At 37.0% G+C, this 115,343-nt stretch carries 97 protein-coding genes (2 of these 97 cut by a window edge); 58 read left to right on the forward strand and 39 right to left on the reverse strand.

Annotation, left to right across the window (positions count from 1 at the left end):
* The 7 genes from ccmE to WCP76_RS02240 all read left to right on the forward strand — a co-directional run.
* On the forward strand, nucleotides 1–71 hold the 3' end of the coding sequence (gene ccmE, locus WCP76_RS02210) for a cytochrome c maturation protein CcmE (RefSeq protein ID WP_336294067.1). Its footprint begins 409 nt before the window's first position; the window shows 71 of its 480 coding nt (coding positions 410–480); the start codon falls outside the window, past its left edge; its stop codon occupies nucleotides 69–71.
* 7 nt (nucleotides 72–78) lie between these two features.
* The gene (locus WCP76_RS02215) at nucleotides 79–2,070 is read left to right on the forward strand and encodes a heme lyase CcmF/NrfE family subunit (RefSeq protein WP_336294068.1); all 1,992 of its coding nucleotides are present in this window, start codon (nucleotides 79–81) and stop codon (nucleotides 2,068–2,070) included.
* The gene (locus WCP76_RS02220) at nucleotides 2,067–2,474 is read left to right on the forward strand and encodes a cytochrome c-type biogenesis protein (protein WP_336294069.1); all 408 of its coding nucleotides are present in this window, start codon (nucleotides 2,067–2,069) and stop codon (nucleotides 2,472–2,474) included. The genes WCP76_RS02215 and WCP76_RS02220 overlap by 4 nt, the downstream gene beginning before the upstream one ends.
* Before the next feature lie 239 nt (nucleotides 2,475–2,713).
* A complete protein-coding gene (locus tag WCP76_RS02225; RefSeq protein WP_336294070.1) occupies nucleotides 2,714–4,225 on the forward strand; it encodes a Do family serine endopeptidase in 1,512 nt (503 codons plus the stop codon).
* A 79-nt stretch (nucleotides 4,226–4,304) separates the two neighbouring features.
* On the forward strand, nucleotides 4,305–4,991 hold the full coding sequence (locus WCP76_RS02230) for a winged helix-turn-helix domain-containing protein (protein WP_336294071.1): 687 nt from the start codon (nucleotides 4,305–4,307) through the stop codon (nucleotides 4,989–4,991).
* Nucleotides 4,988–6,370, forward strand: a complete 1,383-nt coding sequence (locus WCP76_RS02235; protein WP_336294072.1) for a sensor histidine kinase — start codon at nucleotides 4,988–4,990, stop codon at nucleotides 6,368–6,370. The genes WCP76_RS02230 and WCP76_RS02235 overlap by 4 nt, the downstream gene beginning before the upstream one ends.
* 77 nt (nucleotides 6,371–6,447) lie before the next feature.
* The gene (locus WCP76_RS02240; RefSeq protein ID WP_336294073.1) at nucleotides 6,448–9,393 is read left to right on the forward strand and encodes a bifunctional [glutamine synthetase] adenylyltransferase/[glutamine synthetase]-adenylyl-L-tyrosine phosphorylase; all 2,946 of its coding nucleotides are present in this window, start codon (nucleotides 6,448–6,450) and stop codon (nucleotides 9,391–9,393) included.
* Between the two features lie 912 nt (nucleotides 9,394–10,305).
* On the opposite strand, the gene WCP76_RS02245 is transcribed toward WCP76_RS02240, so the two are convergent.
* The 9 genes from WCP76_RS02245 to thiC form a co-directional block, all read right to left on the reverse strand.
* Nucleotides 10,306–12,627, reverse strand: a complete 2,322-nt coding sequence (locus WCP76_RS02245; RefSeq protein WP_336294074.1) for a PAS domain-containing sensor histidine kinase — start codon at nucleotides 12,625–12,627, stop codon at nucleotides 10,306–10,308.
* Between the two features lie 268 nt (nucleotides 12,628–12,895).
* Nucleotides 12,896–15,517: an aminopeptidase N gene (pepN, locus tag WCP76_RS02250; protein WP_336294075.1), complete on the reverse strand. Its 2,622-nt coding sequence runs from the start codon at nucleotides 15,515–15,517 to the stop codon at nucleotides 12,896–12,898.
* A gap of 77 nt (nucleotides 15,518–15,594) precedes the next feature.
* Nucleotides 15,595–16,425, reverse strand: coding sequence for a uracil-DNA glycosylase (locus WCP76_RS02255; RefSeq protein WP_336294076.1), 831 nt, complete (start codon nucleotides 16,423–16,425; stop codon nucleotides 15,595–15,597).
* A 344-nt stretch (nucleotides 16,426–16,769) separates the two neighbouring features.
* Nucleotides 16,770–17,528, reverse strand: coding sequence for a hydroxymethylpyrimidine/phosphomethylpyrimidine kinase (locus WCP76_RS02260; RefSeq protein ID WP_336294077.1), 759 nt, complete (start codon nucleotides 17,526–17,528; stop codon nucleotides 16,770–16,772).
* Complete coding sequence (locus WCP76_RS02265) at nucleotides 17,519–18,124, reverse strand: thiamine phosphate synthase (RefSeq protein WP_336294078.1); 606 nt, start codon at nucleotides 18,122–18,124, stop codon at nucleotides 17,519–17,521. Before WCP76_RS02265 ends, WCP76_RS02260 begins: the two co-directional genes overlap by 10 nt.
* Nucleotides 18,121–18,894: a thiazole synthase gene (locus tag WCP76_RS02270; protein WP_336294079.1), complete on the reverse strand. Its 774-nt coding sequence runs from the start codon at nucleotides 18,892–18,894 to the stop codon at nucleotides 18,121–18,123. Before WCP76_RS02270 ends, WCP76_RS02265 begins: the two co-directional genes overlap by 4 nt.
* A 4-nt stretch (nucleotides 18,895–18,898) precedes the next feature.
* Nucleotides 18,899–19,096: a sulfur carrier protein ThiS gene (gene thiS, locus WCP76_RS02275; protein ID WP_336294080.1), complete on the reverse strand. Its 198-nt coding sequence runs from the start codon at nucleotides 19,094–19,096 to the stop codon at nucleotides 18,899–18,901.
* 3 nt (nucleotides 19,097–19,099) lie between these two features.
* Nucleotides 19,100–20,050: an FAD-dependent oxidoreductase gene (locus WCP76_RS02280; RefSeq protein WP_336294081.1), complete on the reverse strand. Its 951-nt coding sequence runs from the start codon at nucleotides 20,048–20,050 to the stop codon at nucleotides 19,100–19,102.
* Nucleotides 20,047–21,882 (reverse strand): phosphomethylpyrimidine synthase ThiC, encoded by a 1,836-nt coding sequence (gene thiC / locus WCP76_RS02285; RefSeq protein ID WP_336294082.1) that lies wholly within the window; start codon nucleotides 21,880–21,882, stop codon nucleotides 20,047–20,049. Before thiC ends, WCP76_RS02280 begins: the two co-directional genes overlap by 4 nt.
* A gap of 2,037 nt (nucleotides 21,883–23,919) precedes the next feature.
* On the opposite strand from thiC, the gene bgtC reads away from it, so the two are divergent.
* On the forward strand, nucleotides 23,920–24,900 hold the full coding sequence (gene bgtC, locus WCP76_RS02290) for a gene transfer agent tail collar protein BgtC (protein WP_336294083.1): 981 nt from the start codon (nucleotides 23,920–23,922) through the stop codon (nucleotides 24,898–24,900).
* 485 nt (nucleotides 24,901–25,385) lie between these two features.
* Here bgtC and WCP76_RS02295 read toward each other — a convergent pair whose 3' ends face one another.
* The 5 genes from WCP76_RS02295 to WCP76_RS02315 all read right to left on the reverse strand — a co-directional run bounded on the left by WCP76_RS02295 (nucleotide 25,386) and on the right by WCP76_RS02315 (nucleotide 31,669).
* On the reverse strand, nucleotides 25,386–26,183 hold the full coding sequence (locus WCP76_RS02295) for a heme ABC transporter ATP-binding protein (protein WP_336294084.1): 798 nt from the start codon (nucleotides 26,181–26,183) through the stop codon (nucleotides 25,386–25,388).
* Nucleotides 26,180–27,277, reverse strand: coding sequence for a FecCD family ABC transporter permease (locus WCP76_RS02300; RefSeq protein ID WP_336294085.1), 1,098 nt, complete (start codon nucleotides 27,275–27,277; stop codon nucleotides 26,180–26,182). Before WCP76_RS02300 ends, WCP76_RS02295 begins: the two co-directional genes overlap by 4 nt.
* A gap of 2 nt (nucleotides 27,278–27,279) precedes the next feature.
* Entirely contained in the window at nucleotides 27,280–28,185 is a 906-nt protein-coding gene (locus tag WCP76_RS02305; protein WP_336294086.1) for a heme/hemin ABC transporter substrate-binding protein, read from the reverse strand.
* Between the two features lie 16 nt (nucleotides 28,186–28,201).
* A complete protein-coding gene (locus WCP76_RS02310) occupies nucleotides 28,202–29,245 on the reverse strand; it encodes a hemin-degrading factor (protein WP_336294087.1) in 1,044 nt (347 codons plus the stop codon).
* Nucleotides 29,246–29,491: 246 nt separating this feature from the next.
* Complete coding sequence (locus WCP76_RS02315) at nucleotides 29,492–31,669, reverse strand: TonB-dependent hemoglobin/transferrin/lactoferrin family receptor (protein WP_336294088.1); 2,178 nt, start codon at nucleotides 31,667–31,669, stop codon at nucleotides 29,492–29,494.
* A 248-nt stretch (nucleotides 31,670–31,917) separates the two neighbouring features.
* Here WCP76_RS02315 and WCP76_RS02320 point away from each other — a divergent pair, with 248 nt between their 5' ends.
* The gene (locus WCP76_RS02320) at nucleotides 31,918–32,706 is read left to right on the forward strand and encodes an energy transducer TonB family protein (protein ID WP_336294089.1); all 789 of its coding nucleotides are present in this window, start codon (nucleotides 31,918–31,920) and stop codon (nucleotides 32,704–32,706) included.
* A 110-nt stretch (nucleotides 32,707–32,816) separates the two neighbouring features.
* Here the strand turns inward: WCP76_RS02320 and WCP76_RS02325 are convergent, their stop codons facing one another.
* Nucleotides 32,817–34,904 (reverse strand): lytic transglycosylase domain-containing protein, encoded by a 2,088-nt coding sequence (locus tag WCP76_RS02325; protein WP_336294090.1) that lies wholly within the window; start codon nucleotides 34,902–34,904, stop codon nucleotides 32,817–32,819.
* A gap of 245 nt (nucleotides 34,905–35,149) precedes the next feature.
* On the opposite strand from WCP76_RS02325, the gene dapA reads away from it, so the two are divergent.
* A complete protein-coding gene (dapA, locus tag WCP76_RS02330; RefSeq protein WP_336294091.1) occupies nucleotides 35,150–36,034 on the forward strand; it encodes a 4-hydroxy-tetrahydrodipicolinate synthase in 885 nt (294 codons plus the stop codon).
* Between the two features lie 17 nt (nucleotides 36,035–36,051).
* Nucleotides 36,052–36,528: an SsrA-binding protein SmpB gene (gene smpB / locus WCP76_RS02335; RefSeq protein ID WP_336294092.1), complete on the forward strand. Its 477-nt coding sequence runs from the start codon at nucleotides 36,052–36,054 to the stop codon at nucleotides 36,526–36,528.
* Nucleotides 36,529–36,570: 42 nt separating this feature from the next.
* On the opposite strand, the gene WCP76_RS02340 is transcribed toward smpB, so the two are convergent.
* Nucleotides 36,571–37,239 carry a uracil-DNA glycosylase gene (locus WCP76_RS02340; RefSeq protein ID WP_336294093.1) on the reverse strand — a complete coding sequence of 223 codons (669 nt, stop codon included), beginning with the start codon at nucleotides 37,237–37,239 and terminating at the stop codon, nucleotides 36,571–36,573.
* Nucleotides 37,240–37,789: 550 nt separating this feature from the next.
* Between WCP76_RS02340 and rpoZ the strand changes: the two genes are divergently transcribed.
* From rpoZ to panB, 11 genes are all read left to right on the forward strand, one after another.
* Entirely contained in the window at nucleotides 37,790–38,188 is a 399-nt protein-coding gene (rpoZ, locus tag WCP76_RS02345; RefSeq protein WP_336294094.1) for a DNA-directed RNA polymerase subunit omega, read from the forward strand.
* Between the two features lie 131 nt (nucleotides 38,189–38,319).
* Complete coding sequence (locus WCP76_RS02350) at nucleotides 38,320–40,545, forward strand: RelA/SpoT family protein (RefSeq protein WP_336294095.1); 2,226 nt, start codon at nucleotides 38,320–38,322, stop codon at nucleotides 40,543–40,545.
* A gap of 16 nt (nucleotides 40,546–40,561) precedes the next feature.
* Complete coding sequence (pyrE, locus tag WCP76_RS02355; protein WP_336294096.1) at nucleotides 40,562–41,140, forward strand: orotate phosphoribosyltransferase; 579 nt, start codon at nucleotides 40,562–40,564, stop codon at nucleotides 41,138–41,140.
* Between the two features lie 87 nt (nucleotides 41,141–41,227).
* The gene (locus tag WCP76_RS02360) at nucleotides 41,228–41,815 is read left to right on the forward strand and encodes a DUF2062 domain-containing protein (protein WP_336294097.1); all 588 of its coding nucleotides are present in this window, start codon (nucleotides 41,228–41,230) and stop codon (nucleotides 41,813–41,815) included.
* An 11-nt stretch (nucleotides 41,816–41,826) separates the two neighbouring features.
* The gene (gene acpS, locus WCP76_RS02365) at nucleotides 41,827–42,228 is read left to right on the forward strand and encodes a holo-ACP synthase (RefSeq protein ID WP_336294098.1); all 402 of its coding nucleotides are present in this window, start codon (nucleotides 41,827–41,829) and stop codon (nucleotides 42,226–42,228) included.
* A gap of 81 nt (nucleotides 42,229–42,309) precedes the next feature.
* The gene (lepB, locus tag WCP76_RS02370; protein WP_336294182.1) at nucleotides 42,310–43,122 is read left to right on the forward strand and encodes a signal peptidase I; all 813 of its coding nucleotides are present in this window, start codon (nucleotides 42,310–42,312) and stop codon (nucleotides 43,120–43,122) included.
* Complete coding sequence (gene rnc, locus WCP76_RS02375) at nucleotides 43,103–43,810, forward strand: ribonuclease III (RefSeq protein ID WP_336294099.1); 708 nt, start codon at nucleotides 43,103–43,105, stop codon at nucleotides 43,808–43,810. Before lepB ends, rnc begins: the two co-directional genes overlap by 20 nt.
* On the forward strand, nucleotides 43,803–44,708 hold the full coding sequence (gene era, locus WCP76_RS02380) for a GTPase Era (protein WP_336294100.1): 906 nt from the start codon (nucleotides 43,803–43,805) through the stop codon (nucleotides 44,706–44,708). The genes rnc and era overlap by 8 nt, the downstream gene beginning before the upstream one ends.
* Before the next feature lies 1 nt (nucleotide 44,709).
* Nucleotides 44,710–45,456, forward strand: coding sequence for a DNA repair protein RecO (gene recO / locus WCP76_RS02385; RefSeq protein WP_336294101.1), 747 nt, complete (start codon nucleotides 44,710–44,712; stop codon nucleotides 45,454–45,456).
* A gap of 28 nt (nucleotides 45,457–45,484) precedes the next feature.
* Entirely contained in the window at nucleotides 45,485–46,357 is an 873-nt protein-coding gene (gene panC, locus WCP76_RS02390) for a pantoate--beta-alanine ligase (protein ID WP_336294102.1), read from the forward strand.
* Nucleotides 46,341–47,159 (forward strand): 3-methyl-2-oxobutanoate hydroxymethyltransferase, encoded by an 819-nt coding sequence (gene panB, locus WCP76_RS02395; RefSeq protein ID WP_336294103.1) that lies wholly within the window; start codon nucleotides 46,341–46,343, stop codon nucleotides 47,157–47,159. Before panC ends, panB begins: the two co-directional genes overlap by 17 nt.
* Nucleotides 47,160–47,403: 244 nt before the next feature.
* Here the strand turns inward: panB and WCP76_RS02400 are convergent, their stop codons facing one another.
* Nucleotides 47,404–48,021, reverse strand: a complete 618-nt coding sequence (locus tag WCP76_RS02400) for a YfbR-like 5'-deoxynucleotidase (protein WP_336294104.1) — start codon at nucleotides 48,019–48,021, stop codon at nucleotides 47,404–47,406.
* Nucleotides 48,021–48,887, reverse strand: a complete 867-nt coding sequence (ygfZ, locus tag WCP76_RS02405) for a CAF17-like 4Fe-4S cluster assembly/insertion protein YgfZ (protein WP_336294105.1) — start codon at nucleotides 48,885–48,887, stop codon at nucleotides 48,021–48,023. Before ygfZ ends, WCP76_RS02400 begins: the two co-directional genes overlap by 1 nt.
* Nucleotides 48,888–48,951: 64 nt before the next feature.
* On the opposite strand from ygfZ, the gene WCP76_RS02410 reads away from it, so the two are divergent.
* Nucleotides 48,952–50,280 carry a dihydroorotase gene (locus tag WCP76_RS02410; RefSeq protein ID WP_336294106.1) on the forward strand — a complete coding sequence of 443 codons (1,329 nt, stop codon included), beginning with the start codon at nucleotides 48,952–48,954 and terminating at the stop codon, nucleotides 50,278–50,280.
* A gap of 189 nt (nucleotides 50,281–50,469) precedes the next feature.
* On the opposite strand, the gene WCP76_RS02415 is transcribed toward WCP76_RS02410, so the two are convergent.
* Complete coding sequence (locus WCP76_RS02415) at nucleotides 50,470–50,841, reverse strand: TIGR02301 family protein (protein ID WP_336294107.1); 372 nt, start codon at nucleotides 50,839–50,841, stop codon at nucleotides 50,470–50,472.
* 508 nt (nucleotides 50,842–51,349) lie between these two features.
* On the opposite strand from WCP76_RS02415, the gene cysS reads away from it, so the two are divergent.
* The 4 genes from cysS to pssA all read left to right on the forward strand — a co-directional run bounded on the left by cysS (nucleotide 51,350) and on the right by pssA (nucleotide 57,218).
* Nucleotides 51,350–52,852 (forward strand): cysteine--tRNA ligase, encoded by a 1,503-nt coding sequence (cysS, locus tag WCP76_RS02420; RefSeq protein ID WP_336294108.1) that lies wholly within the window; start codon nucleotides 51,350–51,352, stop codon nucleotides 52,850–52,852.
* Nucleotides 52,853–53,676: 824 nt separating this feature from the next.
* On the forward strand, nucleotides 53,677–55,560 hold the full coding sequence (locus WCP76_RS02425) for an ABCB family ABC transporter ATP-binding protein/permease (protein WP_336294109.1): 1,884 nt from the start codon (nucleotides 53,677–53,679) through the stop codon (nucleotides 55,558–55,560).
* Between the two features lie 114 nt (nucleotides 55,561–55,674).
* Nucleotides 55,675–56,373 (forward strand): phosphatidylserine decarboxylase, encoded by a 699-nt coding sequence (locus WCP76_RS02430; RefSeq protein WP_336294110.1) that lies wholly within the window; start codon nucleotides 55,675–55,677, stop codon nucleotides 56,371–56,373.
* 8 nt (nucleotides 56,374–56,381) lie between these two features.
* Nucleotides 56,382–57,218, forward strand: a complete 837-nt coding sequence (gene pssA, locus WCP76_RS02435; protein WP_336294111.1) for a CDP-diacylglycerol--serine O-phosphatidyltransferase — start codon at nucleotides 56,382–56,384, stop codon at nucleotides 57,216–57,218.
* Between the two features lie 91 nt (nucleotides 57,219–57,309).
* On the opposite strand, the gene WCP76_RS02440 is transcribed toward pssA, so the two are convergent.
* From WCP76_RS02440 to rpsF, 9 genes are all read right to left on the reverse strand, one after another.
* The gene (locus WCP76_RS02440) at nucleotides 57,310–58,059 is read right to left on the reverse strand and encodes an SDR family NAD(P)-dependent oxidoreductase (RefSeq protein ID WP_336294112.1); all 750 of its coding nucleotides are present in this window, start codon (nucleotides 58,057–58,059) and stop codon (nucleotides 57,310–57,312) included.
* 3 nt (nucleotides 58,060–58,062) lie between these two features.
* On the reverse strand, nucleotides 58,063–59,556 hold the full coding sequence (gene purF / locus WCP76_RS02445; protein WP_336294113.1) for an amidophosphoribosyltransferase: 1,494 nt from the start codon (nucleotides 59,554–59,556) through the stop codon (nucleotides 58,063–58,065).
* Nucleotides 59,557–59,622: 66 nt separating this feature from the next.
* Complete coding sequence (locus WCP76_RS02450; RefSeq protein ID WP_336294114.1) at nucleotides 59,623–60,213, reverse strand: CvpA family protein; 591 nt, start codon at nucleotides 60,211–60,213, stop codon at nucleotides 59,623–59,625.
* Between the two features lie 123 nt (nucleotides 60,214–60,336).
* Nucleotides 60,337–61,734: a DNA repair protein RadA gene (gene radA / locus WCP76_RS02455; RefSeq protein WP_336294115.1), complete on the reverse strand. Its 1,398-nt coding sequence runs from the start codon at nucleotides 61,732–61,734 to the stop codon at nucleotides 60,337–60,339.
* Between the two features lie 6 nt (nucleotides 61,735–61,740).
* Nucleotides 61,741–63,234: a replicative DNA helicase gene (locus WCP76_RS02460; RefSeq protein WP_336294183.1), complete on the reverse strand. Its 1,494-nt coding sequence runs from the start codon at nucleotides 63,232–63,234 to the stop codon at nucleotides 61,741–61,743.
* Between the two features lie 601 nt (nucleotides 63,235–63,835).
* Nucleotides 63,836–64,405, reverse strand: a complete 570-nt coding sequence (rplI, locus tag WCP76_RS02465) for a 50S ribosomal protein L9 (protein ID WP_336294116.1) — start codon at nucleotides 64,403–64,405, stop codon at nucleotides 63,836–63,838.
* A 25-nt stretch (nucleotides 64,406–64,430) separates the two neighbouring features.
* On the reverse strand, nucleotides 64,431–65,417 hold the full coding sequence (locus WCP76_RS02470; RefSeq protein WP_336294117.1) for a hypothetical protein: 987 nt from the start codon (nucleotides 65,415–65,417) through the stop codon (nucleotides 64,431–64,433).
* A 151-nt stretch (nucleotides 65,418–65,568) separates the two neighbouring features.
* On the reverse strand, nucleotides 65,569–65,817 hold the full coding sequence (gene rpsR, locus WCP76_RS02475) for a 30S ribosomal protein S18 (protein WP_336294118.1): 249 nt from the start codon (nucleotides 65,815–65,817) through the stop codon (nucleotides 65,569–65,571).
* Nucleotides 65,814–66,224: a 30S ribosomal protein S6 gene (rpsF, locus tag WCP76_RS02480; protein ID WP_336294119.1), complete on the reverse strand. Its 411-nt coding sequence runs from the start codon at nucleotides 66,222–66,224 to the stop codon at nucleotides 65,814–65,816. Before rpsF ends, rpsR begins: the two co-directional genes overlap by 4 nt.
* 355 nt (nucleotides 66,225–66,579) lie before the next feature.
* On the opposite strand from rpsF, the gene WCP76_RS02485 reads away from it, so the two are divergent.
* The 7 genes from WCP76_RS02485 (at nucleotide 66,580) to gmk (ending at nucleotide 72,768) form a co-directional block, all read left to right on the forward strand.
* Nucleotides 66,580–67,167 carry an undecaprenyl-diphosphatase gene (locus WCP76_RS02485; protein WP_336294120.1) on the forward strand — a complete coding sequence of 196 codons (588 nt, stop codon included), beginning with the start codon at nucleotides 66,580–66,582 and terminating at the stop codon, nucleotides 67,165–67,167.
* 75 nt (nucleotides 67,168–67,242) lie between these two features.
* The gene (gene fabD, locus WCP76_RS02490; RefSeq protein ID WP_336294121.1) at nucleotides 67,243–68,187 is read left to right on the forward strand and encodes an ACP S-malonyltransferase; all 945 of its coding nucleotides are present in this window, start codon (nucleotides 67,243–67,245) and stop codon (nucleotides 68,185–68,187) included.
* Nucleotides 68,188–68,206: 19 nt separating this feature from the next.
* Nucleotides 68,207–68,944, forward strand: a complete 738-nt coding sequence (fabG, locus tag WCP76_RS02495) for a 3-oxoacyl-[acyl-carrier-protein] reductase (RefSeq protein ID WP_336294122.1) — start codon at nucleotides 68,207–68,209, stop codon at nucleotides 68,942–68,944.
* A gap of 265 nt (nucleotides 68,945–69,209) precedes the next feature.
* Complete coding sequence (locus WCP76_RS02500) at nucleotides 69,210–69,446, forward strand: acyl carrier protein (protein ID WP_004864818.1); 237 nt, start codon at nucleotides 69,210–69,212, stop codon at nucleotides 69,444–69,446.
* A gap of 101 nt (nucleotides 69,447–69,547) precedes the next feature.
* Nucleotides 69,548–70,810 (forward strand): beta-ketoacyl-ACP synthase II, encoded by a 1,263-nt coding sequence (gene fabF / locus WCP76_RS02505; protein ID WP_336294123.1) that lies wholly within the window; start codon nucleotides 69,548–69,550, stop codon nucleotides 70,808–70,810.
* 114 nt (nucleotides 70,811–70,924) lie between these two features.
* Nucleotides 70,925–72,034, forward strand: coding sequence for an endolytic transglycosylase MltG (gene mltG, locus WCP76_RS02510; RefSeq protein ID WP_336294124.1), 1,110 nt, complete (start codon nucleotides 70,925–70,927; stop codon nucleotides 72,032–72,034).
* 68 nt (nucleotides 72,035–72,102) lie between these two features.
* The gene (gmk, locus tag WCP76_RS02515; protein ID WP_336294184.1) at nucleotides 72,103–72,768 is read left to right on the forward strand and encodes a guanylate kinase; all 666 of its coding nucleotides are present in this window, start codon (nucleotides 72,103–72,105) and stop codon (nucleotides 72,766–72,768) included.
* Nucleotides 72,769–72,815: 47 nt separating this feature from the next.
* Here the strand turns inward: gmk and rsmA are convergent, their stop codons facing one another.
* The 6 genes from rsmA to lptF form a co-directional block, all read right to left on the reverse strand.
* Complete coding sequence (gene rsmA / locus WCP76_RS02520) at nucleotides 72,816–73,646, reverse strand: 16S rRNA (adenine(1518)-N(6)/adenine(1519)-N(6))-dimethyltransferase RsmA (protein WP_336294125.1); 831 nt, start codon at nucleotides 73,644–73,646, stop codon at nucleotides 72,816–72,818.
* Nucleotides 73,637–74,650 carry a 4-hydroxythreonine-4-phosphate dehydrogenase PdxA gene (gene pdxA, locus WCP76_RS02525; protein ID WP_336294126.1) on the reverse strand — a complete coding sequence of 338 codons (1,014 nt, stop codon included), beginning with the start codon at nucleotides 74,648–74,650 and terminating at the stop codon, nucleotides 73,637–73,639. The genes rsmA and pdxA overlap by 10 nt, the downstream gene beginning before the upstream one ends.
* Complete coding sequence (locus tag WCP76_RS02530) at nucleotides 74,650–75,606, reverse strand: SurA N-terminal domain-containing protein (RefSeq protein ID WP_336294127.1); 957 nt, start codon at nucleotides 75,604–75,606, stop codon at nucleotides 74,650–74,652. Before WCP76_RS02530 ends, pdxA begins: the two co-directional genes overlap by 1 nt.
* 118 nt (nucleotides 75,607–75,724) lie before the next feature.
* Nucleotides 75,725–78,055: an LPS-assembly protein LptD gene (locus WCP76_RS02535; RefSeq protein WP_336294128.1), complete on the reverse strand. Its 2,331-nt coding sequence runs from the start codon at nucleotides 78,053–78,055 to the stop codon at nucleotides 75,725–75,727.
* Complete coding sequence (gene lptG / locus WCP76_RS02540) at nucleotides 78,056–79,147, reverse strand: LPS export ABC transporter permease LptG (RefSeq protein ID WP_336294129.1); 1,092 nt, start codon at nucleotides 79,145–79,147, stop codon at nucleotides 78,056–78,058. It abuts the gene before it with no gap.
* Nucleotides 79,148–79,152: 5 nt separating this feature from the next.
* On the reverse strand, nucleotides 79,153–80,334 hold the full coding sequence (gene lptF / locus WCP76_RS02545; RefSeq protein ID WP_336294130.1) for an LPS export ABC transporter permease LptF: 1,182 nt from the start codon (nucleotides 80,332–80,334) through the stop codon (nucleotides 79,153–79,155).
* A 410-nt stretch (nucleotides 80,335–80,744) separates the two neighbouring features.
* Here lptF and WCP76_RS02550 point away from each other — a divergent pair, with 410 nt between their 5' ends.
* Nucleotides 80,745–81,191, forward strand: a complete 447-nt coding sequence (locus WCP76_RS02550; RefSeq protein ID WP_336294131.1) for a DNA polymerase III subunit chi — start codon at nucleotides 80,745–80,747, stop codon at nucleotides 81,189–81,191.
* Between the two features lie 174 nt (nucleotides 81,192–81,365).
* Nucleotides 81,366–81,629 (forward strand): hypothetical protein, encoded by a 264-nt coding sequence (locus tag WCP76_RS02555; RefSeq protein ID WP_336294132.1) that lies wholly within the window; start codon nucleotides 81,366–81,368, stop codon nucleotides 81,627–81,629.
* On the opposite strand, the gene WCP76_RS02560 is transcribed toward WCP76_RS02555, so the two are convergent.
* Nucleotides 81,626–82,915, reverse strand: coding sequence for an MFS transporter (locus WCP76_RS02560; protein ID WP_336294133.1), 1,290 nt, complete (start codon nucleotides 82,913–82,915; stop codon nucleotides 81,626–81,628). The genes WCP76_RS02555 and WCP76_RS02560 overlap by 4 nt on opposite strands.
* Before the next feature lie 1,542 nt (nucleotides 82,916–84,457).
* On the opposite strand from WCP76_RS02560, the gene WCP76_RS02565 reads away from it, so the two are divergent.
* From WCP76_RS02565 to ndk, 3 genes are all read left to right on the forward strand, one after another.
* Complete coding sequence (locus tag WCP76_RS02565; RefSeq protein ID WP_336294134.1) at nucleotides 84,458–84,781, forward strand: hypothetical protein; 324 nt, start codon at nucleotides 84,458–84,460, stop codon at nucleotides 84,779–84,781.
* A gap of 474 nt (nucleotides 84,782–85,255) precedes the next feature.
* Nucleotides 85,256–87,877 (forward strand): BafA family autotransporter, encoded by a 2,622-nt coding sequence (gene bafA / locus WCP76_RS02570; RefSeq protein ID WP_336294135.1) that lies wholly within the window; start codon nucleotides 85,256–85,258, stop codon nucleotides 87,875–87,877.
* A gap of 396 nt (nucleotides 87,878–88,273) precedes the next feature.
* Complete coding sequence (gene ndk / locus WCP76_RS02575; protein WP_336294136.1) at nucleotides 88,274–88,696, forward strand: nucleoside-diphosphate kinase; 423 nt, start codon at nucleotides 88,274–88,276, stop codon at nucleotides 88,694–88,696.
* A 100-nt stretch (nucleotides 88,697–88,796) separates the two neighbouring features.
* Here ndk and pgsA read toward each other — a convergent pair whose 3' ends face one another.
* The 3 genes from pgsA to WCP76_RS02590 form a co-directional block, all read right to left on the reverse strand.
* Nucleotides 88,797–89,378, reverse strand: coding sequence for a CDP-diacylglycerol--glycerol-3-phosphate 3-phosphatidyltransferase (gene pgsA, locus WCP76_RS02580; RefSeq protein WP_336294137.1), 582 nt, complete (start codon nucleotides 89,376–89,378; stop codon nucleotides 88,797–88,799).
* Between the two features lie 73 nt (nucleotides 89,379–89,451).
* Nucleotides 89,452–91,437, reverse strand: a complete 1,986-nt coding sequence (uvrC, locus tag WCP76_RS02585; protein WP_336294138.1) for an excinuclease ABC subunit UvrC — start codon at nucleotides 91,435–91,437, stop codon at nucleotides 89,452–89,454.
* Nucleotides 91,438–91,798: 361 nt separating this feature from the next.
* Nucleotides 91,799–92,662: a 23S rRNA (adenine(2030)-N(6))-methyltransferase RlmJ gene (locus tag WCP76_RS02590; protein WP_336294139.1), complete on the reverse strand. Its 864-nt coding sequence runs from the start codon at nucleotides 92,660–92,662 to the stop codon at nucleotides 91,799–91,801.
* A gap of 1,209 nt (nucleotides 92,663–93,871) precedes the next feature.
* On the opposite strand from WCP76_RS02590, the gene tatA reads away from it, so the two are divergent.
* From tatA to WCP76_RS02635, 9 genes are all read left to right on the forward strand, one after another.
* Nucleotides 93,872–94,186, forward strand: a complete 315-nt coding sequence (tatA, locus tag WCP76_RS02595; RefSeq protein ID WP_336294140.1) for a twin-arginine translocase TatA/TatE family subunit — start codon at nucleotides 93,872–93,874, stop codon at nucleotides 94,184–94,186.
* 56 nt (nucleotides 94,187–94,242) lie between these two features.
* The gene (tatB, locus tag WCP76_RS02600; protein WP_336294141.1) at nucleotides 94,243–94,683 is read left to right on the forward strand and encodes a Sec-independent protein translocase protein TatB; all 441 of its coding nucleotides are present in this window, start codon (nucleotides 94,243–94,245) and stop codon (nucleotides 94,681–94,683) included.
* Nucleotides 94,680–95,465, forward strand: coding sequence for a twin-arginine translocase subunit TatC (tatC, locus tag WCP76_RS02605; protein ID WP_336294142.1), 786 nt, complete (start codon nucleotides 94,680–94,682; stop codon nucleotides 95,463–95,465). Before tatB ends, tatC begins: the two co-directional genes overlap by 4 nt.
* 60 nt (nucleotides 95,466–95,525) lie before the next feature.
* Entirely contained in the window at nucleotides 95,526–96,803 is a 1,278-nt protein-coding gene (gene serS / locus WCP76_RS02610) for a serine--tRNA ligase (RefSeq protein WP_336294143.1), read from the forward strand.
* 133 nt (nucleotides 96,804–96,936) lie between these two features.
* A complete protein-coding gene (locus tag WCP76_RS02615; protein WP_336294144.1) occupies nucleotides 96,937–97,596 on the forward strand; it encodes a protein-L-isoaspartate(D-aspartate) O-methyltransferase in 660 nt (219 codons plus the stop codon).
* A 168-nt stretch (nucleotides 97,597–97,764) separates the two neighbouring features.
* A complete protein-coding gene (locus WCP76_RS02620) occupies nucleotides 97,765–98,946 on the forward strand; it encodes a peptidoglycan DD-metalloendopeptidase family protein (protein ID WP_336294145.1) in 1,182 nt (393 codons plus the stop codon).
* A 397-nt stretch (nucleotides 98,947–99,343) separates the two neighbouring features.
* Nucleotides 99,344–99,796: a preprotein translocase subunit YajC gene (yajC, locus tag WCP76_RS02625; RefSeq protein ID WP_336294146.1), complete on the forward strand. Its 453-nt coding sequence runs from the start codon at nucleotides 99,344–99,346 to the stop codon at nucleotides 99,794–99,796.
* Nucleotides 99,797–100,237: 441 nt separating this feature from the next.
* Complete coding sequence (locus WCP76_RS02630) at nucleotides 100,238–100,624, forward strand: Mth938-like domain-containing protein (RefSeq protein ID WP_336294147.1); 387 nt, start codon at nucleotides 100,238–100,240, stop codon at nucleotides 100,622–100,624.
* A gap of 542 nt (nucleotides 100,625–101,166) precedes the next feature.
* Nucleotides 101,167–102,027: a phytoene/squalene synthase family protein gene (locus tag WCP76_RS02635; RefSeq protein WP_336294148.1), complete on the forward strand. Its 861-nt coding sequence runs from the start codon at nucleotides 101,167–101,169 to the stop codon at nucleotides 102,025–102,027.
* Nucleotides 102,028–102,267: 240 nt separating this feature from the next.
* Here WCP76_RS02635 and WCP76_RS02640 read toward each other — a convergent pair whose 3' ends face one another.
* Nucleotides 102,268–104,163 (reverse strand): peptidyl-prolyl cis-trans isomerase, encoded by a 1,896-nt coding sequence (locus WCP76_RS02640; RefSeq protein ID WP_336294149.1) that lies wholly within the window; start codon nucleotides 104,161–104,163, stop codon nucleotides 102,268–102,270.
* A gap of 151 nt (nucleotides 104,164–104,314) precedes the next feature.
* On the opposite strand from WCP76_RS02640, the gene tpiA reads away from it, so the two are divergent.
* From tpiA to WCP76_RS02690, 10 genes are all read left to right on the forward strand, one after another.
* Complete coding sequence (tpiA, locus tag WCP76_RS02645) at nucleotides 104,315–105,079, forward strand: triose-phosphate isomerase (protein ID WP_336294150.1); 765 nt, start codon at nucleotides 104,315–104,317, stop codon at nucleotides 105,077–105,079.
* A gap of 81 nt (nucleotides 105,080–105,160) precedes the next feature.
* Complete coding sequence (gene secG / locus WCP76_RS02650; protein ID WP_336294151.1) at nucleotides 105,161–105,616, forward strand: preprotein translocase subunit SecG; 456 nt, start codon at nucleotides 105,161–105,163, stop codon at nucleotides 105,614–105,616.
* 126 nt (nucleotides 105,617–105,742) lie between these two features.
* A complete protein-coding gene (pyrG, locus tag WCP76_RS02655) occupies nucleotides 105,743–107,371 on the forward strand; it encodes a CTP synthase (protein ID WP_336294152.1) in 1,629 nt (542 codons plus the stop codon).
* Nucleotides 107,372–107,406: 35 nt separating this feature from the next.
* The gene (gene kdsA / locus WCP76_RS02660; protein ID WP_336294153.1) at nucleotides 107,407–108,243 is read left to right on the forward strand and encodes a 3-deoxy-8-phosphooctulonate synthase; all 837 of its coding nucleotides are present in this window, start codon (nucleotides 107,407–107,409) and stop codon (nucleotides 108,241–108,243) included.
* A gap of 73 nt (nucleotides 108,244–108,316) precedes the next feature.
* On the forward strand, nucleotides 108,317–109,585 hold the full coding sequence (eno, locus tag WCP76_RS02665) for a phosphopyruvate hydratase (RefSeq protein ID WP_336294154.1): 1,269 nt from the start codon (nucleotides 108,317–108,319) through the stop codon (nucleotides 109,583–109,585).
* A gap of 476 nt (nucleotides 109,586–110,061) precedes the next feature.
* Nucleotides 110,062–110,469 carry a TM2 domain-containing protein gene (locus tag WCP76_RS02670; RefSeq protein WP_336294155.1) on the forward strand — a complete coding sequence of 136 codons (408 nt, stop codon included), beginning with the start codon at nucleotides 110,062–110,064 and terminating at the stop codon, nucleotides 110,467–110,469.
* Between the two features lie 888 nt (nucleotides 110,470–111,357).
* Nucleotides 111,358–111,675, forward strand: coding sequence for an FtsB family cell division protein (locus WCP76_RS02675; RefSeq protein WP_336294156.1), 318 nt, complete (start codon nucleotides 111,358–111,360; stop codon nucleotides 111,673–111,675).
* A gap of 137 nt (nucleotides 111,676–111,812) precedes the next feature.
* The gene (pdhA, locus tag WCP76_RS02680) at nucleotides 111,813–112,853 is read left to right on the forward strand and encodes a pyruvate dehydrogenase (acetyl-transferring) E1 component subunit alpha (protein WP_336294157.1); all 1,041 of its coding nucleotides are present in this window, start codon (nucleotides 111,813–111,815) and stop codon (nucleotides 112,851–112,853) included.
* Between the two features lie 16 nt (nucleotides 112,854–112,869).
* A complete protein-coding gene (locus WCP76_RS02685; protein ID WP_336294158.1) occupies nucleotides 112,870–114,243 on the forward strand; it encodes a pyruvate dehydrogenase complex E1 component subunit beta in 1,374 nt (457 codons plus the stop codon).
* Between the two features lie 14 nt (nucleotides 114,244–114,257).
* Nucleotides 114,258–115,343, forward strand: partial view of a pyruvate dehydrogenase complex dihydrolipoamide acetyltransferase gene (locus WCP76_RS02690; RefSeq protein WP_336294159.1) — the 5' portion only. Its footprint extends 246 nt past the window's final position; only the first 1,086 of its 1,332 coding nucleotides appear in the window; the start codon lies at nucleotides 114,258–114,260; its stop codon lies off the right edge, out of view.

Below are 115,343 nucleotides of genomic sequence, written 5' to 3' on the forward strand. Positions count from 1 at the left end.
AACATGATGAGACTTATATGTCTAAAGAAACAGCTGATCGCTTGAAAAAAAATCACGGTGTGGAGAAATAATTCGATTGTGCTTGTAGAGTTGGGTCATATTTTTTTATCTGCAGCTTTTGCAGTGAGTTTATTGCAGTCATTTTTACCCGCTTTAGGCTTTTTGAGAAGGGAGCGTTCGTTAATACAAACAGCTGTTCCTCTAACGTATATTACTTTTACATTCTTATGCTTATCTTTTTTGATTATTGTTCATGCCTATATCGTATCTGATTTTTCTGTTTTAAATGTTGTTGAGAATTCTCATTCAGAAAAACCAATGCTGTATAAGATCACTGGAGTTTGGGGAAATCACGAAGGATCCATGTTGTTATGGGTTTTAAGTTTGGTTTTTTTTAGCACATTGGTAGCGTTATTTAGCCGCAATTTGCCAGAATATTTTAAAGCACTAATTTTAGTATGCCAAAGTTGGATTACAAGCGCTTTTCTTTTATTTATTCTTTTTTTATCCAATCCATTTTTACGGATTAATCCACCAGCATTGCAAGGCAATGATCTCAATCCTCTTTTACAGGATATTGCGTTAGCAATTCATCCACCATTGCTTTATCTGGGCTATGTCGGTTTTTCTATTTGTTTTTCTTTTGCAGTAGCTGCACTGATTGTGGGATATGTCGATGGGCTTTGGGCACGCTGGGTTCGCCCTTGGCTTCTACTTTCTTGGTGTTTTTTAACATTGGGCATTATGGTTGGATCCTATTGGGCTTATTATGAGCTAGGGTGGGGTGGTTATTGGTTTTGGGATCCTGTTGAAAATGTTTCATTCATGCCTTGGCTTTCAGGAACGGCTTTCCTGCATTCTGCTCTTGTTCTTGAAAAGCGGAACACATTAAAAAATTGGACTTTATTTTTAGCTCTTCTTAGTTTTTCTCTTTCTCTTGTGGGAATTTTTCTCGTTCGTTCTGGCCTTTTAGTATCTGTTCATAGCTTTGCTGTTGATCCAGAACGAGGGCGGGCAATTTTTGCTATTTTATTCTTTTTCACGGGAGGAGCTTTTCTGCTTTTTGCTTTGCGAGCACCTATTTTGATAACAGAAAAATTCTTTCAACCAATTTCGCGTGAAGGATTTATTATTTTAAATAATTTGTTGCTCACAACAATCACAGCGACAGTATTAATTGGTACGCTCTACCCTTATTTTATTGAGGTATTAATAGGGCAGAAAATTTCTGTAGGAGCTGATTTTTTTAACCTTACCTGTGGGCCTTTAATGATGTTGTTATTATTGTTGGCTCCATTTGGATCAATGATAGCATGGAAACGCGGTGATTTTCTTGCAGTTTTTGAACGGCTTTGGTTTGTTTTTTTATTAGTTTTTATAATCTGTTTTATAACATTTTATTCTACATCTTTGCGTGATATTTTTGCCGTTCTCGGAATTGGACTTTCAGCTTTTGTTTTTTTAGGTAGTTTAACTGATATTTGGGAGAAAAGTGGACATCACAAAATGGCTTTACTGGTGCGGATTAAGAGATTGATTGGATTACCGTGGTCTGTTTTTGGTGCAGCAATGGCGCATATGGGGTTAGGCGTTACGTTATTTGGTATTGTTTGTGTTGCGACTTTTGGGAAAGAGCGTATTTTAACTATGGATATAGGGGATGTGGTTACGATAGCAGATAAAACTCTTCATTTGAATGCAGTGCGTGATGGCGCTGGTTCTAATTATTCTACAACGGAGTTTGATTTTACAATATATGAAAATAAAAATACCGTGGGCAACGTAACGGCTGCAAAGCGATTTTATCCCAGTCAAAATACGTCAACAACGGAAGTTGGTATACAAAATTATGGCTTATCTCAGTTATATATTGTTCCGGGGCGTATAAATGAACGGGGAGTTGCTTTGCATATATGGTGGAAGCCTTACATAATTTGTGTTTGGTTAGGAGCATTAATGATGGCTATGGGAGGGTGTATTTCTCTTTTCGGTTATTGGTTTCGCATCGGACCACACAGTAAGAACCAGCAGCCTCTTTCTTTTAAATTTTTTGAAAAGACATTGAAATGAAAAATGTATTGCATTTGGCTTTATTTTTTTTAATCGTGATTTTTCCTTTACGATCCTTATTAGCAGTAGAGCCGGATGAAATTTTAAAGGATCCAGTTCTTGAATCGCGTGCACGAGATATCTCATCACATTTGCGTTGTCCTGTTTGCCAAAATCAATCAATTGATGATTCAAATGCTTTTCTAGCGCGTGATTTACGTCTTTTGATTCGAGAAAAATTAAAAATGGGTTATACCAATCAGCAGGTTATTGATTTTCTTGTTGAGCGGTATGGGGAATTTATTCTCTTAAAACCACCGTTTAATAAAATCACTTTGTTTTTATGGCTTTCACCTTTGATAGTTCTTATCATTGGTGCAAGCACCTTATTTTTTCAGATAAGACGATATACACACAGAAAATAATTTTTTTAAATTCTTTTGAAGAAAAACAGTTAAAAATACTGTTTCTTTAAAAGAGGTACTGTATATGGAAAAGTTTAGTACGTTTAAATGGGTAATACAGTTATTATTGATGATAATGCTTTGTTGTGTAATTAAAAGCTTACAAAACTTTAATAATTTAGACAGAAAACGGTAAGGTATGTTGTTTTATAAGCTATTGTAATGTGGATGAAATACGATTAAATAGGAGCATATACCAAATGGTTAAAAAAACTTTCTCTAAAACATTGGTCGCAGCAAGTTTTTCTGCGATGTTAGGGAGTGCGCTATTTTTTAGTGGATGTGGGTCAAGCTTGTGGGCAACAGCAGCTCAGGCAAATTCTGTGTTTACTCCATTAATGCAACAGAAAGGATTTTCAGATATTGTTGCTCAAGTAAAGTCTGCTGTTGTTTCAGTGCAAGTGAAGAGTGATAAAAAGAAAGAAGGGCGGTTTTTTAGTAATTTTTTTGGTGCTCCAGGTATTGAGCAATTACCAGATCAACATCCTTTGAAAAAGTTTTTTAAAGAGTTTTATGATTTTGATAAACCTAGACACAAATTTCCACCACATTCGCATGGACTGCGTTCTATAGCTTTTGGGTCGGGTTTTTTTATCTCGTCTGATGGTTATATTGTGACTAATAACCATGTTATTTCTGACGGTACAAGTTATTCTGTTGTTCTCGATGATGGTACAGAATTAAATGCAAAGCTTATTGGGACAGATCCGCGAACTGATCTTGCAGTGCTGAAAGTAAACGACAAAAGAAAGTTTTCATATGTTGATTTCGGTGATGATCTAAAGCTTCGCGTTGGAGATTGGGTTGTTGCTATTGGTAATCCATTTGGCCTTGGTGGAACCGTGACAGCAGGTATTGTTTCAGCACGTGGACGTGATATTGGCACTGGTGTTTATGATGATTTTATTCAAATTGATGCTGCTGTTAACAAAGGAAATTCTGGTGGACCAACTTTTGACCTTAATGGAAAGGTTGTTGGTGTCAATACAGCAATTTTTTCTCCTTCTGGAGGAAACGTTGGGATTGCTTTTGCTATTCCAGCGGCGACAGCGAAACAGGTTGTGCAACAACTTATTGAAAAAGGTTCAGTTCAACGCGGTTGGCTTGGAGTTTACATTCAGCCTGTGACGGAAGAAATTGCTGAATCAATTGGTTTGAAAGAAGCCAAAGGTGCTCTAGTTACAGATCCGTCAAAAGGACCAGCAGAAAAAGCTGGTATCAAGACGGGTGATGTGATTATTTCAGTAAATAGTGAAAAAATTACAGATGCTCGTGATTTAGCAAAGCGTATTGCAAATATTAGACCGGGAGAGACTGTGAATTTAGGTGTTTGGAGATCTGGTAAAGAGGATAATATAAAGATAAAGCTTTCTTCAATGCCTGCAGATGAAGGCGTAAAAAAGGGCTTAAAAGATTCACATGGGCGCAGCAATCCAGATGAAGCGTTAGAAGATTACGGTTTGATTGTTGCTCTTTCTGATGATGGTATAGGATTGGTTGTAACTGATGTAGATCCAGATTCAGATGCCGCAGATAAGGGAATTCGCCCTGGTGATGTGATCGTGACAGTTAACAATAAGTCTATTAAAAAGATATCTGATATTACCGATACGATCAAGAATGCACGAAAGCTGGGACGAAAAGTTATACTTCTACAGCTGCGAGTAAATGGTGAAAATCGTTTTGTAACTCTTCCAATTTTAAAAAAATAATACTTTATTAACGGTAGAACAGAAATTTTATAAATTTCTGTTCTACAACGTAATTTGATAAAATAATGGAGATGCGTTTATGAAGATACTCGTTATCGAAGATGATCATGAGACAGGGCGTTATCTCGAAAAAGCTTTTTTTGAAGCAGGACATTCAGTTGATGTTGCGTATGATGGGGAGAATGGATATGCTTTAGCTGAAACGGGAAGTTATGACGTTATGGTTGTTGATCGTATGCTTTTGCATCGTGATGGCCTTTCTATTATTTCTGAATTGCGTGCTAAAGGCAACGAAACACCAGTTCTTATTCTTTCAGCTTTAGGACAAGTGAATGATCGTGTGACAGGTTTACGTGCAGGGGGTGATGATTATTTGACAAAGCCTTATGCTTTTTCTGAACTTCTTGCTCGCGTTGAAGTGTTGCAACGGCGGAAAAATCCTAAAGAGGCAGAAACCGTTTATTGCGTAGGCGATCTTCAGCTTGATCGGTTAGCGCATACAGTGAAACGTGGTGATAGGAATATCATATTGCAGCCACGAGAGTTTCGTTTACTTGAATATCTGATGCGATATGCTGGTCAGGTTGTTACACGCACTATGCTTTTGGAGAATCTTTGGGATTACCACTTTGATCCACAAACAAATGTCATAGATGTTCATATATCCCGCTTGAGAGCAAAAATTGAAAAAGATTTTGACGTCCCACTTCTCCATACCGTGCGTGGAGCTGGATATATGCTGAAAGAACCAGATGGTAGAGTATGAATCACCTAATTAATATAATGCGCACAACAGCATTAAGGCTTTCAGCGCTTTATATTTTGTTGTTTGGGTTAGTTGCCGCAGGGCTTTCTATTTATATGACGACATTTTCTGCTTCTCTATTGACTGAACAAACTCAACAAGCTTTGCATGAAGAATTAAAGTATATAAAAAATGCTTATAATTATGGTGGGATCCCTTTATTAATGCGCACCATCGATTATCGTTCACGACAACCAGGAGCTTTTCTTTATCTTGTTACTGATCCTATGGGGCGCGCTTTGGCAGGTAATGTAGCACGTATTGAATTAGGTCTTTTAAATCAAAAGGGTTTTATTAAAGATTCTTTTTTGTATTCACGTTTTGAAGAACATGGCAAAACAAATGAACATCACGCTTTGGCAGTTGTTTTTGATTTGCCCAATGCTATGAAGGTCCTTATAGGACGTGATTTGGATGAACCAGAACGGTTTGCCGCAGTTATTCGTAAAGCAGTAATGATTGCCCTTGCGGCAATGGTTGTAGGTGCTTTATTAATATGGTTTTTTGTTGGTCGGCGAGCACTACAACGGATTGATCGTGTTACCGCTGCATCACAACGTTTAATGGATGGCGATTTCAGTGGACGTTTGCCTATTTCTGGGGTAGGCGATGAGTTTGATCGATTGTCCGCTAATCTTAATGTTATGTTAGACCGTATTGAAGAATTAAATATCGGTTTGCACCAAGTATCAGATAATATTGCACATGATCTAAAAACACCTCTGACACGCCTTAGAAATCGTGCTGAAGAAGCGCTTTCTGGGCAAAAGACGAAGCTTGAATATCGTCAAGCGCTTGATGGTATCATTGCTGAATCAGATCAACTTATTCGTACTTTTAATGCTATTTTAATGATTTCACGCATTGAAGCCAGCAATGCAATTGAGCATCTTGAAGTTATGAATATGAAGCGAATCCTTGAAGATGCTGTTGAATTTTATGAGCCTTTCGCTGAAGAATCAGGTGTTTTTCTCCTGTTAGGGAATACATTTGATAAAGAGCTAAAGTTAAATCGTGAACTTGTTGCACAATCTATTTTTAATCTTATTGATAATGCGATTAAGTATGCGTCTAAGGGGCAAAAGAAGGCAGAGGTTTGCTTATCAATGGAATATCGTGGTAAACATTTGTCGGTTGTTGTTAGGGACAATGGTCCAGGAATTGCAGCCGATAAATATGAAAAAGTAACAGAACGATTTTTTCGCCTTCAAGAAAGTCGTACACAGCCCGGTTTTGGTATTGGTTTAAGTATAGCAAAAGCCGTTATGAAGCTTCACGGAGGTGAACTGTTACTTGAAGATGCAAACCCAGGGCTTAAAGCTGTTTTATTATTTCCCTAAAGACATTTTTGCTTCATTGTTCTTTTTTCCGTAACAATTCTTTTTTATCAGTATAATGCAATAGAAAGGAAGGTAAAATGCTTTTAAAGGGAGTACAAACGAAAAATGCTTTCTTAAAAACACAGCTCCTTCCTTTACGTCCCCTTGATAAGAGTGGTTCTCAATGGCTAAACGATATGAAAGAGCAAGCGAAGAAAGAAAATTTAGATTCGCTTGTATTTTATATTGCAGATAAGGGCAAGCAAATTGATTTTATAAGTTCGGTCATGACTTTATCCCCTTATTTGCGTGAGGTTTTGATCACTAATCCATCGTACCTCAACCCCTTATTGGATATTGATATAGAAACAAGGTTGAGCAACATTATAGATGAGATTGCTATTATTGATAAGAACGAAGCTATACACGAAGTTTCATTAATGGCTGCTTTAAGGCGTAAAAAACGGGAAGCTCATGTCCTCATTGCTTTAGCTGATTTAAGTGGTGTTTTTACGTATGAAATTTCATGCGCTTGGTTGACACGTTTGGGAGAAGCTACATTAGGTGTAGCTTTACGTTTTCTTTTAAGAGAGGCGCATGATCATGGTAAGATAAGCTTGTCTAGCCGGGATGATCCGGAAAAAGACTGTGGTTTAATCATTTTAGGAATGGGAAAAATAGGGGCAGGAGAGCTTAATTATTCTTCTGATATTGATCTTATTGTTTTCATTGATGAAATGTCACCTCATATTGGTAATCTTTCTGAGAGTATCGATTTATTCTCTAAAATGGTACGCCGGTTGATCCGGATTATTCAAGAACGTACTGTGGATGGGTATGTTTTTCGTCTCGATTTTCGGCTTAGGCCAGATCCAAGTTCAACTCCTTTAGCTCTACCAGTAAGGAGTGCGTTGCGTTATTACGAGGGGCGTGGTCAGAATTGGGAGCGGGCCGCTATGATTAAAGCACGTCCCGTTGCTGGTGATAAAAGAGCGGGCTTTAACTTTCTCAAGGAGCTTTTTCCTTATGTGTGGCGGAAATATTTAGATTATGCTGCTATTGTTGACATACATTCAATCAAACGCCAAATTCATGCATATAAAAATTATAATCAAATTTCTGTTTATGGATATAATATAAAATTAGGACGAGGTGGTATTCGTGAGATTGAGTTTTTTGTCCAGACCCTGCAACTTATTGCTGGTGGGCGTTTGCCTCAATTACGTGGGCGTCAAACAATTGCAATGTTAGCAGAACTTTGCACACTTGGTTGGATCAGTGAGAAAACAAAAAATAACCTTATAAAAAGTTATACTTTTTTACGAAATGTAGAACATCGTATTCAAATGCTTGCAGATGAACAAACACATATTCTTCCAAATGATGTGTCTCAATTTACGAGTGTTGCATATTTGATGGGTTATCAAGAGAGCAACAGCTTTATTAGAGATTTAATAAAAACGCTTCAAGTTGTAGAAAAACATTATGCTGCACTGTTTGAGAATGAGAAAGAACTTGGTTTAGAAATTGGCAATTTAGTTTTTACAGGTGAAGAAGATGATCCGGAGACATTAATAACATTAGGTCGTTTAGGTTTTAAAAGAGCGAGCGATATTTGTCGTATTATGCGCACACTTCATTGTGGACGTTATAAAGCTACTCAATCTGCTGAAGCACGTGAGAGATTAACAGAATTGACTCCAGCGCTTTTGAAGGCTTTTGGTGCCACCAAACGAGCAGATGAAGTGATGTTGTGCTTTGACAGTTTTTTGCAGGGGTTGCCTTCGGGAATTCAGCTTTTTAGTTTATTGCAGTCTAATCCTTCTCTTTTGGATATGTTAGTGCTTATTATGGGGGCTGCTCCACGTCTTGCGGAAATTATCACACGTAAACCGCATGTTTTTGATGGAATGTTAGATCCAGCGATTTTTTCAGAATTGCCAACAAAAACTTACCTAAAAAATCGGCTTGAGTATTTTCTTGAAGGGGTTTCTTCTTATGAAGAAATTCTCAATTATTTAAGGATTTTTGCTGATGAGCAACGTTTTTTAATTGGTATTAGAATTTTGAATGGAGTAATTACGGGAGAAAGAGCAGGTTTTGCTTTTACTGCGCTTGCTGATCTTATGATCACGAAAACTTTTGCTGTGGTTCAAATGGAATTTGCGCGTCTTCATGGAAATGTTAAAGGAGGACGTGTTGGTATAATGGGTATGGGTAAGCTCGGAAGCCGTGAGTTAACTGCTGGTTCGGATGTTGACCTTATTTTGCTTTATGAACATGATGAGGATGCGGAAATATCTGATGGGGAAAAGCCTCTCTATATCCCTCAATATTATACCCGATTAACACAGCGCTTGGTTGCAGCTTTATCGACTCTTACAAGCCAAGGAGCTCTTTATTCCGTTGATTTAAGATTACGGCCATTAGGTAATAAAGGGCCTGTTGCTGTTTCTTTTCAGTTTTTTAAAAAATATTATCGCAAGGAAGCATGGATATGGGAACACCTTGCTTTAACTCGGGCACGCAGTATTGCAGGTGATCCTGATTTTTTAGAAAAGTTAGAAAATGAAGTGTGTGAAATTATTTCTTTTCCTCGTAATAAAAAGGATGTAGCCAAAGTAGTGCGTGAAATGCGTACTTTGATTGAAAAAGAAAAACCACCAAACAATCGATGGGATTTAAAAACAATTCCTGGTGGTATCATGGATTTGGAGTTTATTGCTCAATTTGCTCTCATTACTCATGTGCTTAAGTTTCAAATTGGAGCAACTACAGCAGATATTTTGATCCACTTACCGAACAGTTTTCTAAGCCAGTCGTTTGTTTTTGATTTACATCATGCCTATAGTCTTTATACAAATTTGAGCCAAATTATACGACTTTGTTTAAACGATTCTCTCAATCCCAATGATATGCCGCCTAGACTCAGTGATCTTTTGTTAAGCAGTATTGGGGAACCTGATCTGTTTCGTATTGAAACATTAATCGAGGAAAATGGACGAGTGGTGCGTTCCATTTTTAAACAGATAATGGAATATTGAATGTGTTTTCTAATGGTTTTATGGAAGTATTGCATGTGTGTATTAGACAAAATCTAAAAAAACACCATAGTGGAATAACAAAGTATCAAAAAGAATCTCTATTTTTAATATCTTCTTTATTTTTGCGTTTCAGAGGAGCAGATAGTGAGAGCTGTTGCAGTTGGTTTTTATGTAGGGTTAAAAGGTTTCTAGGCTAAACTAGCTCGCTTGGGGTGTTGTTGTTTATTCAAAAACGACTATAGGTTTTTCTACCTTTTGTGAATGATGCTATTTGTCAATTTTTTAGTCAATGAATATTATAATCCATGATATCTGATTATATGATGCATGCTACATTAAACACATCCGTGAATTTAGAGATGCTACAAAGTTTTTCAGAAGAGTATGGGTTATGGCGATTTTTCCTCATAAAGATAGTTATGAGAAAATTCTCTGCCTTTTATTTATTGATAATGTTCAAGATCTTTAAAGGATCTAAAAAAAGTCAAAATACTGAATATTCTCCAAAAGAGAATATGTTGTATAAGAAAGATCCAATAAAAAGGCTTTTGGTGGTAAAGTCTCACAAAGGAATTTGTAATATAGCGTTGAGAGATATTTCAGAATAATTATTACGTAAAATTCATGGTGCGTTTTGATGATCTAAAACACAAGTGACTTATGGCAATATGTTTAAGAGAGAAGTCGCACATATTTAGATGGTGAAAGAAACTCCTAATTTTGTATGCAAACATGATTTTCCCTTGAGATGTAAACGGTAAAGGTCTTTTAGAAGAGAAGTAGGGATGGGATTATGTGAATTATTGCGCGGTGCACAAAAATAGTTGTATCGCTGGATACATTTGAGTGTTGGGGTATCAGGCGAAAACCGATTTTGCTAAAACCGGAAAAATGAAGAAATTTAAAACAGATTTAACTTTGTTTGATTGGCATTGTAATGGTTACAGTTGTCCCTTTCGTTTCTTTAGAGGTAATTTCAAGTTTGCCTTTATGTAATTCTAGCAGGGAACGTGAAATAGCTAACCCAAGACCTGAGCCAGTATGGGTTTTGGTGAGTTGATTTTCGACTTGTTCAAAAGGTTGTCCGAGTTTTTCTATAGCTGATTGCGGAATGCCAACTCCTGTATCTTTAATTGTACAGATAAGTTTATTCTTTTTCTTGAAAGCGCAGACATTAATAGTTCCGCCAGAAGGTGTAAATTTAACAGCATTGGAGATGAGATTAAGAAAGATCTGTTTCATAGCGCGGCCATCAACTTCAGCATGCAATTCTGGAGCAATATTTGTTGTAACAGAAATATTTTTTTCTTGAGCCTGTGGTGTAAGTGTTCGCGATGCTTCACTGATAATGGGCTCAAGATTGATATTTTGACAATTAATGGTAAATCTTCCAGCTTCGATTTTGGACATATCAAGAATATCATTGATAAGGGTTAGAAGGTGGGTTCCAGAGTTGTAAATATCGTGCATATATTCTTTATAGCGTTGCGAGCCAAGAGGACCAAAGGTGGATTGCAACATAATATCTGAAAAGCCGAGAATAGCATTAAGTGGAGTGCGCAATTCATGGGACATATTAGCTAAAAATTCTGATTTCGCTTTGTTAGCACTTTCAGCACGTTCTTTTTCTGCTTTCAGACTTTTATTAAGTTTTTCAACTTCTGTTGCACGTTGTTGGGCATTGCCTCGTGCACGTTTCAGTTCTTGAATAAAAGAAAAAAGGCGTCTCTCACTGTCTTTAAATTTTTCCTGTTGTTGTTTAAGTTCAGAAATATCTGTACCAATGCAAACAAGCCCTCCATCTTGGGTGCGTCGTTCATTAATTTTGAGCCAACAGCCGTCCGCTGTTTGGCGAATACTGGTTAAGTTACCAGTACCATCGTCTTTTAGGGGGTATTCATTGATTGCAGGACGGGCCATGGCCTCGACGGTTGCACGTTGGATTCCTGATTGTAAAACTTGTTTAGGGATAGCTGCATATTCACAAAATTTGCTGTTAGACATGACTAACCGCCCTTCCGAGTCCCATAATACAAAAGACTCGGAAATATTTTCGATCGCATCACGGATACGAAGGTCAGCTTGCGCTGTTTCTTCGGCAAGTTGACGCTGTTCACTGATATCAAAGGCAATACCAACCAAATGAGGTTCTTCTTCATCTATAACTTCGGCACGAATACGCATCCATACATAATGACCATCAGCATGACGCATGGGGACATTAATATCGATATGCTTTTTTTTACCACTCATTAACTCCTGAGCAAGATCAAAAAAGTTAGCATCGTTTGGGTTAATAATGGCGGAAATTTGGGAAATTGATAGCAGTGCGTCTTGAGGAATATAGCCAAGCATTTCATAAATTGCTCGTGACCAATAAACACGTCCGCTTGCCATATTCCAATCCCACAATCCACAGCGTCCACGCATCATTGCCATGTCAATGCGGTTTTGAGTTTTTTCTGAAATAAGATCTGTATTGCGCGCTCGTACAATTTGATTGTAATAGGCGTAGAGAAGAGTTAAAATAACGCTCGTAGTTCCTATAAATAGGGTCATATTTAACGAGAAAATTTTGCGCCATTCTAGATAGGTTTGTTGTGTTTTTTCGCCGACGAATACACCATATTGTCCATTTTCTGTCTTTTGAAAGGAAGCAAGAACAGGTTCATCTTTTCCTATTGTGACTTGCATGATTCCAGGGTGTTTTCCGAGAGATTGTGGTGTAATTTTTTCAGAGGTAAAATCCTGTAAAGGTTTTCCTAAGATGATCTCGGGGCTGGATGAAGCTAGGACAATTCCTTTTTGATCGACGATGACAATAATAGTGCTGAGACTGATAAGACCTTGATTACGAAAATTAGTAAGAATATTTTGTAAATGATTGTGGGAAAGAACAGTGGCCTTTCCTTTCTGAGTAGAAGCATGTAAGTCACGATCAATTATATTGCTAATATGAGAAGCTAAGAAAGTGATGGTAGAACGCGTATTTTTATTGATCGCATGGCGCCAATCATAGATTGATACGAAACGAATTACTGCTAATACAACAAGAAATGTCAGAATTATAAATGGAATAGAACGTCGCAGCCAAGGTTCAATCAATAAAAGCTTTTTATAGGCTGAGCCAGAAAGCAGATTGATACGCTCTATCCGCGTTTTTTGATTTTGAGCGCTCGATTTTGAATTAGCATATCCCTCTGTTGGCGCATTATATGCGTCCAATTTAGCCATTTTTAGTTCCTTCAATCATGGAATTATGTGTTTCAAAAACTGTTTTGGTGTTCATGGTAACTTTATAGGGTCCAATGAATCAAAACAGGAGTCTTCTGTCCAGTCTTTTTTTATAAAAAGTGGTTATACTTTTACGAACATAGAGAATGGGAATAAAAAAACATAAAATAACCTATAAACAGGCTTCCACTATCTGTTTATAGGTTTATATGCTTATCAAGCGGTTCGTTTCTTATTTTCTAAGGAAAATTTAAAACATTTTTTTATTTTAAGTAAGTAGTCGGTTAATGATATCAGCTACGTCGCTTGACAATTTTTGAGCTGTTGCAATTGTTTTTAATGCAGTTTCAAATTTTTGTCGTCGAATAGGTTCTAACTGTCTCCAAGAGCGCATCATTGTTAATAATCGTGAAGCAAGCTGTGGGTTTTTTTTGTCAATTTCTAAAATGAGTTGGCAAAGAAAGTGATATGATGCACCATCAACTCTATTAAAGCCTGTTAGGTTGTTAGAGGCAAAGACACCAATTAAAGCCCGTACACGGTTAGGATTATCTTGTGAAAAAAGCGGATTTTTCATGAGTTTCTGAATATTCTCAAGTGTTGATTCTCCCGCAACCGCTGCTTGAATGGAGAACCATTTATCCATAACTAACGGGTTATGTCGATATCTGTTTTCAAAATCGCTTAAAGCATTTTGGGCCTGTTCACTTTCGTTAAAGCGTTGCACTAAAACGGTTAGACTGGCTATGCGATCAGTCATATTATTAGCTGTTGCATATTGTATAGCAGCACGGTTTGGTTTGGCTTCAGCGATGGACAGATAATCTAATATAATATTTCGTAATGCTCGCTTTCCAACTTGCTCAGTATTTGGTGAGTAAGGATCTTTGCTCTGCATTTGCTCATAAACTTTTGTTAGGAGCTCTTGATGCGTATGTGCAATAGAAGCTAAAAACTGATTGCGTAGATTGTGAATAAGATCTGGATCAATATTTTCACCGATTGTATGGGCGAGCTCAATCTCACTAGGTAAACTTAAACAAAATGCACGGAACTCCGGTTCAAGGCGTTCATCTTTAATGATGGTTTCAATCAATTTTAGCAAAGGAAGAGGCATATCTCTTTGTGTTTTATCTTGAATAGCTTTAATCAAGGCTTGCATCATCAAATAATTAAGCGACTGCCAACGATTGAGTTGATTACTATCGTTTTGTGTAAGAAAAATGAGTTCGCTTTCATTGAACGGAGTTTGCAAATTAATAGGTGCAGAAAAGTTCCGGAGTAGTGACAAAACGGGTTTTTCGCGTAGCCCTCTTAATGTAAACGTTTGGGTTTCTTTGGATAGAAGCATAACATCTGATTGGATGTCCGTATCAGCCTCATAAGTTAGAGATTCTCCATTATGCCCTAAAAGGCCAAAAGCAATAGGAATGAGCATAGGCTTTTTTGTGCTTTGTTGCGGTGTTGCTGGAATATGTTGTTTTGCATGCAACGTTAAAACACCATCGCTATAATGGTGATTTATTTCTACATTTGGCGTTCCTGCTTGTTCGTACCACAGCATGAACTGTGAGAAGTCTCGACCAGAAACTTCTGCAAAACAAGCTATAAAATCTTCAATTGTGCAAGCTTGTCCATCATGACGTTGAAAATAGAGATCCATTCCTTTCCGAAAAAGATCAGATCCTAAAATAGTATGCACCATGCGAACGACTTCTGCACCTTTTTCATAAATGGTTGTGGTGTAAAAGTTATTGATTTGGCTGTATTGACGAGGACGTACAGGATGAGCAAGCGGACCAGAATCTTCAGTAAATTGCATAGCTTGCAATGTTTTTATATTTTCAATTCTCTGTAGGCTGCGTACATTTTGGTCTGACGAAAACTCTTGATCACGATAAACAGTTAAGCCTTCTTTTAAACAGAGTTGAAACCAATCACGACAAGTAATACGATTCCCGGTCCAGTTATGGAAATATTCATGAGCAATGACGCGTTCGATATTCCTATAATCATGATCGGTTGCTGTTTCAGGATCTGCAAGAACATATTTATCATTAAAAATGTTAAGTCCTTTGTTTTCCATTGCACCCATATTAAAGTCGGAAACAGCAACAATATTGAAAACATCGAGGTCATATTCGCGCCCGAAGTGTTGCTCATCCCAACGCATGGAGCGTTTTAGGGCGTCCATTGCATAGGTTGCAAATTTGGTCTTTCCTTTTTCCACATAGATACTAAGTTTGATAGGTCGACCAGAGGCGGTGGTAAAATGGTCTTCCAACTTATCAAGATTACCACCGACTAAAGCAAAGAGATAAGATGGTTTTGGGTAAGGATCTTCCCAAATGGCAAAATGATTGTTTTCCTCAAGAGTTCCTGTTTCTATGAGGTTTCCATTGGAAAGTAAGATAGGAGCAGTTTGATAATTTGCTTCAATTTTAACCCTATAGGTGGAAAGGACATCTGGGCGGTCATAAAAATAGGTAATACGGCGAAAACCTTCTGCTTCACATTGTGTACAATAAACACCATTTGAAAGATAAAGTCCCATGAGTTGGCGGTTATTTTCAGGATTTAGTTCAGTAATCAATTGCAAGGTAAAAGGAGCTGCTGGTGGTGCTGTTATTTCTAAACGTGAAGGAGTGACTTTATAGGCATCTTTAGACAATGTTTCGCCATTAATAGAAATAGAGACTAATGTAAGATTATCGCCAGAAAGTATAAGAGGTGCCAGTTCTTTTGTGTTGTAGCGAGGCTCAATAGATAATGTTGCTGTAACATGGGTTTTTTTGGGAGCCAAACGGAAGTGAAGTTGTGTTTTTGGTATAGTATAAGGGGTTGGTTTATAATCTTCTAAACGATAAATGGGTGCTGTTGATTGTTGCATAATTTTTTCCTATTGTATATTTAAGGGTTACGGATTGAAAGAATATTGATTTTTAAAGACAGTATAAGATTAAGAAATTACAAAATGCTGTCTAGGCGGTTTTTTACTTCTAAGAAGTCTATCCATGTAAGCTTTTTTTGACTAGGAGTTCGGAGGAGATAAGCAGGATGAAAGGTTGGCATAACAGGTATTTTTGTATTGTTTTCGCTTTCATAGATGAGCCATTTTCCTCGAGTTCTAATAATCCCGTTTTGGGATTTTGTCAGAAATTGTGTAGCAATTCCCCCCAGTGCTATGAGAATACGAGGATTAGCTAAATAAATTTGCCGTTCAATGAAAGGGCGGCATAATGCAACTTCCCTTGGTGTTGGTGTACGATTTCCTGGTGGGCGCCAAGGAATAGTATTAGCTATGTACACATTATTTCTGGTTAAGCCAATTGATGCAAGGATTTTATTCAGTAACATTCCTGCCTTTCCTACGAAAGGAATTCCTTGTATATCTTCTTCTCGTCCTGGCGCTTCCCCTATGAGCATAAGTGGACTTCCCGCTGTTCCATCTGAAAAACAGGTATTTTTTGCTGTTAATTTTAAAGAACAGCCATTAAATGCAAGGAGAGCAGATTTTAATTCATCAAGCGTATTCGCATTCTTGGCTATCGCTATAGCTGAATGCTCATCTTTCATGGCACAACTGTTAGATAAGGGATGATTACGTAACTTTATGGTTGATGATGTCTGTTGATTATGAGAAATGTTTACCGCTTGTTGTGTTGATTTCTTCTCTGAAGAAAAAGATTGGCTAAAACGATCAATAGGTGAATCTGTTAGGATAGCATCCACACCACTCTCTTTATAAAAGTTTAAGAGTTCTTCATATGAGATCACATGTGGTATTTGATTTAACATTTTATTCTTCTTATGATCTATCTATTACGTATAGAGCAGATAACATTGTTCTTAAAATTTTATGCTGTGTTCGTTAGTGATTTATATATGGAATAATAATGTTCTCTTTTTTCGTCGAATGCAAGTGATATAAATTGAAACACTCTGGAAGTGATATTATAGGGTTATAAAGTTATAAAAGGTTATTATCTAGTAATGTATATATTAAAAGTATAAATAAACTTTTTTTACTAAGCGAAACAGTTCTATATCTATAGATATACATTTTTTGAAAGAAAAACAATGGTGTAAAATATCAAATGCAATAAGAATATTTCATCAGATTGTAATATAATATTAGGTTTTTAATAACCTTTTTTATTGTGATTTAACAGCAATGTATGAATATATGCTTTTGCATTTTGTATTGCTTGAGTCATAGATTCATTTAAAGCCAAATGTGCTGCAATAGCGCTTGAAAGGATGCAACCTGTACCGCGCATTGTTCCTGTCAGGCGAGGAGTGGAAATATTTATAATTTTTGTTTTATCAACTAAGCTATCTGTTGCAAGGGGGCCCTCTGCGTGTCCACCCTTTACTAAGATAAAGCGCGGACCAAATGATAGAAGCTTTCTTGCTTGTTGTATTGTTTCTTCATAATGAGATGCTAATGGACTTTGGCTGAGAAGAGCGAGTTCTTCTCTATTCGGCGTTAAAAGATCAACATGAGGGAGAAGTTTATTAGTTAAACTTTCTATAATTTTCTCTGTTGTCAGCTTTCCTCCTGATGAAGCGACAAGTACAGGGTCAAGAATAACTGGAATACTGGGATAGTCTTTTAGTACATTACAGATTGCTGCTATAATTTCTTGGGTTCCTGTCATACCAATTTTTATTGCACTTATTGGATTGGCCTCTAAGGCTATACGCATTTGTGCGGCAATGAATTTTGCACTCATTGGAACAATTTCAGCAACGTGGTTATCATCTTGTGCGTTAACGCAGGTGATGGCTAGATTTACTTTTATTTGAAAATGTGCAGCTGTTTCTATATCACGAACAATACCGGCACCTCCCGTTGGATCGGTTCCCGCAATAATTAGAAGAGAGGGAATTAACGCCATGCTTGCGTTACCTTTATCCATTGTTGGACACGTTGATCAGGTTTTTCATGGAGAATAATATCGGTTACAACAGCAGCACTATTTACTCCTGCTTTTAAAACATCAATTGCCCGTTCTGGTGTTAAGCCACCAATACCTACTAAAGGTAAAGTACCAATCCGTTTTCTCCATTGTTTGATTTTTTCTAGTCCTTGCGGTTTCCATTTCATTTTTTTTAAGATAGTTGGATAAATAGGACCAAGTGCGATATAGTCTGGGCTAACAGATAGCGCAATATCCAATTCATGTACACTATGTGTGCTAAGACCAAATCTTATCCCATTTTTACGAATTGCGGGAAGGTCAGCATTTCTCAGATCTTCTTGTCCAAGATGAATAAAATTGCATTTTTCATCAATTGCTATTGTCCAATGATCATTAATAATTAATTGCGCCCCCAATCTATAGCATATGCTTTTTGCACGTTTAATATGTTGACTGATTGCTTTCGGATTTTCATTTTTCATCCGTAATTGTATGAGTTTGACGCCAAGAGGAACTAAGCGTTCAACCCAATCTGCGTTGTCAACAATGAGGTAAAATGGATCCAGTTTCATGAAAATACTGCTTTTCCAATGACTGGTGTTGAAGGAACTGCTACATCTCTTGCTTCGAGAATGCCGGCTTTATATCCCATACGTCCTGCCTGAATAGCTTTAGAAAATGCTTCAGCCATTAAAACAGGATCATCTGCTTTGGCAACTGCGGTGTTAAGAAGTACCGCATCATAACCAAGTTCCATAGCAACAGCAGCATGTGATGGACGCCCAATCCCGGCATCAATCACGAGAGTGACGTCTGGAAGGTAAGCGCGAATAGAGCGCAATCCATCGGTATTGCGGGGGCCCTTTGCAGATCCAATAGGAGCACACCAAGGCATAATGACTTGACATCCAATATCTAAGAGCTTTTCCGCAACAATGAGATCATCAGTTGTATAGGCAAAAATTTTAAAACCTTCACTATTTAAAATTTGTGCTGCTTCGATTAAGGAAAAAACATTTGGTTGTAGGGTATCGGAATTACCTATAATTTCGAGTTTAATCCAAGATGTTTTAAAGATATCCCTTGCAAGTTTTGCAGTTGTAATAGCTTCTTTAACAGTGTAGCAACCAGCGGTATTGGGAAGTATTGTTACATCCAATTCTTTAAGGAATTGCCAAAATTGTCCACCTTTTTTTCCACCGGATTTTTCTCGGCGCAACGAAACTGTTACAATTTCTGTATTTGATTTACCAATAGCATCACGAAGGATTGCTGGTGAAGGATATAGGGCTGTACCTAACATAAGACGAGAAAAGAATTTACGACCATAAAGATTCAGCATAATTTTATCCTCCTTGCATTGGGCTTAAAATTTCAATTTTATCTCCTTCATGTAAAGTACATAGATTTCGTGCATCTACAGGAATGACTTCTGCATTGACAGCAGTTGCTAGCCAATTTCCTTCATAACCCAATTCTTCAAGTAAGAGATTGAGAGTGCGGGCTTCTGTTTGTATTATTTCACCATTGACAAATATTTGCATGTATTACTCCAATACTAATTTCATCGCTTGTTTTGCCATTTCTGGAGATAAAAGAAAACCATGTCTATAAAAGCCATTAATAGAAATATGGTTATCATGTTTGTGTACACAAGGTAAGTTATCAGGATAGCTTGGCCGTATGCCAACACCAGATTCGATAATTTCTGCTTCAGCAAAGGCAGGATGTAAGGTATAGGCCGCGTTGAGTAACTCCATCATTGATCTCGCTGAGATAGAACCATTGAAGTTACTTTCAATCATTGTAGCTCCAATCATAAAAATATTCTTTTGTCGAGGTACAACGTAGAGTGGAATACGTGGATGGAGAAGACGAATTGGACGAGAAAGTTTAATATCTGTACTGCGTACGAGCAACATTTCGCCGCGTACTCCTCGTATGTTTTTATCTTTTCCTAAACGCGCTATTCCTGTTACATCAATAACAATATCAAAATTTGTTTCAGATGTTTCTACATCAACAAAACGCACTCCATTTTTTATGAGGTTTTCTTTCAGAGTAATGAGTGCTTGGCGAGGATCGAGATGCGCTTCATTTTCATAAAAGAGGGCACAGTTAAAACGTTCTGCGAGATCTGGTTCAAGCTGAGCTATTTCCGCAGCATTTATGATTTTGTGATTGTGTGTGCGCACTGAAAATCGTTCAAGTTCTTTCATATCCCGTATAGGTGCAACAACTAAAGTGCCTTTTTGTGTTACAAGATTAGGGAGTGTTTTTTTCCACCATTTTATAGCTTGTATGCCAAGATCCTCGACAATTTGCATAGTATTTTCTTTTTCACAATAAGGCGCAAGCATCCCTCCTGCATACCAACTGGCAGTTCCTACAGGAGAGTGAGGAGGTGCCGATACGGTAACAAAAGCCCCTTTTTGCTGTAACATAAAGGCGGCTGTTAAACCACCTATGCCTGCGCCTTTAATAAGGATGTTCTTCAATTGTCTACTATCTCTTTTTGAATAGAATTAACTTCTATGTAAAGGTCACCATTTTTTTGATATTTCTCAGCCATGGCAGCCATGCCTTCACCTTTTGTTTTTTTCATTGAAGCTGCGTTACGAATATCATGAGAAATCCGCATAGAACAGAATTTTGGTCCACACATAGAACAAAAATGCACCAATTTATGAGCTTCTTTAGGCATTGTTTCATCGTGGAAGGTGCAAGCTGTTTCTGGATCAAGAGAGAGATTGAACTGGTCATGCCATCGAAAATCAAATCGGGCACGTGAAAGGGCATTATCGCGCAATTGTGCTCTGGGTAAACCTTTGGCAAGATCAGCAGCATGGGCAGCAATTTTATAAGTGATCACACCGATTTTTACGTCATTTTTATCAGGAAGTCCTAAATGTTCTTTAGGAGTCACATAACACAGCATAGAAGTTCCAAACCACCCAATCATGGCGGCTCCAATTGCTGATGTAATATGGTCATATCCGGGAGCTATATCTGTTGTAAGGGGTCCCAAAGTATAAAAAGGTGCCTCATGACAGAGATCTAGTTGTTTGTCCATATTTTCTTTAATTTGATGCATTGGGATATGACCAGGCCCTTCAATCATAACCTGTACGTCTTTTTCCCATGCGACTTTTGTTAATTCTCCTAGAGTTTTTAATTCAGCAAATTGGGCTTTATCATTGGCATCGGCAATAGATCCAGGGCGCAATCCATCTCCCAATGAAAGTGAAATATCATACATGCGGGCAATATCACAAATTTCATCAAAATGTTCATACAAAAAACTTTCTTTGTGATGATGCAGACACCATTTTGCCATAATGGAACCGCCCCGTGAAACAATACCTGTTGTGCGATCAATGGTTAAAGGAATAAAAGGTAATCTTAATCCTGCATGAATGGTAAAATAATCAACACCCTGTTCTGCTTGTTCGATTAGGGTATCGCGGAAAATATTCCATGTTAAGTTTTCAGCAATACCTTGTACTTTTTCGAGTGCTTGATAAATCGGAACAGTTCCTATAGGAACTGGGGAATTTCGAATAATCCATTCACGGATATTGTGAATTTCTCGACCTGTTGAGAGATCCATAACTGTATCTGCTCCCCAGCGAGTAGCCCAAACCATTTTATCCACTTCTTCTGCCATAGAGGAGGTAACTGCTGAATTGCCAATATTTGCATTAATTTTAACACGAAAATTGCGCCCAATGATCATTGGTTCGCATTCTGGATGATTAATGTTCTTTGGAATTATAGCGCGTCCACAGGCAATTTCATTCCGAACAAATTCTGCAGTATAAATTTCTGGTATTGATCCACAAACTGTTGCATTCGGTTGCACTTTTTGTTTGTCGTTTATTGTTAGCCCTTCATTTTCTCGTATAGCTACATATTCCATTTCTGCTGTAATAATGCCCGCGCGTGCATAGGCCATTTGTGTAATTGCTTTACCATTTTTTGCTCGCAAAATAGGACGTTTTTGTTCAAAAATTGGTGTAGTTTTTTTATCATAGGCAAAGCCATTATCTTCGGGTTTGACTGATCGTGCAGGATAAGGTTCAGTGTCAGCACGTTTAGATAGCCAAGGTGAGCTAATTGCTGGCAAGCCTTTTGTAATATCAATGACTGTATCTTTGTCGGTGTAGGGTCCAGAAGTATCATAGACGGTTAAGGGTTTTTCACCGCTGCCATCTGTTAATGAAATTTCGCGGAATGGTACGTGTACATCAGAAAAGAGAAGACTCTGTTTATAAATTTTGCGTGAGGCTGGAAAGGGGCTGCAATTGATTGATGGAGTATTTTTCTGCACAAACTTTTTCCTTATAGACACATAGTTTAAAAACAGGTTGCGATATTAATGGGGATGTATTCAAATTATCAATTATGTGCGCTTGAATTGAGGAGGTATGTAATATTCCTTTTATATCAAAACACACTCAAATAAAGATCAAAAAACTTTATTGAAAAAATCGATAAAATATATTTAATAATATTTGCATTACACCCTCCAAAGTACTTTTATTAGTGCTAGCATGGTTGGCTTAAATACTCATATTGTCAACTGTAAAGATGCGTTTTAAACGGTTTTAATGCATTTTTGAGAATTAAGGTGGATATCATGATTAAGTAATTAGCTGCTATATGCTATATTTGTGGTATAGTTATAACAAATATTGAAATTCTATTATTCATCTTTTTGTAACTTAAGGTTTATTCTCTGTAACTATTTTTTTGTATTTAGAACGCTTTGTATGAATAAATGTTATACTGACTGTCTTCTATTTATACTATAAAGTGCTTTAAGTTGTTATATCGAGAGAGTTGCAATGCTGCAAAATGAAAAGGTACGCTGAAATTACGTTAATAGGTGAGCGATACCATAAATTAAAATTTTATTAAGCTTACTTCGTTTTTGCAGAACAGAAAAAGCAAGCTGCGTGTAGACTTGGAATACATAGTTTAGAGGAAATAAAATCTTTTACTTTAATTTAGAGTTTGCTTATCAAAAGTTCTCTGGAAAAGATTACGCGAGAAATTAGAAATTATAGCTTTTAAAAAGACTATTATGCAAGTTAATTAAGTCATCAATGAAGCTGTTTGATGATTGCAGATTCTTTTAGTCAATTTTCTGGTTTTATTGCAATTTTGCAAATATCAGGTTGGTTGTATTTTTTGCTATTAAGTTGATAGTATAGATTCAGTTATTAAAATGGTTTAGAAAGTGCTTGTTGCGACTTTGTTATAAAGAAAAGAGAATGCCAATAATTTTAGCTGCTACTCAAAAAAATTTATTGCTCTTGCAAAAAAGCACTACGTGTAATAAAATATACCAAATAGAGGTTGGCTACATGTGGGGGCAAGTTGTGGCGAAAAGTTGGCTTTAAAGATTCAGTGTACAGCTTCTGTACAGAAGAGTGGTGCAGCGTGGGGTCGGTGTTTTTTCTGTTCACATAAAATCAGGATATATTTTAGATATGTGGTGCTCTTTTAGCTTACTGGATGCATTATGTTCAGATTGAGTTAGCGTGTGGGAAATTCTCCAGATGGTACGTTAGACTGAAGAGAATAAGCACTCAAAAAAGATATGAAACCTAGAAAAATAGTTTGCAGGAACAGGTTAAACGCAACAAGATGTGTTTAAAAGGTATTGCTGTGCATATAAAGATATGACTTGCTAGTTCTTGCTAGTTAAAGAGACTAGATAAAATCTTCTTAGCTTGTTTTTGATGAGTATAAATTAAAAGCACCTATGTAGGTTTTTATGATCATATGATTAATATGTTGAATTTATTGTGTAATTTACAGAATACATGGGCGATACACAAGCACGGATAGTAAAAATATTACTAATAAAAAATTTAAAAGCGTTGCAGACGTTAGCTAGAGTAGCGGATTTCATCAAGCATTCCTAATGTATTAGTGTTTCCGGTTAGATCGACGGGACAATAACATTAAATGGTGCTCATATTGGGTACATAGAAGAAGATTTATGAATAATATTTGTAAATTTTACAACAAGATAGAAGCTTTCAAAATGTAACAGTACAATCACAAGGAGAAATGATAAGCGAGTAATATTAAATGGGGTAAGCACATTTTTATTAGAAATTGTGTAGTGAGTTTAGTTTATTTAATCGGAGGTAACAAAGAGAAACACAATTGGCAAAGACAGGGTGGCGCAAGGGGAAATGATGTATCACACCAATGATGACAAAGTTTTCATACTTTTGCACACATTTAAAGGCTACAAACTATTAATTGATCCATAAAAAAGGCAATTGGTTGTTTTATATGCTTAGAAAAAAGAAATAACTCAGAGAATTATTGAGAAGAATGGGGGACTATAATGTCTGATATTTATGATTGGTCACTGATAGCTGATAAAAATGCTAATTCAGATAATATTATTAATTGGGCAGAGGGGCAGCCGCCTAGTTCTGTCAATGATAGTGCGCGTGCGATGATGCAGCGTGTGCGTGAATATCTTGCAGATAGTGGTGGCTCTATTAATTCAAATTTTACTACGAATGCACAAGAAAAAACAACCTCAATTACACTAACAACGGTTTCGCCAATAGCAAAATACCAAAATGATATAATTGTACGTTTTAAAGCTTGTGGTGTGAATATTGGTTCTACGATAATAAACGTTAATAATATAGGAGCGAAACCACTCTATAAAGCCACGAATATGGGTATCATACCATTAGAAGGCGGTGAATTACAAACAGGGGGTATTTATGAAATAATTTATAATAGTGATGCGTCAACAAAAGATCGTGAAGGCTGGTATCTCTTAAATCCCACACCGCTTCCACCACCAAAGATAAAAATTTTTCCTTCAGGATTTATTGCGACATTTGCTATGCAGAAAGTGCCAAGTGGTTGGCTTTTATGTGATGGCGCGACCTATGAGCGCAAAGATTATCCGCAATTATTTGAAGCAATAGGAGATCAATGGGGAGCCGACAGTGAGACAACCTTTAAAGTTCCCGATTTTAGAGGAATGTTTTTACGTGGTTTTGATGCTGGTCGTGGTTTAGATAGAAATAGACAATTTGCCGATGTGCAGCAGGATAGTCTTAAATCACATACACATAACTGCGTCATTGAAGAAGCGGGTGCGCATAGACATGATTTTCAGTACAGTGGAGTTGGGACTGGGGCTAACGATATTGGCCATAGAAATCCTTTTTATAGGCGTGAATTTCTCTCGGGAAAGACAGGGCTTGCTGGTAAGCATCGGCACAATGCGACTATTTTCGCAACGGGTGAGGAGGAAACGCGTCCTGTAAATACAACGGTTGTTTATGCCATAAAATCATAAGCTTTTTGGATGATCAATAATTTATTCGCTATTGGATAATATCGTGGACACGAAGCAATTCGTGTCCTTTTTTTACAAGTCATAGAATGGTTTATGCAGCATTAATTGAGATATTTAACAATATAAAACCAATACTTGAATGGTTTTTTAGTTAAAAGTTTTGGTAGTTATAGTGATGATATGTATTTTATTATAGAAAGATTTGTTAAACATTATTTTCTTCGTAAGTATGTACAATGCAGGAAAATTTAGTAAAAATATCAGCAAATTATTTTTAAGCTGGTCTTTTTTCGCAAAGTTTTTTCTAGAATATGTTCAATTATAGTATCTTCAATATGGGGTAAAAGAAGTAACGTATCTGTAATGTTATCCTTTATAAAAATTAGCTTTAAGAAGTGACTTTTGATTGTGGGGGTGTATTTCGTTTTATTGTATACTTTATTTTGGTTCAAAAAGATTGTTTTCTTTTCTAGAATACAATACTATTACGTGGGCAGGACGGCTGTTTGGGGTAATACAAAGGGAATATCTGTTTTAGGTAATTCAGAAACGATTAAGGAGCAATGGTAGACATCGCGTAGATTTTGCGTTGTTAAAACGTTAGATGCACTTCCCTCGCAATAAATTTTTCCCTCTTTTAGCAATATCATTTTATCTGCATAATGTGCGGCAAGATTGAGATCGTGGAGAACGGCAAGAACGCCACCACCAGAATGGGCAAAGCTTTTAGCAATATTCATAACAATAATTTGGTGTTGTATGTCGAGGTTAGCAATGGGTTCATCTAATATCATCCAACGAGGTATTCCATTATAAACTGGTTTAAAAATTTGGCAAAGTACACGGGCAAGTTGTACCCTAGCTTGTTCTCCACCTGATAATTTATGATAATATTGGTTGCTATAGTCGGAAAGTCCGACACGTTCTAAAGCTTTTTCAATGAAATTTTGCAATTCGATTTTTGCAATGGTAAATTGGTTTGCATAAAGACCAAACTCTACAACTTCGTGAACCAAAAACGGAAACGCTAGTATTGTTGATTGTGGTAGCACTGCTCGCATCTTTGCCATTTCATAAGTTTTTGTCTGACTAACGTCACAACCATTTAAGGTCATTTTTCCACTGTAACGAATTTCCCCACTCAGTGCTTTTATGAAAGTACTTTTTCCAGATCCATTTGGCCCGATAATGACGGTAAAGTAACCGCTTTTAGCGTGGAGGTTTATGTGGTTAAGAACCTGTTTTTTCCCGCGTTGAACACAAATATTAATCGCTTCAATCATGAAAAATTTATTCCTCGTTTGCGTATAAGAATCCACAGAAAAAAAGGTGCACCAAAAAGTGCTGTAACGATTCCGATTGGCAATTCTGCAGGAGCAACAATTAAGCGTGCAAAAGTATCAGCAAAAATAAGTAATGACGCTCCTAAGAGAGCAGAACATGGAATAAGATAATGGTGGTCGCAACCAATCACTTGACGTAAGATATGTGGAACAACAATACCAATAAAGCCAATACCACCACTAACAGCAACTGCACTGCCACACATAAGAGCGACAAGAAGAATAGAAATATTTTTAACTCGTTGAATGTGGAAACCAATATGGCCAGCAACAGCTTCTCCAAGAGAAAGAGCATTAAGTGCTCGTGATAAAAAGGGTGCAAAAAGAAGTCCGATACAGATAAAAGGCAAAACAAGCCAAACTTTTAACCATGTCGCACCCGCAAGAGAACCAAGATTCCAAAAAGTAATGTCACGTAATTGTTGGTCATTTGCGATAAAAATTAATGTTCCAACAATTGCACCGCTTAAAGCACCAAGAGCAATACCTGCAAGCAGCATTGTTGCTATAGATGTAAAACCGTGATGTGTTGCTATTGTATAAAGAAAAATTGTCGATAAAAGTCCGCCAAGAAAAGCGCCTATAATAACTTTGTAAGGTTCTAAAAATGGTATTAATGAAGCAGGAAAGGTAATACCTATCACGATTGCTAAAACAGCACCAAGACCTGCACCCGCGGATATACCTATAATTCCAGGATCTGCAAGAAGGTTACGGAAAAGTCCCTGCATGAGAACACCAGAGACAGCTAACGCCGCTCCAACCAACAACCCCAGAATGATGCGGGGAAGTCTGATGTCGATAAGCACTAGATAGTCACGCGTTTTGCTGCTTACTGAAAAGTCTTGCGTAAACATTACGTGAAGGAAATCAAAGAAAGAAACATTTGAAGCACCATTCAAAAGTCCGCCAAAACTGCTGCAAATAAGAAATATTATCAAGCTTAACGATATGATCTTTCTCAAATTTGTACGGCTTATTTTTTGCCTTTCTTTTGTTTCAGATGCATATACTGTGGATGTTCTATCTACCATTTCTACCAGCTCTTATCGTTTTGATTTGCACCATAAAATATATTAATAAGTTCCCTCGATGCATCTGCAGTGCGTGGACCAAATCCTAAAAGATACATCGCATCCATTTGCTTAATTGCATGATTTTTTGCTGCGTTTGTTGCTTGAATTGCTGGTATAGCTAAAGTCTTTTCAAGGTTAGTTGATTTTCCGCTATGCTTTACAAGCAAAATAACATCAGGATTTAATTTCAATAATGCTTCGCTATTTAGAGGCTTATACCCTTTGTAATCTGTAACGGCATTGATGCCACCTGAAAGTTTTATCATACCATCTGCCGCTGTTCCTGTGCCAGATGCCATAACGCGCCCATTTTGTATCGATAAAATGAAAAGGACACGCTTTGGTTTTTTTACCTGTGCCAAAAGTGCATCATTGTCTACAAAATCACGGCTTACTTTTTTAATTAATGCAGCTGCTTGAGCTTCACGACGCATTGCTTTTCCAACGAGACGAATTTTTTCTATAACACTTTCACGAGAGTAGTTTTCTGGAATGATCACTATAGGGATTGATGTTTTTTTGAGAATGTCAATTGTTGAAGGAGGACCGCTTCCTTCAACGAGTAATATGCCTTCTGGAGCAAGTGATAAAACACCTTCAGGTGAAAGAGTACGCATATAGCCAAGTACAGGAAGTTTAAGCGCCTCTTTTGGATAAACACTTGTACTGTCGCGGGCGATAAGTCGATCTTGAGCTCCTAATGCATAAATGATTTCTGTAAGAGATCCGCCAATGGAGACAATACGTGCATTCTCAGAAAAACGTGTTGTAGGCTCAGCAACTACTTGTTGAGAAAAATAGGAAAAATAAAGCAGTATAAAAACAAGAAAAAGGCTCACTAATCTACGCAAAAAAAGTATAAGCATGTTCAAGTTTACCTTTCTAAGCGACTACTATTTCCGGATATGAGGGGAGGTTATGCAATAAGGATTGCCAATCTTCACATTGTTTTTGGCCTTCTTTTCGCATACCAAAAAATTGAGTAATCATTTCACCGTTTTTATCGAAAACTTCAAGTGAACTGACATAACCACTTTTGGTAGGTTTGCGAACACACCACACGCTATGAATGCCGGAAGTAAGTAAATGCAGGTTAAACTTCTTATCGAGAACATTAAGCCAAGATCCCGTGTTCTTAATGTTTCTTACTTTTCCACTGAAAATTTGGATACACCCTCTGTTACCAACGAAGCACATAATCGGTACTTTTTGTTGTGCAACTTGGTTAAGCATCGTTTCAATGGCTTCCACCTTTAATTTGTTGGCAAATTCATTGCCAGCATATTTTATAGCATCATGTCGATTAATTTTAAATTCAAAAATAATTTCATGAAGTTGGTGTACATCAGTCATTTTCCGCCAACGGCTCCGGAATCGTTTAACATCCAACTTTGTAGTATCGTATTGAGTTGGGACAGAAGCAGGACAGATATCAAGGACAGATGATTGATCTTCATGAAGCAACTTTTCGACAAGTTTACTCCACTCTTCCATATTTGTCGTATCTCTGGAATAGATTTTAAAGATGGAAACGCCATATTTATCAAAGAATTGTAGGCTTTTCGTAGATTTTCCAAGAACAATCATATCATATTCAAAACAAAACTTCCATCGTTCTGGAAAAATACGCAAGTCAATCTCACCAAGTGTTAAATAGACACGTTGGTTTTGAATAACCTTTTCAAAATGCGCTGTCATTTCATGAACCGCGAGTTCATTGCGTGTCACCACCATAACTGTTCCAAGTTTAGGAGCACTTTCTAGGAGAAGAGCAACATTAGCTTGTAATCTTCTTGCCTTTCCAATTATACAATAAGTAGCAATAAATTCTGCCTCAGATATACCAATTGAAGCAACAAAGTCGCGATTTTGCATATCTTTTTTTTCTTCACGCAGATTAATAATCATCTCAGCTGTATATGACATAGATATTTCCTATGTTATTTTGAGAGTTGACTTTTCAAATTTTACAATTTCAAACCTAACACAATAGGTAAAACCCACCACCACATAAATCCCTATTATCAACAGCAGAAAAACCAAAACCTATGAATCAAAAACAGTTAAAGCTTTTTTAATCCTCTGTGATTTCAAAAAAATGAGAAAATAAATACGATAGTTTATCCTTTTACCGATACAATTTCATATGGATTTAATAGTCAACAAAAGTGATTAAAATTTTTGCAAAAACGACACTTTAAAGTTACGTCCAGGCTGGCTATAATAGTCCTTTGGTGTTGTACTCTTACCGGAAGGAAGATCTGATACATTCCAATATTTTTCATTAAAAAGATTATAAACCCCAGCTCTTATAACAGGTCCGTTTTCACCAAATGGCTTCCACCAACCTGATACATCAACAGTGTTATATCCTGGAATTTTTTGGTAGTCAGATTCTTCAGCAACTTTGTCACGTTTTGCTGCAACAGTAAGTACAACATCTGTTCCCCAAGTATTGCTAGCATATCCTAATCCGATAACCGCTTTTAAAGCTGGAATTGAGTTCAGATACTCATTTTTGTCAAGATCTTTTCCTTGCGAATAGACAAGGGAAAAGTCGCTATGAAAACCATTCTTAATAATCCAATGCGCTTTTGTTTCAACGCCCAAAATCCTTACACGCGAACGATTTTCGTAGTGCCGACGAGAAAACCTAAATTCTTCTGACGGCCCCTTATCTATGGTATCTATAAAATTTTTATATTGATTGACAAAGGCACCGAAAGAACCTCCGAAATTTACATTTCCATATCGTATACCGATATCATACCCATTACTTGTTTCTGACTGAAGATCGGGATTTCCTTTTACATAATAAAGAGAAGGCTTAGTGTAAGATAGGTAAAGCTCTGAAACTCGTGGTGCACGAAAAGCCTGAGCCCACTGAGCATAGAGTGTTACTTGATTACGAACATCCCACTCCACTCGCAATTTAGGAGAAAAATTTGAATCACTTTTTTCTGAAGGATATCCGTCAGATCCCAATGCTTTTTCATAAGAGTCTGTTTTCTGAGGAGTGTGTTTATACCAATCATAACGCCCTCCAGGTGTCACACGAAAACGGTTATTAGCGAAACCAATTTCATCTTCAAAAGTAAGACCAAAATTGTAGCTATTCGTATCCGGTGTTTCTGATCGATTAGCAGGTAAATAAGCACATCCTTGTGCATTTTCTTTCAAATGACAATTATCCCTCCCTAACATATAATGATGGAATTTAGATGACAAAATATTAGTAGCGAGCTTTAATGTATGGCTTACTGCACCAATATTCATCTTTTTAAGGGCATGTGCATTGAAACCATAATTAGTATCACGTACCACATTATCTCTTAAATAATCCCCTTCTGGAGCTCGAATACGAAATCCATTCATAATATTATTATTGGATTGCCTTTGCCAATAAAGCTGCCCAAGAAACGCATCAAAAAGTGCATCTTCATTACCGCTATAGTTGTAAGAGAGGGAAAGACGTTCACGACGTTTATTGTCCTGATCGTAAACGGAACCAGGGGCGTATCTTGTGGATGCATTCAATGAATGTGTGTTTGTGTCATAACCAAAACGCTCTGCTGTAAAACCAAACCGATGGTTATCATTAACATATTGATGAATTTTAAAAAGCAAATTATTTTGGTCAAAATGGGCGGGGTTTTTACGTGTACGCTGTTGATAACCGTCTACGGTTCCCATATTTTTGCGCTCATTTCCTTCTATATAAGACCCTTGGAATAGTAAGAGTGTTTTGTAACTACGTACAGCAAAAGCTTGACTTACACGCCAACTATTATCAACAGAGTGATAACCACTTTTTATAAAACTACCCCAATTCTTTTCTTCAGTAATAAGATCTTCAGGATTAAGGGTGGATAAAGCAACGACTCCTCCTAGAGCACCAGATCCATAAAGACTAGAATCCGATCCTTGCACAATATCAAACGTAGAAAGTGCCCCAAAATCAAACGTTGTATTTCCACTATTTCCCCGTACTATATCTGAAAACCACGGCAAAACAATGCCATCTATCTTTGTGAGAATACGGTCTGAATCTAAACCGCGCAACACAAAACTGTTATTGCTTGTGTTATAAGTTATAGACGCATCAAGACGACTAACATCATGGGCATCGCTTATTTGTTTTTCACTAATATCTCTCGCGGTCTTACGATTGGTTAGAACAGTTATAAAACTTGAAGCATCTTCTGTTTTTTTTTCTTTAATTACAATTGGTTTGAGCTCAGTTACAGCTTCCCTAGCGTTGTTCTGCGCAAAAACAAATGAAGGTATGCAGACAGATAATGCACTTAAAATTATGCAGCTTTTATGGATATTCTCTCGTCTTATTTGCATAACAGACCATAACCTTTTTCTCTTAAATAATATCCCCTCTCTGACTTGAAATTTTATATACAAAAACGCTCAATTTACCAATTGCAAATTAGCCAACAAAGCAAAAGTGATTTGACTTCAATAAAACATCACGGGTAAACCATATTAAACATGATAAAATCAGTCAAGGAAAAAGTTGCAATTTCAAAATAGCCTGTTTAATGAAGTTGAACACCAATATTAAGCTCAAAATAGTGGCGGAAAAAACTATGAATTTTGTATATACGAGGCAGTTATTAACTCTTTGGATTGGTGCGTTTATTTGCTCTTTCTCTTTGCATGTGGCATTGGGAGCACGGTTTTATTTTTACAGTACCGGTGTAAGTAACGGTATGTCATCAACTGCCATTATGCTGACTTTTGCGCAAGAGCAAGAGACTGTGTCTCCGGTTGTAGACACAGATTTACAGGATCTTGGTACAGATCTGTCGAATGTTAGCACAGAATTAGAAAAATCGCAGCTTGGTCTTTTAGAACATAAATCAGAGGTATTGGAGCCAGTGGGTGAAGTGCAACCGGAAGAGCTTCAGCATACTGCAGAAAAAGATGATTTGGAAATTATCAAATCTTTAGAAAAACTTCCTCCTCAAAAAATGACACATAAAGCGCCAGATAGACAACCGATATCAATGCCAAAAGCCGTAATAAAGAGATCCACTGTAAATGCAGTACGTTCGTCTACTATCAGTCAAGGTGGTGATACAGCAGAAGTTAAGGATGCGTTATTAGTAGAATGGTTATCAAAGGTACAGGCGCAATTAGAAATGCAAAAAAAATATGTTGTGAGACAACGTATCAGTCGTGCAAAAGGAACGGTGAAGCTAGAATTCAGAGTGCATGAGCATGGGGATATTTTTTCTAGCCGTGTTGTAGTCTCGGCTGGTGATGCAGAACTTGATCGACTAGCTATGTCGGCACTTCAACGTGTGGGTTCGTTTCCACCACCACCACCATCACAAATAAACAAAGTTATCAGAATATCATTGATATTTAGCTAATTTTAATGGATTTTTTGTAAGTTTCCATCTACCTTATGTTTATGATTTCTGAGATGTTGTAGTTTATAAAAAGTGAACTCTTTTGGGACAGAACTGAATTATGCTATTTTTTATTTGCCAGAAAGAAGGTCGGCTTTTATGTCTATTTTTCCAGTGAGTCTTGCTTTATAAATTCCATAATTCTCCATAACACGCATCACATAATTGCGTGTTTCTGTATAGGGTATGCGTTCAATCCAGTCGATAACTTGATTAAGAGATTGCTTTCGAGGATCTCCATAACGTTCTATCCATTCATTAACGCGCCGGGGACCTGCGTTGTAACTAATAAGGGTCAGTATATAGGAGCCGTTAAAACGTTTTAATTGTTCGCTTAGAAAATAGGCACCTAATGTAGCGTTATAACTGGCATCACTGCTGAATTTTTTTGGCGACCATGCGATTAAATGTTTTTTTGCAAGTGCTTTTGCTGTCGTAGGAAGTAATTGGAGTATCCCTTGTGCACCTGCTTTTGATCTTGCTGTTGGGTTAAATTCGCTTTCTTGGCGTGCAATGGCGTAGATGAGTGCTTTTTTTGTTACAGGAATATCAACAGAGGATGGTATAGCACCGAGTGGGTAGGGAAGTGCACCAACAGTTTTTCCTTGGAAAACAGCAGTTTTTCCGATTTTTAGGCTTGTGTAATAGTCACCATTTTTTTCGGCCATAACTGCCAGAAGAGCTAATTCACCGGGGCTTTCTATTTTTTTTCCTAATTCTCTATAAAAAACTTTAGCAAAGCTAGCATATCCAGCTGATTCAAGGCGTTGAATTGCTTGAATTGCTTTTCGTGCACTAAAACGTTGTCGCTCAGCAGTCGTTGGTTTTGGAAAGGAGACTTTGAGTTTTTTTTGGTTAAGCCGTGAAGCTGCTAATTGACCATAATAAGTGGAGATAAAATGAGCTGCACGATGAAAATAATTCTGAGCATTCTTATATTCACCTAGAGTTTCTGCTGTTCTTCCCATCCAATAGTATCCACGTGATGCAGAAATAGGTACGGAAGATAGTCTAGGAATACGCGAAAAATGCTGCATTGCTAATCTAGGATCATGCAGGAATCGTAGCGCATACCATCCTGCATGAAATTCAGCATCGACTGCCAATAAAGGTGTCATACCAGTATGTGTAGCAACGAGTTGATAAGCAATTTTAGGTTTGTTTAAATCGAGCATTTCGCGAGAAAGAGCGCGTTTTTCTTTCCACAAGGTATGAGGGTTCATGAGCTTTAATACATCCCTCGGTGTTTTCATTATGAGGGCTGCAGCTGCACTATATTGCCCAGTTCGTCGAAGGTGACGAATTCGAGCAAATTGTAAGAGAGGATTTTTTTGCCATGATCGCTCTACAGCTTGTAATTTTTGCGTGGCTCTAGGATCATTTTTTTCAACGGCAATAAAAGCATTAAAAAGAGATTGAGCATTGGCTAATTTTGCAACGCGCTCGGCTGAATCAAAGTGATGTGTATAAAGCATAAATTGCATACGTTTCAAATGATCAAAGGGTGTTAATACAGCACTTGCATTTTTAAGAATAAGCTCTTCTTCTTGTACATTGAGTTTTTCTTTATGCCACCATGGTGCAATAATTTGTCGAGCACGAGCTGTTTGTCCAGTTGCAATAAGTGCTTTAGCGAATACGGCCATACCTTGTGCTGTTAAAGGTGGATGATGAACGAATTTTTGGAGGATTGCATGTGTAGAATTAGTTTCATTGATAAAAGCACGTTCAGCATTGCGTTGCATAGTGCTTATCCCTGGCCATCCTTTTAGCTCGTTGATTGCATTAAATATTTCAGATATAGGTGTCTTTGTATTGCCAGATATACCGATCGCCCATGTTAAAATGTGGTGATCAAGGCTATTCTTTTCCATTGAATTCCTAAGGTTGATTGTGCTTGCTATATTATTGTTTGTGAGTGCATCCAGCCCAGCTTTGAGTTTTTTTATTGAAGGAGTTTCATGGTTTGTGATGTGAGTCTGTTTAAGAGGTTTTTTAGATTCTTTTTTGGTAACAAAGAGGGTGGGGCGAGCCAAAGGGATTGGTGCTTTCCCACTGAAAAGTGGTGTTTGTGCACATGCACTTGAAAATAAAATTGTTTTTACCAGTATAAGTGCGGTAAAGGTTTGTAAAAAAAGTGGGAGAGGAAGTGCACGCATAGATAAAAAACCTGAGACCTTGTTTGGGAAATCCTCAAAAATTTTTAAAATAGAAGCGTGAAAAACGAGTTAATGTAAGCTGATACTTTAAAGAGATATTCAGAATTGAAGGCAATACATGTTAAAACCTGTGAAAGCTATTGTGAAATTCACCTTGCTTCAACGATAGAGCAAGCCTATGCTCTGTTGTTGATAATTTATAAAGGCCATTTAAAGAGTAAAGAGAATATTACAGGGAGTTTATTATGCTCAAGGGAGCTGTAACCGCGCTTATCACCCCCTTTGATGATAGGGGTGCTATTGATGAGAAAGCATTTTGCAATTTTGTTGAGTGGCAGATTACGCAGGGTATTAACGGTGTAAGTCCTGTTGGGACAACGGGTGAATCACCAACTTTAAGCCATGAAGAGCACAAGAGAGTTATAGAATTGTGTGTTGGGCAGGTTGCTAAGCGTGTTCCCGTTGTTGCTGGAGCAGGATCAAATAGTACAAGTGAAGCCGTAGAGCTTGCGCAACATGCGGAAAAGGCAGGCGCAGACGCAGTCTTGGTTGTTACTCCCTATTATAATAGACCCAATCAATCTGGTATATACACACATTTTTCTTCCATTGCGAGAGCTATTTCTATACCTATTATAATTTATAATATTCCTGGTCGTTCTGTTATCGATATGGCTGTGGAAACTATGAGAGACCTTTTAAAGGACTTCAAAAATATCATTGGTATTAAAGATGCAACGAGCAAAGTTGAGCGTGTTAGTGAGCAACGTGAAAAGTGTGGCAAGGACTTTATGCAGCTTTCTGGTGATGATTCCACAGCATTAGGTTTTAATGCACATGGAGGTGTAGGGTGTATTTCGGTTTCGTCTAATGTTGCTCCGAAACTTTGTTCTGAGCTTCATGCTGCTTGTTTAGGTGGTGATTACAAGACAGCACTAGAATTAAACGATCGTTTGATGCCTCTTAATCGTGCAGTATTTATTGAGCCTAGCCCCGCTGGTATTAAGTATGCTGCTGCAAAATTAGGGCTTTGTTGCGATATTGTTCGCTCACCAATTGTTCCACTAGCGGATAGCACAAAGAATATTATTGATGCAGCTCTGCGCCATGCCGGTTTGCTTAAAGAATAAAATGGTATAATGTAACTATGCACAAAAAAAAGAACGCGCCAGTACGAAAAATAATTGCTGACAATCGTAAAGCTCGTTTTAATTATGAAATTCTCGATAATTGTGAAGTTGGTCTTGTACTTCAGGGAGCTGAAGTGAAGTCTTTGCGTTCTAATCATGCAAATATTGCTGAAAGTTATGCCAGCTTTGAAAATGGGGAATTGTGGCTGGTGAACAGCTATATTCCTGAATATACGCAGGCTAATCGCTTTAATCATGAGCCACGTCGTTTGCGTAAGTTATTAATTTCAAAACGTGAAATGGTACGTTTTTTTAAGGCGATTTCTCGTGAAGGAATGACGCTTGTTCCTCTTAAGCTTTACTTTAATGAAAAAGGACGTGCGAAGTTGGAACTTGCTTTGGCCCGTGGAAAAAAGCTTCATGATAAGCGAGAAACCGAAAAAAAGCGCGATTGGGGGCGCGAAAAAGCAAGGCTTTTAAAAAAACATGGATGACAGAATCATTTTGTATATCGGGATAGTGCATGTCAGGAGATTTCAGTGTTGATCAAGATATGCTTTTACTGCTTCAAAAATTTTGTGAAACATAGTGTTCGTTAAACGGCCAGTATTGGTATTGTAGCGTGAACAGTGATAGCTTGAAAAAATGCGCAATCTTCCGATGTTGTTTATTGTGCCATGTTTAAAAGGATGGTCTGAAATTTTTGCATTGAGAGCACGTATAGTTGAATGATGCGCAATAGTACCAAGAGTAATAACAGCTTTAAGTTTTGGAAGGTTTTTAAAAAGAGGTGAAAAGAAATATCTGCAAGTGTTAATCTCTGTACCAGTAGGTTTATTTTCAGGCGGAACACAACGAACTGAGTTAACAATTGCTGCGTCAATTAATTCAAGGTTGTCGTTTGCTTTTTCTTCAAAGGTGCCTTGAGCAAAACCAAAATCCTTTAAAGTGGAATAGAGCAAGTGTCCAGCGTAATCACCAGTAAAAGGGCGTCCAGTTCGATTCGCTCCACGTAATCCAGGAGCAAGACCAACAATGAGAAGGCGTGTTGTAGCTGCGCCTCTATAAGGAAAGAATGGGCGGACAGGTGCATTATGCCAGCTTGGCTCCTTCATGCGCCAATCAGAGAGAAACTTGTGGAGGCGTGGGCATAAATTGCAATCTTTCGGTGGTTCTGGGCAAGGTGATGTTAATTGGCTATTCATGGGTAGTAGGTACTAATAATTTTTATAAAAATTCTTTGAGTTATTTATGGGGTATATGACGGATTATGTCTTTTAAAACAATTAAAACAATCATGATAAATACAATTACGTTATTGAACAACATAATTTAACTTAAAATTATTATGATTATTTTTGAGAAAGCAACAATTCCTCAGTTATTTGTTTGATGAATAGAAGAGCCATAAATACGACGTTTAATAGGATAAAGTCTTTAATGGTGTGCATTTAACCAATGTGAATGGTTAGGATAATTTAAAAGGATGAATTTTCTGATTAGAGAGCGATTTTATCAGGTGAATGTATTTTTTGTTTGAATACGGTACTCTTGGAAACTTTTATTTTATAGTGGTATTGATAACTTATTTGAATAGATTATGTACTTGGTTATAAAGCTTCCAAGAGTTTTTTAATAAGCCTCTTTGAGTAAAAAATATTTAAAGCTTGCATTGTTTTTCTTGTGTTTTATTTTGTTTATTGTATACACTTTATCTTCGCTATGAAGTTTTTAATCTTTAAGAAAGAGGCATAAATGGCCCGCGTAACAGTGGAAGATTGTATTGATAAAGTAGATAACCGCTTTGAGTTGGTGCTTTTAGCTGGGCATCGGGCGCGCCAGATTTCACAGGGTGCGCAGATCACTGTTGATCGTGATAATGATAAAAATCCAGTTGTCGCTTTGCGTGAAATAGCAGAAGAGACGTTATCACCTGCTGACTTGAAAGAAGATCTTATTCATTCGCTGCAAAAGCATGTGGAGGTTGATGAGCCAGAAATGGCAAATGAGCTTATTTCTCACTCAGGTGCATCTGAAAATGTTTTTGGAGATTCATCTGGAGAAGAGGGTGCATCATTCAATGATATGTCAGAAGAAGAGCTTTTAGCAGGTATTGAAGGTTTGGTTGTTCCGGAGAAGAGTGACGATTATTAATTGTTGCGGTTTATATTACGGGAGAAAATACACGTTGTCATGCACTAATAGTTATTTTTCTTATCTTTTATTGATGCAACATTCCTGTTCAATAAGGGGTAAGTTATAACAAAGATAAAGGATATGCTCGTATGATGCGTCAGTGTGAGCTTGTTTGGCGTGTTCAACGTTACAAGTCTGACGTGGATGAGGCTCTATTAAATAAAGCCTACAATTATGCAATGCAAAAGCATGGTCATCAAAAGCGTGCTTCAGGTGATCTTTATTTTTCTCATCCTTTAGAAGTAGCTGCTATTTTAACTGATATGCGGTTAGATGAAGCAACAATTGCCGTTGCTCTTTTGCACGATACCATTGAAGATACAAGCGCTACACGAGCCGAAATTGATCAACTTTTCGGATTTGAAATTGGTAAGTTGGTTGAAGGGCTCACGAAGCTTAATAAGCTTGATCTTGTATCGAAGAAGGCAGTACAGGCAGAGAATCTTCGTAAACTTCTTATCGCTATTTCTGATGATGTCAGAGTTCTTTTGGTTAAACTTGCTGATCGTCTTCATAATATGCGTACACTTGGTGTTATGCGCGATGATAAGCGTCGGCGAATTGCTGAAGAGACAATGGATATTTATGCGCCGCTTGCGGGTCGTATGGGTATGCAGGATATGCGCGAGGAATTAGAAGATCTTTCTTTCTTTTATTTAAATCCAGAAGGTTATCGTACGATTACTAATCGGCTTGCTGAATTATCAAAGCGCAACCGTGACTTGCTTTCTAGGATTGAAAATGAGCTGACAAAACTTTTTTTCGAACATGGCATTAAAGCAGATGTTAAAAGCCGTCAGAAAAAACCTTATTCGGTCTTTCGTAAAATGGAAAGTAAGGCATTATCTTTTGAGCAGTTATCTGATATTTTTGGATTTCGTGTTATTGTTGAAACAGTGAATGATTGTTATCGGGCTCTTGGGGTGATCCATACTACGTGGCCAATGGTACCTGGGCGTTTTAAAGATTATATTTCTATACCAAAACAAAATGATTACCGCTCCATTCATTCAACAATTGTAGGCCCTTCGAGGCAGCGGGTTGAATTACAAATTAGAACTGCTGCTATGGATGAAGTTGCTGAATATGGTGTTGCTGCGCATTCCATTTATAGAGATCACGGTTCCAATTATTCAACTTCAAAGTTATCAAGTGAAACCAATGCTTATGCATGGTTACGTCAAACGATTCAATCTTTGTCAGATGGAGATAACCCAGAAGAGTTTTTAGAACATACAAAGCTTGAACTTTTTCAAGATCAAGTTTTTTGTTTTACTCCGAAAGGTCGATTAATTGCTTTTCCAAAAGGCGCTACTCCCATTGATTTTGCTTATGCAGTTCACACAGATATTGGTGATTCTTGCGTGGGTGTAAAAATTAATGGTCGTATTATGCCTTTAATGACAAAATTAAAAAATGGTGATGAAGTTGATATTATACGTTCACAAGCTCAAATTCCTTCAGCGGCGTGGGAATTTCTTGTTGTAACAGGTAAAGCGCGTTCAGCTATTCGTCGAGCAAGCCGCGCGCTGGTACGTAAGCAATATTCTGGATTGGGGTATCGAATACTTGAGCGCTCGTTTGAATATATGGGAAAACAATTTTCAAAAGATGTTCTTAAGCAAGTTTTACCACGTTTGGCACGCAAAGATGTGGAAGATGTATTAGCTGCTGTTGGGCGTGGTGAATTACTTTCAGCTGATGTGATTAAAGCGGTGTATCCTGATTATCAAGATCACCGCGTAGTACAAAAGTCGTCTTTTAAGACCAAAGAAGAAGGTTGGTTTAATATTGAAAATGCTCAAGGTATGATTTTTAAAGTTCCAGAAAATGAAAAAGATTCAACTGCAGAGAAGCGTCAATCAAAAGCATTGCCCATTAGGGGAACCCGTGGAGATATCCCTGTACGGTTTTCTCCTGAAGGCGCAGTTCCTGGGGATCGGATTGTTGGCATTATGCAGCCGGGGGCAGGGATAGTTATTTATCCGATACAGTCTTCGGCTCTGATGGCATATGATGATCAGCCAGAGAGATGGATTGATGTTCGCTGGGATATCGATGCCCAAATGAGTGAACGTTTTCCTGCTCGGATTAATATTTTGGTTGTTAATAGCCCTGGCTCTTTGGCTGAAATTACGCAGGTTATTTCTGCAAATGATGCCAATATACAAAATTTGTCTTTTGTTCGGACAGCACCGGATTTCACAGAAATTATGATTGATTTGGAAGTTTGGGATTTAAAGCATCTGAATCGTATTTTTTCTCAGTTAAAAGAGGCTGGTTCAGTTAGTACAGTACGCCGGGTTCATGGATAAAAAAAGAGGTTTTGAGATGAATACACAGGATGTGATTGATATTTTTAAAAAAGCAGATGCTATTCTGGAAGGGCATTTTATTTTAACATCAGGCCGCCATAGTGCTACATATATGCAGAAAGCAAAAGTATTCATGCATGCTGACTTAACAGAGAAGTTATGTTGTGGGTTAGCTGAAAAAATCAAAAAAACTGTTGAGGAAAGCATTGATTATGTAGTTGGTCCTGCGATTGGTGGTCTCATCCCTTCGTATGAAACCGCGCGTCACCTTGGTGTTCCTTCTCTTTGGGTAGAGCGTGTCAATGGTGTATTTGAGTTGCGTCGTTTTGAAATCAAGAAGGGTGCAAAGGTTGTGATAGTTGAAGATATCGTGACAACGGGTCTTTCGATTCGTGAGACTGTTGAAGCTCTGATCGCAGCGGGAGCAGATGTGCTTGCAAGTGCATGTATTCTGGACCGCTCTGGTGGTAAAGCCGATGTAGGGGTTCCTCTGATTGCGCTTGCTGAATATGAGATAGCATCTTATGCTAGTGATGCACTTCCTGCTGAACTTTCTATGCTTCCAGCGATTAAGCCAGGAAGCAGAAATATTTAATTGTTTGTTTTTGATGTAAGAACTTGGAGAAATTAATTTGAACCATAAGAATTATTTCGTTTTCACCAAATATATATTGAGAATCATATGCTTTTTCGTCGTCGAGAGCCAATAGCCTTTATAAAGCGTGTGCGACTTTGGTTATGGCCACGTCGTTCATTTTCCCGCACATTTTGCTACATACATAAGCGTATTTTGCGTATATCAGCGACACCGCATAAAGTTGCATTAGGGTTTGCTATCGGTATTTTTTTAGCTTGTTCGCCTCTCTTTGGGATGCATATTATTTTAGCAATATTTTTTTCCTGGATTTTTCGTGGAAATTTTGCAGCAGCCATTATTGGTACGCTTTTTTCTAATCCACTCACATTTTTGTTGATTGTTATGGCCGATTATAAAGTAGGCTATTTTTGTTTATCGCTTTTTAGCAATATAAATGAGATTTCTCTTTCTCAAATTCGCCTTCTGTTTAATGGCTTGACATTGTCAAATATATCTCTGCTTTTTAAAGGAGCGTGGGATTTGATCATGAGGCCGATGATTTTAGGTGGTACCCTTTTGGGTTTTATTTTTGGTACTTTATCTTATGTAGGCGTTTACAGAGCAATTACTCGCTTTCAACAAAAGCGGTATCAAAAAATTATAAAGAAAAAGCGTTTATGGCAAGAAAATTAGGGTGATGTCTTATGATTATTGGTCTTGGAAATGACCTTATTGATATAAGGCGTATTGAGAGAATGCTGATTCGTTATGGTGATCGTTTTGTTCAACGTATTTTTACCGATATTGAACAAAATAAATCTAATAGTCTCAAAGAAAGATCTTCTTCTTATGCTAAAAGATTTGCTGCCAAAGAAGCATGTGCTAAGGCTTTAGGGACGGGGATTGCTTGTGGTGTGGGTTGGAAAGACATGGGAGTAGTTAATTTACCATCCGGCAAGCCAAGCATGGAATTAACAGATCGTGCGCAAATGCAATTACAAAAGTTATTGCCTCCTCGTTACGAAGCTATTATTCACCTTAGTATAACGGATGATTTTCCTTGGGCCCAGGCATTTGTTATTATCGAAGCGCTTCTGCGTGAATAGATATTGTGAGAGATTGTACTTTTGTTATTTGAGCATTATGATAAAGAGTGAATTATGTCTGTGATGGGAAGGTTATCTGTAATGATCCAGAAAAAGAAAATGCATAAAAAAGAAGGAAAAGGCGGAATTCTTGAATTTATTTTTGTTTTAATACAAGCTTTGTTTTTAGCAGCGTTTATTCGTACATTTTTTTTTCAACCTTTTACTATCCCTTCTGGTTCTATGCGCCCTACTTTGTTAGTGGGAGATTATTTATTTGTTTCTAAGTATGCGTATGGGTATTCTCATTTTTCCATACCTTTTTCTCCCCCTATTTTTTCTGGGCGTATTTGGGCGTCTCAGCCTCAGCGCGGGGATGTCGTGGTTTTTCGTTTACCGAGTAATCCAGATATTGATTATATAAAACGTGTTGTTGGGCTACCGGGTGATCGTATACAAGTTCGTCAAAGTGTTCTTTATATTAATGATGAGGCTGTTTCACGCCATTTTATGGGGAAGATTGATAATTCCGATATAACAGAAGTTAACTATCCTGTTGATGTTTATCGCGAGACAATGTCCAACGGTGTTAGCTATGATACACTTGATTTGGCGTTTATCCCGCAGGTTGATGATACAAAAGTTTTTGAAGTTCCATCAGGGCATTATTTTATGATGGGTGATAACCGTGATAATTCGGACGATAGTCGTTTGGATGTAGGTTATGTTCCGGAGGAAAATCTTATTGGTCGAGCAAGTTTGATTTTTTTCTCTATGAGGAATGGTTCAAGTGCTTGGCAGGTTTGGCGTTGGCCATTTGATGTACGCTGGAAACGTTTGTTTTCTTTTATTAATACTGTTCATGATTTGCCGCTTAGTAAGCAGGAGATCAACGATGAATCGTCCAGTGATTGATCAGCTTGAAAGATTGACAGGGCATCATTTTGCAGACGAAGGGAGATTAAAAAAGGCATTAACACATTCTAGTGTACAGGATTCGGAACAAGGAAATTATGAGCGTTTAGAATTTCTAGGTGATAGGGTTCTAGGGCTTGTGATTGCGAAGATGTTGTATCAATTATTTCCACAAGCAAGTGAAGGTGAGTTATCTGTACGTTTAAACGGTTTGGTGAATGCGCAGACATGTGCTGATATTGCGCTAGAGATAGGTTTGCCCGATATGATACATGTTGGCTTTGAGATGAGAAGCTTAAAGAGGCGTCGTCTTACGAATATATACGCTGATGTGATAGAGTCTTTGATTGCTGTAATATATCTTGATGGAGGCTTGGAAAGCGTTTGCCCTTTTATTGAGAAATATTGGCAAAGTCGCGCAAAGAAGATGGATGCTGCTCGGCGTGATGCTAAGACAGAGTTGCAGGAATGGGCGCATGTACAAGGTGGTGTACAACCACATTATCGGGTTATAAAACGTTCCGGCCCAGATCATGATCCTGTTTTTATGGTAGAGGTGAGCATTTTGGGGTTTGCGTCGGAGATTGGACAAGGAAATTCTAAACGGTGTGCTGAAAGAATGGCAGCTGAGAAAATTTTACGACGAGAAGGCATTTGGGAAACAATAGGAAAAAATGGTCATGAATGACGTGATCAAAACGCGTTCTGGTTTTGTAGTGCTTATTGGAATGCCTAATGCTGGCAAATCTACATTAGTTAATCAGTTAGTAGGAACGAAGGTTTCAATTGTAACACATAAGGTACAAACGACTCGAACTGTAATTCGTGGTATTGTCATTCATGATGATGCACAAATTGTGTTGGTTGATACACCAGGAGTTTTTCGTCCACATAAGCAGTTAGAACGTGCTATGGTATCTGCTGCTTGGGGAATCGCTAAGAGTTCTGATGTTCTTTTAGTTTTGATTGATGCTAAGAGTGGTCTTTCTGATGAAGTTTGTGGGATGCTAGATATTGTAAAAAAGATTAAACAGGATAAAATTCTTATTCTTAATAAAATTGATACAGTTGCTAAATCATCTCTTCTAGCATTAACCGCCAAAATTAATGAGCGTATGGAGTTTTTGCAAACATTTATGATTTCCGCTCTAAATGGTTCTGGTTGTCAGGATTTGCTTTGTGCACTTAGTAGAATGATGCAAAAGGGACCGTGGCATTATCCAGAAGATCAAGTTTCAGATATGCCTATGCGTCAGCTTGCTGCCGAAATTACACGTGAAAAGCTTTTTTTTCGCCTTCATAATGAACTTCCTTATTTTTCAACAGTCGAAACAGAAAGCTGGGAAGAGTGCTTAGATGGTTCGGTTAAAATCCACCAAGTCATTTACGTAGGGCGTGATAGTCAGAAAAAAATTGTTTTAGGAGCAAAAGGCGATACAATTAAAGCGATTGGTCAAGCAGCACGTAAGGAATTAATGGAAATTATGGATCAGAAGGTTCATCTTTTTCTATTTGTAAAAGTGCGTGATAATTGGGATACTGATCCAGAGCGTTACCGAGAAATGAGATTGGATTTTTTAAAATAAAATGAAATGGAAAGAACAAGCCATTATCCTTGGTACCCGTCAATATGGTGAAACAAGTGTTATTCTTGAAATTATGACACGTCAGCACGGCCGTTATATGGGAGTTGTGAAAGGAGGGCGTTCGCGTCGTATGGCAGCTCTTCTTCAACCTGGGAATTTTGTTGAGGCTGAATGGTGGGCACGTTTAGATGAACATTTAGGACTTTTTCGGCTTGAAGCACTTGATTTGCATGCAGCGCGGTTAATACTCTTACCTGAAGCTCTTTATGCTTTGCAGTTGATAGCTTTTTATTTGCGTCTTCTTCCTGAGCGTGATCCACATCCCATTTTATACGATATTTTACACCTTTTTATGCAGAATTTTTGTGAGCCGTTTGTAAATGCGGAATTACTTGTCCGCTTTGAAATGCGGTTACTTGAAGAGCTTGGCCTTGGCCTTGATTTATCTCATTGTGTTGTAACAGGGCGCCGAGAAAGACTTTGTTATGTATCACCAAAATCGGGGCGAGCTGTATGTGAAGAAGCGGGGCGTCCTTGGAAAGAAAAACTCCTAACTCTACCACAGTTTCTTGTGCAAAGAACTACACGTCCTGCAGATTTTAGTGACATAATAAATGGTTTAATTCTAACAGGTTTCTTTTTAATGCGTCATGTTTTGGAGCCACGGGATATAAAACAGCCATCTATGCGTGTGAATTTAATACAATTGTTTGAACGACGATTTCGTATGCAAGCATTAATTTGTTAATTTTATAACTAGTGAATAGAATATAAAGATGAGAATCTTAAAAACAATTGCTGAGGTACGTCAGTGTGTCGCAAAAGAACGACATCTAGGATTTTCAATTGCTTTGGTTCCTACTATGGGCGCATTACATGATGGTCACCTCGCATTAGTACAGAGAGCAAAGGCAATGTGTGACCGAATATTGGTTTCTATTTTTGTCAATCCAAAGCAATTTGGCTCCCATGAAGATTTTGATAAATATCCGAGAGATTTAATGGGAGATTGTGCTTTGTTGGAAAAAGCAGGTGTTGAGTATGTTTTTGCACCTTCTGTTGAAGAAATGTGGCCATCAGGAAATAATACAATCGTTAAGGTAGAAAAATTGTCGAGTATTTTAATGGGGAGATTACGTCCAGGACATTTTTGTGGGGTGACAAGCGTTGTAGCTAAGCTTTTTAATATTGTTCAGCCAGATAAAGCTTTTTTTGGGGAAAAGGATTTTCAACAAATTTTAATTATTCGGCGTATGGTTGAAGATTTAGCTTTTCCTATTGAAATTATTGGAGTGCCTATTTTACGCGAAACAGATGGCGTAGCGTGTTCTTCGCGTAATCAGTTTTTAACATTAGAAGATCGCAAAGCTGCAAAAATTATTCCTAAAAGTGGTAAAGCTGCTGAAAAGCTTTATCACCAAGGTGAACGGTCGGTTAACAAATTATGCAAAATTGTTTGCAATACTTTACAGCAAGAATCGCGCGCAATCATTGAAGCGATAGATTTACGGGATATGGAAACTTTATGTGTTGTTAAAGGAAAATTAGATAAACCTGCAGTTTTACTCCTCACTGTCCGTTTTGGTACAGTGAGGCTTATTGATCAATATATATTGCAAGAGAAAGCTAAAAATGAGTCTACAAAATAAAATCGTGAAGCGTATAACTTCTTCTGAAATACGATCAAGAAAAGGACAACAGCCGATTGTCTCTTTAACGGCTTATCAGGCATATACCGCGCAGATTGCTGATCCATATTGCGATTTTCTTTTGGTTGGTGATAGCGTTGGTATGGTTGTGTATGGTTTTGAGACAACGATTCCTGTTAATTTAGATATGATGATTTTGCATGGGCAAGCTGTTATGCGTGGCTCTAAGAGAGCTCTTGTAGTTGTTGATATGCCTTTTGGTTCTTATGAAGAAAGTCCTGAACAGGCTTTTTCGAATGCATCGCGTATTCTTGTGGAAACAGAATGTGGTGCAGTTAAGCTTGAAGGTGGTGCTTATATGGCTGAAACAATTGACTTTTTGTGTAAACGCGGCATTCCAGTTATGGGGCATATCGGACTTACTCCACAGGCGGTAAATCTTTTTGGTGGTTTTAAGACACAAGGGCGAAACGAAAGTGATTGGCAAAGGATTTTGGCCGATGGGGTAGCTATTGAAGAGGCTGGTGCTTTTGCTGTTGTTGTGGAAGGGGTTGTTGAGCCCTTAGCGGTGAAGCTTACACAAGAACTTTCTATTCCTACTATTGGTATTGGAGCGTCCAATCAGTGTGATGGACAAGTGTTGGTTATGGAAGATATGTTAGGCTATGGTGCACATGTGCCTAAATTTGTACGTCGTTATGGTGCTCTTAAACAGGCCATGGAGACTGCGGTCAAAAATTATGCAGAGGATGTTACATCACGTGCTTTTCCATCTGATGCAGAAGTTTATAAACTGAAATAAATCCAGTCTTCTGTGCAAAGCTTGATGAGAGAGCATTTATTAGGAAGTTCTGATAATTAATATGCGTTATATGGAAGTAGGAGTTATAGAGCATCAAATATTCATAGGGTAATGAGTGAAATAAGGAGAAATTTATTCTTTTGAGAGTGCATTAGAGCAGGTATTAACGGAAGAAGATGATATTCTAATACATTCATTTTTAAAATTGAAGTTGTAAAATATGAGTGATATAAGGAGCATATTATTACGACCTTTGAGTATCAAGCTCATTAAAACGCCTTAAAAAAGCATTTTCTATTTGTTGTGTAGAATTTGGTTGTAAATTGAGCTCATCGCATAAAATGTTATTTGGAGAGCCAAAATAGTAAAGGGCTTCTTCGATATTAAATCCAGCAAGTGTTATAGATTCGTAAAATGCGGCAATACGGTTGGCTTGTTTAATTTTTTTTAAGAGTATTTTAGACGGGTTAACGGGGAGAGAAAAGCGCAGATGGATAGCATCTTGTATACGTTTTTCGATGAGCTCATATTGTTTTCCTATGACAGCCTTAAAGGGTGAAATCATATCACCAATGACATATTCTGGTGCGTCATGAAGAAGGGAACAAAGGCAGTCATTTTTACATGATTGGGGAAACAGCTTTTGAAATATTTGTTCTACTAAAAGTGAATGTTGCGCTACAGAATAGGCATGTTCTCCTCGTGTTTGACCGTTCCAGCGTGCGACGCGGGAAAGTCCATGAGCAATATCTTCAATTTCAACATCAAAAGGAGAAGGGTTTAGCAGATCAAGTTTTCGGCCAGAAAGCATTCTTTGCCAAGCCCGTGCTTCTCCATTCTGTGATAAGTCAGCTTTAGCCATTAGTTCATTTCCACTGTGCTTTCAGGAAAGGTAAAATTCATATTTTCAGCAATATTTATTGTGACTGGAGCATTTTTTACTGTAAATGAGCTATTATTATTCATAGCATCTTTTACGTGGTCAATACGCATTAAAGCTAGAGCTTCGTTTGCAGCGCATGTTCCCAAGTAACCAAGTACTTTTGTTCCTGCTTCAACGCTAGAGCCTGGAGTTAATTTATACTGACTTTTTACAACTAAAATACGACGACGCGCTATGCGTCTATGATGGATTCGTGAAACAATTTCTTGTCCGATATAACAACCTTTGTTAAATGCTAGTCCATTGATTTGATCATAATTAATATCATGGGGAAAGACTTTCCCTATTTCATAGTCTTGATCGCTTTCTGCAATTGCATAACGGACACGTAGTCTATTCCAATTGTCATGACATTCTGCAACAGAAAAGGGTGTTTTTCCATAGATTCGTGTTATTTTTTCTTTTTTGGGAAATCTCTTATCGAGAAAAATTGAATCAGAGTTCAACGTATCTAATTCATTATGCCAAGAAACTGTAACAAGTTCTTGTAATGGTTTTGTAATTTCTACTTTTTTATGCAATTTATAGAGGAGGAGGCGCTTGTAGAAGGTCTCAGCTAAAGATTCAACAATATCAATCAGATAATTATTGTTTCTTTTGCAGATAAGGAAATCAGCGATAACTTTTCCTTGTGGAGATAAAAGAGCTCCAGGGAAAATTTCTTGTGGGTTGATTTTTGTCACATCTGTCGTAATAAGCACCTGCAGAAAATCTGTTGCTTCTTCACCGGTAACTTTAATAATTTTACGGTTTTGAAGAAGAATGCCATTCTGTTTTTCAATCATGGTTCTTGCCTTTCTGCCCAAAGTTACATAATCGATAAAAAAATGATACGTAAGGAGTGCGGCTATGTTTAAGACATTTGATGCAATTTTTAAAGGTGCAACAGTCGTGAATCATGATGGAAGTAGTAAGCGTGATATTGGTGTTACAAATGGCCGTATTGCTGAAATTGGTGATCTTACACGTGCATCTGCTGGTGAAGTGATTGATTGTACAGGACTGCATATTTTACCAGGGATTATCGATAGTCAAGTTCATTTTCGTGAGCCGGGAAATGAACATAAAGAAGATTTAGAAAGTGGCTCGTATTCTGCAGTGTTAGGAGGGGTTACGACGGTGTTTGAAATGCCTAATACTAACCCATTAACTACATCAGAAGAAGCATTATCTGATAAAGTGAAACGCGGGTTTCATCGGATGCATTGTGATTTTGCATTTTGGGTTGGAGGAACGCGTGAAAATACACGTGAATTGGCTGAGTTAGAAAAACTTCCTGGTGTTGCTGGAATTAAAGTATTCATGGGGTCTTCTACTGGTGATCTTTTGGTAGATGATGATGAAAGTGTACGTCTTATTTTGAAAAACACACGCCGTCGTGTGGCTTTTCACTCTGAAGATGAGGCAAGGCTCAATGAACGTAAAATATTGTGTATTGAAGGAGATGCATCATCGCATCCGGTTTGGCGTGACGAGGTTGCAGCATTAAAATGTACGCAACGCTTGGTAAAAATTGCGCATGAAATGAAAGCGCGCATTCATGTTTTACATTTGTCTACTGCGGAAGAAATTAATTTTCTAAAAAAACACAAAGACGTGGCAACAATTGAAGTTACGCAGCATCATTTGACTTTAAGTGCTGAGGATTATAAGCGTTTGGGTACATTGATGCAAATGAACCCACCGATCCGTGAGAGCTTACATCATGAATCTCTTTGGTATGGCGTTCAGCAAGGTATTGTTGATGTTTTAGGTTCTGACCACGCTCCTCATACTTTGGAAGAAAAGCTACAACCTTATCCTGCTTCACCTTCAGGGATGACGGGTGTACAGACAACAGTAGCAATTATGTTGACACATGTAAATGCAGGAAAGATATCTCTTGAACGTTTTGTTGATCTCACATCGCATGGTCCTAGCCGCATTTTTGGGATAAGCTGTAAAGGGCGCCTTGCGGTTGGATATGATGCTGATTTGACCATTGTTGATCTTAAACGTGAAGAAATTATTACAAATGCATTGATTGGTTCGCGCGCGGGTTGGACACCGTATGATGGCAAAAAGGTTAAAGGTTGGCCTGTCGGAACCATTATTCGTGGTATGCGTGTTATGTGGGAAGGTGACATTGTTACACCTTCGCAAGGTGAGACTGTTAAATTTATAGAAGTTTTGGCGTAATCAGATAAATTTAATGAGTTTTATAGCGTGATTTTCTTACATACAGAAGGCGCTCATGGTGATTTTATTGTGCGAAAATAAAAATGTTTCGAGGGCCTATTCTGCAAAAATATGTGTGTAAAGGGTCGCTTATTGAGAGCATTTTCACTACTATAATTCAAACTGAGCAATTGGCCACTTTTGTGTAGGTTACTTATGATAATGTATAAGAAAGTTTTTTGATAATGATTTTCCTTCTTTAATATATCTTTTATTTGCTTCAATTGCTGATTGTGTACAATGATGATAATTTTCTGCGAAAGAACGATATGCTTCATTAAATGCTTCGTAAAAATAAGCACGTCTTTGTAGAGTTGGTTGTTCTGCTTCAATCAATGCGGTCATATAGTCATACCACTGGTTTGTAGGGGTGCTACAAAGATTTTGTAGGTAGTGTAGAGATCCTAAAATTTCTGCTAGTCGCAGTAATTTTGTCTCATAGGGAGGAGATTGTTGCGCTAAGGTTGGTGTTGAAGCTGAAAAAAAAGTTAAAAAAATGATATTTATCAATATATTATGCATTATTTCTCTTATTCCTTTTAAATAAATTTTTTTAATTTATAATTTCGGGTAAAATAGCTTGGTTGTAGAGCGCATATTATAAAGATAGGACAAAAATGGTTTTTGCATCATTACGAGTAATGAAATGTTATAAAATTTAGGGCATGCAATACAGTGAAAAAGCTATAATGATGATATCGAAGATTCTGACTAAGTTCTAAGTGATTAGAAATTTTAGACTTTTCTGTATATCATCTTTTTTCGTATAAATTTATGTTTTATAGTGCACCGCGGATTTTCTTCTGAGACAGTTTTCTTCTAAAAAATATGGTCTTTATTGATAGCATACTATTCTCCAATCAAATGAAATGGATCATTTTTATGAAAAATGATGGGGAGAGCCCAAAAAATGGGGCAGTTATGAGAATTTTACATAAGATACAAAGGTTTTAATTTAAACCGCATGATGCATATTTTAGTAAGATTTACCTTGAAGAGCGGTGGGTAATATCGTTAGCGGAGTACAATTATGAGAGAGTTGCGATTTTATAATACGCTTACACGTAAAAAAGAAAATTTTATACCGATAGATGAGAAAAAAATACGTCTTTATGTTTGTGGTCCAACGGTTTACGATTATGCTCATATAGGTAATGCACGTCCTGTGATTGTATTTGATCTGTTGTTTCGCTTATTACGTTATGTCTATGGCAATGATCATGTTATATATGCACGTAATATTACAGATGTAGATGATAAGATTAATGCACGAGCAGCTTTTGAATATCCAAAGTTAACACTTAACGATGCTATTCGCCAATTAACTGAGCGCACGTATTCTCAATTTCAACAAGATACAATAGCGCTTGGTTGTTTATTGCCAACTAGTCAGCCGCGTGCAACTGATCACTTAGAGGAGATGCGCTCTTTGATTGAGAGGTTGCTTGAAAAGGGGCATGCTTACAAAGCGGATAATCATGTATTATTTTCTGTCAGCAGCATAAAGAGTCATCCTCATTATGGTGCATTTGCAAAGCGTTCCTTAGATGAAATGAGAGCTGGTGCTCGTGTTGATGTTGCTACTTATAAAAGGGAGGAGATGGACTTTGTTTTGTGGAAACCCTCTATGGAGGGGGAACCAGGTTGGGTGTCACCAGCAGGAATTTCTGTATTGGGTCGCCCGGGTTGGCATATTGAATGTTCTGCAATGTCAATGGCAAAACTATTAGAGCCCTATGGTGGTGGTTTGACCTGTGAGGATCCTACAGCAAATATTTTCGATATACATGGTGGTGGTATTGATTTGATTTTTCCCCACCATGAAAATGAAATTGCACAAAGTTGTTCAGCTTTTGGAACTGAGCGGATGGCCAATCTTTGGATGCATAACGGTTTTTTGCAAGTTGAAGGCAAAAAGATGTCTAAAAGCATTGGTAATTTCATTACTGTTCGTTCTGTTTTAGAGAATAATTTTTTTGAGGTTAATGATGCTTTAAAAGATGAGATGAAGCAAAATTGGGCGGGTTTGTCTGCACGTTTTTCGATGTTACAAACGCATTATCGTGAGCCGTTAAATTGGACAGCTCAACGTTTAGCGCAGTCTAGTAAGGAACTGTATCGTTGGTATGAATTGCTGCGTTGTGAAAGGAGTTGTGTGGAGAAAAATGAAGCTTGTGATGACTCTTTGATAAAAGCACTAAGTGATGATCTTAATACTCCGAATGCATTTGCTCTTTTGCGAAAATTTTATAAAATAGGGGATGCTGTATCTCTTGCAAATGGGATGGGTTTATTTGGACTATTGCGGCAGGAATGGATTAGAGAGGCAGATTGTCCATTGTTTATGAAGCAAGTTCCTCTCGATTCAAAATTTATTGATCAATGTGTTGCAGAGAGGCTACGGCTTATCGATAATAAAGAGTGGGCAGCTGCAGATGCAATTCGTGACAAGCTTGCAGCCGAAGGGATTATTTTAAAAGATAAAAAAGACCTACAGACTGGTAAGCGTATAACTATGTGGGAAGTAAAGTAGTTATATTTTTGTATTTCAGCAGCTTTCAAAAAAGGAAGAAGCTGGTGGAATTTTATAAAATTATGGATATGTCGTACTTAAGCTAGCTGTAGATCTTGTTACTATCCTATTTAATTTTAACAACAATCAGTTGTGGCAGTCTTAGTAAAATGGCATGAATTAATTTGGTAAGCAATTTTGTAATGGGGGTATTCTGTAGGGCGTTATTCCTAATTCGAATATTAGCCGGTGTTCAATTATTGGTTGTCTTGTACATTTAGCAAGATTTGGTCATATCTCTTAATTTTTGCAGGTTATTCAGTTTTTTATTGTCTTGTTGCACGAAAAAATGTCGCATTGGTTTTGAATGGTATACTCTAAGTGGGGGAGATAAGGAGTTTTAGCATAGGCAATAAATTATTTGATTAAAATGTTATAAATTTAAGGTTTTAGCTTACATGAAGCAGATTTTTTTTATTTAGAAAACAACAGCGATTGTTCTATCTTTAGAAGGAAGAAGGCAAAGAGTTTATTATTTTAAGCACAACGAAGTTTTCGATAAGGAGCTTAAAAAATTTGGTAAATAAAATATGGTTTCAAGCATAATTGATACAGAAATATGCAAAGGTTAAAAATTTATTTGCAACCAAAAGATATAGTCGTATGGATCAAAATAATAAACTTTATAAGGGATTATTTCTTGTTCCTTTTTTAAAAAAAGTCTATTTAAAAAACTAATACGCTTCGTTTACAGAGAATGTATAAAAAAGTAATATAACCTGTAAATGACAATAGGGAAAATATTGTAATATCTGTTGAGTGGATGATAAAAAAGTAAGAGCTTTATGAAACAGGATAAAATAATCAAAACTGTATCGTCAGATACAGGGGGTGCTTTGCACACACTTTGTAGGTTATGGCCTTATATGTGGCCGGTAGAGCGGCGTGATCTAAAAGTACGAGTTATATGGGCAATATTTTATCTTGTTTTAGCTAAACTAATTCTCTTATCTGTACCGTATTTTTTTAAATATGCTACAGATGGGCTTGATCTCAGCTCTCAACCATTTGTGTGGGGTCCATCCAGTTATATTGTTCCTATCGTGCTCGTTTTGGCATATAACGTTGTGCGTATTCTGCAATCTGCATTAAATCAGTTACGTGATTATCTATTTGCAACCGTTGGTCAACATGCTATTCACAAGTTAGCCTATAAGACTTTTGTACATATTCATGGGTTGTCTTTGCGATTTCATTTAGAAAAGCAAATTGGTGGGCTTTCTCGTGTGATTGAGCGTGGCACGAAGGGAATTGAAGATATTGTTAGGTTTTCAATTCTTAATACAGTTCCAACGATTTTAGAGTTTGTTTTAACAGCGTTTGTTTTTTACATAAGCTATGGATGGTATTATTTTTTCATAGTTGTAGTAATGGTTGGTTTATATATTTTATTCACAATCAAAGCGAGTGATTGGCGCATTCGTATTCGGCAAGAAATGAATATGGCAGATACTGAGGCTAATACTCGTGCTGTTGATTCTCTTTTGAATTTTGAAACAGTCAAATATTTTTGCAATGAAAATCTGGAAGCGCGTCGCTTCGATTATTCTATGACCAGTTATGAAAAAGCAGCAACGAAAATTTGGACATCATTAAGCTGGCTTAATTTTGGTCAAGCGCTCATTTTCGGTATTGGGATGGCTATTCTGATGTTGATGTCAGCTTACGAGGTATTGCATAAGACACAGACTTTGGGGGATTTTGTTTTTATTAATGCGCTTTTAATACAGTTTTCCATTCCACTAAATTTTATTGGTTCAATATATCGTGACGTTCGGCAAGGTTTGACTGATGTTGAATCTATGTTTGATCTTTTGGATGTTAAGCAGGAAATAGCTGATAAATCAGATGCTGAACCTTTAAAGGTGAGCCACGCTACCATTCGGTTTAATCAGGTTAAATTTTCCTATGATTCGACTCGCCAGATTCTTAAAGGTATTGATTTTGAGGTTCCTGGAGGAAAAACGGTTGCCATTGTCGGTCCATCAGGTGCTGGTAAATCGACTATTTCTCGATTACTGTTTCGTTTTTACGATGTTGATGCGGGTTCTATCACAATTGATGAACAAGACATCCGTGATGTAACGCAAAAAAGTTTACGTGAAGCTATCGGCACGGTACCACAGGACACAGTGTTATTTAATGATACAATTGCATATAACATTTTATACGGGCGTCCAAATGCTACAGATGAAGAAATGCGTAATGCTGCTGATGTAGCACAGATATCAAAATTTATTGATATGCTTCCAGAAGGTTTTCAATCTATAGTAGGTGAGCGTGGACTCAAACTTTCAGGTGGTGAAAAACAACGTGTAGCTATTGCACGGACATTATTAAAGGCTCCTCCACTTCTTATTCTGGATGAAGCAACCGCAGCTCTTGATATGGCGACGGAACAAGAAATTCAACAAGCATTAGATATCGTAAGCCGTGGGCGTACAACATTGATAATTGCTCACCGCCTTTCTACTGTTATAAATGCTGATGAAATTTTGGTTCTCAAAAATGGACGTATTATTGAAAATGGGACACATGCAGAGCTTTTAAGTAAGAAAGGTTTATACGCTTCAATGTGGAATAAGCAACTTGAAGTATCGCAAGCCGAAGAAAAATTACGTAAAATGCGTGAAGAAGATGAGATGGGTGTTGTTAATCGTAAAAAATAAATTAGCATAAATAGAATCTATAACCTCATATAGATGTTGATTAAGTGTAAAAAGGGCAAGAGGGAACAAAAAAATTTATTATATGTTTAAGTTATATTATGAATAGGAAATTATATGAATATTTTACAATCTGTCCATAATAGCTTTGTACCCATTCATAAAGAAGGTTATCCTTTTATTGTGGCGTTTTTTGTCATTTCGCTCATTCTTGGTTGGGTATGGGGTCCGTTGTTTTGGTGTGGTCTTGTTCTCACTGTATGGTGCATATATTTTTTTCGTGATCCAGACCGCGTAATACCATTGAATCCAAATTGGATTATATCGCCTGCTGATGGGCGTATCTCATTCGTTGAGCCGTGTGTTCCACCTGAAGAATTAGGATTGGGTAAAGAAGAAATGGTTCGTATTTCCGTATTTATGAATATTTTTTCATGCCATATCAACCGTATTCCTATAAGTGGTACAGTAGAATCTATAATTTATCGTCCAGGCCGATTTCTTAATGCTGAGTTTGATAAAGCTAGCCAATTTAACGAACGTAATGGGATCGTAATTGACAGCAAACATGGTAAAATTGGTGTAGTTCAGATAGCTGGGATGCTTGCTCGCCGGATTGTTTGTTGGTCAAAAGAAAATGATTCAGTTATTCGAGGAGAACGATTTGGATTGATTCGTTTTGGTTCTCGTCTTGATATTTATATACCAACTGAAGTGAAATTGCGTGTTGCAGTTGGTCAGATAGCAATTGCTGGAGAAACAGTTTTAGGTTCTTTCGATGATAAGGCTGTTACAACTGATTTTAGATTTGATTAGGATAAACAATGAGAAATTTTTCGCTGTTTTCTTCATTTAATCCTGAAGAACACTATGAAGATGTTGTAAATCGGCGGCGTTCACCTACATCGATGCGGTATATTATTCCCAATATTATCACTATTTTGGCGATTTGTGCAGGCATGAGCAGCATTCGTTTAGCTTTTGAATATCGCTATGAGGCAGCTATTTTAATGGTGCTGTTGGCAGCAATTCTGGACGGTGTTGATGGGCGTATCGCTCGTTTGGTGGATGGAAGTTCATCTTTTGGAGCTCAAATGGATTCTCTTGCCGATGTTATTAATTTTGGTGTTGCACCTGCATTTATTGTTTATTCTTTTATTTTGAGTCAGGCTCACCAAGTTGGTTGGATTGCGGCGCTTGTTTATTGTGTTGCTTGTTGTTTGCGGTTAGCTCGTTTTAACGTTATGTTAGACAACACGGATGTACCAAAATGGCAGGAAAATTATTTTGTCGGTGTTCCTGCACCAGCAGGGGCATTATTGCTTTTATTGCCTATTTATTTAGGGGCTCTTGGTTTGAGACAAAGTTGGAGCTGGGCATTATTTTTTAGTCTTTATACGGTAATTATTGCTTTTCTTTTAGTTAGTCGTTTGCCGGTATGGAATGCGAAAACAATTGATCAAAATTTAAGGCGTGATATTGTTATACCGTGTATGTTGGTTATTGTTATTTACGTAGGTTTTCTTGCGACTTACACGTGGTACACTTTATTGATCACGGCTGTTGGTTATATGATTTTTTTACCTTGTAGTTTTGTGGCTTATAATAGACGGGTTTCTTTGGAAGAAAAAAAAGAAAATATGAGGGATATCCAAGAGTGATAGATTTTTAAATTTTACATTTAGCTTTTGCAAAACAGAGCAAAAAAATATAAAGGATCTTGACTCATATTGCCATTTTCTATGGCTATTATCAATCAGGTACACGATAATCCATAAACCGGTTTTTACGGACATTAAAGAGTTTTCCTGTTTCTTTTAATGTAGGTGATAGTAAGTGTACTATCTTTTCTGCAACTTCTTGTGGTGAAGGTAGAGTCTGAGGGTCCTCATTAGGCATAGCTTGCTCACGCATAGCAGTGCGTGTTGCGCCTGGATTAACACAATTAATCTTGATATGGGTTTGTTTTAGTTCCTCTGCCCAGCAGCGAGCAATAATTTCTAAAGCAGCTTTAGAGGCTGCATAAGGTCCCCAAAAAGCGCGCGCAAGGTGAGCAACACTTGAGGAGAGTAGAATAACTCGTCCAGCATCAGATTTACGCAATAAGGGTTCAACGATTTTCATTAGACGCCATTGGCTGATGAGATTTATTTGTAAAACATCTTCGAATACTGTGTTTTCGATATGAGTTATTGGTGCTAGTGTTCCGAGGATTCCTGCATTTGCGACCAGAATATCGAGTTTATTCCAGTTCTCTGCAATAGAAGTACCCAGGGTATCAATATCTTCTATATGATGTAAGTCTAGTGGAACGAGGGTTGCGGAAGCACCTTTTTTTCGAATTTGGGTATTAAGTTCGGTTAATCCACTTATTGTTCTTGCAACAGCAATAATATGAGCACCACGTGCCGCGAGTTCTAATGATAAATAATAGCCAATTCCTCTTGATGCTCCGGTAACAAGTGCAACACGATCAAAGAGACTAAAATCAAATTTTTTCATTAATTAATCTCTTGTTTTAAGGACAGATGATTGATGAATTTTAAGGATATTTTCCTGGTCAACCAGATGTGTAGGATAACGTCCAGTAAAATAATGATCAGTGAATTGTGGATCAGCATTATTTCGTTTTTGTCCCGCTACAGCTAGGTATAGACCGTCTGTTGAAAGAAACTCTAATGAATCAGCACCAACAAAATTGCACATAGATTTTAGGTCTGGATATTGATTAGCTAAAAGGCTTTCAGCTTTAGGTGTATCAATACCATAAAAATCGGGGTAGAAAATCATAGGACTAGAAATGCGCATATGAACTTCTTTTGCTCCTGCTTCTCTAAGCATTCGAACAATTTTTACGGATGTTGTTCCTCGTACAATAGAGTCATCGACCAGAATGACGCGCTTTCCTTCAATGATCGGGCGATTTGCAGAATGCTTTAATTTAACACCAAAAGCACGAATTTGTTGTGTCGGTTCGATAAAAGTACGCCCAACATAGTGATTACGGATAATACCAAGCTCAAAGGGAATTCCAATTTCTTGTGCGTAGCCAATTGCGGCAGGTGTTCCACCGTCAGGAACGGGAACTACGACATCACCTTTACAGGGGGCTTCCCGTGCTAGATGGATCCCCATATTTTTCCGTACCATATAAACATTACGTCCTCCGACAATTGAATCGGGACGGGCAAAATAAACATATTCAAAAAGGCAAAGTTTTTCTGGTTGCTCTATTTCTGGTTTTATAATTTTTTTAGTAATTTCCCCATTTTTTTGTATTTCGCATATGATAATTTCTCCATTTTTAACATCGCGAATGTATTTTGCTCCAATGATATCGAGTGCACAAGTTTCAGAGCAAAAGATTGGTTTACCATCAAGTTCACCCATTACAAGCGGTCGAATACCTGTTGGATCGCGGGCAGCAATAAGTTTAGTTCGTGTGAGTGCTAGCATGGCATATCCGCCTTCGACTTGCCGAATAGCATCAACAAAACGATCAGATGATGATTCATAACGTGAACGAGCAATAAGATGGAGAAAAACTTCGGAATCTGATGTTGATTGGCAAATGGCGCCGGAGGAAATAAGTTCACGACGCAAAGTAAGACCATTTGTGAGATTTCCGTTATGAGCAATAGCAATACCCCCAGCTTTTAGTTCAGCAAAAAGGGGCTGCACATTGCGTAATGCGACTTCTCCAGTTGTTGAATAACGGGTATGGCCTATAGCACGATTACCCGGTAAACGAGAAAGCGTTGCAGGGTTTGTATAATGGTCACCTACAAGACCTAAATGTTTTTCTTGATGAAACATCTGATTATGATAGGAAACAATTCCAGCTGCTTCTTGTCCACGATGTTGAAGTGCATGGAGACCGAGAGCTGTTAATGTTGCTGCATCTTCGTGTCCAAGAATACCAAAAACTCCACATTCTTCATGAAGAGTATCATCATCTAAAGAAAACTCGTGACAGGAAACATCGCTTTTTATCATCATGTTCTTTCGGTTGTGATATGAGGAGTGATTTATACTATATTTCAAATGTTGTTTGAAATTATCTGCTCATAGTGAGCTATTTTCTTTTTTTCTAATTACCTTTTTAGGAGTGTGTTTCTCCTGTGTATTTGTGTGGTTTCTTTTGAAAACTTTTTCTGCCTTTTCAAGAACAGTATCGAGGTCTTTTGGAAGTATTGTCCAAACTTTTTGTCCCAATGAATCTAATATGGGTTTTGTTGTTGCATTTTTTAACCAGTTGGCTTGGTTCTCTGGTTTAATAAGGGCATTAACAAGTAACATGCCAATGACCATGATGAATAAACCACGAAGCGCTCCAAAAATAAAACCAATAGTACGGTCAAAAACACCAATTCGACTATCAATAATAAAATCAGATATTTTCATCGTAATAATTGAAGCAATAATGAGAACGATAATAAAAATTGTGACCAACGTTGTGATTATGGCAATCAGTTTATTAGAGAGATATTGCTCGAAGAAGGGTAATATAGGCTTGAATAAAAAAAATGTAGAAACAGCTGCGATCGCCCAAGAAACCAATGAGAGCACCTCGCGTGAAAACCCTCGGAGCATAGCAAGAAAAGCAGACAACAGAATGATTACTATGACAATTCCATCAAGAACCGTTATGCTCATTTTTTTGTTTCCTTATACATAAAGTCGTGTTGTTTTAAGTTTGCACACAAATATGTTTCTGGTTATGCCATTTTTTATTCTTATAGCAAGAACCTTTTGTATTTTGTAGAGTTTTTTCTGTATTCATTGTTTATGTGACATAGACCATTTTTTACCTGCGGTAATGGAGGAAACTAACTCAAGAAGGTCTGTGAGTGTTTTTTGTTCAAAAGTTAGTGACTTCATCATTTCGGTTGTTGTTGTGGGTTGAACAGCTCCGTGAAAGCCAAGTTTTTTTGCTTCATTGATGCGCTGTGCTGAATGTGCAACAGCGCGGATAGATCCTGAAAGGCTGATTTCACCAAAATATACATAATCCGTTGGTAGAGGGATGTTTGCAAGAGAGGATATCAAAGCTGCTGCAACAGCTAAATCTGCAGCGGGCTCTGATATGCGATATCCGCCTGCAATGTTAAGATAGACATCATGTTGTCCAAAACGAATGCCACAATGGGCTTCTAGGACAGCGAGAATCATTGAAAGGCGGTTTCCATCCCATCCCACAACAGCTCGTCGTGGTGTTCCTAATGAAGAGGGAGCGACGAGTGCTTGAATTTCTACTAATATTGGGCGGGTTCCTTCCATTCCTGCAAAAACGGCAGCTCCTGGTGCTTCTTTATTTCGTTCACCTAAAAAAAGTTCAGATGGATTGATTACCTCTCGCAACCCCTTATCAGACATTTCAAAGACACCAATTTCATCAGTTGGTCCGAAACGGTTTTTGACAGTTCTAAGGATTCGATAATGATGCCCACCTTCACCTTCAAAATAGAGAACAGCATCGACCATATGTTCAATAACTCGGGGGCCAGCAATTTGTCCATCTTTTGTAACATGACCGACAAGAATAACAGCCGCGCCTGTTTTTTTTGCGAAGCGTATCATTGCTTGAGCACTGATACGCACTTGTGTGATGGTTCCTGGTGCTGAATCAGCTGCATCTGACCATAGAGTTTGAATGGAATCGATAATAACCATATCGAGGTTTTCATGCTCGTTTAAGGTTGCAATAATATCTTCAATATTAGTTTCAGCGGCGAGCTTAACTGCTGTGTTGGCAGCTCCAAGCCTTTGAGCACGTAAACAAATTTGTGCTACAGCTTCTTCACCTGAAATGTAGATAATATGATGTCCTTTTCTTGATAAAGTAGCTGCTGTTTGTGTTAGCAATGTTGACTTACCAATGCCTGGATCACCGCCAATCAGTAATGCTGATCCACGGACAAAGCCTCCACCGGTAACACGATCAAGTTCAGCTATGCCAGAATGGATTCGTGGAGCATCTTCAATATCTCCAGAAAGAGATGTTAGTGTGACAATACGTCCCTTACGGATATTTTGCGTAGGACTACTACCAATACCGTTATTTATACTTTCTTCGATAAGAGAATTCCATTTGCCACAAGAATTACATTTCCCAGCCCAACGTGAATAGATGCTTCCACAATTTTGGCAAATAAATTGAATACGGTTGCGTGCCATGATGATTTAACCAATTTGTTCTGGAAGATAATTGCTGTCTGCCAGATCGCTAAAGCGTGTGAAATCAGACTGAAAGGCAAGATGAACTGTTCCTGTTGGTCCATGGCGTTGTTTTGCGACAATAATGTCAGCTTTCCCAAAAGCTTCATCCATTGAATTTTGCCATTCTGTATATCCAAGAGTGCCTATCTTCGGTTCTTCATTTTTGAGGTAATAGTCTTCACGGTACACAAAAAGAACGATGTCGGCGTCTTGCTCAATTGAACCAGATTCCCGTAAATCTGCAAGTTGCGGTCGTTTATCTGTTCGATTTTCAACTTGGCGCGAAAGCTGTGAAAGGGCAATAATAGGGATATTAAGTTCTTTAGCTAATGCTTTTAATCCTGTGGTAATTTCTGTAATCTCTTGAACACGATTTTCAGACGAACGTTTCGAACCGCTCGTCATTAACTGGATATAGTCAATAATCAAGATATCCAAACCATGTTGTCGCTTGAGACGACGTGCACGTGCAGCTAGTTGTGTGATTGATATACCACCAGTTTGATCTATATAAATCGGCGCTTTTTGTAAGCGATTCATTACACGGATTATTTTTGAAAATTGTTCTTCTGAAATATTTCCCCGGCGAATATCAGAAGAAGAAACTTCTGTTTGCTCTGAAATAATACGGGTCGCGAGTTGTTCTGATGACATTTCAAGCGAAAAAAATCCGACGATACCTCCCTCATTTTCTTCTTGTTTTTTAATATTACGGTTGTAAGCATTAGCAATATTAAAGGCAATATTGGTAGCAAGTGATGTTTTACCCATACCAGGGCGCCCAGCGAGGATAATTAAGTCAGATGGTTGTAACCCCCCCATTTTCTCGTCAAGTGTTTTAATGTGAGTAGCTATCCCCGACAACCGTGAAGAACGTTTTTTAGCAGCATTTGCCATGTCAACAGCTTTTTTGACTGCTTCACTGAAATTTTCAAATCCTCCCCCATATTTTCCCTTTTCTGCTAATTGAAACAGTTGTTGTTCTACAGTTTCAATTTGTTGGGATGGTGTAAGTTCTATAGGACTATCAGAGGCCGTGTTAACAATTTGAGTTCCAAGATTAATCAAGGATCGTCTGATAAAAAGATCATAGATAACTCGTCCATAATCTTCAGCATTAATAATTGTTATTGCTTCTGTTGTTAAACGAACAACGTAATTGTATACACTAATATCCCCAATTTTTTCGTCAGCTGAAATAAAGGGCTTGATGGTAATGGGATCTGCCACTTTTCCTTTTTCGATAATGCGAGATGAAATATCATAGATTTTTTGATGTAATGGCTCAAAAAAATGTATAGGTTTCAAAAAATCGGAAACACGATCGAGAGCATCATTATTTATGAGAAGTGCTCCAAGTAATGCTTGTTCAGCTTCAATATTATGCGGGAGTTGTTGAAAAGAAGGGGACTCTTCTTTTGGTGAAGAACTGACATTGATAACGTTTGTTTCTTCCATAACAGTATTTTCCACTAGAATTTCATGTTTAGCTATTTTAGGTAATAAATCAAACACTCTACATAAAAAAGTAGAGTCAAAAATTATTTTAAGTTAGAATCACACATTCAATTTTTTAGATTCTTTGCAACTTTGGATTACATATATGAATCTATTCTTATTATATTTTATTTTTATAATACGGGAATCTTAGAAAATAAGTAAATTCTCTAACTGCACTTTTTTATGTTCTAAAAAAGCACAATGCTATGTTTTAAGCATTTTATGGTTATATGATTTTACAGTTCTGATATGGAGATGTAATTAATTTATCATTCATGTATATTTTATTCTTTTAAAGGGTAGAGTTTTAGGAATTTTTGTTTAGAGCTTTTAGTCAAAAATATATTAAGTGCATTTTCTCTTACTGTCTTTATAGTTTCTAGTGCATAACGCTTTTAGAGAACATACTAAAAACTTTTTTCCATAAAGAATCAGTTTTTTACGGCAATAACAACCAAACACCCAACTTTTTATGCTGGGTGTTTTATCGTATCTTAACGTGTTAAATGACGCAAAATAAAAAATGCAAGAAAATTAATAAAAATGGCAATTAAGATTTTTAGTTAATATTATTCTCTTCGGCCAATAATTCTTCTTGATTTTCTTCTAACGGTTTTTCCTGAATATTGGATATTTCTTTAGTAGAATCAAGAGTTTCACCTTCTGCTTGGCGTTGTGCTTCACTGGCTGAACGTGCGACATTAATGATCACAGGAATTTGAATTTCAGGATGTAAGTTAAGAGCAATAGTATGAAGGCCGATAGTTTTTATTGGATGAGTAAGCTCAACCTGACTTCTCTCAATGGAAAATCCTTCAATGGTTATAATTTCAGAAATATCACGTGTTGATACAGATCCGTAAAGCTGCCCTGTTTCACCAGCTGAACGGATGGCAATAAATGATTTACCATCAAGTTCCTTAGCAATTTTTTGTGCTTCATTTTTGCGTTCAAGGTTACGAGCTTCAAGTTGTGCGCGTTTTATTTCAAAATGTTTTTTATTAGCTTCATTCGCGCGTAAAGCTTTACCTTGAGGCAAGAGAAAATTACGTGCATAACCATCTTTAACTGAGACAATATCGCCCATCTGACCAAGACGAGGAATGCGCTCAAGTAGAATAATATCCATAGTTTTTCCTTTCGAACAAATAAATTTAGTGAAGTTTTTTGTATGATTGAAAGTTGTATTGAATAGCTGCCCAAATACCCATTAAAAGCATCATGAAAGAAATAGGTGGAGCAAAAATAACGGTTAAAATAGCAATATAAACAAGAGAGAGTATAATGACTCGACCTTTTATTCCTTTGGTAATATTATGAAGATATGCCAGACCACTGATCGGTATGATAACAGTATAGGCTGTGCTAAAGACACGCGTGCTCAAATTAAGAGTAAAACCCAACTCAATCATTGATGCTGTACAAACAACAATAAAAATAATAATTCCAGAAATTGGGAGTCGAAGAGTTTGGCTCCAGTCGTCACGGGGTCTTTTTAGCCACTTCATATATTGTGCTACTATCATTGAAAAATAAAGATTTCCAATGAGAAAAATCAGACTGAACATGGTTAAAGTAATAGCTGTCAAAGTTACGGCATTCGTCATTAAAAGTTCACTAAAATCAAGTATATTGGTATCTTTTATAGACTGCGATTGCTGCATATGCATAGTTTGGATTATGGCTGCAGCGAATTTTTTTACAATAATAGGTATAGACGGAAGATTTTGGAGATAGAGTCCAATGAAGGTTGATATAAGAGCGATAAAGTTTGTTGAGTGAAAAATGACCGATGATAATGGATACCATATCAGTGAATTCTCTTTTTGCGTTGGTCGTGCAAGTCCAAGTAGCCAAGAAGCATAGACAGCAGGAAGAAAAAACAATAACGTAATACAAAAACTAATATACACATTAGTGACTATGACAAGAACAATAGTAGCACTTATTAAGGCAACGATACTGGCCAATGTTCCTCGACCAAATGCAACAATAAAAACTGGGAGTGAAAGAAAGCAGCTAAGAAAAAGAGAAAAGAAGGGTGCAATACTCGTAATGCCAATAATTGCCATACCTATAACGACAGCAAACAACCCTGCTAAAATGCCTGCCATTATCTCATACGTATGAAAGTTCTTCATTTATTGCTGTCCTGCTTTCTGCAGTTAGGGGCATTACAATGCTCCAACTTTTATTATTTTACATATCTTCGGATGATATGCAATCAGACATGTCGCCGAATTACGCAAACAAGACAGCTGAGAAAATATCCCAGCTGCGTATTAGCTTGTATTATCTTATAACGTATGGCAGCAAGCCAAGAAAACGAGCCCTTTTAATAGCTGTAGCCAATTCACGCTGTTTTTTTTGACTGACAGCTGTAATACGTGAAGGAACAATTTTTCCACGTTCTGAAATGTAACGCTGTAATAACTTTACGTCTTTATAATCAATTTTGGGAGCGTTTGGACCTGAAAACGGGCACGTTTTGCGACGACGATGAAAGGGTCGACGTGTTGTGGTTTGATTAAAGTCGGTCATTGTTTTACTCCTTCTATGGCATCTTCACGTTGACGGCGCGGGGAGCGAGGACGTTCTTCATCTTGGTTATTGTGACTGTTACGGTCAATGCGTGAGAGCATGGCAGATTTTTCTTTTTCATGTTTTTCTACACGAATAGTCATATAACGCAAAATATCTTCATTAATACGCATCTGGCGCTCAACTTCAGCAATTGCTTCAGTAGGTGCATCAATATCAACGAGTACATAATAAGCTTTACGGTTTTTACGAATACGATAAGCAAGGGGACGAAGACCCCAATTTTCGATACGCCCAACTTTTCCACCGTGCGCTTCAATAACACCTTTGTAAACATTCAAAAGTTCATCAACTTGCTGCGGTGCAATGTCTTGTCGGGCAAGAAATATATGTTCATAAAGAGCCATTTTTTTGCCTTTCTTCAATTAAATTTTACCGGTTTTAGCGCAAAGCCTCTGCGACTTGTCTTTTTTGGAGATCCAAAGAAGAAAGGACGCGTTTACAATTCGAGACATCCGAGAGCGGAGACACAGGAGGTCGGAAACATTGCATTTCCTACTGGTTATTTTTTCAGTCCTCCGTTCAACCTCCAGCCAAAGTCCGGTAACGAACGCTTGACATTTACAGCTTATCTTTAAAAATAGCAAGTTTATGCGCATAAAAAAATGATTTATTAAATTTTGATTTATTCTTTAGATATTTCACCTTTTTGTACAAAGAGATGATGCTGTTATATTATAAACATGAAGGAAGGAGAGAAGAATGGGTTTTTTAAACCAGGTTGATGTTACACTTTTAAAAATGATTTCTGGTAGTCATCAGTCTTGGTCAGTTTTGGTTTGGTTTGGTATTTTTTGCGCAAAGTTTTTGATTTACATTATTCCTGTACATCTTTGTGCGTTGTGGTTTTGCGGTAAAAATATGACACGACGCCTAGTGCTAAGTATTTGTGTAAGCATTTGTGTGGCTCTTTTTATAGGTTATGTCATTTCTCGTATTTATTTTCACCCACGTCCGTTTGTTTTGGGTTTGACGGCACCCTTGATTAAGCATCGTGCAACAGCTTCTTTTCCTAGTAACCATGCTCTGACTGTTGCACCTTATATGGCGAGTCTTTATTTTTATCGATATAAAGTTGCCTCTAAATTTGCAGCGGTGTTTGTATGCTTGATTTGCTGGGGGCGTGTCTTTGTTGGTGTACATTATCCCTTTGATGTTTTAGTTGGTGTAATCTTAGGAAGTTTTATAAGCTGGGTCGTTATTCAGTTTATATCGCCGTATTTTCCTAAGTTTCTATATAAAATGCCGTCATTAAAATACAACTTTAAGAGAGATATTCGATTTAAATAAGGTACTGTGTCTTGATTTGTAATTATGAATAAGATCAAAGGAAAATAATTTATACACAGTTTTAGGAGTCGTTCTATGGTGGCAGCTTTTGTTTTTCCGGGACAGGGGAGTCAGTTTGTTGGTATGGGCAAAGTGCTTGCAGAGCAGTTTGGTGTGGCACGGATGGTTTTTGAAGAAGTCGATGATGCTTTGGGTGAAAAATTAACAGATATCATTTTTGAAGGTCCGGAAGATATTTTGACGTTAACAGCAAATGCACAACCAGCATTAATGGCTGTATCCATGGCTGTTATTCGTGTGATGGAACAATTGGGGTTAGATATAAAAGAAAAGATAAAATTTGTTGCAGGTCATTCTTTGGGAGAATATTCGGCTCTGTGTGCTGCTGGCGCATTTAGTCTTGCTGATACCGCAAGGCTCTTGCGCATTCGTGGAAACGCCATGCAGGCTGCAGTTGCTGTTGGTGAAGGTGCTATGGCAGCACTTATTGGTTTGGATGAGCAGGATGTGGAAGAAATCTGTAAAATTGTTTCTGGAGAAGGAGTATGCCAGATTGCTAACGATAATGGAGGGGGACAATTTGTGATTTCAGGTAAAAAAGAGGCGGTGAAGGCAGCGGCAGAGCTTGCATCAAAAAGAGGTGCTAAGCGTACGATTCTTCTTCCAGTTTCTGCACCTTTTCATTCATCCTTAATGCATCCTGCCGCTAATGCCATGGAGAAGGCGCTTTCTATTGTTAACAAAATGCCTCCCCTTGTTCCTCTCATTGCCAATGTTTCTGTTGCACCAGAGAGTAATCCAGAGCGTATTTTTACGCTTCTTGTCCAGCAAGTAACAGGAAGAGTGCGGTGGCGTGAAACGATAGAGTGGATAAGTGCTAATGGAGTTAATACGCTTTTTGAAATTGGTTCTGGAAAAGTATTAACAGGTCTAGCGCGTCGTATTAATAAGGATATAAAGGGGTTAACAGTAGGGACAGTTGAGGAAATAGAAACAGCATTACAAGTGCTTGGCGTTTAATCTGTAGGGAGTCTGAAAAATGTTTAAATTAACAGGTCGTAAAGCCCTTGTGACGGGAGCATCTGGAGGAATTGGTGAAGCAATTGCACGTTGCTTCCATGCGCAGGGAGCAATTGTTGGTCTCCACGGAACACGGGAAAACAAGCTGAAAGAAGTGGCAGCAGATTTGCAAAAAGATGTTTTTGTTTTTCCTACTGATCTTTCTGAGCGTAAGTCCATTAAACAATTGGCTGAAGCTGCAGAAAAAGAAATGGGTGGTGTTGATATCCTGGTGAACAATGCTGGAATCACTCGGGATGGTCTTTTTGTACGTATGCAGGATAAAGACTGGGATGATGTCTTGGCAGTCAATTTAACAGCTGCTTCTACTTTGACACGTGAATTGACACATTCTATGATGCGACGTCGCTATGGAAGGATTATTAACATAACATCTGTTGTTGGAGTTGTCGGAAACCCTGGACAAACAAACTATTCTGCTTCAAAAGCTGGTTTGATAGGCTTTTCTAAAGCTTTGGCACAAGAGGTTGCTCCACGAAATATCACTGTCAATTGTATTGCTCCAGGATTTATTAGTTCTGCAATGACTGAAAAACTTAACGAAAAACAAAAAGAAACTATTATGGCTGCGATTCCAATGAAGCGTATGGGAATAGGGGAAGAGATAGCTTTTGCTGCTGTTTATTTAGCAAGTGATGAAGCTGCGTATGTGACGGGGCAAACACTACATATCAATGGTGGGATGGCAATGATTTAAGTATTTTCTGTACTTCACATTGATTTATTAGTCGTATTATTTTAGACATTAATGTAAAAAAACGGAAAAACTAGTCTATTGCTTTAGCATGGTAAGTTTATAATTTTATGTCGGAGTATCAGATTGATTCATTTTGTAGGAGATATCCACAGGATGTTTTAAATTGCTGCTAAAATCTTAAAAGTAATATATCTATTGCTTGATTAGATAACCCGATATAGCTAACAAAATTATAGGAAAATAATATAAATTCGAGGATTTCAACATGAGTGATACAGTAGAGCGCGTTAGAAAAATTATCGTGGAGCATCTTGGAGTTAATGCAGATAAGGTAGTAGAGAATGCGAGCTTTATCGATGATCTTGGAGCAGATAGCCTTGATACAGTAGAGCTCGTTATGGCTTTTGAAGAAGAATTTGGTGTAGAAATCCCAGACGAAGCTGCGGAAACGATTTTCACAGTTGGTGATGCGGTAAAATTTATCGATAAAGCTTCGGCGTAATTATTACAAAGGCAAAAGTATTTTATACTTTTGCCTGTATTTTTGGCTATTTTGAAAATAGAAGCTTTGAGAGTTGAATTTTTATTCAAGGTTAGAAGTTTATGAGGCGTGTTGTTGTTACTGGTTTAGGATTGGTTTCTCCATTAGCTGGTGATGTTGAATATAGTTGGAAGCGGCTTCTTGAAGGAAAAAGTGGTGTTCAACGCATTACTGAATTTGATGTGTGCGATTTGCCATGCCAGATTGCTGCTCGTATTCCCTTAGGGGATGGAACAGATGGTACATATAATGCTGATCTCTATATGGAACCTAAGGAACAGCGTAAAGTTGATGCGTTTATTGTTTATGCAATGGCTGCAGCAGATCAAGCACTCTCAGATGCTGAGTGGTTTCCTAAGAGTGATGAAGAGCAGGTTTGTACAGGTGTATTAATTGGTTCAGGTATTGGTGGTATTGAAGGCATCGTGGAGGCCGGTTATACGCTTCGTGATAAAGGCCCGCGGCGTATTTCTCCTTTTTTTATTCCTGGACGTTTAATTAATCTTGCTTCTGGTTATGTTTCTATTAAATATGGTTTGCGCGGTCCTAATCATTCAGTTGTAACAGCTTGTTCGACAGGTGCACATGCAATCGGTGATGCAGCACGCTTGGTTGCGTTGGGTGATGCAGATGTAATGGTAGCAGGAGGCACTGAATCTCCCATAAATCGAATATCTCTTGCTGGTTTTTCTGCTTGTAGAGCTCTTTCTACTTGTCGTAATGATGATCCTGAACGAGCATCACGTCCTTATGATGCTGATCGTGATGGTTTTGTGATGGGTGAGGGTGCTGCGATTGTCGTTTTGGAAGAACTTGAGCATGCAAAAAAACGAGGTGCTCGTATTTATGCTGAAATTATTGGTTATGGTTTATCTGGCGACGCTTATCACATTACTGCGCCTTCAGAAAGTGGTGAAGGTGCTCAGCGTAGTATGATCGCTGCTCTTAAGCGTGCACAGGTAAATGTAAGTGATATTGATTATATTAATGCTCACGGAACCTCAACGATGGCTGATGTTATAGAGCTTGCAGCTGTTGAACGTGTTTTTGGGCATTATGCATCACAAGTATCCATGTCGTCAACGAAGTCATCCGTGGGGCATTTACTTGGTGCAGCGGGTGCTGCTGAGGCTATTTTTTGTGTTTTAGCTATACGAGATAATGTAGCTCCAGCAACACTTAATCTTGACAATCCATCAGTTGAAACCAAAGTTGACCTTGTCCCACATAAACCACGTGAACGAAAGATTAATACGATTCTTTCAAATTCTTTTGGGTTTGGTGGAACAAATGCATCTTTAGTGATGCGGCGCTTTGGAGAATAATAAACGCTTTTATTTGGTTTTTCTATTTTTGAGTATTTCACATTTATTATAAATGTAAAAGCTTAAATGAGAGATTATAATTATAAGATTTTAAAAGTGTTGGGGTTGATAGTTATGTCCGATGTGAAAAATGCAACACCGCTGAAGGATGTAAATGATCACTTTTCAAATCATGCCATAGGTAATAATGGTGTGTTAGAACATAAGAAACGAAGAAAGTCATTAATGGTACGTAATCCATTAGTCATACTCGGTAATTTTTTTCTTATGTTAATTGTAATTGTTATTTTAGCTATCAGCATTCCTCTTTATATTGGAAAAAGCATTTTTGAGGGAAGGGGAATGACAGAGAAGGAGCAAGTTGTTCTCATCCATCCTGGAACAGGGATTCGTGAAATTGCCACACTCCTTGAAAAATGTGGTCTTATTCGATCATCTGACGTTTTTATTTATGGGGTTAGTTACCATAAAAAAACAACGCGTCTTAAAGCTGGTGAATATTTGATTCCAGCGCATGCTTCAATGCAGGATATTATGGATATCCTTGTGAGAGGAAAATCTATTGAATATACTTTTACAGTACCAGAAGGTTTAACCGTTCAACAAGTTTTTGATCGATTAGCTGCTAATAAAATTTTGGTTGGGGATCTTCCAAAAGCTTTTCCTCCGGAGGGCAGCTTAATGACGGATACTGTTCGGTTTATTCGAGGAACAACGCGTCAAGAAATTATAGATAAGCTGCGCGAAGGGCAGACAAAATTAGTTAATTCTATATGGGCTACTCGTTCACCTGATTTACCGATTAAATCCATTAACGAATTTGTTATATTGGCATCAATTGTTGAAAAAGAGACAGGGGTTGCTGCAGAGAGACAGAAGGTTGCTGCGGTGTTTTATAACCGTCTAGCAAAGCATATGCGTCTTCAATCTGATCCAACAGTAATTTATGGTCTCTTTGGTGGAAAAGGAATGCCATCCGGTCGTGCAATTTACCGTTCAGATCTTGAGAAAAAGACACCATATAATACCTATAAAATTGATGGTTTGCCACCAACAGCTATTGCAAATCCAGGTCGAGATTCTTTGGAAGCAGTTGCACATTCACCAAGCAGTGATGTACTCTATTTTGTAGCAGATGGTTCGGGAGGGCATGTTTTTTCTAAAACCTTGGAGGAACATAATATGAATGTTCGTAAATGGCGTGCGTTAAAAGCAGCACATTAATATTTTGAGCGTAGAAAACGTATTATTGAAGTTTTGCAGAAAAATTTAAGAAAAAGTATAATAGTATGATGGTCTTCTGTAAGGATGAATTGAACGCTAAAAAAACAGATAAACGTCGTGGTTTTTTATTTATTCTCTCTTCACCTTCAGGAGCCGGTAAATCAACCATTTCTGGATTACTTTTGAAAGATGGACAATTAGAGCTCTCCATCAGTATGACAACGCGGAAAAGACGCCCTAGTGAGGTGGATGGCCTCCATTATCACTTTATTTCAAAGCAAGAGTTTGAGCGCAGGCGTGATGGTGATGAATTTATTGAATGGGCAGAAGTTCATGGAAATTATTACGGAACTTTACGTGAGAGCGTTGAAAACGCGTTGAGTGTTGGCCGAGATGTGTTATTTGATATTGATTATCAAGGTACAGAGCAACTTCAAAAAAAAATGCCAGGAGATACGGTATCTATTTTTATTCTTCCACCATCAATGAAAGAGCTCGTCTCACGTTTATATCGTCGAGCAGAAGATAGCCAAGATATCATAAATTTACGATTGAATAATGCGCGAACGGAAATGCAGCATTGGTGTTCTTATGATTATATTGTCATAAATGAAGATTTAAATCAGTCCATGTTGCTTATTAAATCAATTTATTTTGCAGAAACAGCAAAACGTGAGCGATGCTCCTTTCTTGGTTCTTTTATTGATGGCCTTATTTCTGAAAAGATTGATTAATTTCCTTGTTGTTTTGAAAAGCAGCAATGAGAAAAAAGTTGTGATTTTTAAGTCATTAAATTAGCTAAAGCTACAAATTCTGAAATTGAAAGTGTTTCAGCGCGGCGAGTTCCGTTGATTCCGGCTTTTTTTAAAAGCATTTCACCTCCGATAGTTTTGAGATTTTGACGAAGCATTTTTCGTCTTTGTCCGAAAGCGATTTTTGTTACAAAGCTTAATTTTTGTGCGGAGCAGGTGAGAGGTTGTGTTCGTGGAATGATATGAACAACGGAAGAGGTTATTTTAGGTGCTGGTATGAAAGCTTGAGGAGGCACGTCAAAAGCGATTTTAGCAATAGTGCGCCATCCTGTTAAGACGCTAAGACGTCCATAGAAGTCGGATTGAGGTTTTGCGGTAATACGTTTGGCAACTTCACGTTGAAACATCAATGTCATCGATTCATAAAAAGGAGGCCATGGTTCAGTTAACAGCCAATTTATTAAGAGTTTTGTTCCAATGTTATAAGGAAGATTTGCAATAATGCGTGGTTTTTCCTGGTATGCTTCAAAGAGTTTTGAGAAATCTTGCTTTAGCGCATCACTACAAATAAGTTTTAGTTTTTGTGGATAGTGTTTTTCTATTTCTAAGAGAGCAGGTATACAACGTTCATCACGCTCTATTGCTATTACAATGGCACCTTGTGCAAGCAAAGCGCGTGTCAAACCTCCAGGACCTGGTCCCACTTCAATTACAGGTTTTCCTTTTATGTTTCCTGCTTGATGTGCAATTTTAGATGTTAAATTAAGATCAAAAAGAAAATTTTGACCCAATGATTTATGAGCTTGCAGTCCATATGTATCAATTGTTTTACGCAAAGGAGGTAGATTATCTATTGGCATGATATTAAACTATTTTCTGCGAGTTGATTTGCAAGTTTAAGCGCAGCAATAAAACTTTCTGGAGAGGCAGTTCCTTTATCAGCAATATTAAAAGCAGTTCCGTGATCTGGGGAAGTGCGAATAAAAGGTAACCCTAAAGTAATATTGACAGTAGTATCAAAGTCCAATGTTTTAACAGGAATAAGGGCTTGATCGTGATACATACAAAGGGCAACATCGTATGTTTTTCTTGCACATTCATGAAACATTGTATCGGAAGACAATGGGCCTATAATGTTTAATCCTTTGTTTTTAAGATATTCAATAGCAGGAGTAATAATTTCAATATCTTCTCTTCCCATTGCACCTTCTTCTCCAGCGTGGGGGTTAAGCCCAGCAACAACCAGACGGGGTGAAGTTATTTTAAATCGTTTTCTTAAGTCATGTTCAGCGGTAAATGCTGTTTGAATGATTAATTGACGAGTAAGGTGGGAGGGAACTTCTTTGAATGGAATATGAACAGTAATGGGTATTGTTTTTAATCGAGGTCCTGATAACATCATAACTGGATGATAATATTTATTAAAGGTTTTATGAGCTAAATTAGCCAAAAACTCTGTATGCCCTGGAAATTTAAACCCAAAATCATAAAGGTTTTTTTTTGCAATAGGGCAAGTAACGAGTGCACACGCATGACCACTTTGAATTAATTGAACACTTCGTTCAATCGCTTCAATTATTCCGGCAGCATTATTTGGTGAAGGTAAGCCTAATTGATCGCTTTGTCGGTTTCTTAACGGTATTATAGGAAGGGCAGTTTGAAAGTTTTTTGCAGGATTACTTTTTAAAGCAAATTCTACCTCAACATCTATCTGTAGAAAACGAGCACGTGAACGAATAACATCTGGATCAGCGCAAAGAACAAAAGGTGGAATTTTACGCGTAAAACGCAAACTCCACGCTTTTATAGCTATTTCAGGACCAATTCCGGCAGGATCACCACCACTAACAACAATTGCAACCATTATGAGTTTTGAATATGTGCTGTTTGCTGCAGTTCTTCTAAATATTTCTCGCTTAATTTTTCAAGTTCTTGCAAACCTTTTTCCTTATTATCTTGAATAGAAAATATCAGCTGAGCTACATAATCATCAGAAACTCTTCTAATTTTGCAAACAGCGAGCGCTTCTATTCCATAAGATGTTTCTTGAAACTTTGTCATTTTTCCAACAGGTGTTGCAAGAATAGCTTGTTCCCATGCATTAGGAAGTTGAGGTTCTAGAAACTTTCCTAGGTCGCGGATCGTAACATCTAAAATACCTCTTGCTTGTTCGTGGGTGTGAGTGCATCCACGGAAATGTGTACGAAAATTATTTGCTTCTCTCTGACGTTTTGCAAAAATTTCTGAACGACGATGTTCAGGAATAACAAAAATAATTCGCTGTAGTGTATATTCATTAGTTGAAGGTTTTACGCCACCATTTTTTAATATTCTGCGTACAGCTTCTTGTTCAGTAATCATACCACTTTCAGCTTGATAGCGTGCATTAACAAGGCGGTTCCATCCTATTTGTCCACGAATATAATCCTTAAAGTGTTGCACTGTGATATCATTTTGAATCAAAATCTGGCTAAGCTGATCAACGGCTATATTATTTTGTGTTGCAAAGTTTTTGAAAGCACTATCGACCTCGTTATTGCTTACCTCAATATTACGACGCTTTACTTCTGTATTTTTAAGCGCTTCATTGATAAGCTCATCTCTCGCTTGTGTAACAAGATCGCCTTGCTTCTGTTGCAATTTAAGAAAAGCAGTGCGTCTTTGAATGTCGTAATTTGTTATAGGATTCCCATTAACTGTGACAACAATGACAGTCTGTGCGAAACTCGCAGGAATTAAAAATTCACTTACTAACAGGTTGTTTATACCCAAAGGTGCAATAAAAAATAAAGCAAAAATAAGCTTTTTCAATTTATCCATGTAAACAGGCCTTCGCATTGTCTATGAATTCTCATCTGCTGCTTAAGATATATGTTTTTTTTTATAAAAACAATAATAAGTTAAACCGTCTATATATTCTATTTAATAAATTTGGATCTCATTTTTTTCCGAAATCTGCAATTGTACGCAATGAAAGAGAGAAACTAAAGCTTTGCGAAAGTGCTTTTTTTCCTGGATTAGTTATCTGTTGATAGCCAAAGCTTAGTTCTAAGCATTCATCTATGTAATTTAGGTTGATTCCCCGTTTTACGAATGTACTAGATACTAAGTTATAACTGACATTACTATTCATAGACCAATAGTTAGCTAGTTTAATACCGGTTTGCAAAGAAATCTCTTTGCGTTTTTTTGTATATTCATAATCTGGTTGGTTTTCTATATATGCGTATTGCACAGCTGCTTCCAAATTTTTCCACTTCTGTGATGCTTCAATTTCACTACGGCGGATTTTCCCTGTGTTTTTATCCAAACGAGCACGAGCTCCCAGAGAAAAGCCACTTTTATGGTTTGCATTAAACATCGCAACGTAGTCTGAGCGTGTTGCTTCGAGGCTAGAATGAGCGCCTACACTAACAAAATCCTTTTCGGCAAAAGAATTTTTTCCTGCTAGATGGAAGGATTGTCCAATAAGGCCGTAAAGAGACCAAGTATTGTTAAAACTTCCAGAATATCTTAGACCTATATTAGCTCTTGTTCCACCTTCTACACGGTCATAACCAGAAAATTTATTACGTTGAAAAAGAGTTGTTGCGTCAAATATAAAGCTTTGCGCATCTTCATTAGGGGTTTTTCCGATATATCGTTCATTATTGCGTACAAAGATTTGTGCTGTTGGTTCTAGGATATGCCTAGAATTATTAGATGTAATAAGGAAAGGATATCGCAATTCCAAACCTGCTGTTGCCATACCTTTGATAGCTGAGCTACGGATAGTTAAGAAGTCTGTTGTTATATGGGGAGCCTGATTTTCATCTGGATTTGCCGTAATAATATCGGCACGTAGCGAGAGGATAGGAGTTAATATGAGTCCGTTGCGCGTACTGAAACGTTTTTTCCATTTGAGCTCATTTGTTAAGCGGAAGCTATTTCCAGCGATGCCAGAAAGCTTGAAAGTGCTGAGAGGATCTCCATTCCAGTCAGTAGATTTGAGGTTAGCATGAGGACGATAAATTGATTGTATATTGCTATGAAAAGTGAGTTCTCCGGTATAAAAAAACTTATTTGGTGTAAAAGAATAATCGATGCGGGGAAGAACCCACGCTTGCTGAGAGTGAAGTTCATAATAGGGGTTATTCAATATTGAATCTTGAATATTGAAATGGTAAAAGCGCATATCAAAGTGATTTTTGCCTGTAAGCCCTTTCAGATAAAGCTGAGAAATTTGTATAGGATTGTTATAGTTTTCAAGTTTATAGGTACGACTAAAATGTCGATCAGACTGTGTAAGAATATCCCATCCATAAGTCCAGTATGAATTAATACGAAAATCGCCTTTTGTTGCTAGCATATAACGGTTTTTATACTGTGCATCAATTGTATCATTTTCAAAGTTATATGGTTTAAGTTGATATATATGAGCGAAGCGAATGTTGTAGTTACCTGTTTTTAAACGTTGACGCCATTCACCTTCGGTTAAAAATCCTTGCTGAGTATAAACTGTAGAAGAAAGTGTGAAGTCATAATGGGGAGCAAGATTCCAAAAATAAGAATTTTTTATGCCCATGCCAAGATAATCGACATAAAAAAAATGAGGTGCAAGGAGGCCGCTAACGCGCCTCACAGTTGAGTCATAGAGCTCAAAAGTTGGAACTTGTAGAATTGGTAAACCAAAAACTTCAAAATGGCTATCTTCAAACAAAATTTTTTTTGTAGTGTTATTCCATATGATCTTTCTAGCTTTAATCTTCCACGGGATTTTTTTATCTGGTTTATGAAAACAAGGTTCACAGGTTGTGTAGACAGCATTGTTGAAGATTGTTATTTGGTTATTGCTCCGTGTAGCACTTTCAGCTGCAAAATGAATATTATTTTCTGCATCGATGCGTAAAGCATTAATGAATCCTTCTCTAAGGTCTGTCGTCATATCAATTTTGCTGGAATAAATTTTGTTACCGTTTTTTTGGATAATTTCAACGTTTCCTTGTGCTATGATTCGTCCTGTTTTTTGATTATAAGTAACTTCTTGGGCAACAACTGTATTACCATCATATTTGATTTGGACATTTCCTTGTGCAGAAATCGTATTTGCATCACGATTGTAAATAAGTTCATCTGCAGACAATAGAAGAGGATGAGTGGAATTGGAGGTATGACTTTGTGCGATTGCAGAATAGGCTAAAGGTATATCCAAGATAAAGCCGATAATATATGTTAAAGAGAATGCAATTACTTTTGTTAAAATCGTTTTCTTACTTATTAATGCTTTCACTTAGCCATCCTCTTTATGTAGTATAAAAGAGATTCCTAAAAATAATGCAATAACAACTGGTGTCCAAGCTGCAATAATTGGTGGAATGTATCCGGCATTTCCAAAAGCTTGAACGAGTACGGAAATAACGTAAAGCATAAATCCTGCTATTATGCCGCAAAGAATCAATATTCCGGATTGTTCAAAGCGTGTGAAGTTTAAAGATACAGTTGCTGCAATGAGAGTCATTGCCACAAGCAGTGCGGGTAATGCAACCAAAGATTGTAAATACATATCAAATTTATTAGCAGAATAACCAAATGAACGTGCAATCATAATTTTTTTTGGTAATTGGTAAAATGGGATAGTCGCTGGGGTCGCTAAGCGTTCAGTTAAAAATTCTGGCTTTATATTAGTTTTTATTTGAAACGTAGTAAATTTTTCAGGAGGATGTCCTACTTTGTAGATTGTTCCGTTTGTTAATAGCCAAGCACCGTGTGTTAGTATCGCCTTTTTTGTGTGAATCCAATTTTTTACTGTCGCGTTATCACTGTATTGTACAAAAGTTGCATCGATAAGAGAAAGTCCTTGGTCAGTGATAGATTTAGCACCAATGGTTGTTCTACCTGAATTTGTCTGTTGTGTTAACCATGGGATAGGTGTGTTATGAAGAGACGATGTTAATATATTATTACGTCCTTCAGCCATCATTTTTTCTGCTGCAGAAAATCCCCACGCAGCAAGTGGGTTAATGAAAAGAATTGCAAATAATCCAAAAATAAAAGCTCCAAAACAGGCAGGCATGAGAAATTGCCATGCAGAAACACCGATTGAACGAGCCACAACAAGCTCAAATTTTTGATTAAGCGAGATTAGTGTTACCATTCCAGAAAAGAGTGTAATAAAAGGGATGAGTTGTTGCATGATAAAAGGGATGCGTAAAGCGGATATGAGAAATGCATCTCTTGCCGTATAATGAGGAAGATTGGATAGTCGGCCAGAGTTTTCTGTAAAGTCGATTAAAAGAGCAAGAATAAAAATTCCCCCAAAAAAATAACAGGTTGTTTTGAGATAACGTACAAAAAAATATCGCCAAAGTGTCCATCCAATCATGACACTTAATCCGTGGGATGTTGAGATTTTCGATTCTCAAATTTGTTTATCAATTTTTGAAAAATTATTTGAATAACCTCGTTAACTTTTGTGGTGATACCTATTTTATGGTTTGTTAAGAGTGCGAAAAAGATGAGCATACTCATCCCTATGGGTATAATGTAAAGAAAAGGAACGTATGCAAGATTACTTTTTGCTTTTTCCGCAAAAAAATATCCCATCCAATACAGTAGCAATGAAAAGGAAATTGCGGAAAAGTTTCCAGATACACATGCTTGTCGATATGAGCGTGCATCTCCTGCCGCTGCTAATGCAATTAGTGAAAAAACAATTGGATAGAGCCATTCTGTCAGTCTGCGATGAAATTCAGCTCTATATTGGAGTGATTTTTGTTGATAATAGGGATCCTTAGGATCAGGATTTAATAAATAAGACAGAGACCGATCTTTTGGATAAATGGTGGGTGTTTTCTCGTTCGGAATGAATTCATCTAAGCTGAAATTATATGAGCTGAATTGAACAATCGAAACGCTATTATTTTGATGATTTATCCTTTCTATTTCACCATTATTGAGGATTAAAAAACTGCCGTTTTTATTGCTCTCAATCAATGCTTCTGTTGCATAATAAAAAAGATCAGTTTTAGGGTCGCGCTGGTCAGCAATAAAAAGACGTCCAAGTGTTCCGTTTTGATTTTGTTCGCCAATTTCTATGTAAAGATTGTTGGCTAGTTTTTGGAAGCTACCTTCATTAATGAAAAGGTTAATTAGATCAAAATGAGCACTTGCCAGAATTTTTCGCATATTAAGGCGTGCTTGAGGAACAACAAAATTGGCTATAGAAAAAGAGGCACACGATGCAACAATAGCGATCAGAAGAATTGGTTTCCAAACGGTACTTTTGGGAAAGCCAGAGGCACTGATGACAGCAAGCTCTGAGTTCTGATTCATTGTTGAAAGGGTGCTCGTAATTGCAATTACTAATGCAAATGGAATTACAAGAAAAATAACAGAAGGAACCAATGAGAGTGAAAATTGCAAGACTGTTAGAAGTGTTTGCTTACTCGTTGTGAGAAAGTTTATTCTTGCAAGAATTTGTACTGTCCAACTGATACTGATTGCTGCAATCATGACAGTACTAAAAAGGATAAGAACACGTTTTAGGATGTAAAACTCAATAATACGCATAGATTGGGTAACATCCTCAGTTTTTAATTAAAGAGCAAGTATTTTACAGAATCTTGGATTAAAAATATAACAAAAATCTAAAAAATATCGATATATAGCACGTAATTTTGCCAAATAAAAAATATAAAGCTGCAAACTAGCTTCAATCCATTCTATCATACATTATTCTATTTTCAACTGTGGTCCGCAGAGAAGCTGGAAATTGAACTGAAGTAAGTTTTTTTATTAACTTAAAATGGTAATTTATTTTTATTCCTTTTTTATCTTTAATAGACATGAAAAAGGTAATACACACAATAGAAAAAGCAGGAATTTTTGTATTTTAAACCATTTTCTTTTGTGCTGGAGATAATAGAAACTTCTCTAAAAGAGGAGTAATTATTTATAAAAAAATAATGAGGTCTAAGAAGGTGGATATTTTGTTTTATCATTTAACGCAGTCAACGTTGGGAGATGTTTTACCAACTCTTGTGGAACGTGCATTGGTTCGTTTTGGTAAGGTAACAATACAATGTGTGAGTAAAGAGCAACGCGATGCTATGGATACGCGTTTGTGGATTTATTCTGCTGAAGCATTTATTGGACATGGAACTGAGTGTGATAAATATCCAAATTTTCAGCCTGTATTTCTCACTACAGGGCAAGAAAATCCGAATGATTCAAGGATACGCTTTCTCATCGAGGGAGCAGTGTGTTCAGATATTGATGAGTATCAACGGCTTGTAGTGATATTTGATGGCCGAAATGATGAGCAGTTAAAGCTCGTTCGTGCACAGTGGAAAAAATATAAAATGGCAAATTATCATTTAACTTATTGGCAGCAGAGTGAAGATCGGTGTTGGGAAAAACAGGTTTGATGTATGTAGTGTTTGTTATTTTGATTTTTGTAAGTTTTATAAGAAAATAAATTCCAACATTCTTTATTGTTATTGCAAAAAGGTCAGGGGGAGATCGTGGGATTTTTATTATGATTTTTCTTTTTGGTGCTATAAAGATGTATGGTAAAATTGAAAAAATGAAATGGTATAACGATGATTGTTGATCGAGCTTTGCTTGCTTTATGGGCTGTGATGTTAGCTTTTTTTTGCGTTTCATGGTTGGGTTCAACGCATATTTTATCACGAATGTTTCCTGTAACTTATATTGGCAATATAGCAGATATTTTATTCTTTTTTTTGAGTACATTTTTTGCAGTAATATTGTACTGGAAAGTTCCGCAACCAATGTCTTGGAAAACACAACTGGCGGCATTATTACCGCCAGTATTAATTTTGTTTTTCCTTACAGTATTCTAATTAGATATTTCATCTTCTGTAAATCCAATGAAGCAAATTAGTGAAATAAAAGAAGAGAAAAGCAAATAATAGCCGATATAAGAGGTATCAAAATGTTGTACAAGATATTCTGCAATATACGGTGCAAGAGATGCACCTACGATACCAGATAAGTTGAAAGTTAGAGAAGAACCAGTATATCGAATTGTTGTTGGGTACGGTGAAGCTAAAACAGCACCAAGAGGACTATAGATCATTCCCATGATCGATAAACCAATGATAGACATTGCAAAGATTCCTGTAACTCCAGAACTTAAGAAATAAGGAATTGCGAAAGAATAAATACCAGTAATTATTGTAACCACAATCATCAAAGTTCTACGTTTAATACGATCAGCGAGTTTTCCGGTTAGGACAGTAAAAATTCCACAAAAAATAGCACCAACAACTTCTACTTGGAGAGCTTGATAAAATGACAATTGCAAATGGTTTGTTAAATAACTTAGCAGATATGTTGTGACAAGATAAAATAAAACGAATGTTGTCATACCAGAAAACGTACCGAGAAATAAAATTCGTGGGTATTTTAAAAAGACATCTATTATAGGAACTCGGACACGCTTTTCACGCTCAATGGTTTTTTTGAATTCAACGGTTTCATTAATTGAAAGACGAACCCATAATCCTATAAGCATGAGAACAACTGAAGCAATAAACGGAATACGCCATCCCCACGCTAAAAGTTCGTCATGATCAAGGAAGTACAATAAACCTAAATAAACAACAATGGATAGGAATAAACCGAATGGAACACCTAATTGAGGAAACATAGCATACCATCCACGCTTTTCTGGAGGAGCATTTTCTGTCGCGAGTAAAACGGCACCTCCCCATTCTCCTCCTAATCCCATTCCTTGCCCAATACGACACAGGGTTAAGAAGAAGGGTGCAAGCCATCCAGCTGTTTCATAAGTAGGAAGGAAGCCAATAAGAACTGTTGATATACCCATCGTGAGAAGAGCGGCAATAAGTGTGGTTTTTCGTCCAACTTTATCTCCAAAGTGTCCAAAAACAACTGATCCTAAGGGGCGTGAAAAAAACGCTACCCCAAATATCAGAAAAGATTGCAAAATAGCGAGTTGATCATTTTGTATTGGAAAAAACAAATGAGGAAATATGAGAGCTGCGGCAGTTCCAAAAACATAAAAATCAAAGAATTCAATCGTTGGGCCAATAAGGCTTGCAAATAAAATTCGACGAGGAGAATTTTTTTTACTTATGCCTTGTATTTCTGAGTTTATAGACATGAACAGGATGTTCCTTTCAGTAAACGATAAATTAAGTGAAACTAACTTCTTAATTAATTATAAAAATTTCAAATTAGTGTCGAGTCGATATTATTGTGCCTCTAAATGTATTATAAAAATAATTATAACATAATGAATATGGATAATTATACTGTATATGCATCTAAAACTCATCTAATAAAGACATTACAAATATATAGTCTTAAATACCATGGAAGATAGAAGTATGTTTTTATAAATGATACGATCTCATTAACTTCATATTCCTTTAAAAAAATAGCACTATTTTTAAGCTGTCTGGTATATCAAAAGGGTTTTTAAAAAACTTCTATAAGCGTAATTATAACATTTTTAGAATCATTAATGAAGCATTCTCACCCTTTAGTTGTGGATAGGTTTTTAAACGCACTTTGTAGTATTTGATTCATCAGAGGTTATTGCATTGAGCGTTTTGTATGCGATGATTTGTTTCCTTGAAAATGAAAAATATTAAGATTGAATAGGTATTCTGTGTTGTTTTGATACATGTACTTTTTCAAGTATGTAGCATTTTTTATTAAATAATGGTTTGCGGATACTGCAATGCAAATTAAATCTAAGTCTTTTAATATTAATAGTCAGTATTTTTTGTAAAGATTGTAAATGGAATATTTGCACTAGCAGAGAGATCATGGGCACTAATAGGCATAAAAAAGGGGGTTTGAGAGAAATGAGAAAAATTTTTATAATGAGGAGTGGCTAAATTGAAGTTACGAAGAACATAGAAATTTAAAATGACTCATTTTGATGAAGCGTGAAAACTTTAATAACTAAGTATGGTCCCATTTCGATGGGACACATTGGTGCGATATTGGAAGAGAACTATAAACGTTAATGGTTCAAAGCTACTTCAGATTTATTCCAGCGATGGTAAACGCAGAACTATAATAACAGAAACTCTTTGATAAATAAATAAAGAATCTCAGTTACAATTCTATTGCTACTATTGCTACTAAAGTCTACGCGAGAAAAATTCTGCTTTAGAAGTTAATGTGGTGAGATGAGTATCATTTTTATATTTACTAGGTCTGATCTATATTACTTTCAGCTTCATATTAAGAATCTTTCAGGGAATGAAACTTTGAATTCAAGACTACTATTTCAACTGCTCAGAGCTTTTCATTATGGTGGCTTTCGAGCTCGTTTTTCAACAATGAACTATAAGCCGTGCGTGTTGGTAAAGGAATTTTGGATAAAAACAGGAAGAGAACATATTGCTACAGATCATACTTAAAGTTTGAGTGGATTGGTAGAGTGTTTAGCGCTAACCAATTTAAGTGAGTTAATAAGTTGGAGAGTTTTATGTTAGTGGTTTTGGCGGTTATGGTTAAGCACGTATTTTCTGTGTACAAGGAACACTGATATAAATAATAATAATATTAGAATTTATACGACTTACTTGGATAGCTGCATATGGTATTGGGATTGCGTTTTGAAGTATAATATTACCGAGATAATTTTAACGCCTTTTAAATTGATTATATATAGTAGGCAACAGATTGCTTGTTTGATATTTTTTGTCGTTTTGAGCCATCGCACAGCAGTTGGATGCAGCCTTACTTCCTAAAAGTGAGACAGGTTGATGGTAAAAAAATCAAATTTTCTAATGGAAAGACAGGTGATATAGATTCATTGATTTCATCCTGTCGTGAAGTTGGATTAATTGCTGGGCATAAGTTCATTGTTGGTACAGAAGTTTCATTAACGGCTCATCTTACGGAAGTTTTATTGTGTGAGGATATAGATAATAATGAAATGATAGCTGATAACCGGAATAAGTTGATTATAGATCTGTCTCGAAGCAGATTTGTTTGTATAATCTCATAAACGATAAAATAACGCTTTATACAGAATTTTTTTATTTAAAGGGAAATAAGATTAAGTCGCTCCGTGACGGGATTTAGGAGTTTTTCTATAGTGTCAATACATAAGTTTTATGTATTGATTAACTTCAGCCACTATATTTTGCAAGCTAAACGCTCAATACTCCAATAATATCTCTTATGCATATAGGAATATTAAGGAAAATTCTATGCTTTATTAAAGAGATGATGTCTTTTTTTATTATTGCAAGCGTTATAAATTATACCTTAAATTTATATGCACGTTTTGAATTTTAACGTATTCTTCCTTTTTTAAGTGAAAATAGCACTATAGTTTACAATCTATAGTTGCTTGTTTGCAATAAATACACCAAAAAGTATATAAAAACATAAATAAAACACATTATGATACAATCAAAGTAAGCTACCTGTGTAGTTTTGGGGTGTTTGTCTAATTATTGGTATTGGAGTTTAGATTATGTGTTGCAAATATAAATTAAGTTTTTCAGTATTGATGGTCAGCGGTTGTCTTATACAAATTGCCAATGCGGATGAGACTAGGAGTCGGTCATTAGAACGTATCATGAATGGAAATATAGTACCAAAAGGCTCAGTACTAATTGGTGCAGTCCCGTTTCTAAGAAATAATATTACAATCAGTGATGGTGGTGCAGAGATTGTTGAAAATGGTAAAAGTTCGGTGAATGCAACTGTTAATAAAGGTGGGTGGCAGATAGTGACGCGCGGAGGAATTGCAATAAGCTCTAAAATTCTTGCTGGTTTGCAATTTGTTTTCGAAGAGGGGAGCTTTGTAAGCCATGAAGGTTATGATAGGCACAGCAGCGCTTATGATGCCATTGTCTCTGGTGTTGATGGTGTTGTTGGACAGCAAAATGTGTATGATGGTGGAAAAGCTTGGAATACAAAAATTATGCAAGACGGAGAACAAAATCTGTATGCTGGGCACAAAAAAGAGGGGGGTAAAGCAGAGAAAACAGGGATCTTTAGAAATGGGAGGCAATACGTTTTAGCGGGAGGAAAGTCTCATGATACCACCTTGAATGATCAGGCCATTCAAGTCGTATATCCTAGAGGGATTGTGGATACGCTCACGGTCAATGATTCTGCTAGCTCATGGATTCATGTTGGTGCAGAAAAAGTACTTGGAGAGGTAAAGGTCAATGATAAGGGACTCCTTTATTTGTTTGCTGGGGATGCCAAAGGACATGTGACAAAAGAAAAGCTTTCTGTTACGGGGAGAAGTGAGGAAATACTATTTTTTGTTGGTGAGCAGGATAAAAAGGGAAATCCTCATATTGAAATTGAAGGGCTAAGTGGTAATGGAGGGACTGTTAGTTTTTCTTCTATCCCGTATGATCCACGTCATATTTCACTTCATGTTGAAAGACTTTCAGGAAATTTACACTTTAATTTTAATATAGATACTATGGGTGGCTATAATAGCGATTATTTACTGATAGGCAATGGTTCAGGCAATCATACAATAAGCGTTACTGATTCTGGCGTTGAAATTACAGCTCCTATCTTACAAAAGAGTGGTTTTGTTACTGCACTTAATTTAATTACTGATAGAAGCCAAAGCGAAGGCGCTCATTTTACTCTGACCAACAACGTTGGTGAGAAAATTGAGGCTGTTGATGGTGGTACTTATATGTATCGCTTACATAAGAGAGAAAGGAATGCTGATTCTAGTGGCGATTTCACAATTTGGTATTTGGGTATGAGTACTGAAAATTCAAAACGTTCAGAAACTCTTCCTCAGCGGATAAATAAAAGATCGAAGGTTATGGCTTTTACAGCTCTTTCATCTGTTGATACGGGAACACGCTCTAAGCAGAGATCCTCTTCTTCCCAAAAACAAGGCTCTCCTTATCGGAATGCTCCAGGTGGGAAAAATAAAAATAATGAACAGGCATCTAAACCAAGGCCTCCTCGACACGTAAGAGAAGTTCAGCCTGTTCTTGTCCCTTCAGTTGCTTCATATCTAGAAAATCAGGTTATTAATGGATCACATCCAGATGATCATCATCATCCTTCTGAAGAGAAAGGAAATTCTGCTTTTTTCGCAGATGCTGTATCATTAGCTGATCATACGATTATGTCTCCAAGGTATCAGGATCAATTTTTTCAACAGATGAGACAAGAGTCACAGATTTCTGATTTGGTAACTACTCCTTCTACTGATGCGGTGTTGTCTATGTCTGTTACTCCAGGACTTATTTTTGATAATGAACTGCGAACTGCGCGCGCTGGAAGAGGATTTTTAGACAGAAGCAAAAAAAGTGCGGCTCTATGGACATATGCGATCAAGAGCAAAGAAAGCATTTCTGCAGATCATATAGATTTTAAGCTAGAGCAGACAGGTATAGTTTTAGGTATCAGTAGATTAAGTGAGTTGAAGAATGGAGAGTTTTATATCGGTGGCTTTGGCAGTTATGATCAATCACGTATTGCACATGCGCGAGGTGGTATTAGTGGTGTAACTGCTTATAGCATTGGGGCTTATGCAACTTATTTTGATCATAATGGATGGTACCTAGATGGTATTTTAAAATATAATCGTTATCAAAATAATCTGAAGGCTGTGTCAACAAATGGTTTAGACATTGAAGGAAATTACCACCAATGGGCAGTGGGGACATCACTTGAAGCTGGTTATCGTGTTAAGGTGATGCAGAACAGTTGGCTGCAGCCTTATGCACAATTAACGTGGTTGCAGGTAGAAGAAAAAAAAATAAAGCTTTCTAATAAAATGACCGGTGATATAAGCCCATTTATTTCATTACGCAATGAGTTTGGATTATCTTTAGGGTATGAATTTGGATCAGGGATAGACACTTCATTTTTAACTTATATTACTGTGGCATGGTTACGTGAAAACCAAGATAATAATCGTGCGACTATTAATGATCAGTATCAATTTGCTACGGACTTATCGGGTAATGCAGGTAAAATAGGAGTTGGTTTGAGTGCTTTAGTCAGAGACAAATTAAAGATTTATGCAGAAGCACATTATGTAAAAGGACATAAGAAAAAGCAGTCGCTTCAGGGAATTTTAGGTGTTCGCTATAGTTTTTAAGTAAGTATTTGTTTTTAATAGATCTTCGTGTACAGAGGCTTTGGGAAGTTGGGTGCGCAGTGTTGAGTAGCCTTTTTAGAGAAGAGAGTTTTTCATAAAGATTATATACTTTACTGCTTATTGTTTTTGTATCTTTTCTCCTAATTAGATAGTGGTTTTGAAGAGAAGCGTTTCAGGTTAGTAAGTAGTTAAACGTTTGTAAAAAGGTGAGGTAGTACTGTTATAAGTTATCAAAGAGATAAAGTGCTGCAGATATTACTATTATTCATTAAAATTCGTACAAATTAATGTACATTCTTGAAAATTTATGGGGTTTTTCTATAATCCCTTGGCAAAAGGCTTCTTGCTCGTTATAGAACGGCCAGGTGATTTTATAAATGCAATAAAGGTAATCAAATGGCTGTAGAACGTACTTTTTCGATGATTAAACCTGATGCAACGCGTCGTAATTTGACGGGTGCAATTACAAAAATGCTTGAAGATGCGGGGCTGCGTGTTGTTGCATCTAAACGTGTTTGGATGAGTCAGCGTGAGGCTGAAAGCTTTTATGCTGTTCATAAAGAACGTCCATTTTTTAGCGAATTGGTTGAGTTTATGTCTTCTGGCCCAACTATTGTGCAAGTTTTAGAAGGTGAAAATGCAATAGCTAAGAATCGTGAAGTGATGGGTGCTACCAATCCCATGGATGCACAGGAAGGAACAATTCGTAAAGTTCACGCTTTATCGATTGGTGAAAATTCTGTCCACGGTTCAGATAGCGCTGAAACCGCAAAAATAGAAATTGCTTTTTGGTTTTCAGAAATGGAAATTGTTGGTTAATAAAAGCCTATATAAGAAAAGAATCCCAAAACATGTTGTTTAGGGATTTTTTGTGAGGTCTATAGATTTTTAAAAAAGCGGGTTTGGAGTTCAGGACTTTTCATTTTATAACGTGTTTCAAGCCTGCACGAAAATAATCCCATCCTGTCCACAATGTGAGAAGTGCAGCAATCCAAAGCATAGCGATGCCAAATTCTGTCGTGTAAGGGAAAATTTTATTACCAGCCGGTCCTGCTAAGAGAAATACAATGGCTATCATTTGTACAAAAGTTTTCCATTTTGCAAGACGAGAGACAGGAACACTAACTTTTAATTCCGCCAAATACTCACGTAATCCTGATACAAGAATTTCTCGGCAAAGAATAATAATAGCCGCCCATAGTGTCCACCCAGCGATAGTGCTGTTGGCGGCAAGCAATAGCAAACAGGCAGATACGAGAAGCTTATCTGCAATTGGATCTAACATGCGACCAATGTTGGATGTTTGTTCCCAAATACGGGCAAGATAGCCATCAAAAAAGTCAGTAACAGAGGCAATAACAAAAATGGAAACAGCAACCCATCGTGCTATATCGCTTGACTGCAGTCGTCCTTCTAAAAAAAAGCATGCAACAACCATTGGTACTGCGATGATCCGTACATAAGTTAGGATGTTTGGAAAAGAAAAGATATGATTTTTCATAGAGGCATTTTCAGTTCTTTATAAAAGATGATTTATTTCATAAGCGTAACAAGGCAAAGATTATGAAACAAGCCTATTTTTGATTAAAATAGTTATGAATTTTTTGTGCAATGGTGATGGAAATTCCCGTGACTTTTGTTAAATCTTCTAGAGAGGCATCGGCAATAGCTTTGGAACTCCCAAAATGATGAAGCAACGCACGCTTTCTTTTGGGACCAATATTTTCGATTTTATCAAGCGGATTTTTAAATGCTGCTTTTTTTCGTTTTGCTCTGTGGGTTCCAATTGCAAAACGATGCGCTTCATCACGTAGACGTTGTAAGAAATGAAGGATAGGATCACGTGCGGGAAGTCTAAAGGGTGCTTTTCCCTTTATAAAAAACCGTTCGTGTCCTGCGTTACGCTTAGAGCCTTTAGCGATCCCAACGACTGTGATAACATCATCTAACTTTAATTCAGATAATATTGTATGCACACTGTTTATTTGTCCTTCACCACCATCGATTAATATAAGGTCAGGCCAAATAGGAAAAGAATCATCGTCTTGATTTTTTTTATCATTTCTTCTATTTGGAAAACCATGTTCCTTTATAAGACGTGAAAATCTTCGTTTAATGACTTCTTTCATCATGCCAAAATCATCGCCAGGTGTGATATCAGTTGAGAAAATATTGAACTTACGATATTGATTTTTAATAAATCCCATTTGTCCTGCAACAATCATTGCACCTATTGCATTTGTTCCCATAATATGGGAGTTATCATAAACTTCTATCCGGTATGGAGTATGAGGCATTTGGAATATTTCAGCAAGATCCTGAAGTAATTTTTTATGTGTGGTTGTTTCAGCAAGTTTTTGTTTAAGTGCTTCATGAGCGTTGATATAGGCGTGATTGACAAGAGTTTTTCGTTCACCTTTTTTGGGTAAAGAGAGGTATATCTTACGATTTGCTTTGAGATTAAATGCTTCCGTAAGAAGCGCCTTTTCTTCAATTTCTTCAGATAAAAGGATGAGTTTTGGAAGTGGCTTATCATCGTAAAATTGGGCAAGAAAACTCGCTAAAATTTCAGTACGAGAAAAAGATAGGTCTGCTTTAGGAAAATAGGCTCTGTTTCCCCAATTTTGTCCCATGCGAAAAAAAAATACTTGAATGCAGGTTACCCCTCCCTGCTGGGCAATTGCAAATACATCTGCTTCTTTTATCGTTTGAGGATTAACACTTTGATGGCTTTGTATGTGAGAGAGTGCTGATAACTTATCACGATAATCTGCGGCTTGTTCAAAATCAAGTTTTTCTGCGGCTTTATGCATAGCTTTAACTATATCATTTTTAACATATTGGCTTTCTCCCGAAAGGAAAGCTTTTGCTTTTTTTACAAGTTCTTTATAATCTCTGTCACAAATTTCGTATGTACAGGGTGCAGAACACCGCTTAATTTGATAAAGCAGACAGGGGCGCGTACGGTTTTCAAAAACTGAATCGGTGCAGGTGCGTAATAAAAACGCACGTTGTAAAGCGCTGATTGTTTGTCTAACTGCTTCAGAAGAAGCAAAAGGGCCGAAATAATGAGCTTTTCGTGTTCTGGCACCACGGTGTTTGTAAAGTGCAGGTGCTCTGTGGTCATCAGTAATAATGATATAAGGAAAACTTTTATCGTCACGTAGTAAAACATTAAAACGTGGGTGTAGCCTTTTGATGAGGTTCGCTTCTAAAAGAAGAGCTTCTGTTTCTGTGTGAGTAATAACAAATTCCATATGATATGTTGCGCGAATCATGCGGGCAATACGGTTATTGTGCCCTTGTTCACGAGTGTAGTTTGAGACGCGTTTTTTGAGATTACGTGCTTTACCAACATAGAGAACATCACCATTTTCATCAATCATCCGATAAACCCCAGGTTTGTGCGGAAGATGCTTGACAAACTCTTGTATAAGTTTTGCGCCTTTGGGTTGTTTTTTATTTTTGTCTTGATTGGCATTGTCCCATGTAACGAGAGAGAGAAAGGAGAGCTTTTCTCGTTCACTTTGATGACAAGCTGTGTTTTTTTTCAGAAGCATTTAGTTTATCCAAGAGTGTGATATATTTTTCATGTGAAATCTTCTTATCCATAGAGAGCTATCTTGATGTATTTATAGTTATTACTCCTATAAATAACGCATTATGACGTGAGCTAATTTTATTTGAGTGTTATTACTTTTCATAAAAAATATTCAGATGATCTCTGAAAATAGTTTGCGAATTAGCTAAACTTATTTATTGACAATGAGAATGATAGAGCTGTGCTATTTATTATGAGGTACATTTGGAGCTAATGCGATAAGGTTAAAAGAGCTGATTGCTTAATATTTTTAAGAAGTTGAATGGTTTTGATTCTTACAAGGAAGATTTTAATTGACGGTGGACATAAAGCTGAAAGGTTTAACATAACGAATGTTCTTTCTGGAGCCACTTACAAGTCATTCGTGCGTTTTTGTCTTTTCCGAGATGGCGGATAAGAAAGGGACTAAGTTTTTTCATTTCTTCCTCTAGAAGATAGGGGGGGTTGATAAGAGTCATACCGCATCCAATCATTTTAGATGGTACTGAGTTTTCTTGAATACGCATTTCTAGTTGTAAAATTTTGGAAATTCTTGTTTGATAAAGTGCGTGAAGAAAATTTTTAATTTCTTTGTTATGCTTAACAGGGTACCATAAAGCATAGATTCCTCCAGGAAAACGGCGATACGCTTTCATTAGTCCCTCAATAAGGCGGGAAAATTCACCAGGTTTTTCAAAGGGGGGGTCGACAAGGATAAATCCACGTTTTTCCTTTGGTGGCAAATGGGCATTTAAAGACAGCCAACCATCTAAATGCAGGACTTTTGTTTGATAATCACCGGCAAAATTTTTTGACAAAGTGTTGTAGTCTTCTGAGTGCAGTTCAATTGCGGTTAGTCGATCTTGTTTGCGCAGTAATTTGCGAATAAGGACAGGAGATCCAGGGTAAAGTACGATTTCTTTTTTCCCTTTATTGAGTGCACCAATAATATCATACCATGGAAAAAGGAGTGCTTTTAAATCTTCTGGTATAGAGGCTAAAAAAAGTTTTTGGATACCCTCGCGCCACTCTCCTGTTTTATGTGCCTCTAAAGAAGAAAGGTCGTATATACCAATTCCGGCATGTGTATCTATAACGCGAAAAGCCTTTTCCTTACGTTTAAGATATTCTACAATACGAGTGACAACAATGTGTTTAAAAACATCAGCAAAATTGCCAGCATGATAAATATGGCGATAATTCATGAGTAAATTTTACCATATATATGACTGTTCACTAAGTTCTCTATTAACATAGGATAAAAGCCTTTATACTAACAAGAGTTTTTTGTCGAGATCAAAAGATATCTTGATCAAAAAGTATATACATCTAAAAAATATCAGTGTCATGGATTGGTAATTATTTTCATGGAAGAGTTTTTATCCTCACTGTCTTAACTGAAAAATGATAAAAAATATAAATACCTGAAGTAGAAATTTTCTAAAGCTTTTGCAGCAAATTTTTTGTGTTGCTTAATAAATTTATTAATGATCTTAAGATATGTACAGTTTAAATTTTTGATAAAAATACTATTAAATTAAAGGATTTTTTCTTTAAAAAAACTTATGTGAAGCTGTGGATAAGATTGGAAAAAAACCATTATCTTAATAGGTAGACAGATTTTTAACGCAAGTATTGTAAGTAATTATTTTTGTTAGTTGGAACCCGAGTTTTACGTCTCTGTGTGAAATGGTTAGATTGTTTGTATTATATTAAAATATAACTTTAAAAACTGAGAGTAGCAAAATGAATTATCTCAACTAAATGGGGTGAAAGTGAGTAAATAAGCATTGCGGTATTGCAATCATGTTAGAAGCAAAAGATGCGATTATTGATATTTCCGGTTTTTTCTAACAGACGAAGAAAAATCCTTTATTATGGAGCAGATGCCTTGGATTTTTATGTTATTTGCGCGCAATCAAAGGGGCGGCGGATGGCGTCAAAGCGCTTACTACATTTTTACGGGAAGTAAGTGAGCGTGACGATTGTTTTTATTGATTGAGGGAGGGTGCAATGTTTGCTTCCATTTTTGCTGCTTCATTATCCAGGAGCTATAACATTGAAAAAATTTTATAAAGGGGATCAAGGCAAGGGAGCTTTTGTTGCAATGGGTTATATCTCGATTTTATAATTTTTAAAAATTTGACCATTTATTAGCGGCAAAAACTGCGCATATTTTCTATAAAGTAAGTGAGAGTAGATTTCTGCAACACTTACTAAAGGAGTGAACGTTTATTATAATATGCCAAGCACAGAAGAAAAAGAAACTAAAAAGTCAATTTGCAATAAAAAAGCGTATGATTGCCTTTAACTTGAGAGGATAATATACAAATAAAATATGGTTATATTTTGCACATTCCTTCAGAGTGAGCGTGAATAAATGAAATCAAATTTAAAAGCAGTGAGAGAGAGTGATGGGTAATATTTTTTCACCAACACATTTAATTGTAATTTTATTAATTATCCTTGTACTTTTCGGGCGCGGTAAGGTTTCTGAATTAATGGGTGATGTTGCTAAAGGGATTAAAGCGTTCAAAAAGAATATGAAGGAAGAGGAAGATAGTTGCGAGGATGAGGTTGAAATGGTTGATTATTCTAAAACAATTGATATTGAGCCTCAACAACTTGAATCGTCATCAGTGAAGCGTACAGCAGTACGCAAAAAAAACTCTCTTTCCTCTAAAGGGGGGAAGACATCTACTCTAAAAAAGCAACGGGTAAAACGATAAGGGTGCAATTATAATTGTACATTATTTTTTCAAATCAAGAAAGTTGAGGATAAGTGATGTTTGGGATTGATGGACAAGAGTTTCTCGTGATCTTACTTATTTTCATAGTTGTAGTTGGACCAAGAGATTTACCTAAATTGCTTAAGACAATAGCAAAGGCAATGGCTTATGTGCATTCAACAGCGAATGAATTTCGTCATCAATTGGATAATGCAATCAGGCAGGCAGAGCTTGATGATTTGCGAAAGACATTACCGGATATCAGTGATCTTAATCCAAGCAAAGAGTTAACAGAGGTTTTAAATCCCATTCATGATGCAGTAAGGGATATTCGCGATAATTTTTGTGGAAATGCACCGCACTATAAATCAGAAAACGATAAAAAAATTTTGGGATGTAATAAGAATAGAGCCAATGAAAATTTCACTGTATCCTTTGATCTTCATAATTCTAGGAGCATTTCTGTAACTCCTAAAGATAAAGAAGATGTGTCATGAATGTTAAGAAAGATGAAGTTGAAGCTAATGAGGCATCACTTTTAGAGCATTTAATTGAACTCCGTAAGCGAATTATTGCTTCTCTTATTGGATTTTTAATAGCCTTTATTGTGTGTTTTCTTGTCAAGGATTGTATTTTAAATTTTTTGATATGGCCTTATCAATGGGCAATGAAAATATCAGGTGGGGATCCTGAGGCTATTCGCTTGCAATCAACGCAGGTATGGGAAACTTTTTTGACGAAGATGAAGCTCTCTGCTTTTGGGGCAGTTATTTTATCTTTTCCCTACACGACTTTTCAGTTTTATAGATTTGTCGCACCGGGACTTTATAAAAATGAACGTATAATTTTTGTACCATTTCTTATTGGTGGACCGGTTTTATTTTGTATTGGAGGGGCATTTGTTTATGCTTTGTTGGCACCGATAATGCTTTGGTTTAGTCTTTCTCAGCAGTTTCTTCCGGATGTCCATTTAAAAATAGATTTTGTAGTCCGTATCTCAGATTATTTGAGCTTTATGACATCTTTTATCCTTATTTTTGGTTTGATTTTTCAATTACCTCTCGTGACGAGTCTTTTAACGAGGGTTGGACTTGTAACTTATCGTGGTCTAGTATATAAACGAAAATGGGCTGTTTTAATATCTTTTATAATTGCAGCGATCGTAACTCCATCAGACCTTTTTACTATGTTTGCAGTAGCTTTACCTACAGTAATTCTCTACGAGATTTCAATTTTAATTGCTTATTGTATGGAAAGAAAAGAGAAAAAATCTTCGTAGAAGAAGCCGATGTTTTGTGGGATAGGAAACAAATAAAAACGATGCAAATGAGGAATTTTTATGCTTGATATTAAATGGATTCGTGAACATCCTGAAAAATTAGATGAAGCACTGAAAAATAGAGGTATTGAGCCGCAAGCAGAAAAGTTAATAAAACTTGATTTTGAACGGCGGTCACATGTTGCTAAAGTACAATTGGCGCAGGAGCGTCGTAATGCGATTTCAAAAGAAATAGGGCGAGCTTTAGCTGCATGTGATCAGGAAATGGGTGAACGTCTTAAAGCTGAGATTGAAGAGATTAAAGCATTTCTGTCTTCTGCTACAGTGGAGGAAAAGCGGTTGACTGAAAGTTTTGAGAAAGCTCTTTCAAGACTTCCGAATATTCCATTTGATGATGTTCCAAAAGGTAAAGATGAAAATGATAATGTTGTTATTAGACATTTTGGTATAGCTCCGACAATGGATTTTGCACCAAAGGAACATTTTGATCTTGGCCAAAATCTTAAACAGATGGACTTTGAGCGAGCCAGCCGTTTATCAGGGGCACGTTTTACAGTACTTTCAGGGGCATTGGCACGACTTGAACGTGCTTTGGGGCAATTTATGCTTGATTTACATGTTGAAGAGCATGGTTATACAGAGGTTTCTGTGCCTGTTCTTGTTCGTGATGAGATTGTTTACGGAGTTGCTCAATTGCCAAAATTTGCTGATGATCTTTTTCGGACGATAGATGGCCGATGGCTTATTTCTACAGGAGAAGTACCATTAACTAATTTGGTAAATAATGAAATTCTTGAGATATCAGATTTACCACTGCGATTTTCTTCTTTGACGCCTTGTTTTCGCTCGGAAGCGGGATCTGCAGGTCGAGATACGCGCGGCATGTTGCGTCAACACCAGTTTTGGAAGGTAGAAATGGTATCAATTACCACTGAAGAGCAGTCTTTAATAGAATTGGAACGTATGACAGAGTGTGCAGAAGAGGTGCTGAAGCGTCTTGGTTTGCCTTTTCGTACGGTGGTTCTTTCTACTGGTGATATGGGATTTGCTGCACGTAAAACTTACGACATTGAAGTTTGGCTTCCTGGTCAAGGATGTTATCGTGAAATTTCCAGTTGTTCAGTCTGTGGGGATTTTCAAGGCCGACGCATGAATGCTCGATATCGTAAAGAAGGTGATAAAGCATTACACTTTGTTCATACTCTTAATGGTTCTGGTACAGCTGTTGGACGTTGTCTTATCGCTATTCTTGAGAATTATCAGCAAGCTGATGGATCAATTATTGTTCCGGATGTTTTACAACCCTATATGAAAGGCGTACGTTGTATTACTATGTAATTTTTCAAGAGGAGAGCCGGTATGTGTTTATTGCTGAAAGATGCTGGTATACAAATGCGAAGTTTTGCTGTTTTAGGAAAAAGAGGTTTTATATACAGTAAGGTAGCTATTCCATTGGAGATCGAATGACACTATGGGGCAGAAAAGTATTTTACAATTTCGTGAAGAATTGGCTGGCCTTGTATTGAAAATGCGCAGTAAAGGAATTGATGATGTGCGCTTTTTTGCAGCATTTGAGAAAATTCCGCGTCAACAGTTTGTTTCTGCTCCTTGGTTAAACAGTGCTTATGATAATAAAGTTATTCCAATTGAGTGTGGTGAATATATTGAGCGTTTGGAAGAGCAGCTTTTGATTCTTTCTGCGTTGTCGTTAAAAAAAAAGCATCGTGTTTTAGAAATTGGTACAGGATCTGGTTTTTGTACTGCGCTTATGGCGTGTCTAAGTGACCGTGTCACAACAATTGATCGTTATAAAACACTGATTAATCTAGCGCGCCAAAAATTTCAAATCTTGGGAATTGAAAATATTGTTCTCCATCAGATTGACGGAAGCTGTCCTGTTACAGATTTTGGATCATTTGATCGTATTCTTATTTGGCCATCACGTTCTGATGAACCAAGGGAATTTTTAGAGCTTTTAGCTGAAAATGGGATTCTTATTCAAGCGATAGGACCCAATGAAGGGGTACAAAAAGTAACGCGTTATACAAAAAATGGCAGTCAATTTGAATGTTTAGAAATGTTTCAAGTACGTTATCAGCCCTTTATTAAAGGCATTGCAGAAATACTTTAATTTTAAAATTAAAGGTATGAAGCAAACTGTTTTAGCTTTTTAATTCACGATAAATCCGCTTTGAGCTTATTATAGAGATATTTATGAATAAAATATCTAATTTTAACTCTTAGGTAATACTAAAAAGCTTTAATAGAATGAGTTGAGCATTGATGAGTGAGCAAAACTATGTGTTTAAAAGTTTTGGATAATGTTTTTAGGCATAATTTTTGGAGAATAGCTTGTTTAGCAGTGGTAACGGTTTTTTTTGGGTGTAGTTCCGGTACGCAGCGTTTTACTCATAATTTTTCTAGTCATACGGTATCTACTCGCTCAAATATGTCTACAACTCCTGTAAATCCGCAAATGCTATCGTATAGTGGCATAATACAAAGCACTGAATTGCCCCCCGTAGAGTCAAGTGCTGATTCGTTATCTGATGGAAATATTCCACATAATTATTCACGACAAGACGCGACATCTTCTCCGGAACGTCAGGTTATGGGAGCATTGCCACGCAATCTTGGCACATTGTCCCGTTCACAAATGGACCATTTTCCTGTTTTTCAGAAAAATTCTTACATTGTACAGAATGGGGATACATTATTAAGCATTGCACGGCAAGTAGGGGTCAGTGTTGAGTCATTAAAATTAGCAAATGGTATAAGCAGTAATTCCATTTATATTGGTCAGGTTCTTATGATCCCAAGCAAGCATACATTAGCCGCTTCAAATATCCACAAGGATGATTGGAGGGGATCAACAACAAAACCTTCATTTCAGGCTCAATCGATGTCTTCCATAGGTTATAAAAGAGCTCAACCTTATAAAAATAGAACTTCGATAGTAACTGTACCCTCTGCAGAGATAAATGGGGAAAATACAAATATTGAGAAGAATTCTTCTGGGCAAATAACGCAATTGAGTCATGAAACTAGTTTTTCGGATGCTATAAAGAATAAGGATAATGTTTTTACTCCGCAAGCCACAGGAATTGCCAAGATGCGTTGGCCAGTGCGAGGACGTTTATTAAGCCAGTTTGGTCAAAAAAAAGGAACTACAATTAATCGAGGTATAGACATTTCTGTGCCTGAAGGCTCATCTGTAAAAGCTGCGGAAAATGGTGTTGTTATCTATGCAGGTGATGGATTGAAAGAACTCGGCAACGTTGTTATGATCCGGCATGAAAACAATATTGTTACTGTTTATGGATCTAATAGTAAGCTTGTTGTTAATAAAGGACAAAGGATACGACGTGGGGATGAGATTGCTAAGTCTGGTGTTTCAGGAAATATTAAAATTCCACGTGTTTATTTTGGGGTGTATAAGGATTTATTACCTGTTGACCCTATAAAATATTTGGAAAACTAATTTATGATGACTGTATTTTAAAAATCTGTAGTCTATACAGATTTCAAGAAAAACAATTAATTTGCGTAACCAATAGTATTTTAACAAGCACATCACACATCACACATCGCATGAGAGTCAAAAGTTGAGCTCATCGAAGAGGAAAAGACTATTTTCTACTATTTATTTCTCTAATTAGTGAAGATATTTATGTTATATAAAGAAAAATAAATCTATTTTTAAAAAGTTTTTTTCTCATTGTCTTTTGTCTCTTAAGAATTTATTGCCTTTCTATAAAGTTATGATTACAGTACTCAGTTGTTGTTTCGTGGGATAATTCTCTAGGAAAGCTTTTTTGAACTAAGAGTTTATTTTAGTAGAGTAGGGAAATACCTGAAGTTTAATATAGGAGATAAAAATGTTTATTACTGATGCTTATGCTCAAGTTGCAGACGGTGTTTCCAATGGAACCTCACTTCTTAGTTTCGCCCCATTCATTCTGATTTTTGCAATTATGTATTTTCTTATGATTCGCCCACAGCGTGCGCAAATGAAAAAGCGGCAGGAAATGCTTAATGCTGTGCGCAGGGGTGATACAGTTATAACGGGTGGTGGTATTATCGGAAAGGTTATAAAGGTTTACGATGAGAGCGGTGAATTAGAAGTTGAAATTGGTGATGGTATGCATATTCGCGTTGTTCGTTCAACATTAACCGATGTACGCGTTAAAGGTGAACCGGTTGCTGAAAAAAAATCGAAACTTAATGCTCAAACAAAAAAGCCGCGAAAATCTAAGTCTAAAATTGCAATGAAGGAAAATGTGGATATTTCTAAAGAGAAAAAAACTATGTCAAAGGGAAAAGAATCTTAAAAATATAATTGCAGTTTATTATGTTTTTTTACAACGCATTTTTATAAAAGTTTGTGGCTTTTGTATAAAAATGATATCATTAGAGAAAGATTTTTATAGCCGAGAAAGGAGCCTTTTGTTTGTGGAGTTTTTCGGGAAATTTTTCTATTTTTGAAGAATGTTATTGTTTTTGTATGATACCGGTTTTTTGCGCAAATAAGCTGAGATAAGTTTCTCTTTTAAAGATGAGTTTGTTTAAATAGATGCAGCGTTTAACTACAGCTTATTATGAATTTTTCATATATTTATTGTATTGCTAAAAGAGTATTTTGTATAAAAGATTTTGCGACATTATTACACAGCGTACAATGAATATATCAGTACTTATTATAAGTTCTTTACGTGGCTTTAAGCAATAAAGAAAAATGTAATTGGGTTTCTAAAGATAGAGGATGCTTACTTATGTTTCGCGCAATCCAAATCCGTGAAGCACATTTTCCAGGGCGTGTTCCTATTGATGCTTATGGAAATGGTGGATTTCGTTTTGCTGATATGTCGCATAGAGGTTCTATAATTTGTGTACCATCAGGTATTTATGGTATTGATATGGCAAGCCCTATTCCCACCCAAGAAGATATGTCTCGTATTTTAAAGGAATCATTTAAGATTGAAGTTTTATTAATAGGTACTGGGGTTGAATTATTGCGCTTACCTGAAGAGTTACGGATGCTTTTAGCGGAAAAGCGTATTTCATCAGATACAATGAGTACGGGAGCAGCAGTGCGCACATTTAATGTTTTATTAGCTGAAAATCGTGCAGTAGCTGCGTTGTTATTTGCGGTAGAATGATAAACTGTTTATCAATAAATTCCTTAATCATGAATAGCTCAATAGCATTTTTCAACAGTTTAAGTTTGTTCGTTCATGGGGCAAGGAAAGAACTTTGGTAATCTATCAATTGCTAGATCATCAGGTGTACATTCCTTTAAAGTATGAAATAACATAAAATTGTTCTAAATTTTATGTTGGATCTTCAAACTATCTGCATTCTTTCCAGCTTTTACAAAACAATTTATCTCATAAATTTTAAAATTTTTAGGATATAGGATTTCATTTTAATAAAAAATTGAAGGTTTACTTCATATCAATATTTTTTGCTTTGTAGAGTGATGTTGAAGTTTTGCAGTTTATAGGTCAAGCTTTGTGGAGGGAGATCATTTAGGTTTTTAGCATAGACAAAAAAATGCTTAGAAAAAAGATATTAAATTGTAATACACTGTAAAGGCGCATTTGAAGATTTACTCATATGGTTTTGTTCACTTATTTATTATCTTCAAATACGAATAAAATAAAATGTTAATTTCTAAAAGAGGAAGTTAATAGGTGTCAAAATGTTAGATTCCCTTCCTTATTGTCTTAATATTTTACGTGCTACAGATCGTGATCGCTATATATCAGTTTTGTTTGCACCTAAAAAAAAACGCAGAGCATTAGCTGCTCTTTACGCTTTTAATGTAGAGGTGTCTCGTATTCGTGAAAGTGTACACGATCCGCTTATTGGTGAGATACGATTACGTTGGTGGTATAACTCTATTGCTAATGATGAAATGCAAAATGGTCAAAATAGTCCGATTTTGAGTGATTTGCTTAGAGCAATGACGCTTTTTAATTTACCTAAGACATCTTTTTTACGTTACTGTGATGCGCATATTTCAACGCTTTATCAAAATCCGATATCTTCGCTTCATGATCTTGAGTTCTATTGTGGCGAGACAGCGGGTATAATTTTACAGCTTTCTTGCAAGATATTGGATCATAATGGGGCACAAAATTTTACAAATGCCTGTGAACACGGGGGGATTGCTCAAGGATTAAGTGGTGTGCTACGTCTTTTATCATTCATGCAATCGCGATATCAATATTATTTACCGTCTGATATGCTAAAAGCTGTAGGGGTGGATAGGAAGGACTTAGAGTTTAATCGTATCAATGATAAACAAAAATGTCATATTGTTGAAGTTATGGTAGCGTTATCGCGAGATCATTATACCAAATTTTACGAACATTCTAGTGTATTACCTAAATTTCTTAAACCAGCATTTCTTCCATTGGCAATTGTACCAGCATCTCTTGAAAAAGCGGTACATTTGGGAGCTGCACTTTTTCAAGAGAGTGCAACTTTATCACTGATTCATCGTTATTGGTTGATAACAAGGGCAGCAATAAGCGGTAGCTCTCCAAAGATTTTATAAGGACAAAAAATTTTATCAGGAATAGGAAAATCAGTAAACGTTTTAAAGTTCACAGCAGTAGTTTTGATTTAGATCCAATTGTTTTTATATAAAATTGTGAAGTCGCAAAAAATCTTATTATTTATACAAACGCTACCCATCCTTATAATAGTCAAAAAGAAACTTAAGTTTCTTTTTGACTATTATAGCAGCTCTATTTGCGATTATTATTAATAAACATCACACTCAGTTACAACATTTTTACTGGAGAGTATTGAAGATTTTATTATAAGCAGCATTATTAATTTCTAAAGGATGTTCTTTTTTAGCAATTTGTAGCATTTCTAGCTTTAGATCTTCTTTTATCATCATATCCATATTAGCACGGATATTGTATGGAAGAGTATTAGGAGTGATGTTTTGAGGTTTTGTCACGCTCTTTATTTGATAAACGATACGATTTGTTGCGACTGGACCTTTTACTATACCATAATGACCTTTTGGGCCAGAAAATAATGCGTTAACACCTTCAACGCCAAGGATTTCAGATGTATCCTGACGTCGTAGAATCTGCGTTGTTTGTTTTGTAACACCAAGTGTACGGGCAAGAGAAAGAAGACTTTTCCCTTCAGTGAGCTGTTTGAGAGTATTTTGAGCTTTTTCATCAAGAAGACGTTGAATTTCTTCACTTTTCCATTGAGAAATCGCATCTTTCTTGACTTCTTCAAGCGTTTTATCTCGGGCTGGGATAATTTTATCTACTGTATACCAAAGGTATCCACCTTTTTGAAGAAAAAGAGGATCAAGATCGATATTTTCCTCTGATTGATAGATGGAATTTAGTAAAGCATCTTTCTCGGACTCGGGTAAATCGGTGAACATCACACCTTCCATTGTTTTTCCTGTTTTATCAATGGTGATTGTGCGCATAGGCAATTTATATTGATCAGCAAGCTCCTTAAGAGAAACTCCCTCAAAACGCGCATTTTCAATTTCGGTATAATTGTTATTTATATCATCTATAGCACGATTTTTGGCAAGTTTTTGGCGAATATCGTCTTTTACTTTTTCAAAGGGAATAGAGGCTGAAGGTTCAATATGTATTACACGAATAATAACAGGACCTTGTAGATCATTGATTACGGTACTGACTTGTCCTTGTTTGAGTTCAAAAATCTCGGATGCTAGATAATGAGGAAGTTCACTTTCTGTTAGAGGCCCCTTTTTTATGTCATTGAGAGTTTTGTTTTCAGCCGCAACTAGCTTATCAAAACTCAATCCGTTTGCCATTTTTTGGGCTGCATTATCAGCAGCTTCGCGTGTACGAAATCTCAATTCTTCAATTGTACGCTTTTCAGGAGCAATAAAATGCGAGGCATTTTGAGTATAATAAGCTTTGATTTCATCTGCTGAGATATCTTGAGGTTTTTCAAGCTCAGTTGAAGTCATAGATAATAAAGAAACAGTACGGTACTCCGGGACACGAAACTTATTCTGATGAGCTTTGAACCACTTTTGCAATGTCTCTTGATCGGGATCAGGAATTGTTTTTTTGTCTTTTAGATCAATAACGAGATAATCCGCAATACGGGTTTCACCCTGATAAAGAGCCAGTGCTTTGTAAAAGAGATCTGGTGCTTTCATTCCAGATAGTGAAGCAGAAACAAGCTGATTGCGCTTTTCTTTTTTGATGTAATAATCAACAAAATTACGTTCGTTAGTGTGCAAATTTTGTAGATAGTTACGGAACAAATTTTTATCAAAAACACCATTTATTTTCAACATATTATTAGAGGCAAGAATACGGCCTATTGCGTCTTTTGAAAGACTAATTTTCATTTTACGTGCTTGTTCATCAAACAGTACATTTTGTTGCAATTGATTAAAAACAAAATCAGGTATTTTGTATTTCTGCATTTCATTTTCTGTAAACATTCGTCCAAGGTGATATGCAAGTGCAAGACGCAAGCTTTGATCAGCGAGTGCGAGGCGATAATCATCGATGGTTATTGTGGACTTTCCAGCAGTAATAAGGTTTTTTTCATTTTCGGTGTATAACTGTGGTGTTCCCCACAAAAGTATGAAGCACAAGAGCAAAATAGCGAGAAAAATCCTGAAAACCAAAGAACTTGTAGTATTTCTTATGACGTCAAGCATCGTTTAATTCCATTTTTTTGCATGGTTATTATCAAAGCAGCAATGAAATTTGCAATAAAGATGCAAAAGATGCAAGCTTAAAGATTTGCTTTCATTCTATAATCTGGTACCTAAAGACGAACAATGTGTTGGGATAGCTCTGAGGTAAAATATGTCTCTAAATATTCAGCCTTTTATTGCCGGAAATTGGAAAATGAATGGAACCAGTGAATCTCTTGGGGAGTTGCGCGCTATTGCCGCTGGTGTTAGCTCTGATTTAGGTCGTTTGTTTGAAGCACTTATTTGTGTTCCAGCAACACTTTTATCGCGTGCTTCTGATACGTTGAGCGGTGCCAATCTTCTTTTAGGAGGACAAGATTGTCATTTTGATGATTATGGTTCATACACTGGAGATATTTCAGCTTTTATGCTTAAAGAAGCAGGAGCAAGCCACGTTATTATTGGACATTCTGAACGTCGCACAGTGTATAAGGAAAATAATGCAATTGTTTGTGCTAAAGTGCAAGCGGTGTGGCGAGCAGGCCTTGTTGCTATCGTTTGTATTGGTGAGACGCTGGAAGAACGCAGAAATAATCAAGTATTAGATGTGCTGACACAACAGCTTGAGGAATCTTTGCCGGATGATGCAACAGCAGGGAATGTAATTATTGCTTATGAACCTGTATGGGCTATAGGTACAGGTAATACGGCTAGTCCAGCAGATGTTGTAGAAGTGCATAACTTTATTCGTGATGAGATGCGCTCTCGTTTTGGTGACGAAGGGAATAAAATACGTTTGCTTTATGGCGGATCAGTAAAACCATCAAATGCATTTGAGCTTTTGAGCCTTGATCATGTTAACGGTGCTCTGATAGGTGGAGCAAGCTTAAAAGCGGTTGACTTTTTATCTATTTGCGATGCTTATCGTAAATTGTAATAGAGAAATTTCACTTCTTACTTGGATTATGGGCTATTTATGTGTAAATAGCTGTGAATAGTTATTTGAAGAGCAAGGTTTATGCAAACAGTCCTTATTGTTATACATTTTTTAATTGTTATTTCTTTGGTTGTCGTTATATTAATTCAACCGTCAGAAGGTGGTGGGCTTGGTGTTAGCCATGGCTCTGGTTTGATGAAGACTCGTGGAGCAAAAAATCCGTTAACACGTTTGACCGCTATTTTGGCAGGTTGCTTTTTTGCAGTTTCTATTGGACTTACTGTGGTGTGGAGTCTATCAAATTTTAGTTCTGATGTTCTCAAGCATATTCCGGTTAATTCAGAGAAGAACTCTACAAATGAAGGAATTTCAGGAACAGCACCGTTATCACCTGAAAAATCTCAACCGTCTATTCTTGAACAGCTCGGCGGTGCTATTGCTCCATCTCAGGAACAAAAACAGTCTACAGACTTTGGCGATGAAACTCCAGTTCCCCCAATTCTTGAAGATCCAGTCCCCAATAACGCTACAGAGTAGTTTTTCGAGAGAGTATAGCTTTTAAAAAGGTGCTTGTCTCGCCTTTTTAACTTTATGGAAGAAAATTGTTTCTTTTTGCATTTTTTACTGGAAAAATCATTATAAACTGCTTATCACCATGAGCTCATGACACGTTATGTTTTTATTACTGGTGGTGTGGTTTCTTCTCTTGGGAAAGGCATCGCAGCAGCTACGTTAGCTGCGCTATTACAAGCTCGTGGATATTGTGTGCGGCTTCGCAAACTTGATCCTTATTTGAATGTTGATCCAGGCACTATGTCACCTTATCAACATGGTGAAGTATTTGTAACCGATGATGGTGCTGAGACTGATCTTGACCTTGGTCATTATGAGCGTTTTACTGGGTGCTCTGCGAATAGCCAGGATAATATTACAACCGGACGCATTTATCGCAATATCATTGAACGAGAACGGCGTGGTGATTACTTGGGAGCGACAGTTCAGGTGATTCCTCATGTTACAGATGAAATTAAGAGATTCATTACTACAGGAAATGAAGAGTTTGATTTTGTCTTGTGTGAAATAGGTGGGACGGTTGGCGATATTGAAGCAATGCCTTTTCTAGAAGCGATTCGCCAGCTTCACAACGAATTGCCAAGGCAGAATGTTGTTTATGTACATCTTACATTAATGCCTTATGTTTCTTCAGCTGGTGAATTAAAAACAAAACCAACACAACATTCCGTCAAAGAATTACAATCAATTGGTATTTTTCCCGATATTTTATTGGTGCGCTCAGATCGGCCTATTCCAGAAACAGAGCGGTGCAAATTATCGCTCTTTTGCAATGTTCGTCCGAGTGCGGTTATTCAGGCGTTGGATGTGTTGACAATTTATGATGTTCCTATGGCCTATCATAAAGAGGGACTAGATTCAGAGGTTCTTTCCGCTTTTGGGCTTGATTCGGCTCCTAAACCCAAAATGGATTGTTGGGAAGAAATTACTCATCGGATTCATCATCCCGAAGGAGAAGTTACAATTGCTGTTGTTGGGAAATATACGGGATTGAAGGATGCTTATAAGTCCCTTATTGAAGCGATTGCACATGGTGGTTTGGCTAATAAAGTGCAAGCTAATATTGAATGGATTGATGCAGAGCTTTTTGAAAGAGAAGATCCTGCGTCCTATTTACAAAAAGTTCATGGAGTTTTGGTTCCTGGTGCTTTTGGAGCTCGTGGTGCAGAAGGAAAAATTCGAGCAATTCAATTTGCGCGGGAGCGTAGGGTTCCATTTTTAGGCATTTGTTTTGGGATGCAATTGGCTTGTATAGAAGCTGCGCGCAATATTGCACAAATTGAGAATGCTTCATCAAGTGAATTTTGTAATACAGAGAATCCAGTTGTAGGTTTAATGACAGAATGGCTTAAAGGGGAGGTTCTTGAAAAGCGCACACAACTTGACAATCTTGGTGGCACAATGCGTCTTGGTGCTTTTCTCGCTGAATTAAAAGAAGATAGTCATATTGCCGAAATTTACGGAATGACAAGGATTTTTGAGCGACATCGTCATCGTTATGAGGTAAATATTGCTTATAAAGATAAACTAGAACAATGCGGTTTAATTTTTTCTGGTATGTCTCCTGATGGTATTTTACCAGAAGCAATAGAATATGCAGATCATCCTTGGTTTATTGGTGTTCAATACCATCCAGAACTAAAATCACGTCCATTTGATCCACATCCGCTTTTTTCTTCTTTTATTAAAGCCACGATAGAGCAAAGTAGGTTGGTTTAGTTTATAAATTTAGTTATTGGCTTTTGAGGAATAAAATGTTTCAACCAAATACAGTTGTAAAAGTTGGCAATGTTGTTTTTTCAAATGAAGAGCCTATTTCTTTAATTGCAGGTCCATGTCAGATGGAAAGTCGAGATCATGCTTTTGAAATGGCTGGTCGGATAAAGGCAGTTGCAGATCAAGTTGGTATTGGGTTTGTTTATAAATCTAGCTACGATAAAGCTAATAGGACGTCTCTTAGTGCGGCACGTGGCATTGGTCTTGAAAAAGCGATAGCTATCTTCTCTGATTTAAAAAAGGAGTTTGGATGCCCCGTTTTGACCGATGTGCATACAGAAGAGCAGTGTATTGCTGTGGCTTCAACGGTAGATGTTTTGCAAATACCTGCTTTTTTATGCCGTCAAACAGATCTTTTGGTAGCAGCAGCCAAAACGGGACGTATTATCAATATCAAGAAAGGTCAATTTCTAGCTCCATGGGATATGGAGAATGTTTTAAAAAAGGTTACTCAAAGCGGCAATCCTAATGTTATGCTTTGTGAGCGTGGCACTTCATTTGGTTATAATCGACTTATTTCTGATATGCGTTCATTGCCTGTTTTGCGTTCATTTGGAGCCCCTGTAATTTTTGATGCAACGCATTCTGTTCAGGAGCCGGGTGGTCAAGGTAATTCATCTGGTGGGCAGCGTCAATTTGTTGAAGTTTTGGCGCGTGCAGCTGTTTCTGTTGGGGTTGCCGGTATTTTTTTAGAAACGCATCAAGATCCAGATAATGCGCCTTCTGATGGGCTTAATATGATTGAAATTGATAAATTACAGAGATTGCTTGAGACTCTAATGGAGTTTGATTACTTGTCGAAAAAAGTAAATTGAAGCCATAATTATAGAAAATATTCCATCATTATGGAATTTAAGGTGCGTTAATTTGTTATGTAAGGAAATTTACATGAGTGTCATTGTTGATATTATTGGGCGTGAAGTTCTTGATAGCAGAGGTAATCCAACGGTGGAAGTTGATGTTCACTTGGAAGATGGAGCTTTGGGTCGTGCTATTGTTCCTTCTGGAGCGTCAACGGGTTTGCATGAAGCTGTAGAGCGACGCGATGGTGGTACGCGCTATCAAGGAAAAGGTGTTGAAAAAGCAGTTACTGCGGTAAATGGGGAAATTTTTGAGGAACTTTGTGGGCAAGATGCGAGAAATCAAAGGGCTATTGATCAAGCGATGATTGCTTTGGATGGAACGTCAAATAAAGAACGTTTTGGCGCTAATGCTATTCTTGGTGTTTCATTAGCTGTTGCAAAAGCAGCGGCAGAGTCATTGTCTTTACCTTTGTATCGTTATATTGGTGGTATTCAGGCATGCGTTCTGCCGACACCAATGATGAATATTATTAATGGTGGTGTTCATGCTGATAACCCCATTGATTTTCAAGAATTTATGATTATTCCTGTCGGGGCAGGTACATTGAAAGAAGCCATACGTTACGGCGCTGAAGTTTTTCATACATTAAAAAAACGTTTAAAGGATGTAGGTTATAATACTAATGTTGGTGACGAAGGTGGTTTTGCACCTCAATTGAAAAGTGCTGAGCAAGCAATTGATTTAATTATGGAATCTATCATGGCATGCGGATACAAGCCAGGCGAGCAAATTGCTATTGGTTTAGATTGCGCTGCAACAGAGTTTTATCACAATGGTTCTTATTTGTATAAAGGTGAAGGGAAGCGTCGTGATGTTGAAGAGCAGGTAGATTATTTGGCTCATCTTGTTCAGACTTATCCCATTATTACGATTGAAGATGGGATGGCTGAGGATGATTGGGAAGGTTGGAAATTACTTACTGATTCAATTGGTAAAAAATGTCAACTTGTTGGTGATGATTTGTTTGTTACTAACGCAGCTCGCCTTCGTGATGGCATCAAGATGGGGGTTGCTAATTCTATTCTTATTAAAGTTAATCAAATTGGTACGTTAAGTGAGACGCTTGATGCCGTAGAAACAGCTCATAAAGCAGGTTATCGTGCTATCATATCTCATCGTTCAGGTGAAACAGAGGATGTTTTCATTGCTGATCTTGCGGTTGCAACGAATTGTGGGCAAATTAAAACTGGTTCACTTGCACGCTCAGATAGGTTAGCAAAATACAATCAGCTCATTCGTATTGAAGAGATGCTAGGAGAACAGGCAAATTATGCTGGTGTTTTGCATCGTTGATGATTGTAAGCATAAGATATTAATTTTTATATTATGATTTAATTATTTAATAAATATTTTTAGCAAAAAATTGCATAGGGGATAAGTTGAAAGGTGTGGTTGTTAATTAAAATCAAGAAAGCTATTTAATTGCATGTAATAATGGTAAGGGTTATAGGTTTGTATTCCCGGTTTGGTTAGAAAGAGTTCTATAGGAGATCTGAGATATTGTTGATTTTTATGCGGTGATGGTGTTATTAATTTTTTTTAGAGATATTAGGTATTCGCCGCTTTATGGTTACCAGAATTGGGACAGGTGTTTTGTGCTCATTTCTATTGGATTTATGATCAGTGGAATTTAGATGCTGATTGATTTTATACTTATTGCGACTAGAGAATTTCTGACAAAAGTGAAAATAAAGTCACAAGTTAAAAGATCTATTAGTTTAACCTATTGTTTTTTATTATATATGTGCAATAACTTTTAGGTGGTGAAAATGAGAGGCATAATTATTAGTCAAGATCAAGGAACTTATCTTGTTTCGGGGGATGATGGTAAACGTTATCAATTTGCAACTTGGGATTGGTTAGGAAAAAATTCACCTAGAATTGGCGATATAATTGATTTTGTGTGTGAAGGTGATACTATCAATTCTGTTTTTCCATTGTTGCAACAAGGTGCAGAACATTCAAGGGTAATGTTTGCACTTATTTGTTGGTTCGCTGGTCTGTTTGGTGTTCATCGTTTTATGGTTGGTAAAGTGGGAACCGGTGCTTTAATGCTTGTTTTATCTTTATCATTTGTTGGTGTGATGATTACTGGAATTTGGGCAATTATTGACTTTATAGTTATTGTTGCAGGGAAATTTACAGATAAAAACGGGAATCAAATTACACATTGGTAGAAATTTTTTATTATAATGTAACTCATTTTTAATATACGATTGAAATATAAATTACAGTGAATGTTGTTTACTTTCATTTTTGGTAAATATACTAAACTTATAATAGAATGTTTATTTTATATATATACATTTATAATAATATATTATTAAAAATTAATTGCAGTTAAATAAAGATGCTTTAAAGTACTGTACTATTTTATCTGGAAGAGCAGAAGTGCAAATTGATTGAAGTGTGATTTACATTACTGTTTTAGTGATGGTGTTTAAGCTATCCTAGTCACCGCATTTGCCATGGTAAGTATGGATTGTATTCACGCAGTGACGTTGACCAATATATATTGTATCGTTTTAGATGATAGTAAGCATTATAAATTTGTGTTCCTGAGTTGGTTAAGAAAAACTTTGCTAAGAGCTTGTTATCCATTGTTTTTTATGTAAAAATGCTGTGATTAGGTCTGTTTTTGCCTTTCTTAAGCGAATGACACTAAGATTATCGAGAGTGTTTTTAGCGATTGTGTATTGGTTTTTGAGTATATTGGATCTTTACCGCTTTATGATTTCTAAAATTGGAATATGTTTCATTCTATCTGGAACAACCATTGGATTGACTGTGGCTGTTCTTTGAACATTTATTGATTTTATAAGCATTTTAAGAAGGGGGGTGCAGCAAAATGAGCTAAAGCCCCAAATTAGTGGATACTGAACATTGTAATATAATAGAATATTATAATTTAAAATAGGTAATATGGTATAGCTTTGTTTGTAGGGGTATCCAGTTTATATAATAAATTATTTGAGCATCTGGATTTGGTAATAAGGTGTTAATCGAACTTGTGCATAGTTTGGTAAAGTATCAATATGATTGTGCTGTAAGGGCTGTGCTATTTTATGTGGACAAAGCAAAAACGCAGATCGATCAGAATGCGCTTTGTACTACCATTTATAACAGTGGGAGTTCTGAGCTATTTCAGTTATCACATTTATCATGGTGAATATGGGTTGTATTCACTCATTGAAGTTAATCGACATATTGTAGAGTTAGAAGAGGAACTTCATAAAGTGGAATCTGAAAAAATATTTATTGAAAAGCGTATTGCTCTTTTACGAAATGGGCATATTGAAAAGGATATGTTAGATGAGTATGTTCGGGGGAGTTTAAATTTTTCCAAGCCAAATGAATTAACAATCCTAATCCCTTGTAAATGATAAAAATAAGTTAGAGATGCTTAATTTCAAAAAATATTTTGAAATAATTGCTTATGATATCACCAGATCTTGGTGATAACGCTTGTAACTTTTGTCTGTAGAGGTTATTTCTGTTTAATCGTAAAAGGGAGTATAATATGGCAGAACAGCTAAAAAAAAATTCTGCGTCGGTAGCGTATCCTAAATTATCAGATACCATAAAAGTAGTGCAAGCCGCTAATTTTACAAAAGAAGAGGAAATTTGTTCCTACCGTAAAATGCTTTTGATTCGTCGTTTTGAAGAAAAAGCGGGGCAACTTTATGGAATGGGGCTTATAGGTGGTTTTTGTCACCTCTATATAGGGCAGGAAGCTGTTGTTGTTGGAACATTGAAGGCAGCAAAAGAAGGTGATCAGGTTATCACGTCTTATCGTGATCACGGACATATGTTGGCAGTAGGTATGAGTCCACGTGGTGTAATGGCAGAGTTAACAGGGCGTCAAGGTGGTTTTTCAAAGGGAAAAGGGGGCTCGATGCATATGTTTTCTAAAGAAAAGAATTTTTACGGTGGGCATGGTATCGTCGGTGCACAGGTTCCTATTGGTACTGGGTTAGCATTTTCGAATCAATATCTTGGCAAAGATAAAGTGACGCTGGTTTATTTTGGTGATGGTGCTGCAAATCAGGGGCAAGTTTACGAAAGTTTTAATATGGCTTCCCTTTGGAAACTTCCTGTTGTGTATATTATTGAAAATAATCAGTATGCTATGGGGACGTCAGTTGCGCGTGCATCTGCCGAGACGGACTTTTCTCGTCGAGGTATTTCTTTTGAAATACCGGGTATTGTTGTTGACGGTATGGATATTCGCGTGGTTAAGGGAGCTGCTGATGAAGCAATTTCTTGGGCACGTTCAGGTAAAGGACCAATCATTCTTGATATGCAGACTTATCGCTACCGAGGGCATTCTATGTCTGATCCAGCAAAGTATCGTTCAAAGGAAGAAGTTCAAAAAATAAAAGAGGAACATGATCCGATTGATCAGGCAAAAAGTCGGATTCTGAAACAGGGTTGGGCAAGCGAAGACGATTTAAAGTCTATTGATAAAGAAGTGCGTGCGATTGTGACTGATGCAGCAGATTTTGCACAAAATGATAAAGAGCCGGATACTTCTGAGCTTTATACTGATGTTTTAGTTTGACGCAAGGGGAGCGAATATGTCTATTAATATTTTGATGCCAGCACTTTCGCCAACGATGGAAGAGGGTAAGTTATCTAAATGGCTCAAAAAAGAAGGTGATAAAGTTAGCTCTGGTGATGTAATTGCTGAGATTGAAACTGATAAAGCAATGATGGAAGTAGAAGCTATTGATGAAGGTATTCTTGGTAAAATTTTTGTATCTGAAGGTTCTGAAGGTGTGAAGGTTAACAGCATCATTGCTGTATTGTTAGAAGATGGTGAAAGTGCTGAAGATGTTTCGCAGAATGCTAATTCTTTAAATATTCATCAAAAATCTGAGGCGGGATCCTCATCTTTTTCTTCATCAATGCCTTCCCCTCCTGCTTTTGATGTTATATCTGATCCTGATATTCCTATAGGGACCAAAATGGTTACGATGACGGTTCGTGAAGCGCTTAATCAAGCTATGGCTGAAGAGATGCGGCGTGATGAAATGGTTTTTCTGATGGGAGAAGAAGTCGCAGAGTATCAAGGTGCTTATAAAGTTAGCCAAGGTTTATTGGAAGAGTTTGGTGCGCGCCGAGTTATTGATACACCAATTACAGAACATGGTTTTGCAGGGTTGGCAGTTGGTGCTGCGTTTGGAGGGTTACGTCCCATTGTTGAGTTTATGACGTTTAATTTTGCTATGCAGGCTATCGATCAAATTATAAATTCTGCAGCAAAAACTCGTTATATGTCAGGTGGGCAAATGTCTGCTCCTATGGTTTTTCGTGGTCCTAATGGTGCGGCTGCACGTGTTGGTGCTCAGCATTCTCAATGTTATGCCGCTTGGTATAGTCATATACCAGGTTTGAAAGTTGTTATGCCGTATAGTGCTGCAGATGCAAAAGGTTTGCTAAAGGCTGCTATTCGTGATTGTAATCCTGTTATTTTTCTTGAAAACGAAATTTTATATGGTTATCAGTTTGAGGTGCCAGAAATAGATGATTTTGTTTTGCCTATTGGTAAGGCACGTATTCATAAGCTTGGTCAAGATGTTACGATTGTGGCGTGTGGGATTGGGATGCATTATGCCGTTCAAGCATTGCCGGAGATCGAAAAGCTTGGTATTGATGTAGAATTGATTGACTTACGAACCATTCGTCCGATGGATCTTCCGACAATTCTTTCTTCTGTAAAGAAGACAGGTCGTTTGGTGACAGTTGAGGAAGGCTATCCTCAATCATCTGTTGGGACTGAAATAGCAACGCGGGTTATGCAGCAAGCTTTTGATTATCTTGATGCACCAGTTGCTACAGTTGCTAGCAAAGATGTCCCGATGCCTTATGCTGCTAATCTTGAAAAGTTAGCTTTACCTAGCACTGTTGAAATTCTTGAAGCCGTTAAGGCTGTGACTTATAAAGCGTAACGAAGGAAAGCACTATGCCCATTAAAATTACAATGCCTGCGCTTTCTCCTACGATGGAAGAGGGGAACTTATCGAAGTGGAATGTTAAGGAGGGAGATAAGGTTTCCTCAGGGGATGTGATTGCTGAAATTGAGACTGATAAGGCAACAATGGAAGTAGAGGCTGTTGATGAAGGGACAGTCGCTAAGATTGTTGTTCCTTCTGGAACACAGGGAGTTAAAGTCAATACTTTAATTGCTATTTTAGCAGAAGAAGGTGAAGATATAGTTGAAGCTGCAAAAGTTACAGAAAAAAAACTTACTTCGCTTACTGTCAAAGAATCAGAAAATACGAAACAAGCAGATTCAAAGGTAGTGACACATGTATCTCATGTATCACCAGAGCGGCAATTAATACAACAAGATGAAAAGACGAAGCGTTTTTTTGCTTCTCCTTTAGCTCGACGATTAGCGGTTCAGAAAGGTCTTGATTTATCGCTTATTTCTGGTAGCGGTCCGCATGGGCGTATTATTAAGCGTGATATAGAAAAAGCCGTAAATAGTGGTATTTTGGGAGCTTCTTCTTCATTCCAAATTGAACAGTTTGTAGCTGCAGATTCTTCTGACAAACAGATATTAAAACTCTTTAAAGAGGATGAATATACATTTGCACCTCATAATAATATGCGCGCAACAATCGCTAGGCGTTTGGTTGAATCGAAACAAAAAGTACCGCACTTTTATGTAACAGTAGATTGTGAGCTCGATATGTTATTGGAATTACGTGCTCAAATAAATTCTGCGGCTCCGATGGTTAAAACGCAGGAAGGGTCTAAGCCTGCTTATAAAATTTCAGTTAATGATATGGTTATTAAAGCAGTGGCACTTTCTTTAAAGGCTGTTCCTGATACTAATGTATCTTGGCTTGAAGGGGGGCTTCTTCATCATAAACATTGTGACATTGGGGTCGCTGTTTCTGTTTCGAATGGGTTAATTACACCAATTGTTCGCCATGCAGAAGAAAAATCTTTGTCAATGATTTCAAATGAGATGAAAGATTTGATAAAGCGTGCACGTGAACGTAAGCTAAAAATGGAGGAATATCAGGGGGGGACAACGGCT

Source organism: Bartonella vaga (genome assembly GCF_037070895.1).
In the GTDB taxonomy this organism is placed as follows: Bacteria; Pseudomonadota; Alphaproteobacteria; order Rhizobiales; family Rhizobiaceae; genus Bartonella.

Coding starts and splice junctions, on each gene's coding strand:
- fabG (WP_336294122.1), top strand. CDS start 68,207: ATGTTTAAATTAACAGGTCGTAAAGCCCTTGTGACGGGAGCATCTGGA.
- serS (WP_336294143.1), top strand. CDS start 95,526: ATGCTTGATATTAAATGGATTCGTGAACATCCTGAAAAATTAGATGAA.
- WCP76_RS02410 (WP_336294106.1), top strand. CDS start 48,952: ATGTTTAAGACATTTGATGCAATTTTTAAAGGTGCAACAGTCGTGAAT.
- ygfZ (WP_336294105.1), bottom strand. CDS start 48,887: ATGATTGAAAAACAGAATGGCATTCTTCTTCAAAACCGTAAAATTATT.
- WCP76_RS02320 (WP_336294089.1), top strand. CDS start 31,918: ATGAATTTTGTATATACGAGGCAGTTATTAACTCTTTGGATTGGTGCG.
- WCP76_RS02265 (WP_336294078.1), bottom strand. CDS start 18,124: ATGAAACTGGATCCATTTTACCTCATTGTTGACAACGCAGATTGGGTT.
- WCP76_RS02295 (WP_336294084.1), bottom strand. CDS start 26,183: ATGATTGAAGCGATTAATATTTGTGTTCAACGCGGGAAAAAACAGGTT.
- WCP76_RS02500 (WP_004864818.1), top strand. CDS start 69,210: ATGAGTGATACAGTAGAGCGCGTTAGAAAAATTATCGTGGAGCATCTT.
- acpS (WP_336294098.1), top strand. CDS start 41,827: ATGATTATTGGTCTTGGAAATGACCTTATTGATATAAGGCGTATTGAG.
- WCP76_RS02315 (WP_336294088.1), bottom strand. CDS start 31,669: ATGCAAATAAGACGAGAGAATATCCATAAAAGCTGCATAATTTTAAGT.
- WCP76_RS02440 (WP_336294112.1), bottom strand. CDS start 58,059: ATGAAAAAATTTGATTTTAGTCTCTTTGATCGTGTTGCACTTGTTACC.
- panB (WP_336294103.1), top strand. CDS start 46,341: ATGAGTCTACAAAATAAAATCGTGAAGCGTATAACTTCTTCTGAAATA.
- WCP76_RS02235 (WP_336294072.1), top strand. CDS start 4,988: ATGAATCACCTAATTAATATAATGCGCACAACAGCATTAAGGCTTTCA.
- fabF (WP_336294123.1), top strand. CDS start 69,548: ATGAGGCGTGTTGTTGTTACTGGTTTAGGATTGGTTTCTCCATTAGCT.
- WCP76_RS02425 (WP_336294109.1), top strand. CDS start 53,677: ATGAAACAGGATAAAATAATCAAAACTGTATCGTCAGATACAGGGGGT.
- WCP76_RS02530 (WP_336294127.1), bottom strand. CDS start 75,606: ATGGATAAATTGAAAAAGCTTATTTTTGCTTTATTTTTTATTGCACCT.
- mltG (WP_336294124.1), top strand. CDS start 70,925: ATGTCCGATGTGAAAAATGCAACACCGCTGAAGGATGTAAATGATCAC.
- tatA (WP_336294140.1), top strand. CDS start 93,872: ATGGGTAATATTTTTTCACCAACACATTTAATTGTAATTTTATTAATT.
- WCP76_RS02430 (WP_336294110.1), top strand. CDS start 55,675: ATGAATATTTTACAATCTGTCCATAATAGCTTTGTACCCATTCATAAA.
- WCP76_RS02240 (WP_336294073.1), top strand. CDS start 6,448: ATGCTTTTAAAGGGAGTACAAACGAAAAATGCTTTCTTAAAAACACAG.
- recO (WP_336294101.1), top strand. CDS start 44,710: ATGAAATGGAAAGAACAAGCCATTATCCTTGGTACCCGTCAATATGGT.
- WCP76_RS02620 (WP_336294145.1), top strand. CDS start 97,765: ATGTGTTTAAAAGTTTTGGATAATGTTTTTAGGCATAATTTTTGGAGA.
- rpsF (WP_336294119.1), bottom strand. CDS start 66,224: ATGGCTCTTTATGAACATATATTTCTTGCCCGACAAGACATTGCACCG.
- secG (WP_336294151.1), top strand. CDS start 105,161: ATGCAAACAGTCCTTATTGTTATACATTTTTTAATTGTTATTTCTTTG.
- pyrE (WP_336294096.1), top strand. CDS start 40,562: ATGAATACACAGGATGTGATTGATATTTTTAAAAAAGCAGATGCTATT.
- yajC (WP_336294146.1), top strand. CDS start 99,344: ATGTTTATTACTGATGCTTATGCTCAAGTTGCAGACGGTGTTTCCAAT.
- WCP76_RS02325 (WP_336294090.1), bottom strand. CDS start 34,904: ATGCGTGCACTTCCTCTCCCACTTTTTTTACAAACCTTTACCGCACTT.
- lptF (WP_336294130.1), bottom strand. CDS start 80,334: ATGCGTATTATTGAGTTTTACATCCTAAAACGTGTTCTTATCCTTTTT.
- pyrG (WP_336294152.1), top strand. CDS start 105,743: ATGACACGTTATGTTTTTATTACTGGTGGTGTGGTTTCTTCTCTTGGG.
- bafA (WP_336294135.1), top strand. CDS start 85,256: ATGTGTTGCAAATATAAATTAAGTTTTTCAGTATTGATGGTCAGCGGT.
- WCP76_RS02560 (WP_336294133.1), bottom strand. CDS start 82,915: ATGTCTATAAACTCAGAAATACAAGGCATAAGTAAAAAAAATTCTCCT.
- dapA (WP_336294091.1), top strand. CDS start 35,150: ATGCTCAAGGGAGCTGTAACCGCGCTTATCACCCCCTTTGATGATAGG.
- WCP76_RS02460 (WP_336294183.1), bottom strand. CDS start 63,234: ATGGAAGAAACAAACGTTATCAATGTCAGTTCTTCACCAAAAGAAGAG.
- uvrC (WP_336294138.1), bottom strand. CDS start 91,437: ATGCTTCTGAAAAAAAACACAGCTTGTCATCAAAGTGAACGAGAAAAG.
- WCP76_RS02450 (WP_336294114.1), bottom strand. CDS start 60,213: ATGAGCATAACGGTTCTTGATGGAATTGTCATAGTAATCATTCTGTTG.
- WCP76_RS02590 (WP_336294139.1), bottom strand. CDS start 92,662: ATGAATTATCGCCATATTTATCATGCTGGCAATTTTGCTGATGTTTTT.
- WCP76_RS02270 (WP_336294079.1), bottom strand. CDS start 18,894: ATGCTGAATCTTTATGGTCGTAAATTCTTTTCTCGTCTTATGTTAGGT.
- WCP76_RS02225 (WP_336294070.1), top strand. CDS start 2,714: ATGGTTAAAAAAACTTTCTCTAAAACATTGGTCGCAGCAAGTTTTTCT.
- thiS (WP_336294080.1), bottom strand. CDS start 19,096: ATGCAAATATTTGTCAATGGTGAAATAATACAAACAGAAGCCCGCACT.
- pgsA (WP_336294137.1), bottom strand. CDS start 89,378: ATGAAAAATCATATCTTTTCTTTTCCAAACATCCTAACTTATGTACGG.
- rpoZ (WP_336294094.1), top strand. CDS start 37,790: ATGGCCCGCGTAACAGTGGAAGATTGTATTGATAAAGTAGATAACCGC.
- radA (WP_336294115.1), bottom strand. CDS start 61,734: ATGGCACGCAACCGTATTCAATTTATTTGCCAAAATTGTGGAAGCATC.
- purF (WP_336294113.1), bottom strand. CDS start 59,556: ATGATGATAAAAAGCGATGTTTCCTGTCACGAGTTTTCTTTAGATGAT.
- WCP76_RS02670 (WP_336294155.1), top strand. CDS start 110,062: ATGAGAGGCATAATTATTAGTCAAGATCAAGGAACTTATCTTGTTTCG.
- WCP76_RS02640 (WP_336294149.1), bottom strand. CDS start 104,163: ATGCTTGACGTCATAAGAAATACTACAAGTTCTTTGGTTTTCAGGATT.
- WCP76_RS02485 (WP_336294120.1), top strand. CDS start 66,580: ATGGGTTTTTTAAACCAGGTTGATGTTACACTTTTAAAAATGATTTCT.
- lepB (WP_336294182.1), top strand. CDS start 42,310: ATGATCCAGAAAAAGAAAATGCATAAAAAAGAAGGAAAAGGCGGAATT.
- WCP76_RS02350 (WP_336294095.1), top strand. CDS start 38,320: ATGATGCGTCAGTGTGAGCTTGTTTGGCGTGTTCAACGTTACAAGTCT.
- WCP76_RS02220 (WP_336294069.1), top strand. CDS start 2,067: ATGAAAAATGTATTGCATTTGGCTTTATTTTTTTTAATCGTGATTTTT.
- WCP76_RS02360 (WP_336294097.1), top strand. CDS start 41,228: ATGCTTTTTCGTCGTCGAGAGCCAATAGCCTTTATAAAGCGTGTGCGA.
- era (WP_336294100.1), top strand. CDS start 43,803: ATGAATGACGTGATCAAAACGCGTTCTGGTTTTGTAGTGCTTATTGGA.
- fabD (WP_336294121.1), top strand. CDS start 67,243: ATGGTGGCAGCTTTTGTTTTTCCGGGACAGGGGAGTCAGTTTGTTGGT.
- WCP76_RS02555 (WP_336294132.1), top strand. CDS start 81,366: ATGATTGTTGATCGAGCTTTGCTTGCTTTATGGGCTGTGATGTTAGCT.
- eno (WP_336294154.1), top strand. CDS start 108,317: ATGAGTGTCATTGTTGATATTATTGGGCGTGAAGTTCTTGATAGCAGA.
- WCP76_RS02255 (WP_336294076.1), bottom strand. CDS start 16,425: ATGTTAAATCAAATACCACATGTGATCTCATATGAAGAACTCTTAAAC.
- WCP76_RS02615 (WP_336294144.1), top strand. CDS start 96,937: ATGGGGCAGAAAAGTATTTTACAATTTCGTGAAGAATTGGCTGGCCTT.
- WCP76_RS02400 (WP_336294104.1), bottom strand. CDS start 48,021: ATGGCTAAAGCTGACTTATCACAGAATGGAGAAGCACGGGCTTGGCAA.
- tpiA (WP_336294150.1), top strand. CDS start 104,315: ATGTCTCTAAATATTCAGCCTTTTATTGCCGGAAATTGGAAAATGAAT.
- bgtC (WP_336294083.1), top strand. CDS start 23,920: ATGTCTGATATTTATGATTGGTCACTGATAGCTGATAAAAATGCTAAT.
- WCP76_RS02230 (WP_336294071.1), top strand. CDS start 4,305: ATGAAGATACTCGTTATCGAAGATGATCATGAGACAGGGCGTTATCTC.
- pssA (WP_336294111.1), top strand. CDS start 56,382: ATGAGAAATTTTTCGCTGTTTTCTTCATTTAATCCTGAAGAACACTAT.
- WCP76_RS02300 (WP_336294085.1), bottom strand. CDS start 27,277: ATGGTAGATAGAACATCCACAGTATATGCATCTGAAACAAAAGAAAGG.
- WCP76_RS02310 (WP_336294087.1), bottom strand. CDS start 29,245: ATGTCATATACAGCTGAGATGATTATTAATCTGCGTGAAGAAAAAAAA.
- WCP76_RS02630 (WP_336294147.1), top strand. CDS start 100,238: ATGTTTCGCGCAATCCAAATCCGTGAAGCACATTTTCCAGGGCGTGTT.
- WCP76_RS02635 (WP_336294148.1), top strand. CDS start 101,167: ATGTTAGATTCCCTTCCTTATTGTCTTAATATTTTACGTGCTACAGAT.
- kdsA (WP_336294153.1), top strand. CDS start 107,407: ATGTTTCAACCAAATACAGTTGTAAAAGTTGGCAATGTTGTTTTTTCA.
- pdhA (WP_336294157.1), top strand. CDS start 111,813: ATGGCAGAACAGCTAAAAAAAAATTCTGCGTCGGTAGCGTATCCTAAA.
- WCP76_RS02685 (WP_336294158.1), top strand. CDS start 112,870: ATGTCTATTAATATTTTGATGCCAGCACTTTCGCCAACGATGGAAGAG.
- ndk (WP_336294136.1), top strand. CDS start 88,274: ATGGCTGTAGAACGTACTTTTTCGATGATTAAACCTGATGCAACGCGT.
- pdxA (WP_336294126.1), bottom strand. CDS start 74,650: ATGGTTGCAATTGTTGTTAGTGGTGGTGATCCTGCCGGAATTGGTCCT.
- tatB (WP_336294141.1), top strand. CDS start 94,243: ATGTTTGGGATTGATGGACAAGAGTTTCTCGTGATCTTACTTATTTTC.
- tatC (WP_336294142.1), top strand. CDS start 94,680: ATGAATGTTAAGAAAGATGAAGTTGAAGCTAATGAGGCATCACTTTTA.
- WCP76_RS02675 (WP_336294156.1), top strand. CDS start 111,358: ATGTGGACAAAGCAAAAACGCAGATCGATCAGAATGCGCTTTGTACTA.
- panC (WP_336294102.1), top strand. CDS start 45,485: ATGAGAATCTTAAAAACAATTGCTGAGGTACGTCAGTGTGTCGCAAAA.
- WCP76_RS02245 (WP_336294074.1), bottom strand. CDS start 12,627: ATGGCTAAATTGGACGCATATAATGCGCCAACAGAGGGATATGCTAAT.
- rplI (WP_336294116.1), bottom strand. CDS start 64,405: ATGGATATTATTCTACTTGAGCGCATTCCTCGTCTTGGTCAGATGGGC.
- rpsR (WP_336294118.1), bottom strand. CDS start 65,817: ATGACCGACTTTAATCAAACCACAACACGTCGACCCTTTCATCGTCGT.
- WCP76_RS02260 (WP_336294077.1), bottom strand. CDS start 17,528: ATGGCGTTAATTCCCTCTCTTCTAATTATTGCGGGAACCGATCCAACG.
- WCP76_RS02305 (WP_336294086.1), bottom strand. CDS start 28,185: ATGCTTATACTTTTTTTGCGTAGATTAGTGAGCCTTTTTCTTGTTTTT.
- rnc (WP_336294099.1), top strand. CDS start 43,103: ATGAATCGTCCAGTGATTGATCAGCTTGAAAGATTGACAGGGCATCAT.
- WCP76_RS02470 (WP_336294117.1), bottom strand. CDS start 65,417: ATGAAGAACTTTCATACGTATGAGATAATGGCAGGCATTTTAGCAGGG.
- WCP76_RS02340 (WP_336294093.1), bottom strand. CDS start 37,239: ATGAATAGCCAATTAACATCACCTTGCCCAGAACCACCGAAAGATTGC.
- lptG (WP_336294129.1), bottom strand. CDS start 79,147: ATGATTGGATGGACACTTTGGCGATATTTTTTTGTACGTTATCTCAAA.
- WCP76_RS02415 (WP_336294107.1), bottom strand. CDS start 50,841: ATGCATAATATATTGATAAATATCATTTTTTTAACTTTTTTTTCAGCT.
- gmk (WP_336294184.1), top strand. CDS start 72,103: ATGGTCTTCTGTAAGGATGAATTGAACGCTAAAAAAACAGATAAACGT.
- smpB (WP_336294092.1), top strand. CDS start 36,052: ATGCACAAAAAAAAGAACGCGCCAGTACGAAAAATAATTGCTGACAAT.
- cysS (WP_336294108.1), top strand. CDS start 51,350: ATGAGAGAGTTGCGATTTTATAATACGCTTACACGTAAAAAAGAAAAT.
- rsmA (WP_336294125.1), bottom strand. CDS start 73,646: ATGCCAATAGATAATCTACCTCCTTTGCGTAAAACAATTGATACATAT.
- pepN (WP_336294075.1), bottom strand. CDS start 15,517: ATGCAACAATCAACAGCACCCATTTATCGTTTAGAAGATTATAAACCA.